Source organism: Caulobacter sp. KR2-114 (assembly GCF_049446115.1).
Lineage (GTDB): Bacteria > Pseudomonadota > Alphaproteobacteria > Caulobacterales > Caulobacteraceae > Acaudatibacter.
Genome location: NZ_JBMSEC010000010.1, coordinates 1 through 89,694, shown reverse-complemented (window position 1 = coordinate 89,694; position 89,694 = coordinate 1). Strand labels below are relative to the sequence as shown.

The window sequence follows — 89,694 nt, the reverse complement described above, 5'->3', positions numbered from 1 at the left end:
AAACGCCATCGGCCGCTTCAGGCGCGTCCTGCCGAGGCGAACCAACCTCGACCACCTCGACCCAAGGCTCATCCTGCAAGCCGCAGCAGCCGCCAACCACATCCCCCGACAGTGCCTGGACTTCCGCACCCCCGCTGAGGTCTTCTCTCAGCAGGTGTTGCACTTCGAACGAGAATCCACCTCCCGGCCTTCGCCGGGATGAGCGGTGAGGGTGGGTAGGCGAGAACCCGTTCGTGTGGTTCGTGGGGTTCGTGGTTCAAGAATCAAACCACCCCTCGTCGCGCAGCAGCGGCAGGAAGCTGCGGCTCACCGGGGCCTTGGCGCGGTCCTTCAGGGTCAGGGTGGCGCGGCCGTCGGCGCGTTCGGCTTCGACCACCGCCGCCTTGGCCACCCACCACGAGCGGTGCGTCTGGGCGCCCTCAATGCCCTCGAGTTCGGCCAGGGCGTCGGACAGGCGCATCAGGATCAGGTCCTGGCCCAGCGAGGTGTGCAGGCGCAGGTAGTGGTCTTCCGCCTCGACCGCCCAAAGCTCGGCGCCCTTCAGCCTGTCCGGCAGGCGCGACAGGAACTTCGCCGCCGGCGCGCCGGCCGGGGCGGCGTGTGTGGCGACGGGCGGGCGGCGGCGGATCAGAAAGGCGAGGGCGGTGATGGCCGTGGTGGTGATCAGGGTGGTGGGGAACACCTCGGTGATGTGGGCCAGGCGAAACCGGTGGTGGGTCACCAGGCTGTCGGCCAGCGCAGTGATCAGGCTCATCGGGACGGCCGTGCCCAGGGCTATCGGCAGCATCACCAGATACCAGCGGCGGCGGAACCAGGATTCCGGGATGGCGAAGCGGGCCACCGTCACCCCCACCGAGGCGCCGACCACCATCATCGCCAGCCAGTAAAGCAGCCGCGGCAGGATCTGCAGCGCGCTGGTGCCGAAGGCCCCCGCGGAGGTCAGCACCACGCCGATGATGCAGCAGGCGCCGGCCACCTGCAGCCAGACCCCGAGCACCCGCCCGCGGGCCCACGGCGTATCGGGCGCGGCCGGTGTGGACGGGGGGGAGGACTGGGCCAAGGAACGCTCTTCCGCTGGGTCGGCCTGGTATCTAGGGCGCCGTCGCCGCGCGGGCCAGCGTCGGGACGATCGACGCCGGCGGTCGAACCGCGTCGGCCGCTCACCGGTTCCTGTGGCGGGCGCGGATCGTCGCGGCCCTTGCATCGCGCCGCCCTTCAGCCATGTTCCGCGAGTTGAAGGAGACGCCCCGCCGGGGTGACTCGCACTCAGGGCCGACGATGGAAGACTTTGTGTTTCACGATCCGACGGGGCGCCGTGCGCGGCGCGCCAACTTCGGGGTCGGGATTCTCGTCTCCCTGCTGGCGCTGATCGTCGCCGCCTTCTTCGCCACCCTGGCCTTCGCCCCGCGCCTGCCCAGCCTGGAGCTGAAGGACCCGCGCGTGCTGCAGGCCCTGCACGTCGAGAACGCGCATCGCGCCACCGGCCAGCCGGCCTGGCGCAAGGTGCCAAAGCGGCCGAAGGCCCCGGCCACCGGCGGGCCGCTGCGGCCGCTGTCGGTCGGCTTCTACGTCTCGTGGGACGAGAACTCGCGGGTGTCCCTGGCCCGGCACATCGATCAGCTGGACGTGGTCTCGCCGCAGTGGATCGGACTGAACGGCTCGTCCGGCCTGGTGACGGTGACCTCCGACCCGCAGGCCGACGCCCTGATCGCGCGGGCCAAGACCCCGCCGCCGATCCTGCCGATGGTGCACAACGCCCACGACGGCCTGTCGGACGGCCCGGTGGCCACGGCCCTGCTGAACAACCCGGCGGCGCGCACCGCGCTGGTGGCGAACCTCGTCACCCTGGCCAAGACCAAGGGCTACGCCGGCTACGTGTTCGACCTGGAGAACATGACCTACGCCTCGCTGGTCCACTATCCGGAGCTGCTGAAGGAGGCCCGCGACGCCCTCAAGCCGCTCGGACGGGAAGTGTGGGTGTCCGTGCCGGTGGGCGACACCACCTGGGACCTGAAGAAATTCCAGGCCGTCACCGACACCGTGGTGCTGATGGCCTACGACGAGCACTGGGCCAACGGCGAGCCGGGGCCGGCCGCCTCGCAGGACTGGTTCGAGGGGGTGATGAAGCGCACCCTCGGCCAGCTTGATCCGGCGCGGACCATCGTGGCGCTGGGCGACTACGGCTACGACTGGACGCTGAAGGACGACAAGGGGCCGGCCAAGGCCGACACGGTGCTGTTCTACGACGCCACCCAGGCGGCGCACGATTCCGGCGCCTCGGTGATCCTCGACGAGAACGCGCTCAACCCGACCTATGCCTACCAGGACGACGACGGGCGCAAGCACATCGTCTGGTTCCTGGACGCCAGCTCGACCTTCAACCAGATCAAGGTCGCCGACGACTATAGGCCAAGGGGCTACGCTCTATGGCGGATGGGCGCCGAGGACCCGGCGGTGTGGAAGTTCTTCCGCCAGCCCTACGGCAGCATCCAGCCCGCGGGCCTGGAGAAGGTCGATCCCTCGACCACGGTCGACTTCGACGGCACCGGCGAGGTGCTGCACGTCTCGTCGACCCCCACGGGCGGCGCCCGCACCATCGAGATCGACCCCGACACCGGCCTGATCTCGGGCGAGGCCTATACGGTGATGCCCACCAGCTACGTGATCCAGCGCTATGGCGCGCACCCGGGCTGGCTGGCGCTCACCTTTGACGACGGCCCCGACGGGCGCTGGACGCCGAAGATCCTCGACATCCTCAAGCAGAAGAACGTCAAGGCGACCTTCTTCGTCATCGGCCAGAACATGCAGGCTTCGCCCGGCCTGGTGCGGCGCGAGGTGCGCGAGGGGCACATGGTGGGCAGCCACACCTGGACCCACCCCAACATCGGCGAGACGCCGCTGGCGCAGACGGACCTGGAGCTCAACACCACCCAGCGGCTGTTCGAGGTGCTGACCGGCAAGTCGATGCGCTTCTTCCGCCCGCCGTTCTTCGGGGACGCGGAGCCTTCGACGCCCAACGAAGTGGCGCCGCTGCTGATCGCCCAGAAGCTGGGCTACTATTCGGTCGGCCTGCGCATCGACCCCGACGACTGGCAGAAGCCCGACGCCAACCTGATCATCGAACGCACCATCGAGCGGGCGGCCGACACCTCGATCCACGGCGGCCAGGTGATCCTGCTGCACGACGCCGGTGGCGACCGCAGCCACACCGTCGAGGCCCTGCCCGGCCTGATCGACCAGCTGCGGGCCAAGGGCTATCAGTTCGTCACCGTCGACCAGCTGGCCGGCATGACCCGCGCGCAGGCGCTGCCGCCGACGTCGCGCAGCTCGGTGGAGCTGCTGCTGGACCGGCTGGGTTTCGGCATCTTCCGCTACATCAACATGGGCCTGCAGGGTCTGTTCGTGGTGGCCATCGTCCTGGGCCTGGCGCGGCTGGCGTTCATGGCGGTGCTGGCGCTCTGGCACCGGGCGCACGCGCCCGGCCGCGAGCCGAAGATGCTCGACCCCGAGACCGGGCCGCTGGTGAGCGTGCTGATCCCCTGCTTCAACGAGGAAAAGGTGATCGTCGCCTCGGTGGCGCGGATCCTGGCCTCGGACTGGAAGCACATCGAGGTGCTGGTGCTGGACGACGGCTCGTCCGACGGCACCAGCCGCGTGGTGGCCGAGGCCTATGCCGACGAGCCGCGCGTGCGGCTGATGACCTTCGAGAACGGCGGCAAGGCGCGGGCGCTGAACCGCGGGCTGCGGGAGATTCACGGCGAGATCGTCGTGGCCCTGGACGCCGACACCCTGTTCGCGCCCGAGACCATCGGCCGTCTGGCGCGCTGGTTCGTCGACCCCAAGGTCGGCGCTGTGGCCGGCAACGCCATCGTCGGCAACCGGCTGAACATCGTCACCCGCTGGCAGGCGCTGGAATACATCACCGCCCAGAACCTGGAGCGGCGAGCGCTGGCGGCCCTGGGCGCGGTGACCGTGGTGCCCGGCGCGGTCGGCGCCTGGCGGCGCCAGACGCTGGAAGACCTGGGCGGCTATCCCGCCGACACCCTGGCCGAGGATCAGGACCTGACCCTGGCCTGCCAGCGCGCCGGCTGGCGGGTGGAGTTCGACAGCGAGGCGCGCGCCTACACCGAGGCGCCGGACACCGTCTCCGGCCTGCTGAAGCAGCGCTTCCGCTGGTCGTTCGGCACCCTGCAGTGCCTGTGGAAGCATCGCGAGGGCCTGTTCAATCCCAAGCATCCGGTGCTCGGCTTCGTGGCCTTGCCGCAGATCTGGCTGTTCCAGATCTTCCTGACCGTGGCCGCGCCCCTGGTGGACCTGGCCATCGTCTCCAGCCTGATCTGGGCCATCTATGGCCGCGCCTACCATCCGGTGGAGTGGTCGCCGGACGACTTCTTCCGCTCGGTGTTCTACTGGGCCGCCTTCATCTTCCTGGACCTGTCGGCCGGCGCGCTCGGCATGGCCCTGGAGCGGCGCGCGCCCTGGAAGGACCTGGTCTGGCTGCCGGTGCAGCGCTTCGGCTATCGCCAGCTGATGTACTATGTGGTGGTCAAGTCGGTGGTCAGCGCCATCCGCGGCTATCGCGTCGGCTGGGGCAAGCTTGAACGCCGCGCGACGGTGGCGATGGGCGCCCAGTAGCCGGCGCCTCCGCAGGCCTGAATCCCTCACCCTCCCAGGGGGGGAGGGCTCAGCTGTCTGCCGCCAATCCCGCCCCTTCCGACCTGGAAACCCGCGTTCCGCCGGTTCTTGCCGGAAAGCGCTGCAGCGGGGCGGGTCCCGTCGGGTGAGCGGTTGCCCGTGGCGCATCGCCTGCTATGAAGGCCGCGACCTAACCCGCGCCCCAGCGAACGGACCCTTCATGAACATCCACGAACACCAGGCCAAGGCCGTCCTCGCCGAGTACGGCGTCCCCGTTCCGCGCGGCTACCCGGCGTTCAGCGTCGACGAGGCGGTCGCGGCGGCGGAGAAGCTGGGCGGACCGGTCTGGGTGGTGAAGGCCCAGATACACGCCGGCGGGCGCGGCAAGGGCGGCGGCGTCAAGGTGTGCAAGTCGATCGACGAGGTCCGGGCCGAGGCCACCCGCATGCTGGGCATGACCCTGGTCACGCACCAGACGGGGCCCAAGGGCAAGCTGGTGCAGCGCCTGTACATCGAGGAAGGGGCCTCGATCGCCAAGGAGCTGTACCTGTCGCTGCTGGTGGACCGCGAGACCAGCCGCGTGGCCGTGGTCGCCTCCACCGAGGGCGGCATGGACATCGAGGAGGTGGCCCATTCGACGCCGGAGAAGATCCACACCTTCTCCATCGATCCGGCGACCGGCCCCTGGCCGCACCACGCCCTTGCGCTCAGCAAGGCGCTCAACCTGACCGGCGAGGCCGCCAAGCAGGCGCGCACCCTGCTGCCCGCGCTCTACAACGCCTTCGTCGACAAGGACATGGCGCTGCTGGAGGTGAACCCGCTGATCATCACCGGCGACGGGGCGCTCAAGCTGCTCGACGCCAAGGTGTCGTTCGACGACAACGCCCTCTATCGCCACAAGGACGTGCAGGCGCTGCGCGACGAGAGCGAGGAGGACGCCAAGGAGATCGAGGCGTCCAAGCACGAGCTGTCGTACATCGCCCTGGACGGCGAGATCGGCTGCATGGTCAACGGCGCGGGCCTGGCCATGGCCACCATGGACATCATCAAGCTGTACGGCGCCGAGCCGGCCAACTTCCTCGACGTCGGCGGCGGCGCCTCCAAGGAAAAGGTCACCGCGGCCTTCAAGATCATCACCGCCGACCCGAACGTGAAGGGCATCCTGGTCAACATCTTCGGCGGCATCATGCGCTGCGACATCATCGCCGAGGGCGTGGTCGCGGCGGTCAAGGAGGTGGGCCTGAAGGTGCCGCTGGTGGTGCGCCTGGAAGGCACCAACGTCGAGCTGGGCAAGAAGATCATCAATGAAAGCGGCCTCGACGTGATCGCCGCCAACGACCTGGCGGACGGCGCCGAGAAGATCGTCCGCGCGGTGAAGGGCTAGTGACCATGACCACCGCATCCCTCAGGCGCGCCGTCGCCCTGGCGCTGGCCGCCAGCCCCCTCGTCGCGGGCCCGGCCTTCGCCGGCGCGGCCGAGGACGCCTTCGCCAGCTTCCGCGACTTCTGCGGCGTTCCGCAGGGCGACTACCAGGCGGCGCTCGACAAGGCCGACGCCGGCGGCTGGAAGCACATCGACTTCACGTCCGACACGATGAACGGGGTGAAGATCACCGACAAGGCGTCGCGCAACAAGGTCGCCGGCGCCGAGGCCATGGCGCTGTCGGTGACCCGCGGCACCGCCGGCAAGCCGGGCGACGTGGTCAACGTCACCACCTGCACGGTCACCGCCAAGGCCGACTTCTCGGCCGTGGCCAAGCTGACCGGCGAGTGGCTGGCGCTGGCCCCGCATGACAGCTCCGCCAGCAAGGTCGGCTTCCGCTACACGCCGAACGGCGCGAGCGCCACGGCGGTGGCGGACAGCGCCTACCAGGCCGCGGCCGCGGCCAACGGCTACGTGATGTTGTCGATCGCCGACAAGGGCAACGGCCTGGCGATGATCGACATGGTGAAGCTCAAGAAATAGCGGCGCGCCGCTTCCCCCACTCCAGGGCCCCGGTCCGCCGGTCCGCCCGCAACCGACCGCAAGCGAGACGAATGTCCATCCTCATCGGCAAAGAAACCCGCGTGATCTGCCAGGGCGTGACCGGCGCCCAGGGCACGTTCCACACCGAGCAGGCCATCGCCTATGGCACCCGCATGGTCGGCGGCACCTCGCCCGGCAAGGGCGGGACCACGCACCTGGGCCTGCCGGTCTACGACACCGTCGCCGAGGCCGTGGCCGCCGGGCCGGTTGACGCCTCGGCGATCTACGTGCCGCCGCCGTTCGCCGCCGACGCCATCCTGGAGGCGATCGACGCCGAGATCCCGCTGATCACCTGCATCACCGAGGGCATCCCGGTGGAGGACATGATCAAGGTGAAGCGCGCCCTGTCGGGCTCGAAGTCGCGGCTGATCGGCCCGAACTGCCCCGGCGTGCTGACGCCGGACGAGTGCAAGATCGGCATCATGCCGGGCAACATCTTCCGCAAGGGTTCGGTGGGCGTGGTCTCGCGCTCGGGCACCCTGACCTATGAGGCCGTGTTCCAGACCTCGCAGGTGGGCCTGGGCCAGACCACCGCGGTCGGCATCGGCGGCGACCCGGTGAAGGGCACCGAGTTCATCGACGTGCTGGAGATGTTCCTGGCCGACCCGGCCACCCAGTCGATCATCATGATCGGCGAGATCGGCGGCTCGGCCGAGGAAGACGCAGCCGAATTCATCAAGTCTTCAAAGGTGAAGAAGCCTATGGTCGGCTTCATTGCCGGCCGTACGGCGCCTCCGGGCCGCCGCATGGGCCACGCCGGGGCGATCATCTCCGGCGGCAAGGGTGGGGCCGAGGACAAGATCGCCGCCATGGAATCCGCGGGCATCCGCGTGTCTCCGTCGCCGGCGGCCCTGGGTCACACCCTGATGGAGGTGCTGAAAGGCGCCTGAACACGTTACGGGGCGAAACCGGGTGTGACCTGATCAGGCCCAGAATCGCCCAAGTTTGTTGATGCAAGGCCGCGCCTCTTGATCGGGGCGCGGCTTCGGCCTGGACTCAGGTGCAGGCGTACATATCTAGCGGGCGGCGCCCGGACCCTCTGATCTTCCCCGGGCCCGGCGCCCTAAAGGCAGGAAGACAATGGCGGACGACGCGGGCCGGCTGAACGACGTTCTGGCCGAGACCTCATTCCTTTACGGCGGCAATGCCGCCTTCGTCGAAGATCTCTACGGCCGCTGGGCCAAGGACCCGAACTCGGTGGAGCCGAGCTGGCGGGCCTTCTTCGCCCAGCTGTCGGAAGGCTCTGACGCCATCCGCAAGGCCAGCACGCCGCCGGCCTGGGCCCCGCCGCCCGTGGCCACGGGTCCGCGCCCGGACTGGCTGTCGGCCATCGACGGCCTTTGGCCGGCCATGGACGCCAAGCTGGAGGCCAAGATCCAGGTCGCCCAGCCGGCGGCCAGCCCTGACGAAGTGCGCGCCCGCACCCTGGATTCCCTGCGCGCGATCATGATGATCCGCGCCTACCGCATGCGCGGCCACCTGAAGGCCAACCTCGACCCGCTGGGCATCGCCGTCACCGCCGGCGACGCCACCGAGCTCGACCCCGCCACCTACGGCTTCGCCGAGAGCGACTACGACCGGCCGATCTTCCTCGACTTCGTGCTGGGGCTGGAGACGGCCACTGTGCGCGAGATCCTGGCGATCCTGCGCCGCACCTACTGCGGCAACGTCGGCGTGCAGTACATGCACATCTCCGACCCGGCCGAGAAGGCCTGGCTGCAGCAGCGCATCGAGGGCCGCGACAAGGAGATCACCTTCACCAAGGAGGGCAAGGTCGCCATCCTGAAGAAGCTGATCGAGACCGAGGGCTTCGAGAAGTTCCTGCACAAGCGCTTCCCCGGCACCAAGCGCTTCGGCCTGGACGGCGGCGAGTCGATGGTCCCGGCGCTGGAGCAGATCATCAAGCGCGGCGGCGCGCTGGGCGTGAAGGACATCATCGTCGGCATGCCGCACCGCGGACGCCTGAACGTGCTGGCCGCGGTGATGCACAAGCCCTACCGCGCCATCTTCCACGAGTTCCAGGGCGGCTCGTCCACCCCGTCGGACATCGAGGGCTCGGGCGACGTGAAGTACCACTTGGGCGCCTCGTCGGACCGCGCGTTCGACGGCAACGAGGTGCACCTGTCTCTGACCGCCAACCCCAGCCACCTGGAGATCGTCAACCCGGTGGTGCTGGGCAAGGCGCGCGCCAAGCAGGCCTTCGCCCTGCGTGAGAACCCGCGTGCGGGCCGTGGCCACGTGCTGCCGCTGCTGCTGCACGGCGACGCCGCCTTCGCCGGCCAGGGCGTGATCGCCGAATGCTTCAACCTGATGGGCGTGAAGGGCTATCGCACCGGCGGCTGCGTGCACTTCATCGTCAACAACCAGATCGGCTTCACCACCAGCCCGCGCTACAGCCGCACCAGCCCCTATCCGTCGGACACGGCGCTGATGGTCGAGGCGCCGATCTTCCACGCCAACGGCGACGACCCCGAGGCGGTGACCTTCGCCGCCAAGGTGGCCACGGAGTACCGCCAGCAGTTCGGCAAGGACGTGGTCATCGACATGTTCTGCTACCGCCGGTTCGGTCACAACGAGGGCGACGACCCGACGATGACCCAGCCGCTGATGTACCAGAAGATCAAGAACCACCCCTCGACCTGCGAGCTCTATGCGCAGCGGCTGATCGCCGAGGGCGTGATCACCGAAGACGAGTTCAAGACCCTGACGAGCGAGTTCGACAGCTTCCTCGATCAGGAATTTGAGGCCGGCAAGAGCTTCAAGGCCGACAAGGCCGACTGGCTGGACGGCAAGTGGGCGGGCCTGACGCCGGAGCACGAGGAGCGCCGCGGCGACACCGCCGTGAAGCTGCAGAAGCTTCGCGACCTGGGCCTGAAGTTCACCACGCTTCCCGAGCGGCTCGACGTGCACAAGACCGTCAGGCGGGTGATCGAGAACCGCCGCCAGGCCATCGAGTCCGGCGAGAACATCGACTGGGGCACCGGCGAGCACCTGGCCTTCGCCAGCCTGCTGGACCAGGGCTATCCGGTGCGCCTGTCTGGCCAGGACAGCGTGCGCGGCACCTTCGTGCAGCGCCACTGCGACCTGATCGACCAGACCACCGAGGAGCACTACACCCCGCTGCAGCACCTGGCCCCCGGCCAGGCGCACTTCGAGGTGCTGGATTCCGCCTTGTCGGAAGAGGCGGTGCTTGGCTTCGAGTACGGCTTCTCGCTGACCGACCCGAAGACGCTCACCCTATGGGAAGGCCAGTTCGGCGACTTCGCCAACGGCGCCCAGGTGGTGGTCGACCAGTTCATCTCGTCGGGCGAGCGCAAGTGGCTGCGGATGAGCGGCCTCGTCATGCTGCTGCCGCACGGCTACGAGGGCCAGGGGCCGGAGCACTCCTCCGCCCGGCTCGAGCGCTACCTGCAGCTCTGCGCCGAGGACAACATCCAGGTTGCCAACTGCACGACGCCGGCGAACTATTTCCACATCCTGCGCCGCCAGCTGCTGCGCGAATACCGCAAGCCGCTGGTGCTGATGACGCCCAAGAGCCTGCTGCGGCACAAGAAGGCGGTGTCGAAGCTGACCGACTTCGCGGAGGGCTCGTCCTTCCACCGGGTGCTGCACGACGACGCCGAGCGCCACCAGCACACCGAGATCGTGCTGAAGCCCGACGAGCAGATCCGCCGCGTCGTGCTGTGCTCGGGCAAGGTCTACTACGACCTGCTGGACGAGCGCGAAAAGCGCGGCATCGACGATGTCTATCTGATGCGGCTCGAGCAGTTCTATCCCTGGCCGGTCAAGTCCCTCACAACCGAGCTCTCCCGGTTCAAGACCGCCGAGCTGGTGTGGTGTCAGGAAGAGCCCAAGAACATGGGCGGATGGACCTTCGTGGACCCGTGGCTGGAACTGACCCTGGCGAAGATGAACATCACGGCCAAGCGCGCGCGCTACGTCGGCCGCCCGGCTTCGGCGTCCACCGCCGCCGGTCTGATGAGCCGTCACATGAAGGAGCTACAAACCTTCCTGGCTCAGGCCTTCGCCTGATCGGGCGCGCCTGAAACCGACAATCGCCTGCCAACTCTTCGCTTAAGAGGGGAATTGAGGGTAATAAGCGCCCGCGTTCCCCGCCTGACCAAGACCTCAAGGAGCCCTGTTTCCAAATGACCGACATCATGACCCCCGCGCTCGGTGAATCCGTCACCGAAGCGACGGTGGCGCGCTGGACCAAGAAGGCGGGCGATCCCGTCGCGAAGGACGAGCTGCTGGTCGAACTGGAGACCGACAAGGTGAGCCTGGAGGTCGTCGCGCCCGAGGACGGCGTGCTGACCGAGATCGTCGCCGAGGAAGGCGCGACCATCGAGCCGGGCACGGTGCTGGGCCGCATCGGCGGCGCCGGCGCGGCCGCGGCCAAGCCCGCCGCCAAGGCGGAGGCGGCGCCAGCCCCGGCCCCCGCGCCTGCGCCCAAGGCGGCCGAACCCGCGCCGCCGCCCAAGCCGGCCCCGGCGCCGGCGCCCGCGCCGGCCGCCGCGGCTGCCCCGCCCGCCCAGCTGGCGCCCTCCGTGCAGCGCATCGTCGCCGAGAACAACCTGAACCCGGCCGCGATCGCCGGCAGCGGCAAGGACGGCCGGATCACCAAGGGCGACGCCCTGGCCGCGCTGGAAGCCCGCGCCGCCGCCCCGGCGCCGGCCGCGACCCCCGCGGCGCCGGCCGCCGCGCGCGAGGTGCACGACCGCGAAGAGCGGGTCCGCATGACCCGCCTGCGTCAGACCATCGCCCGGCGCCTGAAGGAAGCCCAGTCCAACGCCGCCATGCTGACCACCTTCAACGAGGTCGACATGGGCGCGGTGATGGCGCTGCGCAATCAGTACAAGGACGTCTTCGAGAAGCGTCACGGCGTGAAGCTCGGCTTCATGAGCTTCTTCGTGAAGGCCTGCATCGCGGCGCTGAAGGACGTGCCGGCGGTGAACGCCGAGATCGACGGCCAGGACCTGATCTACAAGAACCATTACGACATCGGCGTGGCGGTCGGCACCGAGCGCGGTCTGGTCGTGCCCGTGGTGCGAGACGCGGACGCCATGGGTCTGGCGGGCATCGAGAAGGCCATCGGCGACCTGGGCAAGAAGGCGCGCGACGGCGAGCTGGCGCTGGAGGACCTGCAGGGCGGGACCTTCACCATCTCCAACGGCGGGGTCTATGGCTCGCTGATGTCGACGCCGATCCTCAACGCGCCGCAGTCGGGCATCCTGGGCATGCACAAGATCCAGGATCGGCCGATGGCCGTGAACGGACAGGTGGTGATCCGGCCGATGATGTACCTGGCGCTCAGCTACGACCACCGGGTGGTCGACGGCCAGGGCGCCGTGACCTTCCTGGTCAAGGTCAAGGAGCACATCGAGGATCCGCAGCGCCTGCTGCTGGACATCTGAGGCCTTGGCCGAGCCGCATTCCGATCTTCGGGAAGCGGCTCGCTTCTCCAGCTACACCGAGGCCCAGGTCGCCGTCTCCGCCCTGCGCGCGGCCGGCCTTGCGGCGGTGCTGCTGGACGCCGATCCCGTCGCCGGCGCCTGGCGCGAACCCTTTGGCCGGGGCGGCTACCGCGTGGCGGTCCCGGAGGTTCAGCTGGTCGAGGCCAGGCTGTTGCTGCGCGGCGCCGAGGCCGGCGAGCCCGACCTTCGCCGATCCCGCCTGGCCGACGCGCCGCCCGAGCCGACCGGCGAGCGACTGTTCACCCTCCGGCTGATCCTGATCGCCGTGTTGTTCGCGGCGGTGGCCGCGGCGGCGCTGGTGGGCCAGGGGATCTGGCGGTGAGGGCCCTACGGCGGCGCCTGAACCCCTCACCTTCCCACGTCCCTCGCTCTCGCGAGGCGCGCGGGCCCCTCCCTCTCCCTGCGGGAGAGGTGTTGTTTCGAGCCACGGCCTCCCGGCAGATCGACCCGCAACCTTCCCCCTCTCCCATCGGGAGAGGGAGGGGCCCATGGCGCAGCCATGGGAAGGTGAGCGGTTCCGCCCCCTCCACGAGGCCGCCATGCGCCTGACCCTCCGCCAGCGCGCGTCCTGGGCCGCCCATGTGTTCAAGGCGGTCACCCAGCAGCATCATCGCGCGCTGGTCCCGCTGTTCGCGCCGCTGATTCCGTCGGAGGCGGTGGTGCTCGACGTCGGCGCCCACGCCGGACAGTTCGCCAAGCTGTTCGCGGGCCTCGCGCCGCGCGGCCACATCTACGCCTTCGAGCCGTCGGCCTATGCCCGCTCGGTGCTGGGGCCGGCGCTGGCGGCGGGCGGAAGAGGCCGGGTCGAGGTCGTGCCGATGGGGCTGTCGGACCGGGCAGGAGACCAGGTGCTGCACACGCCGGTGAAGCGCCGCGGCGGCCTCGGCTTCGGCATCGCCCACCTGGGTGAGGACGAGGGACGCGGAGGCGAGGGCGGCGGCCCCGCGGGCCCGCTCTCCACCGTCGACCAGACCATCGCCCTGACCACGCTGGACGCCTTCGCCCAGGCGCGCGGCCTGGAGCGTCTGGACCTGATCAAGCTCGACATCGAGGGCTGGGAGCTGCGCGCCCTGGCCGGCGGCGAGCGGACGCTGCGGCGGTTCGGACCGGCGCTCTACGTCGAGGTCGACGACGCCATGCTGGCCCGGGCCGGCGACAGCGCCGGCGGCCTGTTCGCCTGGCTGTCGGAGCTGGGCTACGTCGCCCGCCGCGCACCGGACCTGACGCCGGCGCCGCACTGGCTGGGCGCCGGCGACTACCTCTTCCAGCGCGGCGGCGCCTGAACCTTGTCCGCAGCCTGCGTGGCTTGACGATTGCGGCCCGGGACAGCGCAAAAGTCCTCACCATCGGGGCGCCAAGCGCCTATATGACGGCCGACAAACTCCATCACTTCAGAGGGGCGCCATGGCGCAGTACGACGTCGTCATCATCGGGGGCGGGCCGGCCGGCTACAACGCGGGGATCCGCGCGGGACAGCTGGGCCTGAAGGTCGCGGTGGTGGAAGACCGGGTGACCCTGGGCGGCACCTGCCTGAACGTCGGCTGCATGCCGTCCAAGGCGCTGCTGCACGCCTCGGAGATGTTCGAGGTGGCGGCCAAGGATTTCGCCGGACTCGGCATCGACGTGCCGGCCCCCAAGCTGAACCTGCCGGTGATGATGTCGCAGAAGCAGACCTCGGTGGACCAGCTGACCAAGGGCATCGAGTTCCTGTTCAAGAAGAACAAGGTCGACTGGGTGAAGGGCCGCGGCAAGATCGCCGGCCAGGGCAAGGTCGAGGTCACGGCGCAGGACGGCGCCGTGCAGACGCTCGAGGCCGCCAACATCGTCATCGCCACCGGCTCGGAGCCGTCCACCCTGCCCGGCGTGACCGTGGACCAGGCGCGCATCGTCGATTCCACCGGCGCCCTGTCCCTGCCGGAGGTCCCAAAGAGCCTGATCGTGATCGGCGCGGGAATCATCGGCCTGGAGCTGGGCTCGGTCTGGCGGCGCCTCGGCGCCAAGGTGACGGTGATCGAGTTCCTCGACCGCATCTGCCCGGGCATGGACGCCGAGACCGCCAAGACCTTCCAGCGCGCCCTGACCAAGCAGGGCATGAGCTTCAAGCTGGCGTCCAAGGTCACCGGCGCCGCGGCGAAGAAGGACGGGGTGGACCTGACTGTCGAGCCGGTGGCCGGCGGCGCGGCCGAGACCGTCAGCGGCGACTATGTGCTGGTCTGCATCGGGCGGCGTCCGTACACCGAGGGTCTGGGCCTGGAGAGCGTCGGCATCACCCCCGACAAGCGCGGCTTCATCGACACCGACCACTTCAAGACCGGCGCCCCCGGCGTCTGGGCGATCGGCGACGCCACCCACGGCCCGATGCTGGCGCACAAGGCCGAGGAAGAGGCCATCGCCGTGATCGAGATCATCGCCGGCAAGGCGGGCCACGTGAACTATGACGTGATCCCCTCGGTCACCTACACCTTCCCGGAGGTGGCCTCGGTCGGCAAGACCGAGGAGGAGCTCAAGGCAGCCGGCGTCGAGTACAAGGTCGGCAAGTTCCCGTTCACCGCCAACTCCCGCGCCAAGATCAACCACGAGGCCGAGGGCTTCGTGAAGGTGCTGGCCGATGCGAAGACCGACCGGGTGCTGGGCGTGCACATGATCGGCCCCGACGTCGGTGAGATGATCGGCGAGTACTGCGTGGCGATGGAGTTCGCCGCCGCCTCCGAAGACGTGGCCCGCACCTGCCACCCCCACCCGACCCGCTCCGAAGCCCTGCGCCAGGCGGCGATGGGCGTCGAGGGCTGGACGATGCAGGCGTAAGGGTCGGCGGGCTGGGCGGCGACGGCTGAGCCCCTCACCCTCCCATCGCTGACGCGATGGGCCCCTCCCTCTCCCTGTGGGAGAGGTGAAGGGCGGTGGGGTCGATCCAGCCCTATCTCGTTGATCGCCCTGGATAAATCACCTCTCCCATAGGGAGAGGGAGGGGCCCGCGGCGCTTGCGAAGCAAGCGGCGTGGGAAGGTGAGGGCTTACGCCCCTCCGCCGCTCCGCCTCAAGCGTGCGGATGCGCCTTGGCGTAGGCGGCCAGCAGGCCCGCGGCGTCCACGGCCGTGTAGCGCTGGGTGGTCGACAGGCTGGCGTGGCCCAGAAGCTCCTGGATCGACCGCAGGTCGGCGCCGGCCCCCAGCAGGTGGGTGGCGAAGGAATGGCGCAGGGCGTGCGGCGTGGCGCGTTCGGAAAGGCCAAGCCGGCCGCGCAGGCGCTGCACCGTGGCCTGCACGTGACGCGGGCTCAGGGGTCCGCCCCGCGGTGCGCGGAACAGTGGCTCGTCGGGCGCCAGGACGAACGGCTGCAGGCGCAGGTAGGCGTCCACCGCCTCGCGCACCGCCGGCAGCAGCGGCACGAGCCGGGTCTTGCCGCCCTTGCCGGTGATGCGCAGCGCCTCGCCCAGCGGTGCGTCCGCGCGTGTCAGCGACAGGGCTTCGGAGATCCGCAGGCCGCAGCCGTACAGCAGGGTCAGCACCGCCGCATCGCGGGCGGCCGCCCATTCCGGCAGGTCCAGGTCCTCGCCCGCCTCGGCGATCAGGCCGAACGCCTGGTCCTCGCTGACCGGTCGCGGCACGCCCGGCTTGACCCGCGGGCCGCGCACCAGGCCGAGGGCCGGGTTGGGCGTGGCCAGCCGGCGGTCGAGGAAGCGATGGAAGGCGCGGATCGCCGACAGCGCCTGCGACAGCGAGCGCGGCGACAGTGGACGCTCGCCCGTGCGGCGCGAGGCCAGGTAGGCGCGCAGATCGGCCGCCGACACGCCGCCGAGGTCGGCCACGGTCGGCGCGCCGCCGTGGTGGGTGGTGAGGAACGCGAGATAGGCCAGCACGCAGGCCTGATAGGCCTCCACCGTGCGCGGGCTGGCGCGGCGCTCATGCGTCAGATGCTCCAGCCACGCGACCAGGGCCCCGTGGCCCGTGCGCGGGTCCGGCGCGGGGCCGTCTACAGCACCGGCCATCGCTCGGCGGTCCGCTCCACCACCCGGGCGATGAACGCCACCAGGTCGGAGCCCATGTCGGCGGTGAAGGCGTCGGGGTTGGCCGAGCCGAAGGCGATGATGCCCTCGCGGGCGGGTTCCCAGATCGCCAGCCGGACCAGGGCGCAGCTCTTCACCTCGGCAGCGCCGTCGCCGAACAGGCCGAGCGCGGTCGGGGTGTGGCCCATCAGCGCCAGCTTGCGCGGGCCGAGCACCAGGTCCACCTGGCCCTCCACCAGCGGCCGCCAGCCCGCGGGGACCCGGCCGGGCCCCTCCAGCGCCAGCACGCCGGCCGCCAGGCCCAGCCGCAGCCGCGCCACCTCGTCCATGCGCCGCGCCAGGTCCGAGTGGTTGCGCGCGTCCAGCAGGTCGATGACCGTCGCGTGGGTCTGGGCCTGGGCGGCGAAGTTGGCGCGGGCGATCGCCTCCAGCTTGCGCCGCTCGCGGCTCTCCTGCTTGTGCGCGGCGGTGGCGCGCGAGAGGGCGACGGGGCCGAATTCCACCACGTTCGAGACGCTGGGTTTCAGCCCAAGATCGGCCAGGAACTGCGGATCATCGATGATGATCGCCGGATTGGCCTTCAGATAGGCCTTCATCTCCTCGTGCAGAGGTTCGACCTCCGCCGTCGCCGTGCCGTCCATCCGCCCCGTCCCCCCGGCCGTCCCTGGCCGCTTGGTCCCTACAGGATCGACTGGCCGGTCTTCGCCCAGTCGCTGAGGAATTGATCAAGCCCCTTGTCGGTTAACGGGTGCTTGAAGAGGGTGGCGAACACGTCCGGCGGGATGGTCGCGCAGTCGGCGCCGGCCAGGGCCGAACCCCTGACGTGTTCGGCCGTGCGGATCGAGGCTGCGAGAATCTCGGTGTCGTAGCCGTAGTTGTCGTAGATCTGGCGGATGTCGCCGATCAGGCCGACGCCGTCGGCCCCATGGTCGTCCAGGCGGCCGATGAACGGGGAGATGTAGGCCGCGCCCGCCTTGGCGGCCAGCAGCGCCTGCACGGCCGAGAAGCACAGGGTGACGTTGACGTTGATGCCTTCGCGCGCCAGTTCCGCGCAGGCGATCAGGCCGTCCTTGGTGAGCGGCAGCTTGACCACCACATTGGAGGCGACGGCCGCCAGCTTCTTGCCCTCCTCGATCATGGTCTTGTGGTCGGTGGCCACGGACTCCGCGCTGATCGGCCCCTCGACGATGTCGCAAATCTCGGCGATGACCTCCAGCATGGGACGGCCGGCTTTGGCGATCAGCGACGGGTTGGTGGTGACACCGTCGACCAGGCCGGTGGCGGCCAGTTCGCGGATCTGTTTGGTGTCGGTGGAATCGAGGAAGATTTGCATGTGGCGGGTCTCTGCAGTTGAGGCGGGGACTTCTAGGCGCTCGCCGCGTCCCCGTCGACGTCGAACAGACCCCTGCTTGCCGGTGTCTGCCCGCGTGGTCCTCTGTGCGGAACGGCCATGCCGCGAATAGTTTCCGTGCTGCTGCCGATGCCCTTGCCGGAGGCGTTCGACTACGCCGAGCCGGAGGGGATGCACCTGGCGCTGGGCGACATCGTCGCCGCCCCGCTGGGGCCCAGGCTGCTGCGCGGCGTGGTCACCGGCCTGCGCGACGGGACCGGTGGCAACCGGCCGCTGAAGCCGATCGCCGAGCGGCTGGACGAGCCGCCGCTGCCGCCGCGGACCCTGGAGTTCGTCGAGTGGGCCGCCCGCTATGCGGTGGACGCCCCCGGCCAGCCCCTGGCCATGGCCATCCGCGGCCTGCGCGCCCCTCGACCGAAGCCGGAGAAGCGACTGCGCGCCACCGGCCGGGCGCCGGCCCGGCCGACGCCGGCGCGAACCCGGGTGCTGGAGGTCGCGGGCGAAGGGTTGCACGCCGCCGCCGAGCTGGCGCGGGCCGCCGGCGTCTCGTCCGGGGTGGTCAAGGGCCTGCTGGACGAGGGCGCGCTGGAGATGCTGCTGGTCGAGCCCGCCCTGCCGTTCGCCCCGCCGGACGTCGAGCGTCCGCACCCGCCGCTCAATCCCAGCCAGGCCGCGGCCGCCGACGTGCTGAAGGCGATGATCGACGATCAGGGCTTCAGCGTCGCCCTGCTGGACGGGGTCACCGGCTCAGGCAAGACCGAGGTCTATCTGGAGGCGGCGGCGCGGGTGCTGTCGCGCGACCCGCACGCCCAGGTGCTGGTGCTGCTGCCGGAGATCGCGCTCACCCAGGCGGTGATCGACCGTTTCGAGCGGCGCTTCGGCGCCCTGCCGGCCGAGTGGCATTCCGGCGTGGCGCCGCCCCGGCGACGGGTCACCTGGGAGGCGGTGGCGTCCGGCGAGGCGCGCATCGTCGTGGGCGCCCGCTCCGCCCTGTTCCTGCCGTTCGCCGACCTGAAGCTGGTGATCGTCGACGAGGAGCACGACGGCTCCTACAAGCAGGAGGACGGCTTCATCTACCAGGCGCGCGACCTGGCGGTCGCCCGCGCCAAGATCGAGTCGGCGACCATCGTGCTCGCCTCGGCGACGCCGTCGCTGGAAAGCCTGTGGAACGCCCAGAACGGCCGCTATCGCTGGCTGCGGCTGTCCGACCGGCACGGCGACGCGGAGCTGCCGGAGATCGCGCTGGCGGACCTGCGCGAGCATCCGCCCCAGGCGGGCGAGTGGCTGTCGCCGGTGCTGACCGCGGCCATGGCCGAGACCCTCGAGCGGGGCGAACAGTGCCTGCTGTTCCTGAACCGCCGCGGCTATGCGCCCCTGGTGCTGTGCCAGGCGTGCGGCGAGAAGCTGAAATCGCCGGACACGGACTCCTGGCTGGTCGAGCACCGCTACACCGGCCGCCTGGTCTGCCACCTGACGGGCTTTTCCATGCCCAAGCCGGACCGCTGCCCGCACTGCACGGCCAAGGACAGCTTCGTCTCCATCGGGCCGGGGGTGGAGCGGGTCGAGGAGGAGGCGCGGCGCAAGTTTCCCGACGCGCGGGTGGCGGTGTTCTCGTCCGACACGGCGCCCGATGCGGCCTCGGCGCGGGCGCTGATCGAGGCGATGGCGGCGGGGGAGATCGACATCCTGGTCGCCACCCAGGCCGCCGCCAAGGGGCACAACTTCCCGAACCTGACCCTGGTGGGCGTGGTCGACGCCGATCTCGGCCTGCGCGGCGGCGACCTGCGCGCCGCCGAGCGCACCTACCAGCTGCTGGCCCAGGTCTCCGGCCGCGCCGGGCGGCATGAGCGCCCGGGGCGGGCGATCCTGCAGACCTGGATGCCGGACCATGCGGTGATGCAGGCGCTGAAGGCCGGGGATCGAGACGGCTTCGTCGCCATCGAGATGGCCGAGCGCGAGGCCGCGGGCCTGCCGCCGTTCGGCCGCCTGGCGGCGGTGATCGTCGCCGGGCCGGACCCCGCCGTCGTCGAGCGCTTCGTTCAGGATCTGGCCGCCGCCGCGCCCAACGCCGCGGGGGTGGATGTCTACGGCCCCGCCGACCCGCCGTTCAGCCTGGTGCGCGGCCTGCGCCGCAAACGCTTCCTGGTCCGCGCCGACCGCAACATCGACCTGCAGGGCTTCCTCGGCGCCTGGCGGGCGCGGGTGAAGGTCCCGTCCTCGGTGCGGATGGTGATCGACGTCGATCCGTACAGCTTCTTCTAGGGCCCGCGACCGCCCGCCCTATTCCTGCGCGTCGGAGTCGTCGAAGGCGGCTTCCCGCGGAGCCTTTCGCCGGGCCAGCCCGTTCAGCGCCTCGATGCCGCCGGCGAAGGCCATGGCGGCGTAGATGTAGCCCTTGGGCACGTGCACGCCGAAGCCGTCGGCGATCAGGGTGGCGCCGATCATCAGCAGGAAGCCCAGCGCCAGCATCACCACCGTCGGATTGCGGCGGATGAACTCGGCCAGCGGGTCGGAGGCCAGCAGCATCAGCCCCACGGCGATCACCACCGCGACCATCATGATCGGCAGGTGCTCGGTCATGCCGACGGCGGTGAGGATGGAGTCGATCGAGAAGATGATGTCCAGCGCCAGGATCTGCACGATCGCCGCGCCGAGGCCGGTGACCACCTTGCGCCCGACATGCGTCGCCTCGTCGTGCGCCGGATCGACGTTCTCGTGGATCTCGCGGGTGGCCTTCCAGATCAGGAACAGCCCGCCGGCGATCAGGATCAGGTCGCGCCACGAGAAATGCAGGTCGAACGGCGGGTGGCCGTCCGGGCCGGGGGGCGGGGACCAGGGCAGGGAGATCACCGGGTCGGTGAGGCGGATGATGAAGGCGATCACCGACAGCAGGGCCAGGCGCAGCACCAGCGCCAGGCCCAGGCCGACACGGCGCGCGCGCTGGCGGTGCTGCGGCGGCAGCTTGTTGGAGATGATGGCGACGAACACCAGGTTGTCGACACCCAGCACCACCTCCATCACCACCAGGGTCACCAGGGCGGCCCAGGCGGTGGGATCGGCGACGAGCGCCAGCAGATTTTCCATAGACCCTCAGGTCTCCCCGGTTCGGAACACCGGCGCAGTCATAGCGCGCCGCACGCCGTTCGCTGAAGAGGGTATCCCGCAGGAGGCGTTTCGACAGGGTTTCCGAGTGCGCCGCATCAGCGTTCGTCCCGCCGCCAAGGCGCCATCGCGGAGCGGCCGGGACCGCCCCAGGGCTTTCTGGCCCGGCGTTTGCAGTCCGTTCAGCCAGTTCCGATTAACTGGCCACTTCGAGACGGACCCGTAGATGCCCATGCTGGACGGCGCCAACATCAAGCCCCTGACGAGTCTGCGGTTCTTCGCGGCCTTCTGGGTCGTGCTGTTCCACTATTGGCACAACCTGGCCGGCGTCACCGGCACGCCGTCGGTGGTCGAGAAGGGCTATCTGGGGGTGGAGCTGTTCTTCACCCTGTCCGGCTTCATCCTGTGCCACGTCTATCTGACGGGGCTCGGAGAGGGGCGCTTCCGGTACGGGTCCTTCCTCTGGGCGCGGCTGGCGCGGGTCTATCCGCTGCACATCGCCACCCTGCTGGGTGTCGGCGTTATGGCCCTCGTGGCGCTTGCCGCGGGGATGAGCGTCGACGGCAACATTCTCTCGTGGGCCAGCCTGCCGGCGAACCTGCTGATGATCCACGCCTGGGGCTTCGCGCCGCAGGCCGGCTGGAACCATCCGTCCTGGTCGATCTCCGCCGAGTGGTTCGCCTATCTGATGTTCCCCGCCTTCGGCTGGCTGGCCTGGCGCCTGCGCAACCGGCCGTACATGGCCATGGCCGGCTCCGTCGCCTTCCTGGCGGCCCTCTATGTCGTCTTCGAGCGGCTGGCCGGCTTCCCGCTGACCCGGGCGACGATCGCCTGGGGCGCGTTGAGGATCGTGCCGTGCTTCACCCTGGGCTGTGCGACCTACCTGGTCTGGCGCCGGTCAGGTGCGACCGGCGCGGCGGAACGACGCGATCAGGCGGCAATCGGCGCCGTTTTTTTTGGCGCCGGCATTCTGCTCGCAGCCCAGTTCGGGGCGCCTGACGCGCTCATCGTGCCGGGCTTCGCGGGACTGATCTTGTCGCTGGCGAAACTTGCCCGCGCCGGATCTTCATTCGGCACGCAGGCGGCATTCGTGTATCTCGGAGAAATCAGCTACTCCGTCTATATGATCTGCATCCCATGGCAGCTTGTTTTCGTAAACGTTGCCACAAAGGTGATGCATTTGAGCGACAAGAAACTGCCCCTGTTTGCTTGGCTTGTATTCGTCGTGACGGTGGTTCCTTTGGCGGCCGCCTCATACCATCTGATCGAGAAGCCGGCCCGGGAACGCATGAAACTCATCGCACAGCGACGCGTGACTCACGCGATTGCGACCGCGACCGCGAGGTAAACGCTCTTTTCATTCGTGTGAGGCAAGGGTATCCCAGGACCCAGTGGACCGGGGGAGTACCTTCGTAATGCGTCAACGGATGAGAACCTTTGTAGGTTCCTTAGCCGCCGCCGTAGCCATCACCCTCGCACCGGGGGGGGCTTTCGCAGACTCCTATTGGCAGTGTGTCCCGTTCGCCCGTCTGGTTTCGGGCATCCAGATCTTCGGTGACGCCTACACTTGGTGGAACCAGGCCGCCGGCAAGTACGATACCGGCTTCACCCCGCGCGCCGGCGCGGTGCTGTGCTTCAAGCCCACCGGCCGCATGCGTCTCGGCCACGTGGCCGTGGTCAGCCAGGTGCTGACCGACCGGGTGATCCAGATCACCCACGCCAACTGGTCGCTGATCGACGGCAGCCGTGGCCAGATCGAAAAGAACGTCACCGTGGTCGACGTCTCGCCGCAGGGCGACTGGAGCCAGGTGAAGGTCTGGTACGACCCGAACGGCAACCTCGGGACCACGGTCTACCCGACCTACGGCTTCATCTATCAGGACGCCTCGGCCAAGCAGGCTTCGAACAGCTTCTCGGCCGCGCGCGACACCGCCCTGGCCATGGCCACCAACGCCGCCAACCAGGTCGCCGCCGCCGTCCGTCCGGGCGCTTCGCCGATCGGCATGCTGGGCCAGGCCGCCGATTCCACCGACCGGATCGCCGCCCTGATCGCCGCCGCCACCGGCCAGAGCCCCTCCAAGGACAACAAGTAGCCTACGGGGCGAGCCGCTTCCGCGGCTTGCCTCCTGACGCAACCCAGTCAAGCCGCTTCCGCGGCTTGCTTCTTGGCGCACCCCAGTCAAGCCGCTTCCGCGGCTTGCCTCCGGGCCGCACCCCCTTTACGCCTCCCTTCCACGCCCTGGCTGGGAGGGAAGCTGCATGCTGAAGGTCCTGAACCACGGCGGCGCGGGTCTGCGGACCGTGCTCGCGCCCCAGGACCTCGTGCTCGGCGACGGCGACGTCTGGCTGGACCTGCTGGAACCCACCCGCGAGGAGGAGCTGGCGGTCGAGCGCTGCCTGGGCGTCGAGCTGCCGACCCGCGAGGAGATGGCCGAGATCGAGCCCTCCAGCCGCCTCTACCAGGAGGCCGGCGCCACGGTGCTGATCGCCACCGTGCTGACCGCCTCCGACACCGCCCGGCCGATCAACTCGCCGGTGACCTTCGTGCTGGCGGGGCGGCGGCTGGTGACGATCCGCTATGTACGCCCGCGCGCCTTCGAGGTGTTCGCCAGCCAGGCCGAACGCCAGCCGGAGAGCACGGCCAGCGGCGCCCAGGTGCTGATCGGCCTGCTGGACGCGGTGGTCGACCGGCTGGCCGACGTGCTGGAGCGCACCTCCGCCCAGGTGGAGCGCACCTCGCTGGACGTCTTCGCGCGGCCCCGCACGGCGCCGTTCGAGGACATCATCGATACCCTCGGCCGCGCCCAGGTGGTGGATTCCAAGGTGCGCGACAGCCTGGTCTCGCTGCACCGGATGATCAGCTTCGCCGGCCTCGCCGACGAGATCGAGAACAACCACGAGTGCCGCGAACACCTGGCCAGCCTGCACCGCGACGTGCAGTCGCTGACCGACCACTGCAGCTACCAGTCGGGCAACATCACCTTCCTGCTGGATGCGGCGATGGGGCTGATCAACATCGAGCAGAACTCGATCCTGAAGCGCTTCTCGATCTTCTCCATCGCCTTCATCCCGCCGACCCTGGTGGCCGGGATCTACGGCATGAACTTCCAGCACATGCCCGAGCTGGCGTGGCAGTGGGGCTATTTTGCCGCCCTGGCGATCATGGTCGCCGCTTCGCTGGGGCCGCTGCTGTTCTTCCGGCGCAAGGGCTGGCTGTGACCCCGTTCGTCGCCCTGCTGCGGGCGGTCAACGTCGGCGGCAAGACCATGCTGCCGATGGCCGACCTGCGCGCCCTCGCCGAGGCGCAGGGGTGGGCGGACGTGAAGACGCTGCTGCAGAGCGGCAACCTGGTGTTCCGCGCCCAGGGCCAGGCGGCCGAACTGGAGCAGGCGCTGGAGGACGCCATCGCCGCCCATGCCGGGCGGCGCTTCACCGTGCTGGTCCGCACGCCGGCGCAGTGGTCCGCGCTGATCGCGGACAACCCCTATCCGGACGCCGCGCGCGACGATCCCAGCCATCTGGTGGCCCTGCTGCTGCGCAGCGCCCCCGCGGCCGAAGCCCAGGACGCCCTGCGCGCCGCCATCCGCGGGCGCGAGGTGTTCACCGTCAAGGGGCGCGAGGCCTGGTTCGTGTATCCGGACGGCATCGGCGACTCCAAGCTGACCCCGGCGCTGATCGACCGTCATCTGGGCTCCGGCACCGGGCGCAACTGGAACACCGTGCTGAAGATCGACGCGGCGCTGAGGGCCCTCGCCTAGGACCGATCTGCGACATTGCGACACCGGGGACTCGGCCTGCCGCGACACGGTAAACGCGAACTTAACCACCTCTTCGCACCGTTCCTTAAGCGCGCGGCGACCACTCTGGCGACCTCCCGATCGCCTCCCTGCGACCGCCCGCTCAAGACCGCCGCGCCCATGACCGCCCTGTCGCCCATCGTCCAGCCCATCGCCGCCGACGTGCTGCACGAGGTGCTGGATCTGCACTGGCGATACCTGGCGCGAAAGCCCGGCGGCCGGCGCGCCGTGCTGGCCTATGTCGACCTGTCGGCGCGCGAGCTGGACCGGGCGAACCTGGCCGAGGCCGAACTGACCGGCTGCGTGTTCCGCGACGCCTCGCTCAACGGCGCCAACCTCGAGGGGGCGGTGCTGTACGGCTGCGACCTGCGCGGCGCGGACCTGCGCGGCGCGAACCTGGCCAAGAGCGACCTGCGCGGCGCCAACCTGGTCGGCGCGAACCTGGCGCGGGCCAACATGGCGGGCTGCGATCTGCGCGAAGGCCGCATGGCGGTGCGCACGCCTGGCGGCGGCGGACGGGGCGGCGAGCTGACCTATGCGGTGCTGCAGGGGGCCGACCTGTCCGGCGCCCAGATGACCGGCGCCTGGGCCACCGCGGCCGACTTCACCGACGCCAATCTCTCCGGCGCCGTGCTGGTGGGCGCCAAGCTGGCGCGCGCCGTCCTGGACGGGGCCGACCTGTCGGGCGCGGACGTGTTCCACGCCGATCTCGGTGGCGCCTCGTTGCGCGGGGCGGTGATCAGCGGCCTGAACATGGACGACGCCAACCTGGAGGACGCCGACCTGACCGCCGTGCTGCGCGATCCGCCCGCGGGCGCCGGGCCCGGCGAGCGGGGGCTGGACCTCGTGCTGGCCGACCACGAGCGGTTCTGCGTCAGCGACGGCCGGGACGGGGCGGCGGCGCGGCTCGCCGGCGCCGATCTGCGGGCGATCGGCTCGCTGCGGGGGCGCAGGCTGACCGGCCTGATGGCGCGCGAGGCGGTGTTCTACGGCATGGACCTGGAGGGCGTGCAGCTGCAGGGCGCCGACCTGACCGGGGCCGACCTGCGCGGCGCCAACCTGCGCGGCGCCGACCTGCGTGGCGTGCGGCTGACCGGAGCGCATCTCAACCGCGCCGACCTGCGCCTGGCGATCCTCGATCCCCTGGTGCTGGGCGAGGGCCGTTCCCTCCGCGCGGACCTGTCGGGGGCCTGCCTGCGCCACGCCGACCTCTCCGGCGCCCGCGCGCGCCGCGCCCGCTTCCTCGGCTGCGACCGCGACCATCTGCGCCTCGACGGCGCCGATCTGGCCGGGGCCGAACTGGAAGCCTGACCGGGCTCCGCGCCCGCCGCGCTGCATTCGTCATGGACGACGCCACGTCAGGGCGTCTAGGCAGGACCCCGACCTGGGATCCCGGCGCGGAGCGTTCATGGACGGCGACACCCCTGACCAGCCACTGCGGCGCCTGATTCCCCTGCCAGGGCGCGGGGAGGGCGCCATGGCGGCGCTGGAGTTCGGACCGGCCGACCGGCCCTACGACGTGGTGTTCGTTCACGCCAATGGCTTCAACGCCCTGACCTACCGCACCATCCTGGCGCCCCTGGGCCGGGAGGGGCTGCGCCTCCTGGCGGTGGACCAGCGCGGCCACGGCGCCTCGACCCTGCCGGCGGTCGTCGAGGGGCGCGAGAGCTGGGACGATCTGGGCGAGGACATGGTCGCCCTGCTGCAGGCCCTCGACCTGACGGACGTGGTGCTGTCCGGCCATTCCATGGGCGGCGCCGCCTCGGTGATGGCCGCCGCCGCCGAGCCCGGCCGCGTGCGCAGCCTGCAGCTGTTCGATCCCGTGGTGATGACCGCCGACGCCACAGCCCAGGCGCGGCGCGGCGACCTGCCGCCCTCGCCGCTGGTCGAGGGGGCCCGCCGCCGGCGCGCGGTGTTCGAAAGCCGCCAGGCGGCGCTCATCGCCTACCGCGGCCGCGGCGCCTTCCGCACTTGGCCGGACGAGATGCTGCAGGACTACGTCACCGCCGGCTTCCGCGACCTGCCTGACGGCACGGTGACCCTGGCCTGCGCGCCCGCCTGGGAAGCCTCCAACTTCACCTCGCACGCGCACGACACGGTGGCCGCGTTCGAGGCCCTGCAATGCCCGGCGCGGATCCTCAAGGCCGAGGAGGGCAGCACCTGCCGCATGGACGCGCGCATGGACGCCCTGGTGGCCGCCGGCCGCATCCAGGTCGAGGTGCTGGCGGGAACCACCCACTTCCTGCCGATGGAGCGGCCCGAGGCCGTGCGCGCGGCGCTGCGCGCCGCCCGCGCCTAGCGGCGCAACCGCCTACAGCGCCAGCCCCGGGGTGATCCGCCGGCGGATCGCGGCCTGGGCGTCCTCGGTGATCGGGATGATCTTGCGGGCGTCGAGGTCGAGCGAGATCGCCACCGCCTCGGAGGTCCCCCAGGCGCGACCGCTCTCGGGGTCCAGCATCCAGTGCACCATGCGCTGGGCGCGGTGATCGACGCCGGCGACGCCCGAGCGCACCTCGAAGCGGTCGCCGATGCGCGGCCAGGCCAGGTGCAGGATGCGATACTCCAGCACCGCCCCGCCGACCCGGGCCGGCGGCGCGGCGGACGCGGCCGTCACCTCGGCGCGGAACGCGGAGGCCAGTCGCGGAACCCCGTCGGAGACCCGGCCGATGAACTGTTCGACCCGCATGCGGCCGAACACGTCGCAGTCGTCCTGCAGGAAGGCGCCCGCCGCCAGCCGGACCAGCCCCATGTGCTCGGCGGCGGCCAGGCTGGCGATGCTTTCGCGCGGCTCCAGCGTCAGGCTGCGCGGCGCGGCGTGCGCCGGCACGGTGGTGCGCAGGGCGGCGGCCCGCTCCAGGGTCCGCGGCGACCAGGGGAAGGCGCGGCCGTCGCCGGCGGTGACGTGGGCCACGACGCTCTGGATGGCGGCGGCGATCTCGCCGCTGTCGGAATGGACCAGCAACTGCAGCACCCGCGCCTCGCTCTCGCCGATCTCCAGCACCCCGGCGGTCATGTGCAGCGGCGCGCGCGAGCGGGCCTCGCGTATGAAGCGGATGTGCTGCTCGCGGATCAGCAGGGTCGAACCGGCGCTGGGCCGGAATGCGTCGGGCAGCCCCAGGGCCGCGGCCAGGCCCACCAGCCCCTCGGCCGCCCGCGCCACGTAGAAGCGGACGTTCATGTGGCCCATGTCGTCCAGCTCCCAGGTGTTGACGCCACCGCGCCACACCTCGATCGCGCCGTCCTGTGGCGCGTTCTCGCCCGCCGGGCCGCTCACCAGGGGCTCCGGTCGGTGAGGGCCGCTTCGGCCTTGCAGGCGCCGGCGTCGGGGATGGGGCCGGCGGCGCGGGCGGCGGCCATCTCGGTCCGCGCGGCGTCGAGATCGGCGCGGAAGGCGCCGTCGCCGTGCAGGGCGGCGACCAGGGCGGCGCCGTTGGTGCGTCCCGCCTCGATGGCGCTGGCGTTGTGCACCCCGCACACCACCCGGCTTTCGCCGAAGGCGCGGGCGCGGCTGAGGATCGGCCCGGCCCGGTCCGGCGCCAGCTCGGCCAGGATCAGGCCCACCGTCCAGCCCCAGGTGGTGTGGCCGGACGGATAGTCAGGGCTGGCCGCCAGGGCGAGGGTCCGCTCGATGCAGATGTCACCCCGGTCGATCAGGAACGGCCGCTGGCGCCGATAGAGGTCCTTGGGCCCGTTCACCGCCGCCACCGTATCCTTGCGCACGCGGGCGAGCATCGCCGCCAGCTTCGGGGCGTTGCCCGGCGTCAGGCTGGCGCCCGCGGCGCAGCTGAAGTCGCTCAGCATGGCGGGAACGGCCTCGTTGGCGTCGCTCTGCGCCAGGGTCCACCGGGGCGAGCCCTTCAGGGCCCGGGTGGCGCGGAACACGGCGCGGTCCGCCACGCCGCGGGCGGAGTCGACCTTCGGGGCGGGCGGCAGGATGCGCACGGTGTCCGGCGCGGCGGCGCCGGTGAGGTAGGGCGCGGGCGGCGCCTCGGCGATCCCCGCTCCGGCGGCGACGAAAAGCGCGACAAGGGCGGCGGCCGGCAGGAATATGGATTGGCGCATGCAATACTCGGCTGGGCGATCGGGCGGGGACTGTAACCATCGATCCGCGTCCGGCGAATAGGGGACGAACCCAGTGACGAAGGATGCGCGGTGACCGACACCCCGATCGACAGCCTGTCCGCCCCCACGGCCCCGGCGAGACCCCGCAAGGTGCTGGTGCGCCGGCATGGCCTGGCGGTGCGTCTGACCCACTGGGTCAACGTGATCGCCCTGACCTTCCTGCTGCTCAGCGGCCTGCAGATCTTCAACGCCCACCCGGCGCTCTACTGGGGCAACGCCTCCACCTTCGCCGACCCCTGGCTGGCGCTGGGCGCGAAGTTCCACCACGGACAGTGGTCGGGGCAGACGCAGATCGGGCCCTTCCACCTCGACACCACCGGCCTGTTCGGCGCCTCGCGCGTGCATGGGGTCCTGGCGCCCCGCGGCTTTCCGCCCTGGATCACCCTGCCGTCGGAGCAGTTCCTGGCGCTGGGCCGGCGCTATCACTTCTTCTTCGCCTGGATCTTCGCGATCAACGGGGCGGTCTATCTGCTCAGTGGGCTGATCAGCGGCCACCTGCGCCGCGACCTCGTCCCCACCCGCGATCAGCTGAAGCCGGGCCATGTCTGGCATGAGATCGTCGAGCACGCCCGGCTGCGCTTTCCGAAGGGCGAGGAGGCGCGCCGCTACAACGTGCTGCAGAAGGGCGCCTACGCCGGCGTCGCCCTGGTGCTGCTGCCGCTGATGGTGCTGACCGGCATGACCATGAGCCCGGCGCTGGACGGGGCCTTCCCGTGGCTGCTGACCCTGTTCGGCGGCCGCCAGTCGGCGCGGTCGATCCACTTCATCTGCGCCAACCTGATCGTCCTGTTCGTGATCGTGCACCTGGTGATGGTGGTGGTCTCGGGCCTCTGGAACAACATCCGCTCGATGATCACCGGCCGCTACGCCATCGAGGTCGAGACGAGCAAGGAGCCTGCAGCATGACCGCCTCCCGTCGTTCGTGGCTGGGCGCCGCCGGCGCCAGCCTGCTGGGCGCCATCCTGGCCGGCTGCGACCGCATCGCCGAATCCCCCAAGGTCGTCGGCGTGATCTCCAGCGCCGAGGGGCTCAGCCGCCGGGCCCAGCGGCTGGTCGGCGGGCGCACGGCCCTGGCGCCGGAGTTCAGCCGCGCCTCGATCTCGCGCGATTTCCGGGCCAACGGCACGATCAACCCCGCCGACGCCGACTACCAGGCGCTGGCCGCGGGCGGCTTCAAGGACTGGCGGCTGGTGGTGGACGGCCTGGTCGACCACCCGCAGTCGCTGAGCCTGGATCAGGTTCGCGCCCTGCCCGCCCGCACCCAGGTCACGCGCCACGACTGCGTCGAGGGCTGGAGCGGCGTGGCCGAATGGACCGGCGCGCGCATGGCGGGTCTGCTGGCCCTGGCCGGGCTGAAGCCGGGGGCGAAGTACGTGGTGCTGCACTGCGCCGACACCTTCGATCCCGGCGCGCGGGAGGGGCAGCGCAAGTATTATGAGAGCCTCGACCTGGTGGACGCCCTGCACCCGCAGACCATCCTGGCTTACCAGATGAACGGCCAGACGCTGGCGATCCCCCACGGCGCGCCCCTGCGCCTGCGGGCCGAGCGGCACCTCGGCTACAAGCAGGCCAAGTACGTGATGCGGATCGAGGTCACCGACCGGCTAGACACCATCGGCGGCGGCAAGGGCGGCTTCTGGCCCGACCGCGGCTACGAGTGGTACGCGGGGATCTGAGGGGCGCCTATTCCGCCACCGACACCCGGGTCAGGTCCGGTCCCAGCACCACCGCGCCGGCGAAGTGCGCCGCGGCCAGCGCCCGCCAGTCTTCCTCCTGCCCGGGGACGATCGGCGGCACATAGTGGGTCAGCAGCAGGGTCTTCACCCCGGCGCGGGCCGCGGTCTGGCCGGCCTGTTCCACCGTCGAGTGGTAGTCGAGGATGTCCTGGAAGCGCTGCGAGGGCACGCGCTCGACAAGGTCGCGCCGGATCACGGTCTGCACATAGACGTCCGCGCCGGCGCACAGGGCGTCCAGCTCCGGGCAGGGGATGGTGTCACCGGCCACGGCGACGCTCGCCGCCCCGGCCTCGATGCGGTAGCCGAGCGTCGGATGCACCGGCGAGTGGTCGGTGCGGTGCGCGGTGATGGCGCAGCCGCCGACGGTGAAGGCGTCCCCCGGCTCCAGCTCGATCGCCTGGACCTGCGGCGGGGCGTTGAGGTCGTCGTGGTGGTCCATGCGGTAGCGCACGTCGAACGCCAGCATCGCCAGGGTGGCCTCGACCAGCGCCGCCACGCCCTTGGGCCCATAGATCTTCAGCGGCATGGGCGCCGGCGTCATGATCCAGTGGGTGGTGATCACGTCGTTCAGGTCGCAGATGTGGTCGGAGTGCATGTGCGTCAGCAGGATCGCCGACAGCGCCGGCGGCGGCGTGGCCGCCCCCATCAGCCGCATGATCACCCCGCGCCCGGCGTCGATCAGCAGGTTCGCCCCGCCCGCCTTGACCAGCGTCGCCGGCCCGGCGCGCTCCGGATGCGGGATAGGCGAGCCAGTCCCCAGCAGCACCACGTCCATCGGCGTCTCCTCCGCGTTCGCGCAGAAGATGGCAGTTTGAGTGTCGATAGTCGAGGGCCGCAGGCTCTTTGGAGGGGCGGAACCCCTCACCTTCCCACGCGACTTGCTCACGCAAGCCACGCGGACCCCTTCCTCTCCCTATGGGAGAGGTGGCAGAGAGGGGCGCCTCGGGAATTTCATCTATCTGATCGCACTGGGGAAAACACCTCTCCCATAGGAAGGGTGAGGGGTTCCGCCCTCCGGCTGCGAACCGGAGGGCCTGAACGCTTTCCCGAGCCGCCCGCGCCTAGGCGAACAGCTTCTGCCAGCGGCGCTTCTCGCGGGTCTTCCAGCTGCCGCGGTGGTAGGCGTCGGAGCCGATCAGCGGGACGACGGTGGTGGCCTCGGCGAACACCATCTGTTCGAAGGTGGTGTTGACCTTGCCCCAGGAGGCGGCCTCCTGCAGCGTCGAGGACGAGCAGGCGCCGTCGCGCACGTCGGCGACGGTGATCTGCACCGCGTACTTGTGCATGTCGGCCTCGATGCCGAGGATCTCGGCGCAGACCACGGTGTCCTGGGCGAAGTTCTTCGGCACGCCGCCGCCGACCATGAACAGGCCCGTGGTGCCGGCCGCGATCTTGATGTCGGTCAGCTCGCGGAAGTCGGCCACCGCGTCGATGGTCAGATAGGGCTGCTTGGCCGCGATCCTTTCCTTCTGGTGCTTGACCAGGCCGAAGCCGGCCGAGCTGTCGACGAACGCCGGGCAGAAGATCGGCGCGCCTTCCTCGTAGGCGGTCTGGATCAGCGAGCCGGGCTTCTTGGCGTTGCCGGCGGCCAGCCACTTGCCCATCTCGTAGATGAACTCGCGGCTGGAATAGGGGCGCGGCTCCAGCGAATTGGCGATCTCGTAGATCGTCGCGTCGCAGTTCTGCAGCTCTTCCTCGTCGATATAGGTGTCGTAGATGCGGTCGATGTAGTTGGCGCGCAGGACGTTGTCGTCCACCGGACCGGCCGCCTGGTAGTGCTTGAAGCCGAGGGCCTCGAAGAAGTCCATGTCGACGATCGAGGCGCCGGTGGCGACCACCACGTCGATCATGCCGAACTTCACCATGTCGCGGTAGACGTGCATGCAGCCGCCGGCCGAGGTCGACCCGGCCAGGATCAGCCACGGCGAGCAGTCCGGATCGCTGACCGCCATGTCGAGGATGTCGGCTGCGCGGGCGGTGTCGCGGCTGGTGAAGCTCATCTTGCGCATGGCGTCGATCACCGGCCGGGCGTCGTAGGCGGTGATATCGACGTGCTCGACGGTCTTGGAGAGCAGCTCGGCCTTGGTGTTCGGAACGGGAGCGTTCATCGCTTAGGTTTCCCTTCAGGGGTGAGCGCCCGTCGTTGCCTGGTCTCCCCAGCCGGACGGAGCGACGGCTGGGGCGGAGGATGATCAGCGGCCTTTTAGGCCCCTTCGGTGACAGCTTGTAGTCCGAAGACGGCGGACATGCGCGTCACGCCGCCGCCGGTCGCGTGCGGTAGTGGTAGCGGTAGAGCTCGGTGTCGAACCCGAGGCGCCGGTACAGCGCATTGCCGGAATCGTTGGCGGCGACCACCTGCAGGCAGGCGCCGTCGACGTCGCCGCGCGCCTGGCCCCAGGCCAGCAGGGCGCCGCAGGCCCGCTCGGCCAGGCGCCGGCCCCTTTGGGCGGCGTCGGTGACCACCATGTTCAGCACCAGCATGCCGTCGCTGACGGCGCCATAGGCCAGTGACGCCAGCTGCCCGTCCTCGCCGCGCACGCCGGCGAAGGCCCCCGGCAGCACCGCGCCCTGCAGGATCCGCCGGCGACCGGCGGCCTCGACGGGGCCGTCCTGCTGCAGGCGATCCTTGGCGTCCAGCCATTCGTCCGTAGGCGGACCTTCCACCAGGTCGGCGTCCCAGGCCCCGGGCGTCGCATCCAGCGGCCGCCAGACCACGCGGGTCACGTCGTGCGCCGGGCCATAGCCCTCGGCGTCCAGGGCGTCCTCCACCCCCGCCTCGGCGAAGGGCGGCAGCCGGAAGCACGGCTCGATGCCGTTCTTCAGGAACAGGGCGTCGCAGGCGCGGACCTTGTCGCGCAGGTCGCGGCGCACCCCGGCCCGGATCGGGTTCACCGAATTGGCGCGCTTGGTGTGGCCGTCGGCAAAGCGCAGCACCCAGCCGTCCAGCAGGATCTGGGATGGCGCGGGCCAGGCGTTCAGCGTGGCCTCCTCGGCCCGCATGATCAGGTCTTGTGACATGGAAGGTCGTCTCGAAGCGGTGACGGAAAAAGCAGCAAGCTCCCGGAGCCCTGCGGGGCTCCGGGAGCGGGCGAGCGCAGGGCTCGAACCGGGGCTACTTTCGTCGGCGCTTCCTGCCGCGGGCCTTGACGACCAGGCGGACCACATCGGCGGTGTCGGTCTTCGGCACCGGGATCGAGCGCGGGGCCATGCCGTACATCGAGGCCATCGGCGGATCCTGCACCTGGGCGGTGTCGATGTCGCCGAAGCCGTTGAACCGGGTGGCCATGGCGACGCCGTAGGCGCCGATCATGCCGATCTCGACGAAGTCGCCCTCGTCGATGTCTTCCGGCAGCCAGAACGGCCCGGGCATGTGGTCGATGGCGTCGCAGGTGGGGCCGAAGAACCGGTAGGGGCGCAGCACCCCCGACGGTTCGTTGTTTTCGTCCTCGCGGTGCATGCGCACCGGGAACGGCCACTTGGAGTGGGCGGCGTCGAACAGGGCGCCGTACGAGCCGTCGTTGAGGTAGAGGGCGTCGCCCTTCTTCAGCTCCACGCGGGTCAGCAGCGACGTGCCTTCCGCCACCAGGGCGCGGCCGGGCTCGCACCACAGCTCGGTGGTCTCGTGCACCATCATCTCGGCGAAGCCGCGGTCGATGGCGGCCATGTACTCGTCGAGGTCCGGCGGGACCATGCCCGGGTAGATCGACGGGAAACCGCCGCCGACGTCGACAATGTCGGCGAACACGCCCGCCCGCACCAGGGCGCGGGAGGCCTGGGCCATCGCCGCCTGGAACGCCGAGGGGCGCATGCACTGGCTGCCGACGTGGAACGACACGCCCATCAGGTCCTGGGTCGCGCGCCGCGTGGCCAGCAGCAGCGAGGGGGCCTCGTGCGGCGAGACGCCGAACTTGCCGGCCAGGGAGTATTGCGCACCCTGCGCCTCGACGCCCAGCCGCACCACCAGGGTCAGGTCCTTGGCCGCGCCCGTGGCGTCGATGATCTTGGCCAGCTCCTCGTGGCTGTCGAGCGCGAAGGTGCGGATCCCGTGGTCGAAATAGGCCGACGCGATCGAGCGCCGGCTCTTCACCGGATGCATGTAGGCCATGCGGGAGCCGGGCGCGCGCGCCTGAACGAGCTCGATCTCGGGGATCGAGGCCACATCGAAGGATTGGACGCCATTGTCGGCCAGGGTCTCGATGACCCACGGCGAAGGATTCGCCTTCACCGCGAAATGGACGTCGCCTTTGAAGTTATCTCTGAACCAACGCGCCGCTAGGGCCACGGCGCCCGGTCGCACCAGGGCGACAGGACGTTCCGGAGACCGCTCGCGGACCAGGTCCAGGGGCGTATGGTACGTGTGCAATTCACGTAACCCCCTGCAAATTGTTAACCCAGACCGGCGTTAGCAGCGTTGATGGACATCGGGGTCCGCCGGAGCCGTGCGACATAGGCAAGTTGTCCACAGATGTAAAGGCAAAATCCCGGGGCGCGGCGCTACGAATTCCTCGCCATGCCTAGCGCGGGCTTAACCCCGCCGCCCGCGCCGGCGCGGGATCGTCCGGACCCGGCGCAAGCTTCGGCGCGATGAACCGCCGCTACGGCCCCGGCGGGAAGTGCTCCACGTGGGTCTCGCCGGTGCGGCCGAAATAGACGACCCGGCGGCCCGGCATCGACACCAGGTATCCGGCGCAGCCCGCCGCCTTCGCCTTGGCGCAGAAGCCGCGGTAGCTGTAGCCCGCCGCCCCCGTCTGCGCCTCGCGGATGGCGGACCGCAGCGCGGCGGCGTCGAAGGCGGCGGCCACCGAAGTCGGGGTGGCGTGGGTCGCCAGGTCCAGGCCCTCGCCGGACGGCAGGTAGTAGGTGGCACGCTCGCGACGATAGTCGACGGCGTAGCCTTCGAATCCGGCGGCGGCGAGGGTGGCCAGGATCTGCGGGAAGTCCATGGCGCCGCTGTCGGCGCCCTCCAGGCAGGCGCGGGCGCAGGCGTTCTGGTTCGCGTCCATGTCGCGGTCCTCTGGCTGTCGGCGTTGGGAAAGGTCTAATCGGTCGGGACGGACTTCAGGCCGCGCCGCCGGACGATGTCCTTCAGCAGGCCTTCCAGGGCGGCGCGCTGGTCCTGCGCCAGGTGGTCGAAGAACTCGGCGTCGTTGCGGTCGGCGAGGGCGGCCAGACGGGGGACAAGGGCGCGGCCTTCATCCGTGAGCGACAGCGTATGGGCGCGGCCGTCGTCGGGACAGGCCGTGCGCGCCACCAGGCGCTTGGCGATCAGCCGTTCAGCCAGCTTGCTGATCGCGCCGCGGGTCATGCCCATGCGTTCGGCCAGGCGGCTGGGCGCCGTGGCGTCCTCGTCGGCCAGCGCGCGCAGCACGACCCACTCCGCAACCGTCACCCTCTCGGCCTCGAGCCGGCGCGCGAAGGCGTGGGAGACCGCGTTCGAGACGAACCGCAGCCAGTAGCCGAGGTGGGCGGTAAGGGGAGGCAGTGACATGTTGCCTAGGCAACTAAATCGCTAATGTTTCCTTGTCAACAAGATGGCCGCCTTGCGACGTCCTGACCTGCAGCAGCCGGGGTGGGGGCAAGGATCACTTAAGCATGTCGGCCTAGGATATGGCCCGGAGGCGCCCATGTCTGTCACGCGAAGCAAGGCGACCTGGCGTTCCACCGACCATTTCGAGCCGGACGCCAATCTCGACCCGAACGCCCAGCGGCGGCTGCGCGGCAACCTCGAACAGATCGACTACATCGCCTCCGCGGCCAGCCGGGAAGTCATCGGGGCGGCCCTGAAGTCCACCAATGCGGCGGCCTTCCAGCAGCTGGCGGTGTCCGCGGCCCAGGCCCGCGCCCGCTGGGTGGCCGCGGCCCTCAGCGCGTCCGAGGGCGGCCAGCCGCTCAGTGCGGCGCAGATCGAGAGCCTGGCGGCGTTGCGGCGGGCTTTCCAGGAAACCGCCGACGCCTATGAGGCGTTGCGGCGGCTGGTGGAGCGCGGCTACCTGAGCTACCAGCGCTAAGTCGCGCCACGCGTCGCGGGCGGCCGCGCCTCGTGGCTGGACCGACCCCACCGGTCATGTCATGAAACCGTTGCCCGGTCCGGCGAGAAGCTGGCCCTGACCATGCCTTGCGGCATGTCCTGTGTCGTTCCGCCCTGGGGGGTAGCCGCCGCCGATGACGTCCGCCGCCGTCCTTTCCGTGCGGGGTGTGTCCAAGACCTACGGTTCCCGGCGGGCCCTCGACGGCGTGTCGCTGGAGGTCGCCCGGGGCGAGATGATCGCCCTGATCGGCCCCTCGGGCTCGGGCAAGTCCACCCTGCTGCGCTCGATCACCGGCCTGGTGACCGTGGACGCCGACGCCGGGGTGGTGGAGGCGTTCGACAAGCCGGTGCAGTCCAGGGGGCGGGTGACCGCGCAGGTGCGCGAGGCGCGCATCCGCATGGGCTTCATCTTCCAGCAGTTCAATCTGGTGGGCCGGCTGACGCTGTTCACCAACGTCGCGCTCGGGTCGCTCGGGCGGATCGGCTTCTGGCGCGGGCTGTTCGGTCGCTGGCCGCAGGAGACCAAGGCCTCGGCCATGGCCGCGCTGAGCCGGGTCGGGGTGGCCGAGTACGCCGGCCAGCGCGCCAACACCCTGTCCGGCGGGCAGCAGCAGCGCGGCGCCATCGCCCGCGCCCTGGTGCAGAAGGCCAAGTTCATCCTGGCCGACGAGCCGGTCGCCTCGCTGGATCCGGTGTCCGCGCGGCGGGTGATGGAAATCCTCCGTGAACTGAACAAGACCGACGGCCTGACCGTCATCGTCACCCTGCACCAGGTGGACTACGCCCTGCGCTATTGCGATCGGGTGGTGGCCCTGAAGGCGGGCAAGGTCGTCTTCGACGGCCCGCCCGGCGACCTGGACAAGGACAAGCTCATCGACATCTACGGCCCGGAATTCGAGGACGTGTTCTGGGAAGGAGCCCCGCAATGATCTCCCGTCGTCACCTGGCCGGACTGGCCCTGTTCGGCGCCCTGGCCGCGGGCGCGCTCGGCCTTGCCGGTTGCGGCAAGTCCGGGCCTGCCGGCGAGACGCGCGAGCCGAACGAGGTGCGCTTCTCGATCCTGTCGACCGAATCGGCCGCCAGCATGGGCTCCTACTGGGCGCCGATCCTGGCTGACATGCAGAAACAGACCGGGCTGAAGGTGAAGCCCTATTTCTCCAGCAACTACACCACCCTGGTCACGGCGATGCAGTTCAAGCAGACCGAGGTCGGCTGGTTCTCCAACCTGCCGGGCCTGGACGCCGTGCGCCGGGCCAACGGCGAGGTGTTCGCGCGCACCTTCGATCCCACGGGGGTCGACGGCTACAAGTCGGTGCTGATCGTGGGCGCCAAGAGCGGCCTGACCCTGGACAAGGTGCTCAAGTGCGACCGGTCGCTGACCTTCGGCATCGGCGACGCGCGCTCGACGTCCGGCACCCTGGCGCCGATCACCTACCTGTTCGCGCCCAAGGGCATCAAGCCGGAGACCTGCTTCAAGACCGTGCGCAGCGGCAGCCACCAGAGCAACCTGTTCAGCGTGGCCAACGGCCAGCTCGACGTGGCGACCAACAACTCCACCGCCCTGCTGCTGAACGCCCAGCGCCACGAGCCGCAGTCGCAGCAGGTCAAGGTGATCTGGGAATCGCCGACCCTGCCGGAAGACCCGATCATCTACCGCAAGGACCTGGATCCGGCGATCAAGGAGAAGCTGCGCCAGTTCTTCCTGACCTACGGCCAGGGCAACACCCCCGAGGCGGCGCGACAGCGGGCCAACATGGCCAAGATCAACATCGGCGGCTTCAAGCCGGCCGACGAGACCCACCTGCTGCCCGTGCGCGAGATGGAGGCCACCCAGAACTGGCTGCTGGCCAAGGAAGGTGGCGACCAGGCCAAGATCGACGCGGCGAAGAAGGCGCTGGACGCGATCACCGCCCAGCGGGTCGCCCTGGAAGCGCGCACCCGCGCCCCCGCGGCGGCCCAATAGGATGGCGGCGGCGGACCCCGGCGCCCCGCTCGCCCCGCCCAGGAAGCCGCTCAGCGCCCAGGCGCTGGACTGGGTGATCTGGGGCGGGGTGGCGGCGATCCTGCTCCTCAGCTTCCGGTCCGCCGAGGTGGAGAAGTTCGGCGCCCTGTTCGCCGGCTCGGACAACATGCAGCGCTTCGGCGCGGAGTTCATCCGGCCGAACTTCGGCCAGATCGGCGACTATGTCGCCAAGATGTGGCTGACCATCCAGATGGCGCTGTGGGGCACCTTCCTGGCCATCATCGTCGCCATTCCCATGGGGCTGGCCGGAGCCAAGAACGTGGCGCCCGCCTGGCTGCAGTTCCCGGTGCGCCGGGTGCTGGACGTGCTGCGCGCCGTGCCCGACCTGGTGGTCGGATCGATCTTCGTCGCCGCCGTGGGTCTGGGACCGTTCGCCGGGGTGATGGCCATCGCCGTCAACACCGGGGGGGTGCTCGGCAAGCTGTTCGCCGAGGCCGTGGAGTCCATCGAGCGCGGGCCGGTCGAGGGGGTGCGCGCCACGGGCGCCACGCCCCTGCACGAGATCGTCTGGGCGGTGATCCCCCAGGTCGCCCCGCTGTGGACCTCCTACGCGCTCTACCGCTTCGAATCCTCGGCCCGCTCGGCCACCGTGCTGGGCCTGATCGGCGCCGGCGGCATCGGCCAGGCGATGTTCGATTCCATCAACAGCTATTCCTTCGACCAGACCAGCGCGATCGTCATCGTCATCGCTGTGGCGGTGTCGGGCATCGATCTGTTGTCCCAGGTTATCCGTGGCCGGCTGCTGTAGGGAATTTGCCGGAGGAGTGGTAACCCCTCACCCTCCCATGGCTGCGCCATGGGCCCCTCCCTCTCCCTATGGGAGAGGTGTTTCTCCAGCCTAATCAGCGAATTAATCTCGTGAAGCGACCGTCCTTCACCTCTCCCACAGGGAGAGGGAGGGGCCCGCGCCCGATCAGGGCGTGGGAAGGTGAGGGGTTACGCCTTTGCCGGCATGCCTACAGCTCCGGCTCGACCGGACGGGGGCGGCGCAGCCGGGCGAGGCGGCGCAGGCGGCGCCAGAAGCGGCTCTTCTCAGGCTCGGGATAGGGCTGCAGCAGGCGCTGGAATTCCTCGGCGCAGGCGCGCCAGGAGAACTGGGTAGCATAGGCCCGGGTGCGCTCGCGGCTGACGTTCAGGGCCTCGATGCAGGCTTCCTTCAGCCCGTCCGTCTGGCCGGGGGCCAGCACGCCGGCCCCGGAGTTGGGGATGATGTCGATCGGCCCGGGCGCGGAGAAGGCGGCCACCGGGGTGCCGGAGCTCATCGCCTCCAGCATCACCAGGCCGAAGGTGTCGGTCAGCGAGGGGAAGACGAACACGTCGGCGCCGGCGAAATAGGCCGCCAGCTCCTCGCCCTGCTTCATGCCGGCGAACACCACTTCGGGGTACTTGGCCATCAGCTCCTCGCGCTGCGGCCCGTCGCCGACCACCACCTTGGTCCCCGGCAGGTCCAGGCAGGTGAAGGCCTCGATGTTCTTCTCCACGGCCACGCGGCCGACGTTCAGGAAGATCGGTCGCGGCAGGTCCTTGTAGACGTCCGGATGGCCCCGCTTGTCGGGGTTGAACATCACCGTGTCGACGCCCTTGGACCAGAAGCTGAGATTGCGGAAGCCGTGCCGCTCCAGCTCCTCGCGCATGGTGGGGGTGGCGACCATCAGCCGCCCGGACGGCTTGTGGAACCACTTCATGTAGGCATAGCCCGCCGCCAGCGGCACCGGCACCCGGGCCGAGACGTATTCCGGAAAGCGGGTGTGGTAGCTGGTGGTGAACGGCAGCTTCCACTCCAGGCAGATGCGCCGCGCGGCCAGGCCCAGCGGGCCTTCGGTGGCGATGTGGATCGCCTCCGGCTCGAACGACTTGAAGCGCTGCTGCACCTTCTCGTAGGCGCCCACCGCCAGCTTGATCTCCGGATAGGTGGGCATCGGGAAGGTGGGGAACTGGTCGGGGCTGATCACCTCGACCTGGTCGCCCAGCTCGCGCAATTCCGCGACCACCCGGGTAAGGGTGCGCACGACGCCGTTGACCTGGGGTTCCCAGGCGTCCGTAACCAAAAGAATCCGCATCAAGCCAGCGAGGGTTCCGGGCTCTCGATCTCCACGCCGGACACCCGGCGAGCGCGGTCGATCATGGACCAAGACCGCTGCTTCGCCCAATGCAGGATTTCCATCCTGCCGTCAAAATGTTCGACGAGGGCGGTGCAACTCTCCACCCAATCGCCGTCGTTGATATAGGTCACGCCCTCGATGTCGCGCATCTCGGCCTTGTGGATGTGGCCGCAGATCACCCCGTCCACGCCGCGCCGCCGGGCCTCGGCGGCCACCGCCGATTCGAAGTCCTCGATGAACTGCAGGGCGTTCTTGACCTTGACCTTCAGGAAGGCCGACAGGCTCCAGTAGCCGAACCCCAGCCGCCGCCGTACCCGGTTCACCAGGGTGTTGAGCATCAGGATCGTGCGGTAGGCCCAGTCGCCGACGAACGCCAGCCAGGGGGCGTACTGCACCACGCCGTCGAACTCGTCGCCGTGCATCACCAGGTAGCGGCGCCCGTCGGCGGCCTGGTGGATCATGTCGCGGGCGACGATCACCCCGCCGAAGTGCACGCCGCAGAAGTCGCGGATGCGGTCGTCGTGGTTGCCGGGGACATAGATCACCTCGACGCCCTTGCGGGCCAGGCGCAGCACCTTCTGCACCACGTCATTGTGCGCCTGCGGCCAGTGCCAGCCGCTGCGCAGCTTCCAGCCGTCGACGATGTCGCCGACCAGATACAGCCGGTCGCAGGCCACGTGACGGATGAAATCCAGCAGCAGTTCGGCCTGGCAACCCCGGGTCCCCAGGTGCACGTCCGAGATGAATACGGTGCGATAGCGGGCGGACGCATCCTCTGCGGCCATGTCCACGCACTCCCCAGCCCCTATCTGCCTGGGGGTTAAGCTGATTGCTTGTCGGTTTTATGAAATCTCGTGCGACCCGCGCTGCGACGCAACGTAACGTATCGCTCCATGTTGCGCTGCGATAAGCAGTCGCTATTTGACACCTTAGCCATGACCCTCGCTTACCGACCTTCCAAGGACACGCCGAAATCCCGGCGAACCCGTGAACGCATCCTCGACTCCGCCATGCGGTTGTTCGCCGAGATCGGCTATCACGCGGCCACCAATGGCGCGATCGCCGACGCCGCGGGGCTGACCCGCGGGGCGATGCTGTACCACTTCCCCAGCCGCGAGGACCTGGTCGAGGCGGCGGTCGAGCACATCCAGAGCCATCGCCTGCGGCTGCTGGACAACGCCGCCCAGGATCCGCCCCCCGGCGCCGACGCCACCACCCACGCCATCGAGGCCTATTGGCGGATGCTGTCGGAGACCCCGTTCGTGGCCTTCGCCGAACTGCAGGCCGTGGCCCGCACCGACCTGATGGTGCGCGAGCGCATCGCCGAAGCGGAAGACGCGTTCGACCGGGCCCAGGTCGGCGACGGCTTTTCGGCGCTCGCCTCGGCCGGCTCCGGCGGCCGCTTCCAGGCCAGCCGCGACCTCGCCCGCTTCCTGCTGGAGGGCCTGTCCCGCGCCAGCCTGGCCTACGATTCCGAGACCCGCTCCTCGAACCTGCTGAACGTGGTCGAGCGCGCCGTGCGCATGCTGAACCGCAAGGAAGTGGTGCACGACCTCTGGCAGGACTGACGGGGGGCTTGGCGGACACGCCTGAACCCCTCACCTTCCCAAGCTCAGCGCTGTCGCGCTGACCTCGGGCCCCTCCCTCTCCCTGTGGGAGAGGTGATTTTTCCAGTGTGCTCAGGGGGTTAAAGCATCCGACTTCACCTCTCCCAAAGGGAGAGGGAGGGGCCCGCGTGGCTTGCGCGAGCAAGCTGCGTGGGAGGGTGAGGGGTTCAGGCCTCACCCCAGCAACTCCTCCGGACGGTCGATGATCAGGTCGGCCCCGGCGTTCGCCAGTTCGTCCCGGTCGCCATAGCCCCACAGCACGCCGATCGAGGCGACGCCGTTGTGGCGGGCCGCCAGGATGTCGTGCTCGCGGTCGCCGATCATGCAGGCCTGACCCGGATCGATGCCCTCGGCGGCCAGCAGGTGGGCCATCAGCTCGGCCTTGTGCTCCAGCCGCCCGTCCAGCCCCGGCCCGTAGACGGCGTGCAGCAGGTCGTCGAAGCCGAAGTGCGCCACCACCTTTTCGGCGAAGGGCTGGGCCTTGGCCGTGCACAGGATCAGCCGGTCGCCGGCCGCGCGCCTGCGGGTCAGGGTCTCGCGCATGCCGGGATAGGGCGTCGCCCGGGTCAGGCCCCAGGCGGCGTAGCGTTCGCGGTAGTGGGCGACGGCGGCCTCGACGTCGGCCGGGTCGGTCCTGCCGCCGCGTTCCGCCAGCAGGCGGGCGAAGGAGATGCGGATCGATGGGCCGATCAGCCAGGTGAGGTCCTCGTCCGGCTCGGTGGCGACGCCCATCCGCTGCAGGGCGTAGCGGGCGCTGGCGACGATCCCCTCGGCGGGATCGACCAGGGTGCCATCGAGGTCGAGAAGCAGGATCTTTCGGTGTCTGACGGGCATGGGCCGGCATAGCGGAGGCCGTCCGTCGGCGGAAGGGGCGCGATCTAGGGCCGGCCGGGCAGGGGGTGGTCGGCGACACTCACCGCCGTCGACGGCGCGGGCGGCTCGGGCAACAGCCTCACGCCCTTCAGCCACAGCTTCAGCGCCTCCCAGTGGATCGCCGCCACCACGCCGAGCGTCATCAGCGGCCAGGCCAGCAGCGCGCGCGCCAGCATCCGGTCGGTCAGGGGGCGGCGGTCACCCCGGAAGACGGCGACGATCAGCGGCTGGCCAAGCGCGTCGCGACCCTGGATCGCCGTGCTCAGCCGCCCGTCCCGCTGGGCGATGCGGAAGGCGTAGCGCATCTCCATCGGCATGAATGGCGAGACATGCAGGGCCTTGGCGCAGCTCTGGCGCAGGTCGAGGTCCGCCGGCGTCGCGGCGTCTGCGCTCACCGGGATCAGATAGCTGTGCCGCTGGCCGAAGGTGTTGTTCACCTCGTACAGCATCGCCGCGACGGTCCCGTCGGCGCGGCGGCAAAAGAAGATGCTGATCGGGTTGAACACGTGACCCAGCATCCGCGGCATGGCCAGCATGGCGATGCGGCCGCCTGGCCCCAGCGCGATTCCGGCCTCCGCCAGCAGGGTCTCCACATAGGCCTTCAGCCCGGTGGGCCGCCCGTCGCCGTGGTCGCGCTCCCAGACGCTCAGGGCCGCCGGCCGGTTCCAGCCGAACAAAGCGAGGCGCCCGCCCAGCTGCGGCCCCTCGTCCAGGTCGATCAGCAGCTGGAACAGGCGATAGCGCAACCGGTGGCGGCGCGGCGCCAGGCGCAGGTGCGTCACCTCGCCGGCATAGAGGGCGCTGGGCGCAGGCCCGCTCAAGCCACCCGCTCCAGCGGCGGCGCAGCCTCCGGCGGCAGGTGGATGCGTCCGGACTCGCGCTCGACCGCCCAGGGCCGCCGTGCGCCGCCCAGGGCCTCGGCCACGGCGAGACCCGACTGCAGGCCGTCCTCATGGAAGCCGGCGCCGAACCAGGCGCCGCACCACCACACTCCGCCCCGCCCCTGCAGCGACCACAGGTGCTTCTGCGCGCGCATGGCGGCGGCGTCGAACAGCGGGTGCTCGTAGACCTCGGTGCGGATCACCCTGACCGGATCGGGGGCGCGGGCGGGATTGAGGGTGACGAACAGCGGGTGCTCCGCCGGCAGACCCTGCAGGCGGTTCATCCAGTAGGTGACGCACAGTTCGCGGTCGCCGCCCGGCCGGGTCTGCCCGACGTAGTTCCAGGCCGACCAGGTGCGCCGCCGGCGCGGCATCAGCGCCGGGTCGGTGTGCAACACCGCCAGGTTGCGGGTGTAGGCGAAGGCGCCCACCCGGGCGCGCTCCTCGGCGTCCGGCGCTTCGAGCAGGGCCAGGCCCTGGTCGGCGTGGGTGGCGATCACCACCTGGTCGAAGCGCTCCAGCCGGCCGCTGGCCATGCGCAGCCAGACGCCCTCCGGCCCGCGCCGGACGGCCTTGACGGCGTCGCCGAGCTGCAGCGCGCCGCGCGGGCTTTCGCCGATCGCGGCCGTCAGCCGGCGAACGTATTCGCGCGAACCGCCGTCGACCGTTCGCCAGACGGGCCGGTTCAGGATCTGCAGCAGACCGTGGTTCTCGCAGAAGCGGATGAACGCCGCCGCGGGCAGATCGCGCACTGCGCCCACCGAGGCCGACCAGATCGCCGCCGCCTGCGGCAGCAGGTGATCGTCCTGGAAGGCGCGGCCATAGCCCTCCTCGCCCAGGTAGTCGCCCAGGCTGGTCATCCGGCTGTCGAGGGCGCAGGCCTGCCCCGGCGCCTCGCGGTAGAACCGCACAAGGTCGCCCAGCATCGACCAGAACCGCGGCCGCACCAGGTTCCGCCACTGGGCGAACAGGGCGAACACGTCGTTGCCGCCGTACTCCAGCCGTCCGTCGTCCAGCGAGACCGCGAACGACATGTCCGACAGCTTGGTCGGCGCGCCGATGTGATCGAACATCGCCGTCAGGTTCGGATAGTTGGCTTCGTTGTAGACGATGAAGCCCATGTCCACCGGGATCGGCGCGCCGCCGGCCCGCCCAGGCGCCTCCACCGTGTGGCTGTGGCCACCCGCGCGCGCGGCCTGTTCGAACAGGGTCACGCTGCCGATCCGAGACGCCGGGGCCTGGCACAGCAGCCACGCCGCCGAGAGCCCGGCAATGCCGGCGCCGATGACCGCGACGCTTTGCGGCGCTTGCGGCGGGCCGGGCGTCGGGGCGGCTGGGGTCACGGGAGTCTCCACGGTCTGCGCACGGCGCTGGCCATATCGTGTACGGAAGTCGCGCGCGTCCGGATCACCTGTGCCAGAATCGCCGACGCGACTACCGCGACGGCCGGGAGGGGCGGGTGATCCGGCGGCGTCGTTCAGGCGTAAGAGGGGCATGGATGCGATCGTTCACGACCAGGCGGGATGGGATGGCGCGCGGCGACGCTGGCGCCCGCTCGCCTCGTCTGCCTCGCGCCCGTCCCGGCCGCGAGGCAGGAGCCCCGGATTCGGCATGAGCGTTGCTCCCGAACCGGCCGCGCCCGATGACCCGAAGCGCCTGTCCGGCCTGATCGTCGCCGTCGCGGCAAACGCCGACCGGGACGCCTTCGCCATCCTGTTCGACCATTTCGCACCGCGGGTGAAGAGCTACATGCTGCGTCTGGGCGCCGCGCCGGAGGCCGCCGAGGAGCTGGCGCAGGAGACGATGCTCACCGTCTGGCGCAAGGCGGGCGCCTTCGATCCGACGCGGGCGGCGGCCTCGACGTGGATCTTCACCATCGCCCGCAACCGCCGCATCGACGCGCTTCGCCGCATCCGCCCCGATCTGCCGGCCGATCCGGCCGAGGCGCCGGACATGCCGGCCGCGCCCGACGCCGTGCTCGCCGCCGGCCAGGACGAGGCGCGCGTGCGGGCCGCGCTGGCCACGCTCAGCGCCGAGCAGGCCGAGGTCGTGCGCCTGTCGTTCTTCTCCGACCGCCCCCACGCCGAGATCGCCGAGGCGCTGGGCCTGCCGCTCGGCACCGTGAAGTCGCGCCTGCGGCTGGCGATGGGCCGGCTGCGCGCCATTCTGGGGGAGCGCTGAGATGGCCGTCTCCACCCGTCACCATCCCGCCGACGCCAGCCTGGTGGCCTACGCCGCCGGGACGATCGAGCCGGGCCGCGCCCTGGTGCTGGCCGCCCACATCGCCGCCTGTCCGGACTGCCGGCGCACCCTCGGCCTGGCCGAGGCCGTCGGCGGAGCGCTGCTCTCGGGGCTGGAGCCGACGCCGATGGCGCCCGGCGCCCGCGAGGCGCTGATGGCGCGCCTCGATGACCCCGAGCCGGCGCCCGCGCCACACAGCCCGCCGCAACGCCCCGACTGGATCGCGGTGCCGGCCCAGGTGCTGGAGGCGGCGCGCCGGCGCAAGCGCTGGGCCGCCCCCGGCGTCTGGGTCGCCTCCATCGCCAAGGGACCTGGGCGGCGATCCAGCTACCTGTTGCGGGTCGGCGCCGGCATGGCCATGCCGCGGCACACCCACACCGGCGTCGAGACCATCCTGGTGCTGAAGGGCGCCTACGAGGATCGCGGGCAGGTCTATGGCCCGGGCGACCTGGCCGAGAACGACGAGACCGTCGACCACCGGCCCCAGGTGACCGCCGAGGGCGAGTGCGTCTGCCTGGTGTTCGCCGATGCGCCGCTGCGACCGCTCGACTGGGTCGGGCGCCTGTTCCAGCCCTTTGTCGGCATCTGAGCCGGCCCCGCCTCAAGGAGGTCGCATGAGCCTCGCCCAAGTCGCCATCCACGCCGCCGAACGCGCGTCCCTGCCCGACGCGGTCACCCGCCTGGGCGTGGGCTGGCTGGTCGGCCGCACCCGCCGGCAGATGGCCATCGCCCCGAAGATCGACGACGAGGCGGTGTTCGCCGCCGACATGGCGGCCCATCCGATCGCCGAGAATACCCAGGCCGCCAACGACCAGCACTACGAGCTGCCGGCCAGTTTCTTCCGCGCGGTGCTGGGGCCCAGGCTGAAGTACTCCAGCGCGCTCTACGCCGGCGCCGACGACACCCTCGCCGAGGCGGAAGTCCGCGCCCTCGCCGAGACCTGCGCCCACGCCGACCTGGCCGACGGCCAGCGGATCCTGGAGCTGGGCTGCGGCTGGGGCTCGCTGACCCTGTGGATGGCCGAGCGCTATCCCGGCGCCACGATCACCGCGGTCTCCAACGCCCACTCGCAGCGCCGCGAGATCGAGGCCATGGCTCGCGAGCGCGGACTGACGAACGTGCAGGTGATCACCGCCGACATGAACGACTTCCGCCCGGACCTGGCCGGCGGCGGCTTCGACCGCATCGTCTCGGTGGAGATGTTCGAGCACATGGCCAACTGGCGGGACCTGCTGCAGCGGGCGCGCGGCTGGCTGGCCCCCGAGGGCCGGCTGTTCCTGCACGTCTTCACCCATGCGAGCCGGCCGTACCGCTTCGACGCCGGCGACGCCGACGACTGGATCGGCCAGCATTTCTTCACCGGCGGGATCATGCCCAGCCATGGCCTGATCCGCCGCTTCGCCGACCTGTTCGAGGTAGAGGCGGAATGGCGCTGGAGCGGCGAGCACTATCGCCGCACGGCCGAGGCCTGGCTGGCCAACATGGATCGCAATGCCCGCGCCGTGGACGCCGCCCTGGCGGGGGCCTACGGCCCGGACGCCGCCCTCTGGAAGCGTCGCTGGCGGCTGTTCTTCCTGGCCACGGCCGGTCTGTTCGGGGATTCGCAGGGCCAGGTCTGGGGCGTCAGCCACTACCGGCTGAAGGCGGCCGGATGATCCGCGCCCTGGCCGTGCTCGCCGCCGCCTGGCTGGGAACCGCCGTGGTGTTCCTGGCCCTGGACGCGGCCTGGCTGACGACCACCAACGCCGCGCTCTACCGCCCGGCGCTGGCGCCGCTGCTCGCCCCGGCTGTGCGGCCGGTCCCCGCCGTGCTGTTCTATCTGATCTACCTGACGGGGCTGGTGATCTTCGCCGTGCGGCCTGCGCTGGCGGACGTCGCCGGGTGGGCCGGAGCGGCCCGCCGCGGGGCCCTGTTCGGTCTGGTCGCCTACGCCACCTATGACCTGACCAACCAGGCGACCCTGGCGGTCTGGCCCACCCGGATCACCCTGGCGGACCTGGCGTGGGGCGCCCTGGTCAGCGCGACGGCGGCGGCGTCCGGGGCCCTTGCTGGGCGCACTATGGGGCGTCGCCCCCTCCGTTGACGCGCGCGTCCTGCGGCGCGTCACGCTCTGGCGACGGCGCGGTCGCAGGGGCCAGCTCCACCCCGAGCAGCCGCACGTACTGCTGGCCGCCGTGCATGTCTCGTTCCAGCTCGCCGCCCTGGGGCGTGGGCCGGGGATACGAGAGCTTCAGCACGCACAGCTCAGGAACCTCGAAACGCCGGACCATGCCGGCGGGCGCGCCGAACAGGCGGCCGATCGCGTCCTCGCGCAGCGCCGACGCGCCGACCCAGGCGTCGAACGTCGCCCGGTCATGGAAGAACAGGTCCAGCGTGATCCAGAAGGGGCCGGCGTTCTTGGAGCGCACGTGGCGGCAGACGTCGCGGATCTCAGGCATCGGTGCTCTCCGGTTCGGCGTGGCGGATGCGGACCAGCTCAAGGGGGTGTTCGACCCGCACGACGTGGTTCAGGCGGAAGTCGAACACTTGGCCGCGCTCGATCTCGGCCGGCGAGAATGGGAAGGCGTAGCTGGGCAGCTCGATGCCGGCGTCGAGCGGCAGGTGGAAGAAGAACGGGTTGCAGGTCTTGGCGATGCGGGTGGCCAGTTCCTGGGTGGCGGCCGTGGCGACGAACAGCAGGCCCACCTCGCGCGGTGGCGGCTCGGGCGGGCCGATCACCGCGCCGGACACGGCGTTCCAGCCGTAGGCGCGCAGCGAGATGGAGAACGCCCCGGCCTCCTCGCCGACCGCCTGGCGCACGCGCGCCTCCAGCGCCGACTGCATCTGCTCCAGGAAACGGTCCATCTCGGCCAGAACATCGGGATCCTGGATGCCCACCAGCATCAGGGTCTGGAAGCCGCTGCCGGACGCGCCCTCCAGCTTCATGCTGTAGGGCGCCGGCTCGAAGCGCGACCCGGTGACCTGCACCACCCGCTCGTCGACCGCGTGGTAGACCGCGCCGCGCACGTCCAGCACGCCGCCGGGCTCGGCCAGGCGCCCGGGGTCGCTGTTCTCGTACAGCATGTGCGCCGACACGGTCTGTGGCGTGCAGGCATTGCGGGCCGACAGCGGTTCGATCTCGAAGGCGTCGGCGCCGACGCGGATCAGCACGCCGCCGTCGCGTGGATTGACGGTGCACTGGCCACCGCATTCGGCGACCTTGCCGGCGTGCCAGGCCGGCCCTGCGCCCGCCCCCCGCAGCAGCGGCAGGGCGGCGATGACGGCGGTGTCTGTGGTGCGACCGCCCAGCACGATGTCCGCGCCGGCCTGCAGGGCTGCCATATAGGGCTCGGGCCCCATCAGCGCGACGATGCGCTCGCAGGCGGCGAACAGGCCGGGCTCGGCGCCGGTCATCGGCGCCAGGGGCAGGATGCGCCCCTCGCCGATCCGCGACTCCAGCACCGCAGCGTCCTGTTGCGAGAACAGCCGGGCGATGCGCGGCGCAAGGCCGTCCTCGCGAGCGATCTCGCAGGCGATGTCGTAGGTCCAGTCCAGGGCCGCGTCGCATCCGGATGTGCCGCAGGATCCGATCAGCAGGGGGATCCCCGCCTCCGCCTGGGCGCGCATCAGGATCCTGAGGTCGTGCTTGACCGCATCGCGCGAATACTTCGAGCGGCCGGTCGCCAGATAGGCGGGGCCGCTGTCGGTGGAGCCCGCATCGCAGGCGATGGCGTGGGCTCCGGCGGCGATGCCCGCGGCGACGTCGCGCGCCCGCACGCCCGTGCCCAAGGCGCCCACCGGGACCACAACGTTGACGGTGTCCTGCAGGCGTTCGGTCATGCGGCGGCTCCAGCTTTGCTGGGCGAGGCGGACAGCGCTCTGGGCGCGGTCTGGATGGCCTGCCAGGACATGCGACCTCCGGGACGGGGACAAGACCAGCCGCCCAATGGCTCCCACGGTCGACCATCGTCAATCTTGATAAAGATTGTTAGGTTGGCGTCATGCCCGACGACGACTATCTAAGCGCCCCGGCGGCGGCGGCCCTGTTGGGGGTCAGTCTCAACACCTTCTACGTCTACGTCGGCCGCCACGGCATCCGCTCGCAACCGGTCGCGGGCAGCCGCGAGCGACTCTACTGGCGCCAGGATCTCCTGCGGCTGCGCACCCGGCGGGCGGCGCGGCAGGATCGCGCCGCAGAGGCGGGCGCCGCACGGCCGCCCCGTGGGGAGTTGCGGCGCGAGAGCGCCCTGACCCTGATCACCGAGCAGGGTCCCTTCTATCGCGGGCAAAGCGCTCTTGAACTGGCCGAAGCCGGGGCAACCCTGGAGGATGTCGCCGGCATTCTCTGGGACGCCGACGCCGCACGCGTGTTCGCGACGCCGGCGCCGGACGCGCCGCCACAGCTGGCGGCCATGAGCGCGCTGCTGCAGGGCCTGCCCTGGCCCGATCGCGCGGCCCTGGCCCTGCCGCTGCTGGAGCTCGCCAATCCGCGCGCCTTCGACCTGACCGCGCCGGGCATGGCCCGCACCGGCGGCGCTGTCATCCGCTGGCTGGCGGCGATCCTGACGGGCGACAGCGCGCCCGCCGCCGGGCCCGTGCATCGCCACGTCGCCGACCGGCTGGGGCTCGGGGCGGCGAATGCCGACCTGCTGCGGCGGCTGCTGGTGCTGTCCGCCGACCACGGCTTCGAGCCCGCGGCCTACGCCGTCCGCGCCGTGGCCGCCAACGGGGTCACCCCGTGGCGCGCGGTGATGACCGGCCTGCTGGTCAGCGTCGGCCGGCGCAGCTCGCTCAGCCGGCACGAGGCGGCCGGCCGGCTGCTGACCGAGGCGCTCGACGGGCCGGACGCCACCGCGCCACTGCTCCGCTGTCTTCGGGACGGGGAGGTGATCCCCGGCTTCGAGCCTGGGGTCTACGGCCCTGCGGACCCGCGCGCCGAGGCGCTGTTGTCGGCCCTGGCGGCGGTTGCGGCGGACGAGCGGGACTATCGCCGCTTCCTGGCGCTGATCGAGGCGGTGCGCGAGGCGCGAAGCCAGGGCCCCAGCCTGCTGATCGTCAACCAGTTCCTGGGCCGCCGGCTGGGGCTGGGTCCTGCGCGGTGGTTGTTTCCCCTGGCCCGGGCGGTCGGCTGGATCGCCCACGCCATCGAGCAGACGGCGCAGGGCGAGGCGGAGCACCGCGAGGGGCTCTACCTGGGGCCGCTGCCGAAGGTCTCGTCCAGGATGCGCTCGATGCCCGCCTGATCGCGTGCGTCGAACGCCCCCGGCTCGGTGGCGTCGACGTCGAACACGGCGATGAGTTCGCCGTCGCGGCCGAACACCGGGGTGACGATTTCGCTGCGCGAGCGGCTGTCGCAGGCAATGTGGCCGGGAAAGGCCTCGACGTCGGCGACCAGGATGGTGCGCCGCTCGGCCGCCGCCGCGCCGCATACCCCGCGGCCGAAGGCGATCCGCAGGCACCCCAGGGTGCCCTGGTAGGGACCGACCACCAGCTCGCGGTCCCTGGCCGGGTCGACCACATAGAATCCGGTCCAGAAATAGTGCGCGAAGCTGGACGCCAGCATCGAGGACACCGTGGCCATGCGCGCCGTCAGGTTCGGCTCGCCGGCCAGCACGGCGGCGATCTCATCGGCCACCTCGGCATAGCGCGCCGCGCGATCGTCCGTCAGGACCCTGCTGTTGAAGCTCTCCGCCATCGGCTCCCTATAGCTTGCCCTGGCCTCTGCGCCAAAACGTCGCCGGGCGGGCAAACGCGGGCGCCTGTTCCGACAATGCGGGTATGTGGCATTGCACAAATGTACAAGCCGCAATATGCTGCAATGCAACATGATCCGGCGTCCGACGTCGCGCTGAAGCGCCCGTCCTCCGGCAACACAGGGAGCCCCCCGGTGAAGACCTACAGCGTCGAACTGCGCCATGCGGTTTCCAAGCGCAAGATCAATGCCTTGCCCAACAACCGCCTGTCGCCGCTGAAGAAGCGGCTGCCGACCGACGCCGACGCGATCGCCTGGGCCCAGGGAGAACTGCTGGATTTCGCCCGTCGCCGCTCCGGGCCTTTCTACCAGTACGTCGAGGCGGCGGTGATCGAGCTTCTGGCGTTCGGCGTCACCGTCGACGGCAAGGACTACCGCCGCGTCGGCCGCTGGGTGTGCAATGCGGAAGGCCTTACCTGGCGCGAATCGCCCGCCGCAGTGGCCAGCGTGGACGCCTGACGGCCTGATCCAGGCTAAGGGGTTCTACGTAGTCGCGCCCCTCGGTCATTCTTCGTAAACAGACTCAGAAATATTCGATTGCCAATGGGCAGATCGAATGAGTTGTTCCATGTATTCAAAGGGTGCGTCTCCTCGACGCACCTTTTTGAGTAACATCGGATAACTTTGGTATTCGTGAGGTTTGCCCCTGCTTTGCGAGCGTGAAGGGCAAGCGACGGATGAGCATCGATCAAAACGAGACAGGCGCTCTGGACGAGCGACTGGCGTTCATGCGTCTGGACGCAGCCTCCAGCGAGCGGCTGAAGTCCGTGCGCCGCGAGCTTCTCGACCGGCTGCCCGGCGCGCTCGACAGCTTCTACGACCAGGTTCGCGCCCACCCCCAGACCCGCGCCTTCTTCGGTTCCGAGGGCGAGATCCAGGGGGCCAAGGCGCGCCAGCAGTCGCACTGGGACGCCCTGGCCAACGGCCGCTTCGACGCCGGCTATCTGCGCGCGGTCACCAAGGTGGGCGAGATCCACGCCCGCATCGGCCTCGAGCCGCGCTGGTACATCGGCGGCTACGCCCTGGTGCTGGAACAGCTGGTGGATGCGGTGCTCAAGGCGCACTGGCCCAAGCGTGGGTTCGGCGCCGGGCGCGCCGACAAGGACGCCGCGGACCGGGCTTCGGCCGCCATCGGCGCCGTGGTCAAGGCCACGCTGCTGGACATGGACCTGGCCATCTCGGTCTACCTCGAGGCCTCGGAACGCGCCCGAAAGGCCGTCGAGGACGAGGCGCGCCGCACCAACGAGGCGGTGATCGCCGCCATCGGGCCGGCCCTTTCGGCCCTCGCCGCGGGTGATCTGACCCGGCGGATCGGCGACGAGATGCCGCCCGCCTACGCTCAGCTGGCCAGCGACTTCAACGATGCGATCGAGAAGGTGAGCGACGCCATCGTGCAGGTCGGCGCCAGCTCCGACCGCATCAATGCCGGGGCCGAGGAGATCTCAAGCGCCTCGGACGACCTCTCCCGGCGCACCGAACAACAGGCCGCCAGCCTGGAGCAGACCGCCGCCGCCCTGGACGAGATCACCGCCACCGTGCGGCGGGCGGCCGAGGGCGCTACGGACGCCAAGAAGACCGTGGCCGACGCCAAGACCGTGGCGCAGACGTCCGGCGACGTGGTGTCCCGCGCCGTGGCGGCGATGAGCCAGATCGAGGCGTCGTCCCGGCAGATCGGCCAGATCATCGGCGTGATCGACGAGATCGCCTTCCAGACCAACCTTCTGGCGCTGAACGCCGGCGTCGAGGCCGCCCGGGCCGGCGAGGCGGGCCGCGGCTTCGCCGTGGTGGCCTCCGAGGTGCGGGCCCTGGCCCAGCGCTCCGCCGAGGCGGCCAAGGAGATCAAGACCCTGATCTCGGCGTCGACCAGTCAGGTCGCCGGCGGCGTCTCGCTGGTCAACGAGACCGGCGAAGCCCTGTCGGACATCATCGCCCGGATCTCGGGCGTCGACGGGCTGGTCGGCGAGATCACCGCCTCGTCGCTCGAGCAGTCGTCCGGACTGGGCGAGGTCAACACCGCCGTCAACCAGATGGATCAGATCACCCAGCAGAACGCCGCCATGGTCGAGCAGTCCACGGCCGCCGCGCACTCCCTGAAACAGGAGATCGCCGAGCTGAACCGGCTGGTGCGGACCTTCAACACCGGCCGCGCCAAGGCGGCCTCCCGCGGAGCGGTCACCCCTTCGCCGGCCCGCGACCTGCGCCGCAGGGTCGCGGCAAGCTTCGCCGCCGCCCCCTCGGCGCGCGCCGACGACGGCTGGGAAGAGTTCTGATCGCGGCGGGGCCGGCTGTCCGTGGTAGGCCCGGCTGGACTCGAACCAGCAACCAGACCGTTATGAGCGGCCGGCTCTAACCATTGAGCTACGGGCCCCCTGATCCAGGGATGCGGGCGGGGTAGCATGGTCGCCGCGCGGCTTAAAGCTCCCGTTCAGGTTGGGACCGTCAGGGTCGCGCGATCAGCCATGGCCGCCTTCCCCCCGTTCTTCGTGTAGAAGGGGCGGCCCCAAGGAGCAAAGAAACCGATGAAGTCTCTCCTGCGCGCCTGCGCCGTCCCCGCCCTGTCGATCGCGCTGCTGTCGAGCGCCGCGCTGACCGCCGCGCCGTCCGTGGCGTTCGCGGAGGCGGACCCGGCCTTCGCCGCCACGACGCTCAGCCTGTCGGCCTACGGCGAGGCCCGCGCCGACCCGGACATGGCCACCATCACCCTGGGCGTGGAGAACACCGGGCCGACGGCCGCCGACGCCATGCAGGCCAACGCCGCCCAGATGAACCGGGTGGTGGCCGCCCTGAAGAAGGCCGGGCTGGAGCCGCGCGACCTGCAGACTTCCAACCTCAGCCTCAATCCGCAGTACGTCTACGAGCAGAACCAGCCGCCGAAGCTGACCGGCTACCAGGCCTCCAACCAGGTGACGGTCACCGTGCGCGACCTTGGCCGGCTGGGCGCGGTGGTCGACGCGGTGGTCGCGGCCGGCGCCACCAACGTCAGCAACATCAGCTTCGGCCTGTCCAACCCGGTTTCCGCCGAGAACACGGCCCGCATCGCCGCGGTGAAGGCGCTGCAGGACAAGGCGTCGCTCTACGCCAACGCCACCGGCTATCGCATCAGTCGCCTGGTGAACCTCAGCGAGGGCGGCGGGACGTCCATCGAACCGCCGCGGCCGAAGGTGTTCGCCATGGCCGCGCGCGCCGACGCCGCCACGCCCGTGGAGACTGGCCAGGTGAAGGTCCGCGTCGACATCACCGGCCTGTTCGAGATGAGCCACTGAGCCGACGGGCCTGAGCTCCTCACCGTCCCAAGCTCAGCGCCGCCGCGCCGAGCTTGGGCCCCTCCCTCTCCCGGGGGAGAGGGGAAAGAAGCCGCTGCCAGTGAGCCCAGTCCGGCGGATCGGACAGGAGCGTTTCCTCTCCCACAGGGAGAGGAAGGGGCCCGCGTGGCTTGCGTCAGCAAGGCGCGTGGGAAGGCGAGGGGCTCCGCACGCCTTACAGGTCGGCGTTGGCGAAGGCCTCGTCGAGGCGGGCGGACATCTCCATGCCCGGCAGGGCGCGCTGGCCCTCCATCATCGCCGAATAGACCAGCTGCCGGCCATGGGCGCTCTTGGCCACGCCCTCGGCCCAGCCGACGCTGCGATCGCCGGCGTCGTCGGAGTTGCAGCTCTTGAAGCGCCCCGTCGGGGTGGCCAGGGCCAGGGCCTGCTCAGCCGACAGGGTTCCCGGGCGGTCGCAGGCCGGCAGGCCGCGCACGCAGTTGAAGCCCTCGCCGTAGCGGTAGACCACCTTGCGGTCGCTGGCGCGGGCGATCAGCACACAGGTGGTGGGATCGCCGATCGAGCGGCCGATGGCGGCGTCCAGGGCGTCGGCCGGGAGCTTGTCGCCGCCGCCGAGGGCTATGCCGCCCCCCGAAGCGCCGCCGCCCTTGGAACAGGCCGCCAGCATCGGGGCCAGCGCCAGCCCCAGGCCAAGCGCCGTGGCGGCGATGCGGCGCATGCGCCTCAGGCCGCCTTCTTGATGGCGTTGCCCTCGCCCAGCAGGACGACGTTGGGATTGTAGTTGCGCGCCTCTTCGGCGGGCAGCTGGCAGTAGGCGACGATGATCACCTTGTCGCCCGGCTGCACCAGGCGCGCGGCCGCGCCGTTGACCCCGATCACCTTCGAGCCGCGCGGCGCCTCGATGGCGTAGGTGGTGAAGCGCGCGCCGGTGGTGATGTTCAGCACGTCCACCTGCTCGTTGGCCAGGATGTCGGACGCGTCCAGCAGGTCGCGGTCGATGGCGATGGAGCCTTCATAGTCCATGTCGGCCTGGGTCACCGTGGCGCGGTGCAGCTTGGCCTTGAGCATGGTCAGCAGCATGGACGTCAAACCTTTCGCGGGTCGTCCCCTCCGTCGCAAAGGCCCGGTGCCCAAGAGGGCGCCCCTGCGAAGGCGTCGGCGCATATAGCCCTGCCGCGGGCGCCGTTCAATCTCACCCGGCGAGAGGGGCGACGTAAGGTCGCCGTCAGGGCCCGCGGTCGCCGCGCTTGCGCTTGCCGACCGGCGGCTTGGGCAGCTTGGCGAACAGGGCGTCGCGGGTCAGATAGCCCAGGCGCCTGTCGTCGAGCTGGTCGAACCGGCGGTCGGTGGCCGTCATCCATTCGGCGAGGGTCACCTTGCCGTCGACGTTCAGGTCGGCGCCGGCGACCGGCTCGGGCTCGTTGATCAGCGCCGTGTGGCCGCGCGGCCCGCGCTCGCCGCCGCCCGCGCCGTCCCGCCCTCGCCGGCCGTCGCCTCCGCCGCCATCAGGGCCGCCACGCCGACGGCCGCCATGGCCGCCGCGGTCCTGATCGTCATCGTCGTCGCGCGGCGGAGGGCCGAAGGCGCGCAGCTCGGTCTCGGCGATCAGTTCGGGCGCGATCTTGTGCTCGTAGGCATTGATCTCGAAGCCGTCGATGGCGCCGTCACCATTGGTGTCCACGATCTTGAAGAAGGCCGCCGCGTCGGCGCGGAACTCGGCGCGGTCGATCCGGCCGTCGTGGTTGGCGTCGACCCGGGCGAACCAGACGTCGAACGGCTCGCCGCCGTCGCGAACCGGGCGGAACGGCTCGCCGGAGGGGCTGATGAACATCCGGGGGCGCGGCCGGGGCTGGCCGTCGGGGCCGAGGCTTTCCGGAGGGGCTCCGCCGTGGTCGCCGTGCGCGACAGGCCGATCGGACGGAGCGCCTCCTGGCGGCGGGCCAGGCTGGGCGAGAGCCAGGGCCGGCGCGGCCAGCAGAACGGCGAGGGTCGGCAGGGGCCGCGACATGGGGCAGGTGTCTTTCGAACCAGGGTCGGCAAGCTTAGCGGCTGCTGCGGCCAAAATCCGTCGCCGATGTTGCGCCAGCATGACCGAGGCCGACAAAGCCGGTCGTCAGCGGGCCCTCACAGGGAAAATCCGCCGAGCCAGGTCTGCCAGATCGTCACCGCCAGCCAGTGCAACGCCACCGCCGGCCACAGCGATCCCGTGCGCCAGCGGATCAGGCCGCATCCCAGGCCCAGGATCGCCGCGCAGGTCAGGAAATCCCAGCGCAGGAAGGCCGCGCGCGCCGCCGGCAGGAAGGTCAGCACCTCCACCACGTGCCAGGCGGTGAACACCAGGGTCACCGGGATCAGCGCCGTCCAGGGACTCGCCGCCTCGTCGCGGCCGGGGATCATCAGACCTCGAAACGGCGCCTCTTCGCCCAGGCCCGGCGCAATCAGAACGCCGACCAGGCGTCCACCCAGGCCGGCCGTCAAGGTCGGGTGCAGGGTGTAGTAGCCCGTGGAGAAGCCCACGGCCGCCATCCCGGCCAGGGTCGCGGCGCTGACGCCGGCCGCGTAACCCCAGCCCGGCAGGTCGGGCAGGGTCGTCAAAGACACCATCAGCCGTCGCGGCGCGCCGCTGAGCCACGCCGCAAAGCCGCCCGCCGCCATGCCCTCGCCTCCATGCCTGCCGGGTTCCCTTGTAGCGCCGCCTTGCCGGTGGCGGGAGACCGCCGGTTGTGGGAGGAAGGGCGCGCCCCTTCGCGCCGGAGCCCGCCTTGCGCCGCAGACCCCTGCGCCTCCCCATGGTCTTCCTGGCGATGCTGCTGGCGGCGGCCGGTCTCGCCGTCGCCGCGGCGGAGCGCTTCGCGCCGCCGCAGGACGTCCCCTGGAAGCCGCTTTCTCTCGACCAGCCGGTGGGCCTCTTCACCCGCTACAAGCTGCAGAGGCTGAGTCCGGGCGCCTGCGCGGCCGTGCTGGCGGCCGGCGGGGTCCGCTTCACCCCGGTCCCGGACCGGGCTGACGGCGCCTGCCGGCTGCGTGACGTCGGGCGGGTTGAGGACGCCGGGGCCCTGGCGCCGTTCAGCCCGTCCCGGCCACTGATGAGCTGCCGTCAGGCCCTGGCCTACGCCGTCTGGGAGCGGCAGGTGGTTCAGCCGGCGGCGCGGCGGGATCTGCGCGCGGGCCTGGTCGGCGTAAGGCATCTGGGAACCTACGCCTGCCGAAACATCCGCCACGACGCCGTGAACCTGTCGCAGCACGCCGCCGCCAACGCCATCGACGTGGCCGGCTTTCGCCTGGCCGACGGCCACGAGGTGACGGTGCTGGCGGATTATCGCCGGCCGGGTCCGGAGGGGCGATTCCTGCGCGACGTCCGCGCCGGCGCCTGCAAGGTGTTCGGCCACACCCTGGGGCCCGACTTCAACGCCGACCACCGCGACCACCTGCACCTCGACATGGGGCGCGCCTGGAACGACCCCGGCCTCGGCCTGACCGGGTTCTGTTCCTGAATTGGGCGGCCGCCGCCGCTTGACGCGGCGTCCGCCCCGCCTACAACTGCGCCACAATCAAACGGATGTTTAAAGGGAACGCGCTATGGAGCTCTTCGACCTCAGCGGCAAGGTCGCCATCATCACCGGGTCCTCCCGCGGCATCGGCAAAGCCATCGCCGAGCGGTTCGCCGAGCACGGCGCCAAGGTGACGATCTCCTCGCGCAAGGCCGGGCCCTGCGAAGAGGTGGCCGCCGAGATCAATGCCAAGCATCCGGGCGCGGCCATCGCCGTGCCGGCCAACATCTCGTCCAAGGACGACCTGCAGCGGCTGGTGGACGAGACCCGCAAGGCGTTTGGCAAGGTCGACATCTGCGTCTGCAACGCCGCCTCCAACCCGTATTACGGGCCGATGAGCGGCATCACCGACGACGCCTTCCGCAAGATCCTCGACAACAACATCATCTCCAACCACTGGCTGATCCAGATGGTCGCGCCGGAGATGGCCGAGCGGAAGGACGGGGCGATCATCATCGTCTCGTCGATCGGCGGCCTGCGCGGCAATGCGGTGATCGGGGCCTACAACATCTCCAAGGCGGCCGATTTCCAGCTGGCGCGGAACCTGGCGCACGAGCTGTCGCCGCACAACATCCGGGTCAACTGCATCGCCCCCGGGCTGGTGAAGACCGATTTCGCCCGCGCCCTGTGGGACACCCCGGAGGCCGAGAAGCGCTCCAGCTCGGGCACGCCGCTGCGGCGCCTGGGCGAGCCGGACGACATCGCCGGGGCCGCCGTCTACCTGGCGTCCAAGGCGGGGTCGTGGATGACCGGCCAGGCCATGGTGGTCGATGGCGGCTCTACGATCTAGCGAGTCAGGTCTGAACCAGATCACGCCGTCCGGCGCCAGCCGGACGGCGTTGCTGTACGCGCCGGTCAGTGGCTGCCCTGCGCCATGGCCATGCCGTGGTTGGGCGTGGCCAGCTCGGCCCGCTGGTCGGCGGTGAGCTGGGCCAGCGCCTGGCGGCGCACGGAAGCGGCGCAGGCGTCACGGGCGGCCAGGTCGGCGCGGGAATAGCCGGCGCACAGCGCGCGCGCCGCAGAGGCCAGCCGGTCGTTGAAGGCATGCGCCCCGTCGGCCTGCGAGACATCGCCCACGCGGATACGCAGGTCTTCGGCGCCGGCATGCGTCGCCCAAAGCAGCGACGTCACGGCGAGGGCGACGATCGTCAGGGTCCGGCCAATATTGGATGTGTCGCGCATTTCATCTCTCCCAGATGTCATTTCATGTCGGCCCCGAGCCTCTACAGGTTACTTGAGACAGTTGTGCGAAACACATGAACTAATATCCATGACGTTAGGCGGACTTATTTATTACTGTTAATCTGTTAGCGGCGCTGCCGGAGCGCCTGCGTGTTGGCGCAGTGGCGACATTTGATGGCGTTATGACGATGGCGCGCCAACCCCAGAGGGAGCATCATGGCGTGATCGTCATGAACCCAGCCCGGAGGCCATAATGGCCGCCACCCTCCGTCACTTCGCCATCGCCGCCAGCGACCTTGACCGCGCCCGGAACTTCTGGGGCGGCGCCTTCGGCTGGACCTTCGAGCCCTGGGGGCCACCGGACTTCCTGCAGATCCTCGGCGCCGGCCTGGGCGGCGCCCTGCACGGTCGTCACGAGCTGGCGCCGGGGCTCGCCGCACCGGACATCGACCTGACCTTCGGCGTCGACGACCTGGCCGGGACGCTGGCGGCCATCACCGCCGCCGGCGGCAGGACGGCGGCGACACCCTTCGTCATCGACGGAGTCGGGTCCGGCGCCTGGTTCGTCGATCCGGAGGGCAATCTCGGCAAGGTGATGGCCTATGCGGCGGCGCATGTCGCCGCGCCGCAGCCGGGCAAGGGCGCGGTCCGCCACTTCGCCATCAATGCCGATGACGTGGGCCGCGCGCGCGGCTTCTACCAGGCCGCCTTCGACTGGATCTTCACACCCTGGGGGCCGCCGGGCTTCTACCAGGTCAGGAACGCCGGCGACGGGCTGCTCGGCGCCCTGCAGGGGCGGCGCGAGGTGGAGGCGGGCACGGCGATGCCCGGCTACGAGGTCACGGTCGGCGTCGACGACCTGGGCGCGAGCCTCGCCGCGATCGAGGCGCGCGGCGGAAGACTGCTGATGAAGCCTTTCCACATCGAGGGGGTGGGCCGCCTGGCCTTCTTCGCCGACCCGGAAGGCGTGATCGCGGGGGCGATGCAGTACGATCCCGGGGTCTGGGAGGCGGTGTGACCGCGACGGCCCGCATCGCCCCGCCGCCGCTGTCGGACGACGACGGCTTCTGCGTCCGGTCGCTGGCCGCCACCTATCCGCATGGCTCGGGCGAGCCGCCGCACCGGCACGCGTGGGGCCAGCTGGTCTATGGCGTGTCCGGCGTGATCCGCGTCGCCCTGGACCGCGCCGCCTGGATCGCCCCGCCCACCCGCGCCATCTGGGTGCCGCCCGGCGTCACCCACGCCCTGTCGATGAAGGGGCAGGTGGCCATGCGCACCCTGTACATCGCCCCGGGCTGGGCCGCGCCGTTGCCGGCCGAGGCGGCGGTGCTGGAGGTCGAACCGCTGCTGCGCGAGGTGGTGCTGCACGTGCTCAGGCTTGGCATGCTGGCCCCTGAGCAGCCCGAGCAGGCGCGACTGGCCGGCTTCCTGATCGACCGACTGGCGGCGGCCCGGCCGCAGGATCTGGGCCTGCCGCTGCCCGCCGACCGCCGGGCCCGTGCGCTCTGCGAGCGGATCCAGGCGTCGCCCGACGACCGGCGCGGACTGCCGGCGCTGGCGCGCGAAGCCGGCGCCTCGCTGCGCACGCTGCAGCGGGTGTTCCCGGCGGAGACCGGCCTGTCGCTGGACGGCTGGCGGCAGAAGGCGCGGCTGATCCACGGCATGGCCATCCTGTCTGCCGGGACCAGCGTCACCAGCGCCGCCCTCGACTGCGGCTACGACAGCGTCAGCGCCTTCATCGCCGCCTTCCGCCGGCAGTTCGGCGTCACGCCGGGCCGGGTGGGGTAGGGGCTTGGATGGAGAGGGCGGAGGCCCCTCACCCTCCCAAGCTCAGCGCTGCCGCGCTGACCTCGGGCCCCTCCCTCTCCCTATGGGAGAGGTGATTTTCCCGGCATGATCAGAGAGATGGCTTTCAGCGAGCGTCCCTCTCCTCCACCTCTCCCGTAGGGAGAGGGAGGGGCCTACGTGGCTTGCGAGAGCAAGGCGCGTGGGAAGGTAAGGGGTTCCGTCCTCGCGACCTGGGGCTTCACCCCCGATTATGCGCCCGGATCGACAGGTCCCGCGCCTTGGCCAGCCTCAGCACGGCCTCGTCCAGGGTCGCATCGGCCTTGGAGAAGCACAGCCGCAGGATGCTGGTGACCGGCTCGCGCTCGTAGAAGGCCGAGACCGGGATCGCCGTCACGCCGGCCTCGCGCACCGAGCGGTAGGCGAAGGCCAGATCGTCCTCCAGCACGCCCGAGCCCGGAAGATCCACGGTCAGGAAATAGGTGCCGGCGCTGGGCAGGACGGCGAACCCCTCGCGGCGCAGGCCTTCCGTCAGGCGGTCGCGGGACGCGGCGAGGTCGCGGGGCATCTCGTCCAGCCAGCCGGCGCAGTGCTCCAGGCCCCAGGCGACGGCCGCCTGCAGGTTCGGCGCCGTGGTGAAGGTCAGGAACTGGTGCGCCTTGGCCAGAACCTCGGTCAGCGGCGGCGCGGCGCACAGGAAGCCCACCTTCCAGCCGGTGAGGGCGAACATCTTGCCGGCCGAGCCGATCTTCACCGTCCGCCCGCGCATGCCGGGGAAGGCGATCAGCGGGCGATGCACGGCGCCGGCGAACACCACATGCTCCCAGACCTCGTCGCACACCGCGATCAGGTCATGCGCAACGCAGACCCCGGCCAGCACCGCCAGGTCGTCCTCGCCATAGACCACGCCGGTGGGATTCAGCGGGTTGTTGAGCACGATCATCCGCGTGCGCGGCGTGATCAGCGCCTCCAGCATCGTCCGGTCCCAGCGCCACGCCGGCGGGGCCAGCCGGGCCAGGACGGGCACGCCGCCCGCCCGGCGGATCACCGGGGCGTAGCTGTCGTACATCGGCTGGAACAGGATCGCCTCGTCGCCCGGCTCCAGCAGCGCCAGGAAGCTCGCCGCCAACGCCTCGGTGGCGCCGGAGGTGACGGTGATCTCGCTGGCCCAGTCGAAGTCCAGCCTCTGGGCGCGGGCGTAGTGCGCCGCCACCGCCTGGCGCAGCGGGGCGATCCCCGGCATCGGCGGATACTGGTTGTCGCCGTTCAGCGTCTCGTCCGCCGCCTTCTGGCGGATCGCCAGCGGGCCGGGGGCGTCGGGAAATCCCTGACCGAGATTGATCGCCCCGTGCTCGCGCGCCAGGCCGGACATGATCGAGAAGATGGTGGTCGGCAGGGCGGCGTAGATCGGGTTGGCCATGATGGCGAAATGACCTTTGTCGACTTTGGGCGGCTTGCGGACGGCGGGACGGTTCACACCCCGCCCCGAAAAGCTCTAGCATGGGCGGCATGGAGATCATCGACTTCCGCCCTGATTTGGCCCCGGTGTTCAAGGCCCTGAACGAGGCCTGGATCACGAAGTACTTCAAGCTCGAACCGCAGGATGTGGCGGTGCTCGACGACCCCTGGGGCGAGATCATCGCCCCCGGCGGCGCGGTGATGTTCGTCGGCCCCGACCGGGCCGACGCCGCCAGCATCGTCGGCTGCGTGGCGCTCAAGGCGATGGACGACGGCGGCTTCGAGGTGGCCAAGATGGCCGTGTCCGACGGCTACAAGGGCCAGGGCCTGGGGCGGCTGCTGATGCAGGCCTGCGTCGACCGGGCGATCGCCGAGGGCGGCACGCGGCTCTATCTCGAAACCAACAGCGCCCTGGCGCCGGCGCTCAGCCTCTACCGGTCGTTCGGCTTCAAGGAGCTGTCCGGCATGAAGCGCGGCCCCGGCGACTACGAGCGGGTCGACGTGTGGATGGAGCTCAAGCTGTAACCCCTCACCTTCCCAAGCTCGTCGCTTCGCGCCGACCTCGGGCCCCTTCCTCTCCCTTTGGGAGAGGTGTTTTTCCCAGTGCTGCCCTTCACCTCTCCCAAAGGGAGAGGAAGGGGCCCACGCCCGATCAGGGCGTGGGAAGGTGAGGGGTTACGCCGCCCGCCGCTAGAGCTCGTCGATCCGGCGCTGCAGCCTGTCCGCGCCGCGCTGGTTGAGAAGCCAGACCACCAGCAGCATCAGCGCCGCGATCATGGCCGCCAGCACGATGATCAGGTGATCGGTGGCGGCGGTGCGGTGCGCCGCGGGCGGGCCGAACCAGCGGCCCAGCAGGATCAGGGCGAAGCCGGGCAGCACCGGCGCCAGGTACCAGGTGCCGACGCTGCGCAGCGCATCGCGCTGGCGGGTCAGTTCGGCGCGCTGGAAGTCGACCAGGGCGGCGCCCTGCGTCTCGGCGGCCGGGATCGCCCCGCGCGAGGGCCCGACGCGGCTCAGCCGCCAGAGGATGTACAGCACGGCGGCGATCACCCAGGCCGCGCCGGCCTGCATCATCCAGCTGTGGCTGAAGATCACCACAGGCGCGAAGAACAGGATGCCAATGGCGCCGGCGAGGTATTCGCGCAGGTTGCGCCGGCGCACGCGGGTCTGCAGGCGTTCGGCCTCGTGATGGATCTGGGCGAGCGTCATCGGGTCGTACTCCGTCGGCTGGGATTGCCACAGGTGTTGCGGGTCGAGGTCCATCGGGTCAGTCGGCATGGGAGACTCCCCGGAATCGTTGCGCCAGGAGCGCCTTGAGGCGGTGCAGCTTGGTGGCCACCGCGCCGGACGTCAGGCCGCAGACCTCGCCGATCGCGGCGCCGTCCAGGCCTTCCAGATAGAGCAGCACGATCTGCCGGTCGGTGGGCTTCAGGGCCGCGATCAGCCGGCGCAGGATGTCCAGCGCCTGGCGCTCGCCGAGCTGGGTCTCAGGGTTGGGCTGGCCGGGGTCGGGACGCTCGGCCAGCTCTTCCAAGGAGGCGAGGGCGCCGGGCCGGGCGCGCCGGCGGCGCAGCATGTGCGAGACCCCGGTGTTGTGCGCCACCCGGTAGATCCAGGTGCGCTCGGCGCAGCGGCCGTCGAACCCGGCGTAGCTGCGCCACAGGGCGATGTGGATCTCCTGCAGCAGGTCGCGGCGCAGGTCCGCATCGGCCTCATACCCCCGCGCCAGCCGCTCCAACGCCGGCCCGTACGCCGCGGCGGCGCGCTGATAGCGCGCATCCTGCTCCGCGGTGCTGGCCTGTTCGCCGTCCATGCCCAGGTAGTCGCCAGCGTGTGGCGAATCTTACAAGCAAATCCGCCCTCCCCTTCATGGGGAGGGACAGCCCGCGCCAGCGGGCAGGGTGGGGAACACCCGCCGCGGCAAGCTTGTCATCGGGTTTCGCGGGGGCGTCGCACGGCCCCACCCTGATCGCTTCGCGATCTGTCCCTCCCCGCAAGGGGGAGGGTGAAGGCGTCTACGCGTCTTCCTTCACGCGCTTCTTGCGGAACGACGGGTTCAGGGTCTGCTTGCGCAGGCGGATGGCCTTGGGGGTGACCTCGACCAGCTCGTCGTCGTCGATATAGGCGATGGCCTGTTCCAGGGTCAGCCGGCGCGGCGGGGTCAGGCGGATGGCCTCGTCCTTGCCCGACGCGCGGACGTTGGTCAGCTGCTTGGCCTTCATCGGGTTGACGTCCAGGTCGTCCGGACGGCTGTTCTCGCCGATGATCATGCCCTGGTAGGTCTTCTCGCCGGCGCCGACGAACATCACCCCACGGTCCTCCAGGTTCCACAGGGCGTAGGACGCCGTGTCGCCGTCGGAGTTGGAGATCAAGACGCCGTTGCGGCGGCCCTCGATGGCGCCCTTGTAGGGTTCGTAGTGGCTGAACACCCGGTTCAGCACGCCCGAGCCGCGGGTATCGGTCAGGAACTCGCCCTGGTAGCCGATCAGCGAGCGCGACGGCGCCTGGAACGAAAGCCGGGTCTTGCCGGTGCCGGACGGGCCCATGTCCTTCAGCTCGGCCTTGCGGGCGGCCAGCTTTTCGATCACCACGCCGGAGAATTCCTCGTCGACGTCGATCATCACGTCCTCGATCGGCTCCAGCCGCTGGCCGGTCTCCGGATCGTTCTGGAACACCACCCGCGGGCGGCTGATGGAGACCTCGAAGCCCTCGCGTCGCATGCTTTCGATCAGCACGCCCAGCTGCAGTTCGCCGCGGCCGGCCACCTCGAAGGCGTCCTTCTCGGAGGTCTCGGCCACCTTCACGGCGACGTTGGACTCGGCCTCGGCCAGCAGGCGGGCCCGGATCACGCGGCTCTGCACCTTGTCGCCGTCGCGGCCGGCCAGCGGGCTGTCGTTCACCGAGACGGTGATGGCGATGGTCGGCGGGTCGATCGGCTGGGCCGGGATCGGGGCGGTGACCTGCGGATCGCACAGGGTGTCGGCCACCGTCGCCTTGGACAGGCCCGCCACCGCGACGATGTCGCCGGCCTCGGCGACGTCGATGGCGGTGCGCTTCAGGCCGCGGAAGGCCAGCAGCTTGGTGACGCGGCCCTTCTCGACGATCTGGCCGTCGCGCGACAGGGCCTGGATGGCCATGCCGGGGACCAGCTTGCCCGAGTCCACGCGGCCGGTGAGGATCCGGCCCAGGAACGGGTCGCTCTCGATCAGCACCGCCAGCAGGGTGGCCGGCTCCTCGGCGCGCGCCTCGGCCGCCGGGGCGGGCACGTGCTCGACGATCTTGTCGAACAGCGGGGCCAGGGTCTCGGACGGCTGGTTCATGTCCAGCGTCGCCCAGCCCTGCTTGCCCGAGGCGTACAGGTGCGGGAAGTCCAGCTGCTCGTCGGTCGCGCCCATGGCCGCGAACAGGTCGAAGGCGTCGTTGAGCACCCGGTCGGGGTCGGCGTGCGGCCGGTCGACCTTGTTGAGCACCACGATCGGGCGCAGGCCCAGCTTCAGCGCCTTGCCGAGCACGAACTTGGTCTGCGGCATGACGCCTTCCTCGGCGTCGACCAGCAGCAGGCAGCCGTCGACCATGCCCAGGATGCGCTCCACCTCGCCGCCGAAGTCGGCGTGGCCGGGGGTGTCGATGATGTTGATCCGCGTCTCGCCGGCCGCGCCGTGCCACAGCACGCTGGTGGCCTTGGCCAGGATGGTGATGCCGCGCTCACGCTCCTGGTCGTTGGAGTCCATCGCCCGCTCGGCGTGCGCCTCGTTGGCCCGGAACACCCCGGACTGCGCCAGGAGCTGATCCACCAGGGTGGTCTTGCCATGGTCGACGTGGGCGATGATGGCGATGTTGCGCAGGGACATGAACCGTTCTTTGGCTTGGCGGGGACGGGCGGGCGGGATAGGGGCCGGAAGGCCGGGGCTTGTAAGCGATCGCGGGGCGCAAAGCCACCCCGGTGCGATGACACCGGGGTCAGGCTAAGGCCCTGAAAAAGCATGGCTTGTCAGGTCGTGCGGACGTTGCGTCAGCTTATGGTGCGGCGCAACATACACGAGTCTGGCTGTCGATGTAAGGCTGAATGTTGAATTTGCTAGGGAAATCGGCTTTCCCCGCGACATTTCAACGTTGAAGCGTTTTTTGGGCTTGCCTGATTGTGCGCCGCACCCTAAATAGACCCTGTGAGGCGTCGCTGACGTCTCTGCCCTTCCTGGGCGTTTCCTCCCTAATGAACTGGCCGCGCCGTTGTGCGCGGCCTTTTTTTTGGCCCGCGTCCCGCGGTCGCCCTCGGGGTGTCGCGCGGCGGGCCGCCAGGGTCCCGGTTCAGGGCTGAACCATTCCCGCCCAGACGCTAGAGCGCCGACCACTCCATGGCGGCCAGGATGCCCGCCAGGCGGTCGAAGTCGGCCTGCAGCCGGGCGAAGCCGTCGGTGGGCTCCAGGGTCGCCTCGTCCACATAGAGCGCCCGGTTGATCTCGATCTGCAGGGCGTGAACGCGCCGGGTGGGGCGGCCGTAGTGCTCGGTGGTGTAGCCGCCCGCGTAGGGGGCGTTGCGGGCCACGCGGTAGCCCATGGCCTCCAGCTCGCGCTCCACCTGGCGCGAGAGCGCCGGGGCGCAGGCGGCGCCGAATCGGTCGCCGAGCACCATGTCGCAGCCGGCGCCCAGGCCGGCCTGCTGCGCCGCGGCCGCCGGCATCGAATGCCAGTCGACCAGCACCGCCACGCCGTGCTCGGCCCGAGCCTCGGCGATCAGGCTCGCCAGGGCGGCGTGATAGGGCTGGTGCACCGCCTCCACCCGCTCGCGCGCCTCGGCGAAGGTCAGCTTGCGGTCATAGATCTCCTGGCCCTCGGAGACGATGCGGGCGATGGCGCCAAGGCCTGCCGCCACCCGCGCCGTGCGGGCCCGGGCGTAGGCCGGCAGCTCGTCCTCGAACATCGCCGGGTCCAGCTCCCACGGCTGGCGGTTCACATCGAAGAACACGCGCGCGAAGAGGGCGCGCAGCAGGGTCACGCCGTGCGCCGGGGCGCCGGCGATCAGCTGATCGACATAGGCGTCCTCCGAGCGGCGGATGGCGGCCGCATCGAGGCGCGAGGCCGTGGTCATCTGCGGCGGATAGATTCGCCCCGAGTGCGGCGAGGCGAAGATCAGCGGGATCGATGGGGCGCCGGCGCCGGGCGGGGTGATCTCGAACGCGGCGCCGAGCGGGGCGTCGGCGCTCCCGGCAGTCCCCCTGTCGCCGCACGGCTCGGCGTCATTGCCCGCCGCCTCGGCGGCCACGCTCGGATCGCGCAGGTTCATCGATCGCATAATCAGGATCGTGCGGCGGCGGTCAAACGCGCAGACGCGGCGAGCGCCCGCGGCGCGGCGCGGGCCGCGACGATTGGCGTGGTTCACGCGGGATTTACGTCTGGGCGACTATCGTTGGCGCTTTCCCAGACTACGGTAACCGCCATGCCCCGCATCCTGCTCGCCGAAGATGACGACTCCCTGCGCGGGTTCCTCTCGCGGGCGCTGGAGCGCGCGGGCTACGAGGTGACCGCCTGCGCCGACGGCGACGAGGCGGCCGCGGTGCTGGACGAGCGCTGGGATCTGCTGCTCACCGACATCGTCATGCCGGGCATGGACGGCATCGAGGTGGCCCGTCTGGCCGCCGCACGCCAGCCCGGCCTGAGGATCATGTTCATCACCGGCTTCGCCGCCGTGGCCCTGTCCGCCGGCGATCGCGCGCCGGCCGGCGCCAAGGTGTTGTCCAAGCCCATCCACCTGCGCGAGATCGTCGCCGAGGTGGACCGGATGATGGCCGCCGCCTGACACCCAGGCGGGACCGCAATCACGGCCTTGCACTGCCAGGGCCCTGCCGGTATATCCCCGCCTCCTTCCCGAGGTTTGGACGCGTAGCTCAGCGGGAGAGCACTACGTTGACATCGTAGGGGTCGCTGGTTCGATCCCAGCCGCGTCCACCATCCTCCCTCTTCCGCGCCAGCATCGCCTCACCGCCGCCCGCCCCTGCGGGGGGGCCGCCCCTCGCCGCGGTCACTGTGTCGCAGGCGCGCCGCTGCGACGCCGTCCGAGGGGCGGTTGCGGCAAGGCTTCCTGAATCATTTCAATGATTTCGCTGTGCGACGGAACGGTCGCGTGCAAATCGATTGTGGGCGGGGATCGGGCGGAACGGTTACGCTCCTCGGACGCATTGTTACCATCCTGAAGAAAACCCTTGTTGCCGCGGTTCCCGTTGCGGCATCATCCCCAGTGGCCGACCCAAGCCGACAGAGCACGGGCGGTTCATTTGGGAGGCTATATTCATGAAGCGCAGATATTTCTGCGGCGCGTCCATCTTGGCCGTCGCCATTTCTTCGGCTGTCTCGGCTCAGGCGGCGGCCGCCGCCGCGTCCGCATCCGGAACCACCAGCACGGACACCCCGCAGGAAGTCGGGGAAGTCGTCGTCACCGGCTCATTCATCGCCGGCACCCCCAAGGACGGGCCGCTGCCCGTCGACGTGGTCCGCAAGACCGAGCTCGAACAGCGCGGCTCGCCGAGCATGGTCCAGCTGATCAAGACCATTCCCTCATCCGGCGCCGTGATCGGCGAGAACAACCGCTTCGGCGGCGGCAATGGCGCGGCCACCATCAACCTGCGCAACCTCAACTCGCCCACCACCGGCACCCGCACCCTGGTGCTGTTCAACGGCCGGCGCCTGCCGGTGTCGCCCCAGGGCCTGGCCGCCGTCGACGTCAACCTGCTGCCACAGGCGGCGATCGGCCGGGTGGAGGTGCTGAAGGACGGCGCCGCGGCCACCTATGGCTCCGACGCCATCGCCGGGGTGGTGAACTTCATCACCCGCACAGACCTCAACGGCCTCGAACTGGGCGGCAACTTCCAGGGCATCCGCGGCTCGGCGGGGGATTATGACGTTTCCGGCGCCTGGGGCCACAAGTCCGACAACGGCAACATCCTGTTCACCATCGGCTACCGGCACCGGTCGGAGCTGTCGGTGAAGGATCGGGCCTGGGCGCTGCGGACCGGCGTCGACGGCTATCTGCAGAACCCGCTCGGCGGCTGGGCCGCCACGGGCAACCCCGGGCTCTACAAGACCTATGGCGGGGTCCTGGCCGGAAGCCCGAACACCGGCTCGACCACGCCGGGCACGGCCTTCACCGGCAACCTGCCGGACATCGGCTGTGCGGCGAATGGCGGCGCGCCGTTCTCGCTGGGCAGCGGGATCTTCTCCACGTCGGCCTGTAACTTCCAGTACACGACCTTCGACAACCTGGTCGAGAACGAGGACCACTACCAGATCTACGGCGAGGTCAACTACGAGATCTCCGAGTCGGTGAAGATGCACGTCGAGGCGCTGTGGGCGCGTAACGACACGCCGATGCAGAACTGGGCGCTGACCGGCCCGAACCAGGCCCCGGCCCCGATCCTGGCGTCCGGCGCCTCCGCCGGCGGCGGGGTCGATCCCCTGGCGGCCGTCGGCACCGCCGAGCAGGTCTCCGGCTTCTATATCCCCGCCAGCAACCCGGGCCTGCAGGCGTTCCTCGGCCAACTCGGCGCGGCGAACTGCTCCGGCTCGGTGCTGCCCTATGGCACCACCGCCGCCAACTGCCTCACCGCCCTGACGGCGGCGCAGGCCAATGCGGCGGCCGCGGCGACGAACGGCGTGCTGACCAGCACCTCCTGGCGTCCCTTCGGCTTCGGCGGCGACCCCGCCAACGCCGACATGCACAGCCACTACAGCTATCACACCGACACCTGGCGCATCGCCGGCGGCTTCTCCGGCAAGCTGCCGTGGGCGAACATGGGCTGGGATGTGTCGATGACCTACCAGGACCTCGACAACCACTACAACCTCGAGGACATTTCGGTGAACCGGCTGCAGCTGGGTCTGCGCGGCTTCGGCAGCAAGGCCAGCGACAGCGCCTCGGCCCAGTGCACGGCGGCCAAGACCAACAACTTCACCCAGAACGCCGGCAACACAGCCCTCGGCTGCTATTATTTCAACCCGTTCGCCAACGCCTTCCAGCAGAGCCTGTCGAACGTCCCGGCCAACCCCTACTACATCGGGACCAGCGGCATCGCCGGCTTCAACGACGCCGCCGCCGCCCGCTCCGAGCTGACCAAGTGGATGGTGGCCAAACAGTACAATGAGATCGAGGCGCGGCTGTTCGTGGTGGACGGCATCCTGCACGGCGACGCCCCCTTCAAGCTGTGGGGATCGCAGCCGGTGCAATGGGCCGTCGGGGCGCAGTACCGCTACGACCGCACCACCCAGAACCCGGACACCCTGTACAACGCCAACGCCACGCCTTGCGTGGACTCGCCGCCCTACGGCGACGGTGCGCCGTTCTGCCCCACCACTTCCAACGGGCCGTTCCTGTTCAACGCCGACCTGCGTCCCTACGACGTGAAGCGGCAGATCGAGTCCGGCTACTTCGAAGTGCGCCTGCCGGTGCTAGACAACCTCGAAATGACGGTCGCCACCCGCGCCGAGCACTACGAGGGCATCGGCACCACGGTGAACCCCAAGCTGTCGGGCAAGTGGCAGGTGGTGGACTGGTTCGCGCTGCGCGGATCGCTGGGCACCACCTACCGGGCCCCGTCGGCGACCTACGTCACCAACACCTTCACCCGCGGCCTGTCGAACGCCTCGGGCACCTACAGGGCCAGCGACCTCTACGGCAATCCGAACCTGCAATCGGAAACCGCCTTCACCTATGACGTGGGCGGCGTGTTCAAGATGTGGGGGATCAACGCCACGGTCGACTACTGGAACTTCAACTTCAAGAACCCGATCACCACCGAGCAGACCGCCGACATGGTGGCGTTGATGTTCCCGTCCTCGGGGCCGAACCACTGCGGCGATGCGGCCTATGCGGCGCTGCAGGCGCGGTTCACGTTCGACACCAACGGCTGCAGCAAGACCGGCATCCTTTCCTACCACACCAACTACATCAACGGCGGCCGGGTGCAGACCTCGGGCATCGACTTCCAGGTCACCTGGTCGCCGAACAAGTCGATCGGTCCGGGCGACCTGACCGTCGGCGCGGATGGCACCTACCTGATCGCCTATGACGAGACCCCGTACGCCATCGAAGGCCACCTGATCTCGAACAACGGCATCATCCACCGGGCCGGCACCTATCAGGCCGCGATCTTCACCGGCTACAACCGCCTGCGGATGAACGCCTTCCTCAACTACCACTGGGGCCGGCACAACCTGCGTTGGCAGATGCGCTACACCTCCGGCGCCTTCCAGCCCCCGGGCACCACCTCCAACACCATCGCCGGCCTGGTGGGCGGCTCGCCCTACATCGCGTCGTACATCCAGAACGACCTGATCTACCGGGTGGAGCTGCCCTACCAGACCGACCTGACCTTCACGATCCAGAACATCGCCGATGCGGACCCGCCGTTCGCCATCGGCACCCAGTACAACTACGACCCGGGCAGCGGTAACCCGCTGGGCCGCGTCTTCGCCATCGGCGTGAAGAAGAAGTTCTAGGCAGACCTCAGCTGCTGAAGCTGGGGAGGGCGCCGTTCCGCGAGGGGCGGCGCCCTTCTTCTTGTGCGCCTGGGGTCAGGGGCGGTCCTTCTTGGGCATGGCGGCGACCTCGTCGGCGGTCAGCTTGCGCACCGACGAGACCTGGCAACGCTGCCGCCCGATCACCGAGGGGCTGAAGATCTCGTAGTCGACATTGGTCCCTTCACAGATGAAGTCGCCGCCATGGGACTTCAGGGCGATGTGATGGGCCCAGTCGATGTCGATGCAGGGCGAGAACAGGGTCAGCTGATAGACGTCCTTGATGCCGGCGCGGACGTAGACGGTGCGGTCGTCCTTGACGCTGAACCCGTCAGCGTTGCGGCCATAGAAGCAGGCGTTCGAAGCCTTGCTGGCCGCCGCGGCGGCGGGCGTCTCGGCCATCACCCCGGGCAGGGCGGTCAGCAGGCCGACCCCCGCCAGAAGGGACAGAAAGCCGCTCTTGATCTTGGTCATCACTTCACTCTCACGCGACGGTCCCTCGGAGGGCAAACATACACCGCGCCTATCAGGCCTGGAACGCCGCCGTTGCGGGCTCGTTCCGGCTCATCGTCCGGGGGCCACGAGGCGCGCCAGGGGGGCGGGCAGGGGCGAGGGCAGGCCCAGCGCCTGGGCCGCCACGTGCTCGGCCAGCAAGGGCGCCATGGCGAAGCCCCGCGAGCCGAGCCCGGTCAGCACAAATTGGCCCGCTGGCAGGCCGGCCGGCCCGTCCAGCGCGCCGGCATGGGGCAGGCGGTCGCGGGTGGTGGCGCGGATCGCCGCGCGGCCGTCCAGAGGCGCCCCGGAAAGTCGCGCCGCAAGCTGTGGCAAGGTCCTGCCCACGGCGGCCAGGTTGCGGTCGTGGTCGGCCGCGCGCAGCGACCGGTCGATATCGTCCCGGTCGTGGGTGGCCCCGAACAGCACGCCCTCGCCAGTCGGGATGGCGTAGGCGCCGAACGCGGCGGGCGCGCAGGCCTGGCCGTCCCGGGTCCAGCTGGCCTGGCCGCGCACCGCCTGCAGGGCCGGCAGGGCCGGCGCCAGCCCGGCGCTGTCCAGCCCGGCCGCGAGGCAGACGACGTCGACGTCGGCGAGGCTGGCGCCGTGGGCGTCCTCCAGCCGCCAGCCGTCCGGCGCCCGGGTCAGGCGCGCAACCCTTGCGCGGCGCACCTCGCCCAGCCACGCCGGCAGCACCACGGCGGGCGCGACCACCAGCGCCTGGCTCAGGTCCAGCGCGCCGGGGGCGGGCTCCCCCAGCCGGTCGGACGTCGCCTCCGGGGACAGCGGGGCCAGGCGCCCTGGTTCGAACAGGTCCGCGCCGGCGATGGCGGCGAAGCGGCGATGGTCGCGCTCGGCGCCTTCCAGCTGCAGGACCCCGCGATCGATCACCACCGCGCCGCCGGCCTCGGCGTCCAGCGCCTCGTACAGTGTCACGGCGCGGGCGAAGGCCTGGGCGAACAGTGCGGCCGGAGCGCCCAGCCCCGCATCCAGGCGCGGGGTGACCAGGGCGGCCGGGTTGCCGGAGGCGCCGGCGCCGGGCCCCTCGGCGTCGAACACCATCGCCTCGACCCCCGCCGCCCGGAACGCCCGGGCCAGGGCCGCGCCGGCGATCCCGGCGCCGACGATGGCGACGCGTGGCGTGGGCGCGTCGATCGGCGGCGCGCCGGGCGCGCGGGCTTCCAGCCGCTCGCGCTTGCGGCCGAAGCCCGGCTGGCGCGCGACGGCGAAGCCCGCCGCCGCGAGGCCCCGCCGCACGGCGCCCGCCACGGTATAGGTCGCCGCGCGGGCGCCTGACGCCGAGCGCGCCGCCACCAGCCGCAGCAGATCCTCGCCCCACATGCCCGGGTTCAGCGCCGGAGCGAAGCCGTCCAGGAACCAGGCGTCGGCGCGGCCGTCCCAGGCCTCCAGCGCGGCGGCGGCGTCCATCACCGCCACGTCGAGGGTGGCGGACAGTTCGGGCAGGTCGACGCGGTGGAAGCCCCGGGCGCGGCCGGGCCAGCGGCGGATCAGGCTGTCGACGGGGGTCGCCAGCTGCGGCCAATGCGCCAGGGCGCGGCGCGCCTCGTCCGCGGTCAGGGGGTGGGCTTCCACCGAGAACAGGCTGAGGTGTGCGCCCTCGGGCCGCGTCCGGCGCCACAGCTCCAGCGCCGCGGCGATGTTGAGGCCCGTGCCGAAGCCCAGTTCGGCGATGCAGAACCGCCGGCGCCCCGCCCAGGCGTCTGGCAGACCGCAGCCCGCCAGAAACACCGCCCGGCTCTCCTCCAGGCCGCCATCCTTTGAGAAATAGACATCCCCGAAGGCGCGGGAGCGCGGCTGACCGGCCTCGTCCCATTCCAGGGTGGGACCGTCCTGGAGGGGGGCGGCGGGATCGGCGGGGTCGGGCATGGGCTGGATCGCCGGCTCGCAGAAACACGAAGGGCCGCCCGGATGGAGCGGCCTCTGCCGATACGCCCTGGATGGCGAGAAGACTACTTCTTGGCTTCGGCGGCCGAGGCGTCGCCGGCGGCCGGCGAGGCGGCGCTGGAAGCGGCCGGCGCGGCGGTGGTCCCGCTGGCCGGCGCAGGCCCATTGGCGGCGTCGGCGGCGGCCGTCGCGGCGGCGGCGTCGGCCTTGGCGCTGTCGTTGGCGGTGGCCGGGGCGGCGCTGGCGTCCGGAGTCTTGTCGGCCGGCTTCTGGCAGGCGGCGACGGTGAGGGCGGCGACGGCGGCGCCGGCGACGAGCAGCTTGCGGACGATCATGTCGCGGTCCCCTTGCGGCGTGTCTCGCCCGCCGGGGCGGACGGTCCGAAGAACGTTGGCCAGGGAATAGGCTGCGGAGGGCCGTGATGCAAGGGTGAGATCACGCGTCCGTGATCGAAATGTCGTCTCGTCGACACGAAATCCGGCGGCGCCGGCGCCTAGCCTTCCGCAGGAATGGCGCCCAGCGCCTCTTCCAGTTCCAGGAAGCTGGGCTGGGCCTCGCTGGGCACGTTGCCGCGGCCGATCTCGACGGAGATCTGCGCGGCGTTGCCGTGCAGGTGGGCGACCAGCACCGACTGGATGATCTTGTAGAAGGCGGCCTCTTCCTCCACCACGGCCTTCAGGCGGGTGGCCATCGGCCCGACCAGGCCATAGGCCAGGAACACGCCGAGGAAGGTGCCGACCAGCGCGCCGCCGATCATCGCGCCCAGCACGGCCGGCGGCTCGGTGATCGAGCCCATGGTCTTGATCACCCCCAGCACGGCGGCGACGATGCCCAGGGCGGGCAGGGCGTCGGCCATGTTCTGCAACGCCCCCGCGGGGGCCAGCGCCTCGTGGTGGTGCTTCTCGAGCTGGTTCTCCATGGCGTCTTCCACCTGGTGCGGATCCTCCAGGTTCATGGTCATCATCCGCAGGGTGTCGCAGATGAAGTCCACGGCGAAGTGGTCCTTCATGATCTTGGGGAAGCGCGAGAAGATGGTGCTCTCGCCGGGCTTTTCGATGTGGCTTTCCAGGGCGATGACGCCCTTGGACTTCATGGTCTTGGTCAGCAGGAACAGCAGCGACAGCAGGTCGCGATAGTCGCTCGACTTCCACTTCGGCCCGGCGAACACCTTGCCGAAGCCGCCGCCGGTGGCCTTGATCACCGTCATCGAATTGGAGATCAGGAAGGCGGCCACGCCGGCGCCGCCGATGGCCATCAGCTCGTGCGGGGCGGCCTCGATGATCACGGCCAGGTTGCCGCCGGACATCAGGTACGAGCCGAACACCAGGCCGAACAGAAGGACGATGCCGATAATCTGGAACATGCGCGGCCGCGGAACCCCACCGTGGTTAACGGCCTCAGCATCGGCGTTAATGCTTAATCCAAGGTGAGCGGCCTATGCGAAGCGGGCCGCTTGGCTGCTTCATTGCGTCGCGGCGCTGTTCGTATCAGGAGGCCGGCCATGTCCGACGCCATCGACATCGCCGCCCCGCCCCGTCCGCAGCTGAAGACCCGCGACCTGGCCATCATCTTCGGCGTCTCGATGGCCACCGCCATGGGCAACACCGGCCTGCAGTCGGTGCTGCCGACCATCGGCCGGCGAATCGGCATTCCCGACCCGATGGTCTCGGCGATCTTCTCGCTGTCGGCGCTGCTGTGGGCGGCGTCCTCGCCGTTCTGGGCCCGCCAGTCCGACGAGCGCGGGCGCAAGCCGCTGATGCTGGTGGGCCTGTCGGGCTTCGCCGTGTCGATGACCCTGTGCGGCCTGGTGGTCGGCGCCGGCCTGCGCCACCTGGCGGCGCCGATGGTGATCTTCGGCCTGTTCCTGGTGTCGCGGGCGATCTTCGGCCTGTTCGGCGCCGCCTCGAACCCGGCCACCCAGGCCTTCGTCGCCGAGCGCACCGCGCCGGAAGACCGCACCCAGTCGATGTCGACCCTGGCCGGCGCCTTCAGCCTGGGCACGGTGATCGGCCCGGTGGTCGCGCCGCTGTTCATCATCGGCGTGCTCGACTACGCCGGCCCGCTGTTCTCGTTCGCCGCCATCGCCGCGGTGATGCTGCTGGTGGTGGTGCGCTACCTGAAGGAGGACAAGCCGGCGGCCAGGGCCGTGGCCGATCCCGAGGACGTCGAGGTGCTGGCGCCGGGCGAGAAGCCACGGCCCCTGTGGCGAGACCCGCGGCTGATTCCGTTCCTGGCCTACGGCTTCCTCGTGGCCACCTGCCAGACCGCCCAGGGCCAGACCTTGGGCTTCCTGATCATCGACAAGGTGCACCGCCTGCTGCCGCAGCTCGGCGAAGGGGATCTGCTGAAGATCGCCCAGGGCTACATCGAGGTGGCGATGGTCGCCGGCGCCATCGCCGGCCTGCTGGCGCAGTGGGGCCTGATCCGCATGTTCCGCATGACGCCCAAGCAGCTGCTGCGCTGGGGCGCGGGGCTGGCGGCGCTGGGCAACGTGCTGGTGGCGGCCGCGCCGGACTTCCCCCTGGCGGTGGTGGGCTATGCGTTATCCAGCCTCGGCTTCAGCTTCGCCCGGCCGGGGTTCACCGCCGGCGCCTCCCTTTCGGTGCCGATGAAGGACCAGGCCCGGGCCGCCGGCGCCATCGCCGCCGTGAACGGGGTGAACGTGGTCCTCGCCCCCCTGGCGGTGAAGCTCTACCACTATTCCGGCCCGGCCCCGTTCCTGCTGAACGCCGCGGTGCTGTCGGGCCTGCTGGCCTTCGCCTTCTTCAATCCACTGCTGCGCACGGTCGGCGCCACCCCGTCGAGCGACGAGGACGCCCTGGCGGCGACGCTGGAGCGCAGCGACGAGGGGTGAAGAGGCGAGGGCGGAAGTCGGATGGGGCGTAACCCCTCACCTTCCCATTGCTTCGCAACGGGCCCCTCCCTCTCCCTGCGGGAGAGGTGAAGGAAATGACACTGCCGGCGTATAAACATCTGGCCGGATTGAGAAAATCACCTCTCCCGCAGGGAGAGGGAGGGGCCCGCGTCGCTCGCGAGAGCGAGGGGCGTGGGAGGGTGAGGGGTTACGCCCTCGCCCTGGACCCTACTTCCCCGCCACCTCGGCCTTCAGCCGGGCGATCATGTCCGGCGACAGGTAGCCGTCGGCCGGCAGGCCCTTGGCCTTCTGCCAGGCGCGCAGCGACTGGCGGGTGCCAAGGCCGATCACCCCGTCCGGCTGGCCCGGATTGAAGCCCAGCTTCTGCAGCGCGGTCTGGGCGTCCATCCGGTCGGTGAGCGACAGCGGCGTCTCCTTGGGCCAGGGTGTCTTCAGCGGCCCGCCGCCGGCCATCCGGTCGGCCAGCAGCCCCACGCCCAGGGCATAGGCCACCGAGTTGTTGTAGGTGCGGATCGCCAGGTGGTTCTGGAAGATCAGGAAGGCCGGGCCGTTCAGGCCGCACGGCAGCAGCAGCTGCGCGGGCGCGTCGGCGTCGGCCTTGTTCCAGGCCTGGCCGTCGGCCCGCCGGGCGCCCTTGCTCTCCCACCAGCCGGGCAGTTCCTTGGGCCCCTCCGCCAGGCCGTAGTCGAAGGTGCGCGGCAGGATCACCTCGCGCGCCCAGGCCTCGCCGCGCCGCCAGCCGCCCTTGTCCAGCAGGTTGGCCGCCGAGGCCAGGGCGTCGGGGGCGGAGTTCCAGATGTCGCGCTTGCCGTCGCCGTCGCCGTCCACCGCCGTGGACAGGAAGGCCGAGGGGATGAACTGGGTCTGGCCCATCGCCCCGGCCCAGCTGCCCTTCAGCTGGGCGCGGCTGGCCTCGCCTGACGCGATGATCTTCAGCGCCGCGGTCAGCTCGCCTTCGGCCCAGGCGCGCCGGCGCCCCAGAGCCGCCAGGGTGGCGAGGCAGCGGATGATGTCCATGTCGCCCTGCTGGGCGCCGAAGCCGCTCTCCATGGCCCAGATGCCGATCAGGATCTCGCGCGGCACGCCGTAGCGCGCCTCGATCGCCGGGAACTGGGTGATCGAGACCCGCTTCTTCTGGCCGATGGCGATGCGGTCGGCGCTGACCACGCCCTGGATATAGGCGCTCACCGGCCGGGCGAATTCCGGCTGGCCGGCGTCGTGCAGCCCCACGCGCGGGTCGGGCGAGATCCCCGACAGCTCGCGGTCCAGCACCGCCTTGGGCGTGCCGCCCGCCAAGGCGCGGGCGTAGTAGTCGTTCAGCCAGTCGGTGAAATAGGCCTCGCCGGTGGCCCCCAGCAGGTCGGCGGGCTTCGGCCCCTGGGCGCTGGCGGCGATCGGCAGGGCGGCGCCAGCCAGGGCCAGGCCGATGAGGGTGCGACGGGCAAAGGGGTAAGCGCTCATGCCGCGGAAGCTAGACGGCGCGGCCGTTGCGCAGCAATCAAAAGCTTGGGAGGCGGCGGACGACCGCGTCGCGGCGCGGAGTCAGATTGACAGGTCCGCGCCACGTCCCTATACGACCGCGCTCTTGTTTCCGACGCCTCCCTAGAGAAGACGCCACGCCATGAAGGTTCGAAGCTCGCTCAAGTCGCTGAAGACGCGCCACCGCGACTGCAAGCTCGTGCGTCGCAAGGGTCGCATCTATGTGATCAACAAGACCGACCCGCGCTTCAAGGCGAAGCAAGGCTGATTTGCCGGCCGCACCCGTCGCGGCCTCGCGAATTTCCGGTCTGCCAAGACGTCGGCGACGCCCACCGCGCGCCGGCGTTTTTGCGTGCGCGCGTCACCCGGTCCCCCGCCGATTTCGTGTGTTGAGCGCGCGGTGTCCCTTCGATAGGGTCCGCGGCTTTCAAGCTTCCGCCAACCTCCAGCCAGCGAGCCTCGCCCACCCATGGCCGACGACATCCCCACCATCGACGTCATCAACGCCACCGCCCAGGGCAAGCTGAAGAGCATCATCGAGCGCATCGAGCGCCTGGAAGAAGACAAGGCCGCCGTGGCCAACGACCTCAAGGAGGTCTACGCCGAGGCCAAGGGCGAGGGCTTCGACGTGAAGATCCTGCGCAAGGTGATCCGCCTGCGCAAGCAGGACACCGCCAAGCGCCAGGAGGAAGAGGCCTTGATCGACCTCTACATCTCCGCCATCGGAGGTCTGTGAAGCGAAAGCCTCCAGACAAGGGGCGGCCAGGCGGCTTCGGCAGGAAGCCGCCTAAGGGCGCCAAGGACAGGCCCCTCAAGCAGGGCCTCAAGACCGGCCTGGGCCGCGGCCCTGTCGCCGACCAGCGCGAACTGGTCAAGCGCGCCACCCTCAATGCCCTCAAGCGCGCCAAGCGCGCCGCCGACAAGGCGGGGGTCGAGCTGTCCGCCTGGGAGGACGAATTCCTGGGCTCGGTCGGCGAGCGCATCAAGACCTACGGCCGCGCCTTCGGCGATCCCGACAAGGGCGCCCCCGGCCAGGCGCTGTCGATGATGCAGGCGGTGAAGCTCAAGGAGATCGCCGCCAAGGCCAAGGGCGAAAAGCGCGCCTTCCCGCCGCGCCGGGGACGCGGGCGCAAGCCGGATCCAGAGGCATAGGCGGGCGGCGCCGGCCGTCGCCGCGCCGACTGTCGAACGCCGACTGTCGAACGCCTGTCACACACCGCGGGCATGGCTCGGAGCGATCCTCTGGAGCCTCGCATGCGTTCGTTCTCCCGGCTTGCCGCCGTCATCGTCACAGCCGCCGCCTGCCTGGCCCTGGCAGCGCCCGCCGCCGACGCCGCCGGGCGGCGCAACGTGGTGATCTTCGTCGCCGACGGCCTGCGCTCGGGCATCGTCACCGACGAGACGGCGCCGGAACTGGCGGCGGTGCGCCGCGACGGCGTCGACTTCGCCAACAGCCATTCGCTGTACCCGACGGTGACCACGCCGAACGCCTCGGCGATCGCCACCGGCCACGGGCTGGGCGACACCGGCGACTTCTCCAACCAGCTCTATGTCGGCGATGCGCTGGGCATGCCGGTCAGCGCCCTGGTGACGCCGGTGGAGGACGATGCGGCGATCCGGCTGCTGAACCAGCGTTTCGGCGGCAACTACCTGAACGAGACCAGCTTCCTGGCGGCGGCCCGCGCCGCCGGCTACCGCACCGCGGTGGTCGGCAAGCTGGGTCCGGCGGCGGTGCAGGACGTCACCGCCCTCTCCACGGGATCCGGCATCCTGATCGACGACAACACCGGCTGGCCCGACCAGGGCTTTCCGGACGGCGCCCCCCTGCCGGCGGACGTGAAGGCGGCGATCAAGGCGGCCGGCCTGCCGGCGATGGCCCCGGACCGCGGCCTCAATTCCGACCCGGGCGCCTACAACATGCCGGGCGTGCAGGTGGCCAACACCGTGCAGCAGGACTGGTTCACCGCGGTCGTCACCAAGGCGCTGCTGCCCAGCTTCAAGGACCAGCCGTTCGTCATCGTCGTCTGGTCGCGCGACCCGGACGGCACCCAGCATAACCAGGGCGACAGCCTGGGCAGCCTGACGCCGGGGATCAACGGCCCCACCACCCTGGCGGCGATCCGCAACGCCTCGGCCGATCTCGGCCGCATCCGCGCGGCCCTGCATGACCTGGGGCTGGAGGACAACACCGACGTGTTCGTCACCGCCGACCACGGCTTCTCCACCATCTCGCGCCAGAGCCAGTCCAGCGCGGCGGCCAAGATGAGCTTTCGTGACACCACGCCGGGCTTCCTGCCGCCGGGCTTTCTGGCCATCGACCTGTCCAAGGCGCTGAAGCTGCCGCTGGCCGACGCCAACGGCCTGCCGGTGGAGCTGGCCGACGGCTTCCATCCCAAGCGCTCCAGCGCGGTGCTGGGCGCCGATCCGGACCATCCCGAGGTGGTGATCGCGGTGAACGGCGGCTCGGACCTGATCTACCTGCCGGCCGGCGACCGCGCGGCCAACGCCCGGCGGATCGTCGAATTCCTCACCACCCAGGACTACACCGGGGCGATCTTCGTCAGCGACGCCCTGGGCCCGGTCCCGGGCGCCCTGCCCACCAGCGCGGTGGGCCTGAAGGGCTCGGCCCTGACCCCGGCGCCCGACGTGGTGGTCTCGTTCCGCTCCTGGGCGCAGGACTGCGCCAAGCCCGACACCTGCGGCGTCGAGGTGGCCGACAACGACCTGCAGCAGGGCCAGGGCATCCACGGCGCCTTCTCGCGCGCCGACACCCACAACTTCATGGCGGCCATCGGCCCCGACTTTCAGAAGGGCTTCAGGGACGAGGCGCCGATCTCCAACGCCGACATCGCGCCCACCCTGGCCCACGTCATCGGCCTGGACATGCCGGCCAGGGGCCAGCTCACCGGCCGGGTGATCGGCGAGGCGCTGGTCGGCGGCGCGCCGGTCGATCACGCCGCCCACGAGGAACACTCCGAACCGGCGGCCAACGGCTTCGTCACCGCGCTGAAGGTCCAGGAGGCCGGGGGCCGGCGCTACTACGACGCCGCCGGCGGACCGGGCCGCACGCTGGGGTTCTGAGGCGCCCTATCGCTTTCTCAGCCCGTTGATCCAGTCTGACACGATGTTCAGCACCGTCGGCGACATCGTCTCGGTGATGGTCGCATATTCCAGCGGGCTGCCGGTCCCGGCGGTCTGGAACAGGTGGTTCAGGCCCGGCAGCTCCGTCACGGTGGCGTGCGGGTCGTCCTTCAGGGCGGCGCGGAGGGCGGGAATGTTCTGGCTGGAGACCACCTGGGTGTCCTTGTCGCCGTTCAGGGCCAGCACTGGGATGCGCAGCGACTGAAGGGCAGGGCGCGGGTCGTAGGCGATGAAGTTGCGGTACCAGTCCGACGCCAGATAACGCGCCTGGGCCTTCGCCACGGCCGCTGCGGGCGCCGGCTGCTGGGCGAGCAGCAGAGCCTCGATCTGGCTCTGCGCCGCCGCCTGCGAGGTCGCTCTCATGGCGATGTCGTCGATGGGACCCACCAGCGCCTCGTTCTTCTCGATGCGGTCGGCGGACAGTCCGACCGATCGCCCGACGGCCGCGCGCTGGGCGGTCATCAGCGCGCGGCTCGGGACCCCCGGGCCGGCCAGCAAGACGATGAAGGCGATCTTCGGGTCCTGACCCGCGACCATCGGCGCGATCAATCCACCCTCCGAATGGCCGATCAGGCCGACGCGCGCCGGGTCGATCCCCGGCCGGCCCCGCAGGAACGCCGCGGAGGCCTCCGCGTCGATGGCGAAGTCGCGACTGGTGGCGGCGCCGAACACGCCGGTGGACCTGCCGAAGCCGCGGTCGTCGCAGCGCAGCACGGCGATGCCGCGCCGGCTGAGATGGTCGGCCAGCACCAGGAAGGGCTGGTGACCCATCAGCGCCTCGTCGCGATCCTGTGGGCCCGAGCCTGTGATCAGCACCACCCCGGGAAACGGTCCCTGGCCGGCCGGGCGGGTGAGGGTGCAGGCCAGGGTGACGCCCGGCGCGCTCTGCACGGTCACGTCCTCGGCGGCGTAGGGGAACGGCGGCCTGGGGACCTGCGGCCGCTCCGGCGGCGTGACCGGGCCAGCCTCGAAGTCCAGCGCCAGGGGCTGCCCCTGTGACCAGGTCCCCGTCCAGACGTGACGTGCGACGTCCCAATGGCCCTCGTAGCGGCCCTTCACCGCCGGCACGTCGAAGCTGAGGCTCGCCCCGTCGCTCACGGCGTTGGCGATCGGGATGTTGTTGGCCCCCTGGTCGGGGCTGGCGAGACGGCCGGTCAGGCCGCCCTTGCCATCGTCGGCAAGCGTCAGCCCCAGGTGCAGGGCGCCCGCCTGGCCGACGCTCAGCAGCCCGTGCCACTCGCCGCTCGCCGGTTCGGCGCGGGCGGCCCCGGCCAGCAGCGCGGCGGCCAGTCCGCCCGCGAGGGCGGCGCCCCTGATCCAGGTCGGCATCGTTCTCGCTCCGATCTGGCTCAGGACGCCGCGGGCGGCCGCGGCGGGACCGGGCGGGCCGCCGAGCCCTGCGCCAGCTGCGCCAGCCCGAGCAGTCCGCCCGGGTTCATGGCGTCGACCATCGCCGAGGGCATCAGGATGGTTGCGCCTCGCTCCTTGGTGGTCTCGTAGATGATGTTCATGGCGCGCAGCTGCAGGGCCGCCGGGCTCTGGGCATAGATCTCCGCCGCCTCGACGAACTTCTGCGCCACCTGCAGCTCGGCCTGGCCGAGGTGAATGCGCGCCGCCGCCTCCCGCTGGGCCTGGGCCTCGCGGCTCATGGCGTCCTGCAGGGCGTCCGGCACGCCGATATCGCGGATCTCCACCGAGATGGCGGTGACGCCCCAATCGGCGGTCTTGCGGCCGATCTCCTCGCGCAGCAGCTCGTCGCCCAGCTTGCGGTCCGACAGCAGCGACGACAGCAGCGACGAGCCGACCATCTCGCGCAGCGACGTCTGCGCCACGCGGCTGATGGCGCTGCGGTAGTCGGTGATCTCCAGCGCGGCCCGCTCGGGGTCGTGGATCTGCCAGAACACCACCGCGTCCACGTCCACCGGCACGGTGTCCTTGGAGAGGGCCTGCTCGGCGTTGAACTCGGTGGTCTGGATGCGCTGGTCCAGCCACATGGTGGCCTCGTCGATGAAGGGGATGATGAAGAACAGGCCCGGGCCCTTGACCCCCTGCAGCCGGCCCAGGCGCAGCACCACCGCCCGTTCCCACTGGTTGGCCATCTTCAGCGACATCGGCGTCAGCACGCCCAGCGCGATCAGCACAGCGCCAACCCACCACCACGGCGCGCCGCTCCTGGCGCCGGCGGCGATGCCCAGGGCGCCGCCCAGGATCAGCACCACCGACAACAGAGTGGCCGGGGCGTTGGCCCCGCGACGCCCTCTCGGCGTCTGGGACCAGGTCACGCCTGGCGCATAGCTGCTGCTCATCGGAATTCCTCCTCCTTCTCAGCCGCGAGGGCTGCGATGCGGTTGGCCAGCGCCAGGGGGTCCACCCCGCGCGCGGCCGCGGCGGCCAGGGTCTGGCGCGCCAGATTGTCGGTCTCGGATTCGTGGACGTCCCCGGCCAGGGCCGCCGCCGGCTCGGCGACGAAGCTGCCGCGCCCCCGCACCAGCACCAGGGCGCCCAGCTTCTCCAGGTCGTCGTACGCGTGGCGGACGGTGTTCAGGTCCACCCTCAGGGCGACGGCCACCTGCCGCATGGTCGGCATCTGGTCGCCCGGCGTCAGCGCGCCCGCGCCCATTGCCCGCAGGAACTGCTCGCGCAACTGCACATAGATCGGCACGCCCGTCTGTTCGAGCCGCAGCGTGTCCAGGATCTGCTGCTGTGTATGCATACACTCATACAATTAGGCCCGGCGGCGACGTTTGTCAAAAGGAGGTGGTTCGTGGGCCCCCTTCACCATTCGCCCTTCGGCCGAATGGTCCCCCTCCCCCGTTTCACGGGGACGGAGCGAAGCGTTGAGACCGTCTCTCCTCCCCTGCGCAGCGAAGCGGAGCGGGGGAGGGGGACCGTCGGGCGCAGCCCGAGGGTGGAGGGGGCCTGCAGTCGTGCAGGCCTAATCCGCCCCCATCCACCCCGCCGCCACGTCCAGCAGCGCCGCCAGCACCTCGGGGTCCCTGCGGCCGGTGCGGGCGGGGACGTGGAAGCTGTGGTCGGCGTCTTCGGCCAGTTCGAGCGTGGCGCGCGCCCCCAGGCCGGCCACGACACCCTGCAGCAGCGGCAGGTCGGCCAGCAGGTCCTTGGTCCCCTGCAGGAACAGCATCGGCACGGCCACCCCCGCCAGATGCGCGGCGCGGGCGACGTCCGGCTTGCCGGCGGTGTGCAGGGGGAAGGCGAAGAACACCAGACCCCGCACCCCCGGCAGGGGTGACGCCGCCTGGGCCTGCGAGGTCATCCGGCCGCCAAACGAGCGACCCCCGGCGAACAGCGGCAGGTCGCCGGCCAGGCGCGCGGCCTCGGCCACGGCTGCGCGGACGGCGGCCTGGGCGATGGGCGGCGGATCCACCCGCTTGCCGCCCTTCTCCATGTACAGGAACTGGTAGCGCAAGGTGGCGACCTTGCGCTCGGCCAGCCCTTCGGCCGTCGCCGCCATCGCCTTGTGCGTCATGCCCGCCCCGGCGCCGTGCGCCAATACCAGCGCTGCCCGAGCGTCTTCGGGCTGCAGCCAGAGGCCCGAGACGGCGCCCTGGCCCTCGACGGCGATGCTGACGGGGTGCGGCTGCATGGAAAGCCTCCTCTGGCGGGCGATGGACGATAGCACCGGCCGGCGGCATGGTGGTCGCGCGGCTCGTCTTCGGGGCCGCCAGCCAGGTCGCCCGCCTTCATGCCCAGCGGCATCGACGCCTATCGCGCCAAGCGGCGGTTCGCCAGCACCCCCGAGCCGCAGCCGGGGCAGGGGACCGGCGAAGGCGGCGAGACGATCTTCTGCATCCAGAAGCACCATGCGCGTCGCATGCACTACGACCTGCGGCTGGAGATCGGCGGTGCGCTGAAGAGCTGGGCGGTGCCCGAGGGGCCGTGCCTGGATCCCAAGGTCCGCCGCTTCGCCAAGCTGGTGGAGGATCACCCGCTGGAATACGCCAGCTTCGAAGGCCGCATTCCCGACGGCAACTACGGCGCCGGCACGGTGATCGTCTGGGACCGGGGGACCTGGGTCACCCTGGCCGAGCCGGAGGCGGCCCTGGCGGCGGGCGAGATCAAGTTCCGCCTGGCGGGCGAGAAGTTGGCCGGCGGCTGGATGCTCAAGCGTCTGCCGGACGACCCGACCAACTGGCTGCTGATCAAGGAACGCGACACTGCCGCGCGGCCTCTGGCCGACTATGACGTGCTGGTGGAGGAACCCAACAGCGTGGTCTCCGGCCGTCCGGTGGACGAGACGCCGGTAGTCCGGCGCAAGGTGACGCGCAAGGCGGCTGCGCGCATAGCCGGCGCTGTCGCCGCGCCCCTGCCCGCGAAGTGGAAGCCGCAGCTCGCCGGCTCGGCCGAGGCGCCGCCGCGCGGGGCCGGCTGGCTGCACGAGATCAAGTACGACGGCTATCGCACCCTGGTGTTCTTCGACCACGGCCAGGTGCGGATGATCACCCGCAACGGCCACGACTGGACGCGCCGCTATCACCATCTGGCCAAGGCGTTCGAGAAGCTCCCCTGCAAGAGCGCCCTGATCGATGGCGAGGTGGTGGTGCAGGACCCCCGCGGGATCACCTCGCTCAACCTGCTGGAGGAGGCGCTCTCGGCCGGCGATAGCCACGCCATGACCTTCTTCGCCTTCGATCTGTGCCATCTGGACGGCTACGACCTCGGCGCGGTCCCGCTGCTGCAGCGCAAGACGGCGCTGGAGGGCCTGATCGGGCCGATGATCGACCCCCGCTCGCCGATCCAGTTCAGTGACCACATCGACGGCGACGGCGAGGCCCTGTTCGCCCAGGCCAGTCGCATCGGCCTGGAGGGCATCGTCTCCAAGCGCGCGGACGCCCGCTACGTGCAGTCGCGCTCGTCCTCGTGGCTGAAGGTCAAGCGGGTGGAGATCGGCAGCTTCGTCATCGTCGGCTTCCTGTCGAACATGCCGCGGGCGGTGTCGTCGCTGCTGGTGGCGCACGAGCAGGACGGCGAACTGATCTACGCCTGCCGGGTCGGCTCGGGCATCAGCGACGAGACGGCGCGCGAGCTCTATCGCCAGCTGGAGCCGGACCTGCGCGACACGCCGGCGATCGCCGTGCCGCGCACGCCCGGGGCTCGCTGGGTCGAGCCGCGCTGGACGGCCGAGGTCGGCTATCGCTCCCGCTCGCTGCAGGATTCGCCGCGGGCGCCGGTGTTCATGAGTTCGGCGCCGCGCAAGGCGGTGGTGCGCGCCCGGGCCAGCAAGCCGCGGCTGGTCACTGACCGCGACCTGGCGGCCATCCACCTGACCAACCCGCAGCGCGAGATGTTCGCCGGCAGCGGCGTCTCCAAGCTCGACATCGCCCTGTACTACGCCCGGGTCGGCGACTGGCTGCTGCCGGGCGTGCTGCGCCGGCCGGTGACGGTGATCCGCTGTCCGTCCGGCGACGCCAACGACCTGTTCTATCAGCGCCACGCCTTCGCCGGCCTGCCGCCGGGCGTGGAGACCATCGACCTGGCGGACGAGGAGGGGCGGGGCGCCTTCATCACCATCACCGAGCCTCGGGGCTATCTGGGCCTGACCCAGTTCGGGGCCGTGGAGTTCCATCTGTGGGGTTGCACGGTCGACGACCCGGAGCATCCAGACCGGCTGGTGATGGACCTCGATCCGGACGAGTCGCTGCCCTGGGCGCGGGTCTGCGACGGGGCGGAGATCCTGCGCGAGCGCCTGCGGGCCCTGGGGTTCGAACCCTTTCTGCGCACCACCGGCGGCAAGGGGCTGCACCTGGTCATGGCGCTGCGGGGCCAGCAGGACTGGCCGACGGTGAAGGGGTTCGCCGCCGCCCTGGCCGGCGCGGCCGCCGCCGACCACCCGACGCTGTTCACCGCCGTGTCGTCCAAGGACCGGCGGCGCGGCAAGATCTACATCGACTACCTGCGCAACGCTCGCGGCGCCAGCGCCGTCGCCTCGTATTCGCTGCGCGCCCGGCCCGATTTTCCGGTGGCGACACCAATTGTTTGGGAAGAACTGCGAAGATTGTCGGGCGGCGGCGCCTTCAACCGTCTTACAATTCACAGACGACTGGAGTCTCTGGCCGCTGACCCGTGGGATGAGCTACAATCGACTGCGGTGAAGATCACGCCCAAGATGCGGCGTGACGTGGGGATGAAGAACTAAGGGGTGTTGCCATGGCAGGCCGTGCGTCCTGGAAGGGTTACCTGAAGCTCTCGCTGGTCTCCTGTCCGGTGAAGCTGTATCCGGCGACATCGTCGACTGCCGGCAAGATTTCATTCAATCTTCTGCACAAGGACACGTTGAATCGGGTCCAGCAGAAGTACCATGACCCGGAGCTGGGCGAGATCGACCGCGCCGACCTGGTCAAGGGCTATCAGTTCGAGAAGGACAAGTACGTCGTCGTCACGGCCGAGGAGCTGGAGGGCATCGAGATCGAGTCCAGCAAGACCATCGACATCGATGGCTTCGTCGACGCCGCCGACATCGACCCGATCTTCTTCGACTCGACCTATTACTTGGCGCCCGACGGGCCGATCGCCGAGGAGACCTTCGGCGTTATCCTGGAAGCGATGAGGCGGGTGAACAAGGTGGCGGTGGCGCGCATCGTGCTGTCGGGCCGCGAGCGGCTGGTCACCATCCAGCCGATCACCGACGGCTTCCGCCTGACCACCCTGCGTTCGGCCAAGGAGGTGCGCGAGCCCTCCAGCGCCCTCGACAAGCTGAACGGCAAGCTCTCCGACGACATGCTGGGCATGGCCGCCCAGATCATCGCCCAGAAGTCCATGAGCTTCGCGCCGGAGGCGTTCGAGGACCGCTACGAGGAAGCGCTGCTGGAGCTGGTGAAGGCCAAGATCTCCGGCGGCCAGCCGGTGATCACCAAGGCCCCCGAGCGCGGCAACGTGGTCAACCTGATGGACGCCCTGCGCCGCTCGATCGAGGAGGAACGCCGCCCGCCGGCCCCCAGCCTCGGCAAGGCCAAGGCGGCCCCCGGCAAAGTGGTCAAAGCCCCGGTCAAGGCCGCCGAGCCGGCCAAGGCGGCGAAGGCCGCCAAGGTGGTCGCGGCCAAGCCCGCGGCGAAGAAGAAGTCGGCCTAGAGCCCCTTATTTTCCGCTCATCCCGGCGAAAGCCGGGAGGTGGATTCTCGTTCGAAGTGCAACACCTGCTGAGAGAAGACCTCAGCGGGGGTGCGGAAGTCCAGGCACTGTCGGGGGATGTGGTTGGCGGCTGCTGCGGCTTGCAGGATGAGCCTTGGGTCGAGGTGGTCGAGGTTGGTTCGCCTCGGCAGGACGCGCCTGAAGCGGCCGATGGCGTTTTCCACGCCGCCCTTCTGC

General features: G+C 70.5%; 85 protein-coding genes, 2 tRNA genes and 1 pseudogene. 46 read left to right on the top strand and 42 right to left on the bottom strand.

Features of this window, described 5'->3' with window-relative positions; genetic code table 11:
* Positions 1-256: 256 nt before the first annotated feature.
* Positions 257-1,060 (bottom strand): LytTR family DNA-binding domain-containing protein, encoded by an 804-nt coding sequence (locus ACO2Q3_RS26160; RefSeq protein ID WP_423312122.1) that lies wholly within the window; start codon positions 1,058-1,060, stop codon positions 257-259.
* Positions 1,061-1,278: 218 nt separating this feature from the next.
* Between ACO2Q3_RS26160 and ACO2Q3_RS26155 the strand changes: the two genes are divergently transcribed.
* The 9 genes from ACO2Q3_RS26155 to lpdA all read left to right on the top strand — a co-directional run bounded on the left by ACO2Q3_RS26155 (position 1,279) and on the right by lpdA (position 14,939).
* Positions 1,279-4,635 carry a glycosyltransferase gene (locus ACO2Q3_RS26155; protein WP_423312120.1) on the top strand — a complete coding sequence of 1,119 codons (3,357 nt, stop codon included), beginning with the start codon at positions 1,279-1,281 and terminating at the stop codon, positions 4,633-4,635.
* A 220-nt stretch (positions 4,636-4,855) separates the two neighbouring features.
* Positions 4,856-6,019, top strand: coding sequence for an ADP-forming succinate--CoA ligase subunit beta (gene sucC / locus ACO2Q3_RS26150; protein WP_423312119.1), 1,164 nt, complete (start codon positions 4,856-4,858; stop codon positions 6,017-6,019).
* A 5-nt stretch (positions 6,020-6,024) separates the two neighbouring features.
* Positions 6,025-6,600: a hypothetical protein gene (locus ACO2Q3_RS26145; RefSeq protein WP_423312117.1), complete on the top strand. Its 576-nt coding sequence runs from the start codon at positions 6,025-6,027 to the stop codon at positions 6,598-6,600.
* 71 nt (positions 6,601-6,671) lie between these two features.
* Positions 6,672-7,550, top strand: coding sequence for a succinate--CoA ligase subunit alpha (gene sucD / locus ACO2Q3_RS26140; RefSeq protein ID WP_423312116.1), 879 nt, complete (start codon positions 6,672-6,674; stop codon positions 7,548-7,550).
* Between the two features lie 190 nt (positions 7,551-7,740).
* On the top strand, positions 7,741-10,692 hold the full coding sequence (locus ACO2Q3_RS26135) for a 2-oxoglutarate dehydrogenase E1 component (RefSeq protein ID WP_423312115.1): 2,952 nt from the start codon (positions 7,741-7,743) through the stop codon (positions 10,690-10,692).
* A 116-nt stretch (positions 10,693-10,808) separates the two neighbouring features.
* Positions 10,809-12,074 carry a 2-oxoglutarate dehydrogenase complex dihydrolipoyllysine-residue succinyltransferase gene (gene odhB, locus ACO2Q3_RS26130; protein ID WP_423312113.1) on the top strand — a complete coding sequence of 422 codons (1,266 nt, stop codon included), beginning with the start codon at positions 10,809-10,811 and terminating at the stop codon, positions 12,072-12,074.
* Between the two features lie 4 nt (positions 12,075-12,078).
* Entirely contained in the window at positions 12,079-12,456 is a 378-nt protein-coding gene (locus ACO2Q3_RS26125; RefSeq protein ID WP_423312112.1) for a hypothetical protein, read from the top strand.
* Positions 12,457-12,673: 217 nt separating this feature from the next.
* A complete protein-coding gene (locus tag ACO2Q3_RS26120) occupies positions 12,674-13,417 on the top strand; it encodes an FkbM family methyltransferase (protein ID WP_423312111.1) in 744 nt (247 codons plus the stop codon).
* Between the two features lie 121 nt (positions 13,418-13,538).
* The gene (gene lpdA, locus ACO2Q3_RS26115; RefSeq protein ID WP_423312109.1) at positions 13,539-14,939 is read left to right on the top strand and encodes a dihydrolipoyl dehydrogenase; all 1,401 of its coding nucleotides are present in this window, start codon (positions 13,539-13,541) and stop codon (positions 14,937-14,939) included.
* Between the two features lie 231 nt (positions 14,940-15,170).
* On the opposite strand, the gene ACO2Q3_RS26110 is transcribed toward lpdA, so the two are convergent.
* Genes ACO2Q3_RS26110 through fsa form a run of 3 tightly spaced genes read right to left on the bottom strand, consistent with a single transcriptional unit; the run spans position 15,171 to position 17,472 of the window.
* Entirely contained in the window at positions 15,171-16,121 is a 951-nt protein-coding gene (locus tag ACO2Q3_RS26110; RefSeq protein WP_423312108.1) for a tyrosine recombinase XerC, read from the bottom strand.
* A complete protein-coding gene (locus tag ACO2Q3_RS26105; protein WP_423312107.1) occupies positions 16,106-16,780 on the bottom strand; it encodes a DUF484 family protein in 675 nt (224 codons plus the stop codon). Before ACO2Q3_RS26105 ends, ACO2Q3_RS26110 begins: the two co-directional genes overlap by 16 nt.
* Before the next feature lie 38 nt (positions 16,781-16,818).
* Complete coding sequence (fsa, locus tag ACO2Q3_RS26100; protein ID WP_423312105.1) at positions 16,819-17,472, bottom strand: fructose-6-phosphate aldolase; 654 nt, start codon at positions 17,470-17,472, stop codon at positions 16,819-16,821.
* A 117-nt stretch (positions 17,473-17,589) separates the two neighbouring features.
* On the opposite strand from fsa, the gene ACO2Q3_RS26095 reads away from it, so the two are divergent.
* On the top strand, positions 17,590-19,752 hold the full coding sequence (locus ACO2Q3_RS26095; RefSeq protein WP_423312104.1) for a primosomal protein N': 2,163 nt from the start codon (positions 17,590-17,592) through the stop codon (positions 19,750-19,752).
* A gap of 18 nt (positions 19,753-19,770) precedes the next feature.
* On the opposite strand, the gene ACO2Q3_RS26090 is transcribed toward ACO2Q3_RS26095, so the two are convergent.
* Positions 19,771-20,574 carry a TerC family protein gene (locus ACO2Q3_RS26090; RefSeq protein ID WP_423312103.1) on the bottom strand — a complete coding sequence of 268 codons (804 nt, stop codon included), beginning with the start codon at positions 20,572-20,574 and terminating at the stop codon, positions 19,771-19,773.
* 250 nt (positions 20,575-20,824) lie between these two features.
* Here ACO2Q3_RS26090 and ACO2Q3_RS26085 point away from each other — a divergent pair, with 250 nt between their 5' ends.
* The 6 genes from ACO2Q3_RS26085 (at position 20,825) to ACO2Q3_RS26060 (ending at position 26,688) form a co-directional block, all read left to right on the top strand.
* Complete coding sequence (locus tag ACO2Q3_RS26085; protein WP_423312127.1) at positions 20,825-21,940, top strand: acyltransferase family protein; 1,116 nt, start codon at positions 20,825-20,827, stop codon at positions 21,938-21,940.
* 67 nt (positions 21,941-22,007) lie between these two features.
* Positions 22,008-22,685 carry a CHAP domain-containing protein gene (locus ACO2Q3_RS26080; RefSeq protein WP_423312101.1) on the top strand — a complete coding sequence of 226 codons (678 nt, stop codon included), beginning with the start codon at positions 22,008-22,010 and terminating at the stop codon, positions 22,683-22,685.
* Positions 22,686-22,851: 166 nt separating this feature from the next.
* Complete coding sequence (locus ACO2Q3_RS26075) at positions 22,852-23,811, top strand: magnesium transporter CorA family protein (protein WP_423312100.1); 960 nt, start codon at positions 22,852-22,854, stop codon at positions 23,809-23,811.
* Positions 23,808-24,350 (top strand): DUF1697 domain-containing protein, encoded by a 543-nt coding sequence (locus ACO2Q3_RS26070; protein ID WP_423312098.1) that lies wholly within the window; start codon positions 23,808-23,810, stop codon positions 24,348-24,350. Before ACO2Q3_RS26075 ends, ACO2Q3_RS26070 begins: the two co-directional genes overlap by 4 nt.
* 159 nt (positions 24,351-24,509) lie before the next feature.
* The gene (locus ACO2Q3_RS26065; RefSeq protein WP_423312096.1) at positions 24,510-25,700 is read left to right on the top strand and encodes a pentapeptide repeat-containing protein; all 1,191 of its coding nucleotides are present in this window, start codon (positions 24,510-24,512) and stop codon (positions 25,698-25,700) included.
* Between the two features lie 166 nt (positions 25,701-25,866).
* Complete coding sequence (locus ACO2Q3_RS26060; protein ID WP_423312094.1) at positions 25,867-26,688, top strand: alpha/beta fold hydrolase; 822 nt, start codon at positions 25,867-25,869, stop codon at positions 26,686-26,688.
* A 12-nt stretch (positions 26,689-26,700) separates the two neighbouring features.
* Here the strand turns inward: ACO2Q3_RS26060 and ACO2Q3_RS26055 are convergent, their stop codons facing one another.
* Together ACO2Q3_RS26055 and ACO2Q3_RS26050 are read right to left on the bottom strand one after the other, a co-directional pair.
* On the bottom strand, positions 26,701-27,663 hold the full coding sequence (locus tag ACO2Q3_RS26055) for a thioesterase family protein (RefSeq protein ID WP_423312092.1): 963 nt from the start codon (positions 27,661-27,663) through the stop codon (positions 26,701-26,703).
* Positions 27,660-28,451, bottom strand: a complete 792-nt coding sequence (locus ACO2Q3_RS26050) for an acid phosphatase (RefSeq protein WP_423312090.1) — start codon at positions 28,449-28,451, stop codon at positions 27,660-27,662. Before ACO2Q3_RS26050 ends, ACO2Q3_RS26055 begins: the two co-directional genes overlap by 4 nt.
* A gap of 90 nt (positions 28,452-28,541) precedes the next feature.
* Between ACO2Q3_RS26050 and ACO2Q3_RS26045 the strand changes: the two genes are divergently transcribed.
* Both ACO2Q3_RS26045 and ACO2Q3_RS26040 read left to right on the top strand, forming a co-directional pair.
* Entirely contained in the window at positions 28,542-29,417 is an 876-nt protein-coding gene (locus tag ACO2Q3_RS26045) for a cytochrome b/b6 domain-containing protein (RefSeq protein ID WP_423312088.1), read from the top strand.
* The gene (locus ACO2Q3_RS26040) at positions 29,414-30,187 is read left to right on the top strand and encodes a molybdopterin-dependent oxidoreductase (protein WP_423312086.1); all 774 of its coding nucleotides are present in this window, start codon (positions 29,414-29,416) and stop codon (positions 30,185-30,187) included. Before ACO2Q3_RS26045 ends, ACO2Q3_RS26040 begins: the two co-directional genes overlap by 4 nt.
* Positions 30,188-30,194: 7 nt before the next feature.
* Here the strand turns inward: ACO2Q3_RS26040 and ACO2Q3_RS26035 are convergent, their stop codons facing one another.
* From ACO2Q3_RS26035 to ACO2Q3_RS26010, 6 genes are all read right to left on the bottom strand, one after another.
* Positions 30,195-31,022, bottom strand: a complete 828-nt coding sequence (locus ACO2Q3_RS26035) for an MBL fold metallo-hydrolase (protein WP_423312084.1) — start codon at positions 31,020-31,022, stop codon at positions 30,195-30,197.
* Positions 31,023-31,308: 286 nt separating this feature from the next.
* The gene (locus ACO2Q3_RS26030; RefSeq protein ID WP_423312082.1) at positions 31,309-32,355 is read right to left on the bottom strand and encodes a 1,9-bis(guanidino)-5-aza-nonane synthase; all 1,047 of its coding nucleotides are present in this window, start codon (positions 32,353-32,355) and stop codon (positions 31,309-31,311) included.
* 145 nt (positions 32,356-32,500) lie between these two features.
* On the bottom strand, positions 32,501-33,265 hold the full coding sequence (locus ACO2Q3_RS26025; protein ID WP_423312080.1) for a GNAT family N-acetyltransferase: 765 nt from the start codon (positions 33,263-33,265) through the stop codon (positions 32,501-32,503).
* A gap of 94 nt (positions 33,266-33,359) precedes the next feature.
* Positions 33,360-34,610, bottom strand: coding sequence for a type III PLP-dependent enzyme (locus tag ACO2Q3_RS26020; RefSeq protein WP_423312078.1), 1,251 nt, complete (start codon positions 34,608-34,610; stop codon positions 33,360-33,362).
* A gap of 232 nt (positions 34,611-34,842) precedes the next feature.
* Positions 34,843-35,250, bottom strand: coding sequence for a DUF1398 family protein (locus ACO2Q3_RS26015; protein WP_423312076.1), 408 nt, complete (start codon positions 35,248-35,250; stop codon positions 34,843-34,845).
* Between the two features lie 35 nt (positions 35,251-35,285).
* Complete coding sequence (locus ACO2Q3_RS26010) at positions 35,286-35,735, bottom strand: MarR family winged helix-turn-helix transcriptional regulator (RefSeq protein ID WP_423312074.1); 450 nt, start codon at positions 35,733-35,735, stop codon at positions 35,286-35,288.
* A 136-nt stretch (positions 35,736-35,871) separates the two neighbouring features.
* On the opposite strand from ACO2Q3_RS26010, the gene ACO2Q3_RS26005 reads away from it, so the two are divergent.
* The 4 genes from ACO2Q3_RS26005 (at position 35,872) to phnE (ending at position 39,046) form a co-directional block, all read left to right on the top strand.
* Positions 35,872-36,255: a hypothetical protein gene (locus ACO2Q3_RS26005; RefSeq protein WP_423312072.1), complete on the top strand. Its 384-nt coding sequence runs from the start codon at positions 35,872-35,874 to the stop codon at positions 36,253-36,255.
* Between the two features lie 154 nt (positions 36,256-36,409).
* Complete coding sequence (gene phnC, locus ACO2Q3_RS26000) at positions 36,410-37,204, top strand: phosphonate ABC transporter ATP-binding protein (RefSeq protein ID WP_423312070.1); 795 nt, start codon at positions 36,410-36,412, stop codon at positions 37,202-37,204.
* Positions 37,201-38,238 carry a phosphate/phosphite/phosphonate ABC transporter substrate-binding protein gene (gene phnD, locus ACO2Q3_RS25995; protein ID WP_423312068.1) on the top strand — a complete coding sequence of 346 codons (1,038 nt, stop codon included), beginning with the start codon at positions 37,201-37,203 and terminating at the stop codon, positions 38,236-38,238. Before phnC ends, phnD begins: the two co-directional genes overlap by 4 nt.
* A gap of 1 nt (position 38,239) precedes the next feature.
* Positions 38,240-39,046, top strand: coding sequence for a phosphonate ABC transporter, permease protein PhnE (phnE, locus tag ACO2Q3_RS25990; protein ID WP_423312066.1), 807 nt, complete (start codon positions 38,240-38,242; stop codon positions 39,044-39,046).
* A 208-nt stretch (positions 39,047-39,254) separates the two neighbouring features.
* Here the strand turns inward: phnE and ACO2Q3_RS25985 are convergent, their stop codons facing one another.
* Entirely contained in the window at positions 39,255-40,358 is a 1,104-nt protein-coding gene (locus tag ACO2Q3_RS25985) for a glycosyltransferase family 4 protein (RefSeq protein ID WP_423312064.1), read from the bottom strand.
* A complete protein-coding gene (locus ACO2Q3_RS25980; protein ID WP_423312062.1) occupies positions 40,358-41,185 on the bottom strand; it encodes a UDP-2,3-diacylglucosamine diphosphatase in 828 nt (275 codons plus the stop codon). Before ACO2Q3_RS25980 ends, ACO2Q3_RS25985 begins: the two co-directional genes overlap by 1 nt.
* Positions 41,186-41,335: 150 nt before the next feature.
* Here ACO2Q3_RS25980 and ACO2Q3_RS25975 point away from each other — a divergent pair, with 150 nt between their 5' ends.
* Positions 41,336-41,968, top strand: a complete 633-nt coding sequence (locus ACO2Q3_RS25975; RefSeq protein ID WP_423312060.1) for a TetR/AcrR family transcriptional regulator — start codon at positions 41,336-41,338, stop codon at positions 41,966-41,968.
* 213 nt (positions 41,969-42,181) lie between these two features.
* On the opposite strand, the gene ACO2Q3_RS25970 is transcribed toward ACO2Q3_RS25975, so the two are convergent.
* From ACO2Q3_RS25970 to ACO2Q3_RS25960, 3 genes are read right to left on the bottom strand one after another with little or no spacing between them, the layout of a single operon-like run.
* Positions 42,182-42,841 carry an HAD hydrolase-like protein gene (locus ACO2Q3_RS25970; RefSeq protein ID WP_423312058.1) on the bottom strand — a complete coding sequence of 220 codons (660 nt, stop codon included), beginning with the start codon at positions 42,839-42,841 and terminating at the stop codon, positions 42,182-42,184.
* A 44-nt stretch (positions 42,842-42,885) separates the two neighbouring features.
* Positions 42,886-43,701 carry a DUF1365 domain-containing protein gene (locus tag ACO2Q3_RS25965; RefSeq protein WP_423312056.1) on the bottom strand — a complete coding sequence of 272 codons (816 nt, stop codon included), beginning with the start codon at positions 43,699-43,701 and terminating at the stop codon, positions 42,886-42,888.
* Positions 43,698-45,104 (bottom strand): NAD(P)/FAD-dependent oxidoreductase, encoded by a 1,407-nt coding sequence (locus ACO2Q3_RS25960; protein WP_423312054.1) that lies wholly within the window; start codon positions 45,102-45,104, stop codon positions 43,698-43,700. The genes ACO2Q3_RS25965 and ACO2Q3_RS25960 overlap by 4 nt, the downstream gene beginning before the upstream one ends.
* Positions 45,105-45,372: 268 nt before the next feature.
* Between ACO2Q3_RS25960 and ACO2Q3_RS25955 the strand changes: the two genes are divergently transcribed.
* Genes ACO2Q3_RS25955 through ACO2Q3_RS25940 form a run of 4 tightly spaced genes read left to right on the top strand, consistent with a single transcriptional unit; the run spans position 45,373 to position 48,085 of the window.
* On the top strand, positions 45,373-45,942 hold the full coding sequence (locus tag ACO2Q3_RS25955; RefSeq protein WP_423312052.1) for a sigma-70 family RNA polymerase sigma factor: 570 nt from the start codon (positions 45,373-45,375) through the stop codon (positions 45,940-45,942).
* Between the two features lies 1 nt (position 45,943).
* Positions 45,944-46,591, top strand: coding sequence for a ChrR family anti-sigma-E factor (locus ACO2Q3_RS25950; RefSeq protein WP_423312050.1), 648 nt, complete (start codon positions 45,944-45,946; stop codon positions 46,589-46,591).
* Positions 46,592-46,616: 25 nt separating this feature from the next.
* Positions 46,617-47,657, top strand: coding sequence for an SAM-dependent methyltransferase (locus ACO2Q3_RS25945; RefSeq protein ID WP_423312048.1), 1,041 nt, complete (start codon positions 46,617-46,619; stop codon positions 47,655-47,657).
* Entirely contained in the window at positions 47,654-48,085 is a 432-nt protein-coding gene (locus tag ACO2Q3_RS25940; RefSeq protein WP_423312046.1) for a DUF2177 family protein, read from the top strand. The genes ACO2Q3_RS25945 and ACO2Q3_RS25940 overlap by 4 nt, the downstream gene beginning before the upstream one ends.
* Here ACO2Q3_RS25940 and ACO2Q3_RS25935 read toward each other — a convergent pair.
* Entirely contained in the window at positions 48,060-48,440 is a 381-nt protein-coding gene (locus ACO2Q3_RS25935) for a DUF4387 domain-containing protein (protein WP_423312044.1), read from the bottom strand. The genes ACO2Q3_RS25940 and ACO2Q3_RS25935 overlap by 26 nt on opposite strands.
* Positions 48,433-49,821, bottom strand: a complete 1,389-nt coding sequence (locus ACO2Q3_RS25930; protein WP_423312042.1) for an acyclic terpene utilization AtuA family protein — start codon at positions 49,819-49,821, stop codon at positions 48,433-48,435. Before ACO2Q3_RS25930 ends, ACO2Q3_RS25935 begins: the two co-directional genes overlap by 8 nt.
* Before the next feature lie 161 nt (positions 49,822-49,982).
* Between ACO2Q3_RS25930 and ACO2Q3_RS25925 the strand changes: the two genes are divergently transcribed.
* Entirely contained in the window at positions 49,983-51,224 is a 1,242-nt protein-coding gene (locus ACO2Q3_RS25925) for a citrate/2-methylcitrate synthase (protein ID WP_423312040.1), read from the top strand.
* On the opposite strand, the gene ACO2Q3_RS25920 is transcribed toward ACO2Q3_RS25925, so the two are convergent.
* Complete coding sequence (locus ACO2Q3_RS25920) at positions 51,170-51,676, bottom strand: GAF domain-containing protein (RefSeq protein WP_423312038.1); 507 nt, start codon at positions 51,674-51,676, stop codon at positions 51,170-51,172. The two genes, ACO2Q3_RS25925 and ACO2Q3_RS25920, sit on opposite strands and share 55 nt — an antisense overlap.
* 192 nt (positions 51,677-51,868) lie before the next feature.
* Between ACO2Q3_RS25920 and ACO2Q3_RS25915 the strand changes: the two genes are divergently transcribed.
* Entirely contained in the window at positions 51,869-52,192 is a 324-nt protein-coding gene (locus ACO2Q3_RS25915) for a hypothetical protein (RefSeq protein ID WP_423312036.1), read from the top strand.
* Positions 52,193-52,410: 218 nt separating this feature from the next.
* The gene (locus ACO2Q3_RS25910; RefSeq protein WP_423312034.1) at positions 52,411-54,003 is read left to right on the top strand and encodes a methyl-accepting chemotaxis protein; all 1,593 of its coding nucleotides are present in this window, start codon (positions 52,411-52,413) and stop codon (positions 54,001-54,003) included.
* A gap of 22 nt (positions 54,004-54,025) precedes the next feature.
* On the opposite strand, the gene ACO2Q3_RS25905 is transcribed toward ACO2Q3_RS25910, so the two are convergent.
* Positions 54,026-54,101, bottom strand: a tRNA-Ile gene (locus ACO2Q3_RS25905).
* A gap of 151 nt (positions 54,102-54,252) precedes the next feature.
* Here ACO2Q3_RS25905 and ACO2Q3_RS25900 point away from each other — a divergent pair.
* Entirely contained in the window at positions 54,253-54,996 is a 744-nt protein-coding gene (locus tag ACO2Q3_RS25900) for an SIMPL domain-containing protein (protein WP_423312032.1), read from the top strand.
* A gap of 214 nt (positions 54,997-55,210) precedes the next feature.
* Here the strand turns inward: ACO2Q3_RS25900 and ACO2Q3_RS25895 are convergent, their stop codons facing one another.
* From ACO2Q3_RS25895 to ACO2Q3_RS25880, 4 genes are all read right to left on the bottom strand, one after another.
* On the bottom strand, positions 55,211-55,714 hold the full coding sequence (locus ACO2Q3_RS25895) for a hypothetical protein (protein ID WP_423312030.1): 504 nt from the start codon (positions 55,712-55,714) through the stop codon (positions 55,211-55,213).
* Positions 55,715-55,719: 5 nt separating this feature from the next.
* A complete protein-coding gene (gene panD / locus ACO2Q3_RS25890) occupies positions 55,720-56,076 on the bottom strand; it encodes an aspartate 1-decarboxylase (protein WP_423312028.1) in 357 nt (118 codons plus the stop codon).
* Positions 56,077-56,221: 145 nt separating this feature from the next.
* A complete protein-coding gene (locus ACO2Q3_RS25885) occupies positions 56,222-57,004 on the bottom strand; it encodes a hypothetical protein (protein ID WP_423312026.1) in 783 nt (260 codons plus the stop codon).
* A 116-nt stretch (positions 57,005-57,120) separates the two neighbouring features.
* Positions 57,121-57,651, bottom strand: coding sequence for a type II CAAX prenyl endopeptidase Rce1 family protein (locus ACO2Q3_RS25880; protein WP_423312024.1), 531 nt, complete (start codon positions 57,649-57,651; stop codon positions 57,121-57,123).
* Positions 57,652-57,758: 107 nt separating this feature from the next.
* On the opposite strand from ACO2Q3_RS25880, the gene ACO2Q3_RS25875 reads away from it, so the two are divergent.
* Positions 57,759-58,490 (top strand): extensin family protein, encoded by a 732-nt coding sequence (locus ACO2Q3_RS25875; protein WP_423312022.1) that lies wholly within the window; start codon positions 57,759-57,761, stop codon positions 58,488-58,490.
* 85 nt (positions 58,491-58,575) lie between these two features.
* Positions 58,576-59,337, top strand: a complete 762-nt coding sequence (locus ACO2Q3_RS25870; RefSeq protein WP_423312020.1) for an SDR family oxidoreductase — start codon at positions 58,576-58,578, stop codon at positions 59,335-59,337.
* A 65-nt stretch (positions 59,338-59,402) separates the two neighbouring features.
* Here the strand turns inward: ACO2Q3_RS25870 and ACO2Q3_RS25865 are convergent, their stop codons facing one another.
* Positions 59,403-59,729, bottom strand: coding sequence for a UrcA family protein (locus ACO2Q3_RS25865; RefSeq protein ID WP_423312018.1), 327 nt, complete (start codon positions 59,727-59,729; stop codon positions 59,403-59,405).
* Between the two features lie 253 nt (positions 59,730-59,982).
* Here ACO2Q3_RS25865 and ACO2Q3_RS25860 point away from each other — a divergent pair, with 253 nt between their 5' ends.
* Positions 59,983-60,747, top strand: coding sequence for a VOC family protein (locus ACO2Q3_RS25860; protein ID WP_423312017.1), 765 nt, complete (start codon positions 59,983-59,985; stop codon positions 60,745-60,747).
* Positions 60,744-61,517 carry an AraC family transcriptional regulator gene (locus ACO2Q3_RS25855; RefSeq protein WP_423312015.1) on the top strand — a complete coding sequence of 258 codons (774 nt, stop codon included), beginning with the start codon at positions 60,744-60,746 and terminating at the stop codon, positions 61,515-61,517. Before ACO2Q3_RS25860 ends, ACO2Q3_RS25855 begins: the two co-directional genes overlap by 4 nt.
* 238 nt (positions 61,518-61,755) lie before the next feature.
* Here ACO2Q3_RS25855 and ACO2Q3_RS25850 read toward each other — a convergent pair whose 3' ends face one another.
* A complete protein-coding gene (locus ACO2Q3_RS25850) occupies positions 61,756-62,934 on the bottom strand; it encodes an aminotransferase (protein WP_423312125.1) in 1,179 nt (392 codons plus the stop codon).
* 80 nt (positions 62,935-63,014) lie between these two features.
* Here ACO2Q3_RS25850 and ACO2Q3_RS25845 point away from each other — a divergent pair, with 80 nt between their 5' ends.
* On the top strand, positions 63,015-63,497 hold the full coding sequence (locus tag ACO2Q3_RS25845) for a GNAT family N-acetyltransferase (protein WP_423312013.1): 483 nt from the start codon (positions 63,015-63,017) through the stop codon (positions 63,495-63,497).
* Between the two features lie 165 nt (positions 63,498-63,662).
* Here ACO2Q3_RS25845 and ACO2Q3_RS25840 read toward each other — a convergent pair whose 3' ends face one another.
* The 4 genes from ACO2Q3_RS25840 to ACO2Q3_RS25825 form a co-directional block, all read right to left on the bottom strand.
* Positions 63,663-64,250, bottom strand: a complete 588-nt coding sequence (locus tag ACO2Q3_RS25840; protein WP_423312011.1) for a hypothetical protein — start codon at positions 64,248-64,250, stop codon at positions 63,663-63,665.
* On the bottom strand, positions 64,240-64,785 hold the full coding sequence (locus tag ACO2Q3_RS25835) for an RNA polymerase sigma factor (RefSeq protein WP_423312009.1): 546 nt from the start codon (positions 64,783-64,785) through the stop codon (positions 64,240-64,242). The genes ACO2Q3_RS25840 and ACO2Q3_RS25835 overlap by 11 nt, the downstream gene beginning before the upstream one ends.
* A gap of 202 nt (positions 64,786-64,987) precedes the next feature.
* Positions 64,988-66,823 carry a translational GTPase TypA gene (gene typA / locus ACO2Q3_RS25830; RefSeq protein WP_423312007.1) on the bottom strand — a complete coding sequence of 612 codons (1,836 nt, stop codon included), beginning with the start codon at positions 66,821-66,823 and terminating at the stop codon, positions 64,988-64,990.
* Positions 66,824-67,308: 485 nt separating this feature from the next.
* Positions 67,309-68,256 (bottom strand): N-formylglutamate amidohydrolase, encoded by a 948-nt coding sequence (locus tag ACO2Q3_RS25825; protein WP_423312124.1) that lies wholly within the window; start codon positions 68,254-68,256, stop codon positions 67,309-67,311.
* 153 nt (positions 68,257-68,409) lie between these two features.
* Between ACO2Q3_RS25825 and cpdR the strand changes: the two genes are divergently transcribed.
* The 3 genes from cpdR to ACO2Q3_RS25810 all read left to right on the top strand — a co-directional run bounded on the left by cpdR (position 68,410) and on the right by ACO2Q3_RS25810 (position 72,461).
* Positions 68,410-68,769 (top strand): cell cycle two-component system response regulator CpdR, encoded by a 360-nt coding sequence (gene cpdR, locus ACO2Q3_RS25820; RefSeq protein WP_423312005.1) that lies wholly within the window; start codon positions 68,410-68,412, stop codon positions 68,767-68,769.
* Between the two features lie 77 nt (positions 68,770-68,846).
* Positions 68,847-68,921, top strand: a tRNA-Val gene (locus ACO2Q3_RS25815).
* Positions 68,922-69,260: 339 nt separating this feature from the next.
* Positions 69,261-72,461: a TonB-dependent receptor domain-containing protein gene (locus ACO2Q3_RS25810; RefSeq protein ID WP_423312003.1), complete on the top strand. Its 3,201-nt coding sequence runs from the start codon at positions 69,261-69,263 to the stop codon at positions 72,459-72,461.
* Positions 72,462-72,536: 75 nt separating this feature from the next.
* Here ACO2Q3_RS25810 and ACO2Q3_RS25805 read toward each other — a convergent pair whose 3' ends face one another.
* The 4 genes from ACO2Q3_RS25805 to motA all read right to left on the bottom strand — a co-directional run bounded on the left by ACO2Q3_RS25805 (position 72,537) and on the right by motA (position 76,239).
* A complete protein-coding gene (locus ACO2Q3_RS25805) occupies positions 72,537-72,953 on the bottom strand; it encodes a DUF6491 family protein (RefSeq protein ID WP_423312001.1) in 417 nt (138 codons plus the stop codon).
* Between the two features lie 90 nt (positions 72,954-73,043).
* Positions 73,044-74,858, bottom strand: a complete 1,815-nt coding sequence (mnmD, locus tag ACO2Q3_RS25800; protein ID WP_423311999.1) for a tRNA (5-methylaminomethyl-2-thiouridine)(34)-methyltransferase MnmD — start codon at positions 74,856-74,858, stop codon at positions 73,044-73,046.
* 83 nt (positions 74,859-74,941) lie between these two features.
* A complete protein-coding gene (locus ACO2Q3_RS25795) occupies positions 74,942-75,211 on the bottom strand; it encodes a hypothetical protein (protein ID WP_423311997.1) in 270 nt (89 codons plus the stop codon).
* 158 nt (positions 75,212-75,369) lie between these two features.
* Complete coding sequence (gene motA, locus ACO2Q3_RS25790; protein ID WP_423311995.1) at positions 75,370-76,239, bottom strand: flagellar motor stator protein MotA; 870 nt, start codon at positions 76,237-76,239, stop codon at positions 75,370-75,372.
* A 138-nt stretch (positions 76,240-76,377) separates the two neighbouring features.
* Between motA and ACO2Q3_RS25785 the strand changes: the two genes are divergently transcribed.
* Complete coding sequence (locus ACO2Q3_RS25785) at positions 76,378-77,730, top strand: MFS transporter (RefSeq protein ID WP_423311993.1); 1,353 nt, start codon at positions 76,378-76,380, stop codon at positions 77,728-77,730.
* Between the two features lie 228 nt (positions 77,731-77,958).
* Here the strand turns inward: ACO2Q3_RS25785 and ACO2Q3_RS25780 are convergent, their stop codons facing one another.
* Positions 77,959-79,212, bottom strand: a complete 1,254-nt coding sequence (locus ACO2Q3_RS25780; RefSeq protein ID WP_423311991.1) for a lytic murein transglycosylase — start codon at positions 79,210-79,212, stop codon at positions 77,959-77,961.
* 160 nt (positions 79,213-79,372) lie between these two features.
* Here ACO2Q3_RS25780 and ykgO point away from each other — a divergent pair, with 160 nt between their 5' ends.
* From ykgO to ACO2Q3_RS25760, 4 genes are all read left to right on the top strand, one after another.
* Positions 79,373-79,498: a type B 50S ribosomal protein L36 gene (gene ykgO / locus ACO2Q3_RS25775; RefSeq protein WP_423311989.1), complete on the top strand. Its 126-nt coding sequence runs from the start codon at positions 79,373-79,375 to the stop codon at positions 79,496-79,498.
* A 201-nt stretch (positions 79,499-79,699) separates the two neighbouring features.
* A complete protein-coding gene (locus ACO2Q3_RS25770) occupies positions 79,700-79,966 on the top strand; it encodes a DUF2312 domain-containing protein (RefSeq protein WP_423311987.1) in 267 nt (88 codons plus the stop codon).
* A complete protein-coding gene (locus tag ACO2Q3_RS25765) occupies positions 79,963-80,382 on the top strand; it encodes a hypothetical protein (protein WP_423311985.1) in 420 nt (139 codons plus the stop codon). The genes ACO2Q3_RS25770 and ACO2Q3_RS25765 overlap by 4 nt, the downstream gene beginning before the upstream one ends.
* A 102-nt stretch (positions 80,383-80,484) precedes the next feature.
* On the top strand, positions 80,485-82,311 hold the full coding sequence (locus ACO2Q3_RS25760; RefSeq protein WP_423311983.1) for an alkaline phosphatase family protein: 1,827 nt from the start codon (positions 80,485-80,487) through the stop codon (positions 82,309-82,311).
* A 6-nt stretch (positions 82,312-82,317) separates the two neighbouring features.
* Here the strand turns inward: ACO2Q3_RS25760 and ACO2Q3_RS25755 are convergent, their stop codons facing one another.
* The 4 genes from ACO2Q3_RS25755 to ACO2Q3_RS25740 form a co-directional block, all read right to left on the bottom strand.
* Complete coding sequence (locus ACO2Q3_RS25755; RefSeq protein ID WP_423311981.1) at positions 82,318-83,700, bottom strand: alpha/beta hydrolase family protein; 1,383 nt, start codon at positions 83,698-83,700, stop codon at positions 82,318-82,320.
* Positions 83,701-83,720: 20 nt separating this feature from the next.
* Positions 83,721-84,677: an SPFH domain-containing protein gene (locus ACO2Q3_RS25750; protein ID WP_423311979.1), complete on the bottom strand. Its 957-nt coding sequence runs from the start codon at positions 84,675-84,677 to the stop codon at positions 83,721-83,723.
* Positions 84,674-85,084 (bottom strand): GntR family transcriptional regulator, encoded by a 411-nt coding sequence (locus ACO2Q3_RS25745; RefSeq protein WP_423311977.1) that lies wholly within the window; start codon positions 85,082-85,084, stop codon positions 84,674-84,676. The genes ACO2Q3_RS25750 and ACO2Q3_RS25745 overlap by 4 nt, the downstream gene beginning before the upstream one ends.
* A gap of 222 nt (positions 85,085-85,306) precedes the next feature.
* Positions 85,307-85,975, bottom strand: coding sequence for an alpha/beta family hydrolase (locus ACO2Q3_RS25740; RefSeq protein ID WP_423311975.1), 669 nt, complete (start codon positions 85,973-85,975; stop codon positions 85,307-85,309).
* A gap of 99 nt (positions 85,976-86,074) precedes the next feature.
* Between ACO2Q3_RS25740 and ligD the strand changes: the two genes are divergently transcribed.
* Both ligD and ACO2Q3_RS25730 read left to right on the top strand, forming a co-directional pair.
* The gene (ligD, locus tag ACO2Q3_RS25735) at positions 86,075-88,525 is read left to right on the top strand and encodes a DNA ligase D (RefSeq protein ID WP_423311973.1); all 2,451 of its coding nucleotides are present in this window, start codon (positions 86,075-86,077) and stop codon (positions 88,523-88,525) included.
* A gap of 11 nt (positions 88,526-88,536) precedes the next feature.
* Positions 88,537-89,457, top strand: coding sequence for a Ku protein (locus ACO2Q3_RS25730; protein ID WP_423311971.1), 921 nt, complete (start codon positions 88,537-88,539; stop codon positions 89,455-89,457).
* A gap of 17 nt (positions 89,458-89,474) precedes the next feature.
* Here the strand turns inward: ACO2Q3_RS25730 and ACO2Q3_RS25725 are convergent.
* Positions 89,475-89,694, bottom strand: a pseudogene (locus ACO2Q3_RS25725) (hypothetical protein); the annotation flags it as partial.

Excerpts from the sequence above, each read along its gene's own strand:
- phnE (WP_423312066.1), top strand. The coding sequence starts at position 38,240 with ATGGCGGCGGCGGACCCCGGCGCCCCGCTCGCCCCGCCCAGGAAGCCG.
- sucC (WP_423312119.1), top strand. The coding sequence starts at position 4,856 with ATGAACATCCACGAACACCAGGCCAAGGCCGTCCTCGCCGAGTACGGC.
- odhB (WP_423312113.1), top strand. The coding sequence starts at position 10,809 with ATGACCGACATCATGACCCCCGCGCTCGGTGAATCCGTCACCGAAGCG.
- ACO2Q3_RS25795 (WP_423311997.1), bottom strand. The coding sequence starts at position 75,211 with ATGATCGTCCGCAAGCTGCTCGTCGCCGGCGCCGCCGTCGCCGCCCTC.
- ACO2Q3_RS25970 (WP_423312058.1), bottom strand. The coding sequence starts at position 42,841 with ATGCCCGTCAGACACCGAAAGATCCTGCTTCTCGACCTCGATGGCACC.
- ACO2Q3_RS26050 (WP_423312090.1), bottom strand. The coding sequence starts at position 28,451 with ATGCGCCAATCCATATTCCTGCCGGCCGCCGCCCTTGTCGCGCTTTTC.
- ACO2Q3_RS25740 (WP_423311975.1), bottom strand. The coding sequence starts at position 85,975 with ATGCAGCCGCACCCCGTCAGCATCGCCGTCGAGGGCCAGGGCGCCGTC.
- ACO2Q3_RS26005 (WP_423312072.1), top strand. The coding sequence starts at position 35,872 with ATGTCTGTCACGCGAAGCAAGGCGACCTGGCGTTCCACCGACCATTTC.
- ACO2Q3_RS25810 (WP_423312003.1), top strand. The coding sequence starts at position 69,261 with ATGAAGCGCAGATATTTCTGCGGCGCGTCCATCTTGGCCGTCGCCATT.
- ACO2Q3_RS25930 (WP_423312042.1), bottom strand. The coding sequence starts at position 49,821 with ATGACCGAACGCCTGCAGGACACCGTCAACGTTGTGGTCCCGGTGGGC.
- ACO2Q3_RS25920 (WP_423312038.1), bottom strand. The coding sequence starts at position 51,676 with ATGGCGGAGAGCTTCAACAGCAGGGTCCTGACGGACGATCGCGCGGCG.
- ACO2Q3_RS25950 (WP_423312050.1), top strand. The coding sequence starts at position 45,944 with ATGGCCGTCTCCACCCGTCACCATCCCGCCGACGCCAGCCTGGTGGCC.
- ACO2Q3_RS26010 (WP_423312074.1), bottom strand. The coding sequence starts at position 35,735 with ATGTCACTGCCTCCCCTTACCGCCCACCTCGGCTACTGGCTGCGGTTC.
- ACO2Q3_RS26025 (WP_423312080.1), bottom strand. The coding sequence starts at position 33,265 with ATGTCACAAGACCTGATCATGCGGGCCGAGGAGGCCACGCTGAACGCC.
- ACO2Q3_RS25805 (WP_423312001.1), bottom strand. The coding sequence starts at position 72,953 with ATGACCAAGATCAAGAGCGGCTTTCTGTCCCTTCTGGCGGGGGTCGGC.
- ACO2Q3_RS25760 (WP_423311983.1), top strand. The coding sequence starts at position 80,485 with ATGCGTTCGTTCTCCCGGCTTGCCGCCGTCATCGTCACAGCCGCCGCC.
- ACO2Q3_RS26095 (WP_423312104.1), top strand. The coding sequence starts at position 17,590 with ATGCCGCGAATAGTTTCCGTGCTGCTGCCGATGCCCTTGCCGGAGGCG.
- ACO2Q3_RS26040 (WP_423312086.1), top strand. The coding sequence starts at position 29,414 with ATGACCGCCTCCCGTCGTTCGTGGCTGGGCGCCGCCGGCGCCAGCCTG.
- ACO2Q3_RS26135 (WP_423312115.1), top strand. The coding sequence starts at position 7,741 with ATGGCGGACGACGCGGGCCGGCTGAACGACGTTCTGGCCGAGACCTCA.
- ACO2Q3_RS26145 (WP_423312117.1), top strand. The coding sequence starts at position 6,025 with ATGACCACCGCATCCCTCAGGCGCGCCGTCGCCCTGGCGCTGGCCGCC.
- ACO2Q3_RS25835 (WP_423312009.1), bottom strand. The coding sequence starts at position 64,785 with ATGGACGGCGAACAGGCCAGCACCGCGGAGCAGGATGCGCGCTATCAG.
- lpdA (WP_423312109.1), top strand. The coding sequence starts at position 13,539 with ATGGCGCAGTACGACGTCGTCATCATCGGGGGCGGGCCGGCCGGCTAC.
- sucD (WP_423312116.1), top strand. The coding sequence starts at position 6,672 with ATGTCCATCCTCATCGGCAAAGAAACCCGCGTGATCTGCCAGGGCGTG.
- ACO2Q3_RS25845 (WP_423312013.1), top strand. The coding sequence starts at position 63,015 with ATGGGCGGCATGGAGATCATCGACTTCCGCCCTGATTTGGCCCCGGTG.
- ligD (WP_423311973.1), top strand. The coding sequence starts at position 86,075 with ATGCCCAGCGGCATCGACGCCTATCGCGCCAAGCGGCGGTTCGCCAGC.
- ACO2Q3_RS25865 (WP_423312018.1), bottom strand. The coding sequence starts at position 59,729 with ATGCGCGACACATCCAATATTGGCCGGACCCTGACGATCGTCGCCCTC.
- ACO2Q3_RS25840 (WP_423312011.1), bottom strand. The coding sequence starts at position 64,250 with ATGCCGACTGACCCGATGGACCTCGACCCGCAACACCTGTGGCAATCC.
- ACO2Q3_RS26085 (WP_423312127.1), top strand. The coding sequence starts at position 20,825 with ATGCTGGACGGCGCCAACATCAAGCCCCTGACGAGTCTGCGGTTCTTC.
- ACO2Q3_RS25850 (WP_423312125.1), bottom strand. The coding sequence starts at position 62,934 with ATGGCCAACCCGATCTACGCCGCCCTGCCGACCACCATCTTCTCGATC.
- panD (WP_423312028.1), bottom strand. The coding sequence starts at position 56,076 with ATGCTGCTGACCATGCTCAAGGCCAAGCTGCACCGCGCCACGGTGACC.
- ACO2Q3_RS25770 (WP_423311987.1), top strand. The coding sequence starts at position 79,700 with ATGGCCGACGACATCCCCACCATCGACGTCATCAACGCCACCGCCCAG.
- ACO2Q3_RS25780 (WP_423311991.1), bottom strand. The coding sequence starts at position 79,212 with ATGAGCGCTTACCCCTTTGCCCGTCGCACCCTCATCGGCCTGGCCCTG.
- ACO2Q3_RS25755 (WP_423311981.1), bottom strand. The coding sequence starts at position 83,700 with ATGCCGACCTGGATCAGGGGCGCCGCCCTCGCGGGCGGACTGGCCGCC.
- ACO2Q3_RS26120 (WP_423312111.1), top strand. The coding sequence starts at position 12,674 with ATGCGCCTGACCCTCCGCCAGCGCGCGTCCTGGGCCGCCCATGTGTTC.
- ACO2Q3_RS25940 (WP_423312046.1), top strand. The coding sequence starts at position 47,654 with ATGATCCGCGCCCTGGCCGTGCTCGCCGCCGCCTGGCTGGGAACCGCC.
- ACO2Q3_RS25860 (WP_423312017.1), top strand. The coding sequence starts at position 59,983 with ATGGCCGCCACCCTCCGTCACTTCGCCATCGCCGCCAGCGACCTTGAC.
- ACO2Q3_RS25895 (WP_423312030.1), bottom strand. The coding sequence starts at position 55,714 with ATGCGCCGCATCGCCGCCACGGCGCTTGGCCTGGGGCTGGCGCTGGCC.
- ACO2Q3_RS25885 (WP_423312026.1), bottom strand. The coding sequence starts at position 57,004 with ATGTCGCGGCCCCTGCCGACCCTCGCCGTTCTGCTGGCCGCGCCGGCC.
- ACO2Q3_RS26090 (WP_423312103.1), bottom strand. The coding sequence starts at position 20,574 with ATGGAAAATCTGCTGGCGCTCGTCGCCGATCCCACCGCCTGGGCCGCC.
- typA (WP_423312007.1), bottom strand. The coding sequence starts at position 66,823 with ATGTCCCTGCGCAACATCGCCATCATCGCCCACGTCGACCATGGCAAG.
- ACO2Q3_RS25730 (WP_423311971.1), top strand. The coding sequence starts at position 88,537 with ATGGCAGGCCGTGCGTCCTGGAAGGGTTACCTGAAGCTCTCGCTGGTC.
- ACO2Q3_RS25785 (WP_423311993.1), top strand. The coding sequence starts at position 76,378 with ATGTCCGACGCCATCGACATCGCCGCCCCGCCCCGTCCGCAGCTGAAG.
- ACO2Q3_RS25985 (WP_423312064.1), bottom strand. The coding sequence starts at position 40,358 with ATGCGGATTCTTTTGGTTACGGACGCCTGGGAACCCCAGGTCAACGGC.
- fsa (WP_423312105.1), bottom strand. The coding sequence starts at position 17,472 with ATGCAAATCTTCCTCGATTCCACCGACACCAAACAGATCCGCGAACTG.
- ACO2Q3_RS26105 (WP_423312107.1), bottom strand. The coding sequence starts at position 16,780 with ATGGACGGCACGGCGACGGCGGAGGTCGAACCTCTGCACGAGGAGATG.
- ACO2Q3_RS26060 (WP_423312094.1), top strand. The coding sequence starts at position 25,867 with ATGGCGGCGCTGGAGTTCGGACCGGCCGACCGGCCCTACGACGTGGTG.
- ACO2Q3_RS26065 (WP_423312096.1), top strand. The coding sequence starts at position 24,510 with ATGACCGCCCTGTCGCCCATCGTCCAGCCCATCGCCGCCGACGTGCTG.
- ACO2Q3_RS25900 (WP_423312032.1), top strand. The coding sequence starts at position 54,253 with ATGAAGTCTCTCCTGCGCGCCTGCGCCGTCCCCGCCCTGTCGATCGCG.
- ACO2Q3_RS25925 (WP_423312040.1), top strand. The coding sequence starts at position 49,983 with ATGCCCGACGACGACTATCTAAGCGCCCCGGCGGCGGCGGCCCTGTTG.
- ACO2Q3_RS26030 (WP_423312082.1), bottom strand. The coding sequence starts at position 32,355 with ATGAACGCTCCCGTTCCGAACACCAAGGCCGAGCTGCTCTCCAAGACC.
- ACO2Q3_RS25975 (WP_423312060.1), top strand. The coding sequence starts at position 41,336 with ATGACCCTCGCTTACCGACCTTCCAAGGACACGCCGAAATCCCGGCGA.
- ACO2Q3_RS26080 (WP_423312101.1), top strand. The coding sequence starts at position 22,008 with ATGCGTCAACGGATGAGAACCTTTGTAGGTTCCTTAGCCGCCGCCGTA.
- ACO2Q3_RS25745 (WP_423311977.1), bottom strand. The coding sequence starts at position 85,084 with ATGCATACACAGCAGCAGATCCTGGACACGCTGCGGCTCGAACAGACG.
- phnC (WP_423312070.1), top strand. The coding sequence starts at position 36,410 with ATGACGTCCGCCGCCGTCCTTTCCGTGCGGGGTGTGTCCAAGACCTAC.
- ACO2Q3_RS26155 (WP_423312120.1), top strand. The coding sequence starts at position 1,279 with ATGGAAGACTTTGTGTTTCACGATCCGACGGGGCGCCGTGCGCGGCGC.
- ACO2Q3_RS26015 (WP_423312076.1), bottom strand. The coding sequence starts at position 35,250 with ATGGACGCGAACCAGAACGCCTGCGCCCGCGCCTGCCTGGAGGGCGCC.
- mnmD (WP_423311999.1), bottom strand. The coding sequence starts at position 74,858 with ATGCCCGACCCCGCCGATCCCGCCGCCCCCCTCCAGGACGGTCCCACC.
- ykgO (WP_423311989.1), top strand. The coding sequence starts at position 79,373 with ATGAAGGTTCGAAGCTCGCTCAAGTCGCTGAAGACGCGCCACCGCGAC.
- cpdR (WP_423312005.1), top strand. The coding sequence starts at position 68,410 with ATGCCCCGCATCCTGCTCGCCGAAGATGACGACTCCCTGCGCGGGTTC.
- ACO2Q3_RS25980 (WP_423312062.1), bottom strand. The coding sequence starts at position 41,185 with ATGGCCGCAGAGGATGCGTCCGCCCGCTATCGCACCGTATTCATCTCG.
- ACO2Q3_RS26110 (WP_423312108.1), bottom strand. The coding sequence starts at position 16,121 with ATGGCCGGTGCTGTAGACGGCCCCGCGCCGGACCCGCGCACGGGCCAC.
- ACO2Q3_RS25910 (WP_423312034.1), top strand. The coding sequence starts at position 52,411 with ATGAGCATCGATCAAAACGAGACAGGCGCTCTGGACGAGCGACTGGCG.
- ACO2Q3_RS26035 (WP_423312084.1), bottom strand. The coding sequence starts at position 31,022 with ATGGACGTGGTGCTGCTGGGGACTGGCTCGCCTATCCCGCATCCGGAG.
- motA (WP_423311995.1), bottom strand. The coding sequence starts at position 76,239 with ATGTTCCAGATTATCGGCATCGTCCTTCTGTTCGGCCTGGTGTTCGGC.
- ACO2Q3_RS25880 (WP_423312024.1), bottom strand. The coding sequence starts at position 57,651 with ATGGCGGCGGGCGGCTTTGCGGCGTGGCTCAGCGGCGCGCCGCGACGG.
- ACO2Q3_RS25870 (WP_423312020.1), top strand. The coding sequence starts at position 58,576 with ATGGAGCTCTTCGACCTCAGCGGCAAGGTCGCCATCATCACCGGGTCC.
- ACO2Q3_RS25945 (WP_423312048.1), top strand. The coding sequence starts at position 46,617 with ATGAGCCTCGCCCAAGTCGCCATCCACGCCGCCGAACGCGCGTCCCTG.
- ACO2Q3_RS25955 (WP_423312052.1), top strand. The coding sequence starts at position 45,373 with ATGAGCGTTGCTCCCGAACCGGCCGCGCCCGATGACCCGAAGCGCCTG.
- ACO2Q3_RS25750 (WP_423311979.1), bottom strand. The coding sequence starts at position 84,677 with ATGAGCAGCAGCTATGCGCCAGGCGTGACCTGGTCCCAGACGCCGAGA.
- ACO2Q3_RS25825 (WP_423312124.1), bottom strand. The coding sequence starts at position 68,256 with ATGAACCTGCGCGATCCGAGCGTGGCCGCCGAGGCGGCGGGCAATGAC.
- phnD (WP_423312068.1), top strand. The coding sequence starts at position 37,201 with ATGATCTCCCGTCGTCACCTGGCCGGACTGGCCCTGTTCGGCGCCCTG.
- ACO2Q3_RS25935 (WP_423312044.1), bottom strand. The coding sequence starts at position 48,440 with ATGCCTGAGATCCGCGACGTCTGCCGCCACGTGCGCTCCAAGAACGCC.
- ACO2Q3_RS26075 (WP_423312100.1), top strand. The coding sequence starts at position 22,852 with ATGCTGAAGGTCCTGAACCACGGCGGCGCGGGTCTGCGGACCGTGCTC.